At 62.2% G+C, this 112,302-nt stretch carries 109 protein-coding genes (1 of these 109 only partly in view); 64 read left to right on the forward strand and 45 right to left on the reverse strand.

Features of this window, described 5'->3' with window-relative positions:
• Positions 1–45 precede the first annotated feature (45 nt).
• Genes NDO48_RS22425 through NDO48_RS22440 form a run of 4 tightly spaced genes read left to right on the forward strand, consistent with a single transcriptional unit; the run spans position 46 to position 5,314 of the window.
• Entirely contained in the window at positions 46–1,299 is a 1,254-nt protein-coding gene (locus NDO48_RS22425) for a sarcosine oxidase subunit beta family protein (protein WP_192320275.1), read from the forward strand.
• Positions 1,300–1,315: 16 nt separating this feature from the next.
• The gene (locus NDO48_RS22430; RefSeq protein ID WP_067967931.1) at positions 1,316–1,624 is read left to right on the forward strand and encodes a sarcosine oxidase subunit delta; all 309 of its coding nucleotides are present in this window, start codon (positions 1,316–1,318) and stop codon (positions 1,622–1,624) included.
• A gap of 2 nt (positions 1,625–1,626) precedes the next feature.
• The gene (locus tag NDO48_RS22435; RefSeq protein WP_267322377.1) at positions 1,627–4,689 is read left to right on the forward strand and encodes a sarcosine oxidase subunit alpha family protein; all 3,063 of its coding nucleotides are present in this window, start codon (positions 1,627–1,629) and stop codon (positions 4,687–4,689) included.
• A complete protein-coding gene (locus NDO48_RS22440; protein WP_267322378.1) occupies positions 4,682–5,314 on the forward strand; it encodes a sarcosine oxidase subunit gamma in 633 nt (210 codons plus the stop codon). The genes NDO48_RS22435 and NDO48_RS22440 overlap by 8 nt, the downstream gene beginning before the upstream one ends.
• Before the next feature lie 554 nt (positions 5,315–5,868).
• On the opposite strand, the gene bhcD is transcribed toward NDO48_RS22440, so the two are convergent.
• The 4 genes from bhcD to bhcA are packed head-to-tail and all read right to left on the reverse strand — an operon-like array spanning position 5,869 to position 10,201.
• A complete protein-coding gene (gene bhcD, locus NDO48_RS22445; RefSeq protein ID WP_182576191.1) occupies positions 5,869–6,834 on the reverse strand; it encodes an iminosuccinate reductase BhcD in 966 nt (321 codons plus the stop codon).
• Positions 6,835–6,875: 41 nt separating this feature from the next.
• Positions 6,876–8,039 (reverse strand): 3-hydroxy-D-aspartate aldolase BhcC, encoded by a 1,164-nt coding sequence (bhcC, locus tag NDO48_RS22450; protein ID WP_182576190.1) that lies wholly within the window; start codon positions 8,037–8,039, stop codon positions 6,876–6,878.
• A 10-nt stretch (positions 8,040–8,049) separates the two neighbouring features.
• The gene (bhcB, locus tag NDO48_RS22455; protein WP_182576189.1) at positions 8,050–8,997 is read right to left on the reverse strand and encodes a beta-hydroxyaspartate dehydratase BhcB; all 948 of its coding nucleotides are present in this window, start codon (positions 8,995–8,997) and stop codon (positions 8,050–8,052) included.
• Positions 8,998–9,010: 13 nt separating this feature from the next.
• The gene (gene bhcA / locus NDO48_RS22460) at positions 9,011–10,201 is read right to left on the reverse strand and encodes an L-aspartate--glyoxylate aminotransferase BhcA (RefSeq protein WP_182576188.1); all 1,191 of its coding nucleotides are present in this window, start codon (positions 10,199–10,201) and stop codon (positions 9,011–9,013) included.
• Between the two features lie 472 nt (positions 10,202–10,673).
• On the opposite strand from bhcA, the gene NDO48_RS22465 reads away from it, so the two are divergent.
• The 4 genes from NDO48_RS22465 (at position 10,674) to NDO48_RS22480 (ending at position 16,531) form a co-directional block, all read left to right on the forward strand.
• A complete protein-coding gene (locus NDO48_RS22465; protein WP_267322379.1) occupies positions 10,674–11,867 on the forward strand; it encodes a DUF932 domain-containing protein in 1,194 nt (397 codons plus the stop codon).
• Positions 11,868–12,027: 160 nt separating this feature from the next.
• Positions 12,028–14,169 carry a ParB/RepB/Spo0J family partition protein gene (locus tag NDO48_RS22470; protein ID WP_267322380.1) on the forward strand — a complete coding sequence of 714 codons (2,142 nt, stop codon included), beginning with the start codon at positions 12,028–12,030 and terminating at the stop codon, positions 14,167–14,169.
• A gap of 61 nt (positions 14,170–14,230) precedes the next feature.
• On the forward strand, positions 14,231–15,283 hold the full coding sequence (locus tag NDO48_RS22475) for a DUF7146 domain-containing protein (RefSeq protein WP_267322381.1): 1,053 nt from the start codon (positions 14,231–14,233) through the stop codon (positions 15,281–15,283).
• 321 nt (positions 15,284–15,604) lie between these two features.
• A complete protein-coding gene (locus NDO48_RS22480; protein ID WP_067965022.1) occupies positions 15,605–16,531 on the forward strand; it encodes a DUF2493 domain-containing protein in 927 nt (308 codons plus the stop codon).
• A gap of 23 nt (positions 16,532–16,554) precedes the next feature.
• On the opposite strand, the gene NDO48_RS22485 is transcribed toward NDO48_RS22480, so the two are convergent.
• Positions 16,555–17,442 (reverse strand): hypothetical protein, encoded by an 888-nt coding sequence (locus NDO48_RS22485; RefSeq protein WP_267322382.1) that lies wholly within the window; start codon positions 17,440–17,442, stop codon positions 16,555–16,557.
• Positions 17,443–18,151: 709 nt separating this feature from the next.
• Between NDO48_RS22485 and NDO48_RS22490 the strand changes: the two genes are divergently transcribed.
• Positions 18,152–18,478 carry a DUF736 domain-containing protein gene (locus NDO48_RS22490; protein ID WP_067965029.1) on the forward strand — a complete coding sequence of 109 codons (327 nt, stop codon included), beginning with the start codon at positions 18,152–18,154 and terminating at the stop codon, positions 18,476–18,478.
• A 111-nt stretch (positions 18,479–18,589) separates the two neighbouring features.
• Here NDO48_RS22490 and NDO48_RS22495 read toward each other — a convergent pair whose 3' ends face one another.
• The 4 genes from NDO48_RS22495 to NDO48_RS22510 all read right to left on the reverse strand — a co-directional run bounded on the left by NDO48_RS22495 (position 18,590) and on the right by NDO48_RS22510 (position 20,906).
• Complete coding sequence (locus NDO48_RS22495) at positions 18,590–19,105, reverse strand: GNAT family N-acetyltransferase (RefSeq protein ID WP_182575708.1); 516 nt, start codon at positions 19,103–19,105, stop codon at positions 18,590–18,592.
• Positions 19,102–19,731, reverse strand: a complete 630-nt coding sequence (locus NDO48_RS22500) for an acyl-homoserine-lactone synthase (protein ID WP_182575709.1) — start codon at positions 19,729–19,731, stop codon at positions 19,102–19,104. Before NDO48_RS22500 ends, NDO48_RS22495 begins: the two co-directional genes overlap by 4 nt.
• A 56-nt stretch (positions 19,732–19,787) precedes the next feature.
• On the reverse strand, positions 19,788–20,516 hold the full coding sequence (locus NDO48_RS22505) for a helix-turn-helix transcriptional regulator (RefSeq protein ID WP_267322383.1): 729 nt from the start codon (positions 20,514–20,516) through the stop codon (positions 19,788–19,790).
• Between the two features lie 159 nt (positions 20,517–20,675).
• On the reverse strand, positions 20,676–20,906 hold the full coding sequence (locus NDO48_RS22510) for a helix-turn-helix domain-containing protein (RefSeq protein WP_182575711.1): 231 nt from the start codon (positions 20,904–20,906) through the stop codon (positions 20,676–20,678).
• 231 nt (positions 20,907–21,137) lie between these two features.
• On the opposite strand from NDO48_RS22510, the gene NDO48_RS22515 reads away from it, so the two are divergent.
• Entirely contained in the window at positions 21,138–22,409 is a 1,272-nt protein-coding gene (locus tag NDO48_RS22515; protein ID WP_263007951.1) for a threonine synthase, read from the forward strand.
• A 128-nt stretch (positions 22,410–22,537) separates the two neighbouring features.
• Here the strand turns inward: NDO48_RS22515 and NDO48_RS22520 are convergent, their stop codons facing one another.
• From NDO48_RS22520 to NDO48_RS22535, 5 genes are all read right to left on the reverse strand, one after another.
• The gene (locus tag NDO48_RS22520) at positions 22,538–22,792 is read right to left on the reverse strand and encodes a helix-turn-helix transcriptional regulator (protein ID WP_323848125.1); all 255 of its coding nucleotides are present in this window, start codon (positions 22,790–22,792) and stop codon (positions 22,538–22,540) included.
• A 208-nt stretch (positions 22,793–23,000) separates the two neighbouring features.
• Positions 23,001–24,035 (reverse strand): PLP-dependent cysteine synthase family protein, encoded by a 1,035-nt coding sequence (locus NDO48_RS22525; protein ID WP_267322384.1) that lies wholly within the window; start codon positions 24,033–24,035, stop codon positions 23,001–23,003.
• Entirely contained in the window at positions 24,025–24,966 is a 942-nt protein-coding gene (locus NDO48_RS22530) for a kinase (RefSeq protein WP_267322385.1), read from the reverse strand. The genes NDO48_RS22525 and NDO48_RS22530 overlap by 11 nt, the downstream gene beginning before the upstream one ends.
• A 190-nt stretch (positions 24,967–25,156) precedes the next feature.
• Positions 25,157–25,570, reverse strand: a complete 414-nt coding sequence (locus NDO48_RS30575) for an HNH endonuclease (RefSeq protein WP_371818591.1) — start codon at positions 25,568–25,570, stop codon at positions 25,157–25,159.
• A gap of 241 nt (positions 25,571–25,811) precedes the next feature.
• Entirely contained in the window at positions 25,812–26,315 is a 504-nt protein-coding gene (locus tag NDO48_RS22535) for a methionyl-tRNA formyltransferase-like protein (protein ID WP_154385384.1), read from the reverse strand.
• Positions 26,316–26,599: 284 nt separating this feature from the next.
• Here NDO48_RS22535 and NDO48_RS22540 point away from each other — a divergent pair, with 284 nt between their 5' ends.
• The 4 genes from NDO48_RS22540 to NDO48_RS22555 are packed head-to-tail and all read left to right on the forward strand — an operon-like array spanning position 26,600 to position 31,165.
• Positions 26,600–27,811 carry a nucleotidyltransferase gene (locus tag NDO48_RS22540; RefSeq protein WP_154385383.1) on the forward strand — a complete coding sequence of 404 codons (1,212 nt, stop codon included), beginning with the start codon at positions 26,600–26,602 and terminating at the stop codon, positions 27,809–27,811.
• A complete protein-coding gene (locus tag NDO48_RS22545) occupies positions 27,808–29,526 on the forward strand; it encodes a ThiF family adenylyltransferase (RefSeq protein ID WP_154385382.1) in 1,719 nt (572 codons plus the stop codon). Before NDO48_RS22540 ends, NDO48_RS22545 begins: the two co-directional genes overlap by 4 nt.
• A complete protein-coding gene (locus NDO48_RS22550) occupies positions 29,507–29,998 on the forward strand; it encodes a Mov34/MPN/PAD-1 family protein (protein WP_154385381.1) in 492 nt (163 codons plus the stop codon). Before NDO48_RS22545 ends, NDO48_RS22550 begins: the two co-directional genes overlap by 20 nt.
• A 36-nt stretch (positions 29,999–30,034) precedes the next feature.
• Positions 30,035–31,165, forward strand: coding sequence for an SAVED domain-containing protein (locus tag NDO48_RS22555; protein ID WP_154385380.1), 1,131 nt, complete (start codon positions 30,035–30,037; stop codon positions 31,163–31,165).
• Positions 31,166–31,627: 462 nt separating this feature from the next.
• On the opposite strand, the gene NDO48_RS22560 is transcribed toward NDO48_RS22555, so the two are convergent.
• A complete protein-coding gene (locus tag NDO48_RS22560) occupies positions 31,628–32,086 on the reverse strand; it encodes a MarR family winged helix-turn-helix transcriptional regulator (RefSeq protein ID WP_246670779.1) in 459 nt (152 codons plus the stop codon).
• Positions 32,087–32,146: 60 nt separating this feature from the next.
• On the opposite strand from NDO48_RS22560, the gene NDO48_RS22565 reads away from it, so the two are divergent.
• The 3 genes from NDO48_RS22565 to NDO48_RS22575 all read left to right on the forward strand — a co-directional run bounded on the left by NDO48_RS22565 (position 32,147) and on the right by NDO48_RS22575 (position 35,413).
• A complete protein-coding gene (locus NDO48_RS22565; protein WP_154385379.1) occupies positions 32,147–33,970 on the forward strand; it encodes a chloride channel protein in 1,824 nt (607 codons plus the stop codon).
• 273 nt (positions 33,971–34,243) lie between these two features.
• Positions 34,244–34,450 carry a hypothetical protein gene (locus NDO48_RS22570; RefSeq protein WP_154385378.1) on the forward strand — a complete coding sequence of 69 codons (207 nt, stop codon included), beginning with the start codon at positions 34,244–34,246 and terminating at the stop codon, positions 34,448–34,450.
• Between the two features lie 513 nt (positions 34,451–34,963).
• Positions 34,964–35,413 (forward strand): MucR family transcriptional regulator, encoded by a 450-nt coding sequence (locus NDO48_RS22575; RefSeq protein ID WP_154385377.1) that lies wholly within the window; start codon positions 34,964–34,966, stop codon positions 35,411–35,413.
• A 377-nt stretch (positions 35,414–35,790) separates the two neighbouring features.
• Here NDO48_RS22575 and NDO48_RS22580 read toward each other — a convergent pair whose 3' ends face one another.
• Positions 35,791–36,066 (reverse strand): transcriptional regulator, encoded by a 276-nt coding sequence (locus tag NDO48_RS22580; protein ID WP_154385376.1) that lies wholly within the window; start codon positions 36,064–36,066, stop codon positions 35,791–35,793.
• Positions 36,067–36,240: 174 nt separating this feature from the next.
• Here NDO48_RS22580 and NDO48_RS22585 point away from each other — a divergent pair, with 174 nt between their 5' ends.
• From NDO48_RS22585 to NDO48_RS22665, 17 genes are all read left to right on the forward strand, one after another.
• A complete protein-coding gene (locus NDO48_RS22585; RefSeq protein WP_154385375.1) occupies positions 36,241–36,873 on the forward strand; it encodes a hypothetical protein in 633 nt (210 codons plus the stop codon).
• A gap of 116 nt (positions 36,874–36,989) precedes the next feature.
• The gene (gene ehuB / locus NDO48_RS22590) at positions 36,990–37,883 is read left to right on the forward strand and encodes an ectoine/hydroxyectoine ABC transporter substrate-binding protein EhuB (RefSeq protein WP_154385374.1); all 894 of its coding nucleotides are present in this window, start codon (positions 36,990–36,992) and stop codon (positions 37,881–37,883) included.
• Between the two features lie 23 nt (positions 37,884–37,906).
• On the forward strand, positions 37,907–38,539 hold the full coding sequence (locus NDO48_RS22595; protein WP_267322416.1) for an amino acid ABC transporter permease: 633 nt from the start codon (positions 37,907–37,909) through the stop codon (positions 38,537–38,539).
• Positions 38,529–39,188 carry an amino acid ABC transporter permease gene (locus NDO48_RS22600; RefSeq protein ID WP_267322386.1) on the forward strand — a complete coding sequence of 220 codons (660 nt, stop codon included), beginning with the start codon at positions 38,529–38,531 and terminating at the stop codon, positions 39,186–39,188. The genes NDO48_RS22595 and NDO48_RS22600 overlap by 11 nt, the downstream gene beginning before the upstream one ends.
• Positions 39,189–39,277: 89 nt before the next feature.
• Entirely contained in the window at positions 39,278–40,027 is a 750-nt protein-coding gene (locus tag NDO48_RS22605) for an amino acid ABC transporter ATP-binding protein (RefSeq protein WP_154385372.1), read from the forward strand.
• 1 nt (position 40,028) lies between these two features.
• Positions 40,029–41,054, forward strand: coding sequence for a succinylglutamate desuccinylase/aspartoacylase family protein (locus NDO48_RS22610; protein WP_154385371.1), 1,026 nt, complete (start codon positions 40,029–40,031; stop codon positions 41,052–41,054).
• A 165-nt stretch (positions 41,055–41,219) separates the two neighbouring features.
• Positions 41,220–41,432 carry a transcriptional regulator domain-containing protein gene (locus NDO48_RS22615; RefSeq protein ID WP_246670777.1) on the forward strand — a complete coding sequence of 71 codons (213 nt, stop codon included), beginning with the start codon at positions 41,220–41,222 and terminating at the stop codon, positions 41,430–41,432.
• A 112-nt stretch (positions 41,433–41,544) separates the two neighbouring features.
• Complete coding sequence (locus NDO48_RS22620; RefSeq protein ID WP_267322387.1) at positions 41,545–41,994, forward strand: DUF2285 domain-containing protein; 450 nt, start codon at positions 41,545–41,547, stop codon at positions 41,992–41,994.
• A gap of 152 nt (positions 41,995–42,146) precedes the next feature.
• The gene (locus tag NDO48_RS22625) at positions 42,147–42,428 is read left to right on the forward strand and encodes a helix-turn-helix transcriptional regulator (protein WP_267322388.1); all 282 of its coding nucleotides are present in this window, start codon (positions 42,147–42,149) and stop codon (positions 42,426–42,428) included.
• A gap of 113 nt (positions 42,429–42,541) precedes the next feature.
• A complete protein-coding gene (locus tag NDO48_RS22630; RefSeq protein ID WP_267322389.1) occupies positions 42,542–43,327 on the forward strand; it encodes a replication initiator protein A in 786 nt (261 codons plus the stop codon).
• Between the two features lie 211 nt (positions 43,328–43,538).
• Positions 43,539–44,009: a DUF2840 domain-containing protein gene (locus NDO48_RS22635; RefSeq protein WP_263007969.1), complete on the forward strand. Its 471-nt coding sequence runs from the start codon at positions 43,539–43,541 to the stop codon at positions 44,007–44,009.
• Positions 44,006–44,551, forward strand: a complete 546-nt coding sequence (locus tag NDO48_RS22640; protein ID WP_267322390.1) for a S26 family signal peptidase — start codon at positions 44,006–44,008, stop codon at positions 44,549–44,551. The genes NDO48_RS22635 and NDO48_RS22640 overlap by 4 nt, the downstream gene beginning before the upstream one ends.
• Before the next feature lie 67 nt (positions 44,552–44,618).
• A complete protein-coding gene (locus tag NDO48_RS22645; RefSeq protein ID WP_154385365.1) occupies positions 44,619–44,954 on the forward strand; it encodes a DUF736 domain-containing protein in 336 nt (111 codons plus the stop codon).
• Positions 44,955–44,957: 3 nt separating this feature from the next.
• The gene (locus NDO48_RS22650) at positions 44,958–45,743 is read left to right on the forward strand and encodes a lytic transglycosylase domain-containing protein (RefSeq protein WP_267322391.1); all 786 of its coding nucleotides are present in this window, start codon (positions 44,958–44,960) and stop codon (positions 45,741–45,743) included.
• 247 nt (positions 45,744–45,990) lie between these two features.
• Positions 45,991–47,754, forward strand: a complete 1,764-nt coding sequence (locus tag NDO48_RS22655; protein ID WP_267322392.1) for a relaxase/mobilization nuclease domain-containing protein — start codon at positions 45,991–45,993, stop codon at positions 47,752–47,754.
• Positions 47,755–47,776: 22 nt separating this feature from the next.
• Positions 47,777–49,759 (forward strand): conjugal transfer protein TraG, encoded by a 1,983-nt coding sequence (locus NDO48_RS22660; RefSeq protein ID WP_267322393.1) that lies wholly within the window; start codon positions 47,777–47,779, stop codon positions 49,757–49,759.
• Positions 49,760–49,762: 3 nt separating this feature from the next.
• A complete protein-coding gene (locus NDO48_RS22665; RefSeq protein ID WP_154385361.1) occupies positions 49,763–50,191 on the forward strand; it encodes a ribbon-helix-helix protein, CopG family in 429 nt (142 codons plus the stop codon).
• 185 nt (positions 50,192–50,376) lie between these two features.
• Here the strand turns inward: NDO48_RS22665 and NDO48_RS22670 are convergent, their stop codons facing one another.
• On the reverse strand, positions 50,377–50,847 hold the full coding sequence (locus NDO48_RS22670; RefSeq protein ID WP_067965088.1) for an Lrp/AsnC family transcriptional regulator: 471 nt from the start codon (positions 50,845–50,847) through the stop codon (positions 50,377–50,379).
• A gap of 190 nt (positions 50,848–51,037) precedes the next feature.
• Here NDO48_RS22670 and NDO48_RS22675 point away from each other — a divergent pair, with 190 nt between their 5' ends.
• From NDO48_RS22675 to NDO48_RS22735, 13 genes are all read left to right on the forward strand, one after another.
• Positions 51,038–53,371 (forward strand): transketolase, encoded by a 2,334-nt coding sequence (locus NDO48_RS22675; protein WP_267322417.1) that lies wholly within the window; start codon positions 51,038–51,040, stop codon positions 53,369–53,371.
• A gap of 385 nt (positions 53,372–53,756) precedes the next feature.
• Positions 53,757–54,689, forward strand: a complete 933-nt coding sequence (trbB, locus tag NDO48_RS22680) for a P-type conjugative transfer ATPase TrbB (RefSeq protein WP_416377215.1) — start codon at positions 53,757–53,759, stop codon at positions 54,687–54,689.
• Positions 54,689–55,021, forward strand: coding sequence for a TrbC/VirB2 family protein (locus tag NDO48_RS22685; protein WP_267322395.1), 333 nt, complete (start codon positions 54,689–54,691; stop codon positions 55,019–55,021). Before trbB ends, NDO48_RS22685 begins: the two co-directional genes overlap by 1 nt.
• Positions 55,021–55,284, forward strand: coding sequence for a VirB3 family type IV secretion system protein (locus NDO48_RS22690; protein ID WP_267322396.1), 264 nt, complete (start codon positions 55,021–55,023; stop codon positions 55,282–55,284). Before NDO48_RS22685 ends, NDO48_RS22690 begins: the two co-directional genes overlap by 1 nt.
• 10 nt (positions 55,285–55,294) lie before the next feature.
• Positions 55,295–57,751, forward strand: a complete 2,457-nt coding sequence (trbE, locus tag NDO48_RS22695; RefSeq protein WP_267322397.1) for a conjugal transfer protein TrbE — start codon at positions 55,295–55,297, stop codon at positions 57,749–57,751.
• Entirely contained in the window at positions 57,748–58,521 is a 774-nt protein-coding gene (gene trbJ / locus NDO48_RS22700; RefSeq protein ID WP_267322398.1) for a P-type conjugative transfer protein TrbJ, read from the forward strand. Before trbE ends, trbJ begins: the two co-directional genes overlap by 4 nt.
• An 18-nt stretch (positions 58,522–58,539) precedes the next feature.
• A complete protein-coding gene (trbK-alt, locus tag NDO48_RS22705; protein WP_267322399.1) occupies positions 58,540–58,821 on the forward strand; it encodes a putative entry exclusion protein TrbK-alt in 282 nt (93 codons plus the stop codon).
• Positions 58,822–58,824: 3 nt separating this feature from the next.
• On the forward strand, positions 58,825–60,174 hold the full coding sequence (gene trbL / locus NDO48_RS22710) for a P-type conjugative transfer protein TrbL (protein WP_267322400.1): 1,350 nt from the start codon (positions 58,825–58,827) through the stop codon (positions 60,172–60,174).
• Positions 60,171–60,860 carry a conjugal transfer protein TrbF gene (gene trbF / locus NDO48_RS22715; protein ID WP_267322401.1) on the forward strand — a complete coding sequence of 230 codons (690 nt, stop codon included), beginning with the start codon at positions 60,171–60,173 and terminating at the stop codon, positions 60,858–60,860. Before trbL ends, trbF begins: the two co-directional genes overlap by 4 nt.
• Positions 60,857–61,837 carry a P-type conjugative transfer protein TrbG gene (gene trbG / locus NDO48_RS22720; RefSeq protein WP_267322402.1) on the forward strand — a complete coding sequence of 327 codons (981 nt, stop codon included), beginning with the start codon at positions 60,857–60,859 and terminating at the stop codon, positions 61,835–61,837. The genes trbF and trbG overlap by 4 nt, the downstream gene beginning before the upstream one ends.
• Positions 61,834–62,982 carry a TrbI/VirB10 family protein gene (locus NDO48_RS22725; RefSeq protein WP_267322403.1) on the forward strand — a complete coding sequence of 383 codons (1,149 nt, stop codon included), beginning with the start codon at positions 61,834–61,836 and terminating at the stop codon, positions 62,980–62,982. Before trbG ends, NDO48_RS22725 begins: the two co-directional genes overlap by 4 nt.
• On the forward strand, positions 62,979–63,209 hold the full coding sequence (locus NDO48_RS22730) for a DUF2274 domain-containing protein (protein WP_267322404.1): 231 nt from the start codon (positions 62,979–62,981) through the stop codon (positions 63,207–63,209). The genes NDO48_RS22725 and NDO48_RS22730 overlap by 4 nt, the downstream gene beginning before the upstream one ends.
• 280 nt (positions 63,210–63,489) lie before the next feature.
• Positions 63,490–63,756 carry a helix-turn-helix transcriptional regulator gene (locus NDO48_RS22735; RefSeq protein ID WP_267322405.1) on the forward strand — a complete coding sequence of 89 codons (267 nt, stop codon included), beginning with the start codon at positions 63,490–63,492 and terminating at the stop codon, positions 63,754–63,756.
• Between the two features lie 40 nt (positions 63,757–63,796).
• On the opposite strand, the gene NDO48_RS22740 is transcribed toward NDO48_RS22735, so the two are convergent.
• The 5 genes from NDO48_RS22740 to NDO48_RS22760 all read right to left on the reverse strand — a co-directional run bounded on the left by NDO48_RS22740 (position 63,797) and on the right by NDO48_RS22760 (position 69,819).
• The gene (locus NDO48_RS22740) at positions 63,797–65,149 is read right to left on the reverse strand and encodes a HipA domain-containing protein (RefSeq protein ID WP_267322406.1); all 1,353 of its coding nucleotides are present in this window, start codon (positions 65,147–65,149) and stop codon (positions 63,797–63,799) included.
• Between the two features lie 5 nt (positions 65,150–65,154).
• Positions 65,155–65,976: a helix-turn-helix transcriptional regulator gene (locus tag NDO48_RS22745; RefSeq protein WP_267322407.1), complete on the reverse strand. Its 822-nt coding sequence runs from the start codon at positions 65,974–65,976 to the stop codon at positions 65,155–65,157.
• 174 nt (positions 65,977–66,150) lie between these two features.
• Positions 66,151–67,407, reverse strand: coding sequence for a tyrosine-type recombinase/integrase (locus tag NDO48_RS22750; protein WP_267322408.1), 1,257 nt, complete (start codon positions 67,405–67,407; stop codon positions 66,151–66,153).
• 293 nt (positions 67,408–67,700) lie between these two features.
• Positions 67,701–69,263, reverse strand: a complete 1,563-nt coding sequence (guaA, locus tag NDO48_RS22755; protein ID WP_018426635.1) for a glutamine-hydrolyzing GMP synthase — start codon at positions 69,261–69,263, stop codon at positions 67,701–67,703.
• Between the two features lie 97 nt (positions 69,264–69,360).
• Positions 69,361–69,819 carry a MarR family winged helix-turn-helix transcriptional regulator gene (locus NDO48_RS22760; RefSeq protein ID WP_018426634.1) on the reverse strand — a complete coding sequence of 153 codons (459 nt, stop codon included), beginning with the start codon at positions 69,817–69,819 and terminating at the stop codon, positions 69,361–69,363.
• A gap of 60 nt (positions 69,820–69,879) precedes the next feature.
• Between NDO48_RS22760 and NDO48_RS22765 the strand changes: the two genes are divergently transcribed.
• A complete protein-coding gene (locus tag NDO48_RS22765; protein WP_018426633.1) occupies positions 69,880–70,206 on the forward strand; it encodes a hypothetical protein in 327 nt (108 codons plus the stop codon).
• Here NDO48_RS22765 and NDO48_RS22770 read toward each other — a convergent pair.
• The 4 genes from NDO48_RS22770 to NDO48_RS22785 form a co-directional block, all read right to left on the reverse strand.
• Positions 70,203–70,835 carry a 5'-methylthioadenosine/S-adenosylhomocysteine nucleosidase gene (locus NDO48_RS22770; protein ID WP_018426632.1) on the reverse strand — a complete coding sequence of 211 codons (633 nt, stop codon included), beginning with the start codon at positions 70,833–70,835 and terminating at the stop codon, positions 70,203–70,205. The two genes, NDO48_RS22765 and NDO48_RS22770, sit on opposite strands and share 4 nt — an antisense overlap.
• A 2-nt stretch (positions 70,836–70,837) precedes the next feature.
• Positions 70,838–71,290 (reverse strand): PaaI family thioesterase, encoded by a 453-nt coding sequence (locus NDO48_RS22775; protein WP_018426631.1) that lies wholly within the window; start codon positions 71,288–71,290, stop codon positions 70,838–70,840.
• A 76-nt stretch (positions 71,291–71,366) separates the two neighbouring features.
• On the reverse strand, positions 71,367–71,825 hold the full coding sequence (locus NDO48_RS22780) for a TspO/MBR family protein (RefSeq protein WP_018426630.1): 459 nt from the start codon (positions 71,823–71,825) through the stop codon (positions 71,367–71,369).
• A 74-nt stretch (positions 71,826–71,899) separates the two neighbouring features.
• A complete protein-coding gene (locus NDO48_RS22785) occupies positions 71,900–73,186 on the reverse strand; it encodes an RsmB/NOP family class I SAM-dependent RNA methyltransferase (RefSeq protein ID WP_018426629.1) in 1,287 nt (428 codons plus the stop codon).
• Between the two features lie 178 nt (positions 73,187–73,364).
• Here NDO48_RS22785 and NDO48_RS22790 point away from each other — a divergent pair, with 178 nt between their 5' ends.
• Positions 73,365–73,613: a hypothetical protein gene (locus tag NDO48_RS22790; RefSeq protein WP_018426628.1), complete on the forward strand. Its 249-nt coding sequence runs from the start codon at positions 73,365–73,367 to the stop codon at positions 73,611–73,613.
• A gap of 69 nt (positions 73,614–73,682) precedes the next feature.
• Here NDO48_RS22790 and hisG read toward each other — a convergent pair whose 3' ends face one another.
• The 3 genes from hisG to hisS form a co-directional block, all read right to left on the reverse strand.
• Entirely contained in the window at positions 73,683–74,387 is a 705-nt protein-coding gene (hisG, locus tag NDO48_RS22795; protein WP_018426627.1) for an ATP phosphoribosyltransferase, read from the reverse strand.
• On the reverse strand, positions 74,387–75,505 hold the full coding sequence (locus NDO48_RS22800; RefSeq protein WP_018426626.1) for an ATP phosphoribosyltransferase regulatory subunit: 1,119 nt from the start codon (positions 75,503–75,505) through the stop codon (positions 74,387–74,389). Before NDO48_RS22800 ends, hisG begins: the two co-directional genes overlap by 1 nt.
• 168 nt (positions 75,506–75,673) lie before the next feature.
• Entirely contained in the window at positions 75,674–77,191 is a 1,518-nt protein-coding gene (gene hisS / locus NDO48_RS22805) for a histidine--tRNA ligase (RefSeq protein WP_267322409.1), read from the reverse strand.
• 207 nt (positions 77,192–77,398) lie between these two features.
• On the opposite strand from hisS, the gene NDO48_RS22810 reads away from it, so the two are divergent.
• Both NDO48_RS22810 and NDO48_RS22815 read left to right on the forward strand, forming a co-directional pair.
• Complete coding sequence (locus tag NDO48_RS22810) at positions 77,399–77,551, forward strand: hypothetical protein (protein WP_198292844.1); 153 nt, start codon at positions 77,399–77,401, stop codon at positions 77,549–77,551.
• Positions 77,552–77,571: 20 nt separating this feature from the next.
• Positions 77,572–77,955 carry a hypothetical protein gene (locus NDO48_RS22815; protein WP_018426624.1) on the forward strand — a complete coding sequence of 128 codons (384 nt, stop codon included), beginning with the start codon at positions 77,572–77,574 and terminating at the stop codon, positions 77,953–77,955.
• Between the two features lie 142 nt (positions 77,956–78,097).
• Here the strand turns inward: NDO48_RS22815 and NDO48_RS22820 are convergent, their stop codons facing one another.
• A complete protein-coding gene (locus NDO48_RS22820; RefSeq protein ID WP_018426623.1) occupies positions 78,098–78,736 on the reverse strand; it encodes a DNA-3-methyladenine glycosylase I in 639 nt (212 codons plus the stop codon).
• 265 nt (positions 78,737–79,001) lie between these two features.
• Here NDO48_RS22820 and NDO48_RS22825 point away from each other — a divergent pair, with 265 nt between their 5' ends.
• Both NDO48_RS22825 and NDO48_RS22830 read left to right on the forward strand, forming a co-directional pair.
• Positions 79,002–79,775, forward strand: coding sequence for a L,D-transpeptidase (locus tag NDO48_RS22825; protein WP_018426622.1), 774 nt, complete (start codon positions 79,002–79,004; stop codon positions 79,773–79,775).
• A gap of 268 nt (positions 79,776–80,043) precedes the next feature.
• Positions 80,044–80,967 (forward strand): bifunctional 5,10-methylenetetrahydrofolate dehydrogenase/5,10-methenyltetrahydrofolate cyclohydrolase, encoded by a 924-nt coding sequence (locus NDO48_RS22830; RefSeq protein ID WP_018426621.1) that lies wholly within the window; start codon positions 80,044–80,046, stop codon positions 80,965–80,967.
• A 67-nt stretch (positions 80,968–81,034) separates the two neighbouring features.
• Here NDO48_RS22830 and NDO48_RS22835 read toward each other — a convergent pair whose 3' ends face one another.
• The 7 genes from NDO48_RS22835 to NDO48_RS22865 form a co-directional block, all read right to left on the reverse strand.
• Entirely contained in the window at positions 81,035–81,838 is an 804-nt protein-coding gene (locus NDO48_RS22835) for a L,D-transpeptidase (RefSeq protein ID WP_018426620.1), read from the reverse strand.
• A 143-nt stretch (positions 81,839–81,981) separates the two neighbouring features.
• Entirely contained in the window at positions 81,982–83,292 is a 1,311-nt protein-coding gene (gene glcF, locus NDO48_RS22840) for a glycolate oxidase subunit GlcF (protein WP_018426619.1), read from the reverse strand.
• 26 nt (positions 83,293–83,318) lie between these two features.
• Positions 83,319–83,696: a DUF4870 family protein gene (locus NDO48_RS22845; protein WP_018426618.1), complete on the reverse strand. Its 378-nt coding sequence runs from the start codon at positions 83,694–83,696 to the stop codon at positions 83,319–83,321.
• Positions 83,693–84,946, reverse strand: a complete 1,254-nt coding sequence (gene glcE / locus NDO48_RS22850; RefSeq protein WP_267322410.1) for a glycolate oxidase subunit GlcE — start codon at positions 84,944–84,946, stop codon at positions 83,693–83,695. Before glcE ends, NDO48_RS22845 begins: the two co-directional genes overlap by 4 nt.
• Positions 84,943–85,527: an ASCH domain-containing protein gene (locus NDO48_RS22855; RefSeq protein ID WP_267322411.1), complete on the reverse strand. Its 585-nt coding sequence runs from the start codon at positions 85,525–85,527 to the stop codon at positions 84,943–84,945. The genes glcE and NDO48_RS22855 overlap by 4 nt, the downstream gene beginning before the upstream one ends.
• Positions 85,527–87,023 carry an FAD-linked oxidase C-terminal domain-containing protein gene (locus NDO48_RS22860; RefSeq protein WP_018426615.1) on the reverse strand — a complete coding sequence of 499 codons (1,497 nt, stop codon included), beginning with the start codon at positions 87,021–87,023 and terminating at the stop codon, positions 85,527–85,529. The genes NDO48_RS22855 and NDO48_RS22860 overlap by 1 nt, the downstream gene beginning before the upstream one ends.
• Before the next feature lie 331 nt (positions 87,024–87,354).
• Positions 87,355–88,698: a DUF3422 family protein gene (locus tag NDO48_RS22865; RefSeq protein ID WP_416377216.1), complete on the reverse strand. Its 1,344-nt coding sequence runs from the start codon at positions 88,696–88,698 to the stop codon at positions 87,355–87,357.
• A 177-nt stretch (positions 88,699–88,875) separates the two neighbouring features.
• Between NDO48_RS22865 and NDO48_RS22870 the strand changes: the two genes are divergently transcribed.
• On the forward strand, positions 88,876–89,667 hold the full coding sequence (locus NDO48_RS22870) for an FCD domain-containing protein (RefSeq protein WP_026226919.1): 792 nt from the start codon (positions 88,876–88,878) through the stop codon (positions 89,665–89,667).
• Positions 89,664–90,419 (forward strand): metallophosphoesterase family protein, encoded by a 756-nt coding sequence (locus NDO48_RS22875; protein ID WP_267322412.1) that lies wholly within the window; start codon positions 89,664–89,666, stop codon positions 90,417–90,419. Before NDO48_RS22870 ends, NDO48_RS22875 begins: the two co-directional genes overlap by 4 nt.
• On the opposite strand, the gene NDO48_RS22880 is transcribed toward NDO48_RS22875, so the two are convergent.
• Positions 90,403–90,540, reverse strand: a complete 138-nt coding sequence (locus tag NDO48_RS22880) for a hypothetical protein (protein WP_018426611.1) — start codon at positions 90,538–90,540, stop codon at positions 90,403–90,405. The two genes, NDO48_RS22875 and NDO48_RS22880, sit on opposite strands and share 17 nt — an antisense overlap.
• A gap of 314 nt (positions 90,541–90,854) precedes the next feature.
• A complete protein-coding gene (locus NDO48_RS22885; protein WP_018426610.1) occupies positions 90,855–91,553 on the reverse strand; it encodes a GMP synthase in 699 nt (232 codons plus the stop codon).
• An 80-nt stretch (positions 91,554–91,633) separates the two neighbouring features.
• Between NDO48_RS22885 and NDO48_RS22890 the strand changes: the two genes are divergently transcribed.
• Together NDO48_RS22890 and NDO48_RS22895 are read left to right on the forward strand one after the other, a co-directional pair.
• A complete protein-coding gene (locus NDO48_RS22890; protein WP_018426609.1) occupies positions 91,634–92,293 on the forward strand; it encodes a hypothetical protein in 660 nt (219 codons plus the stop codon).
• 189 nt (positions 92,294–92,482) lie between these two features.
• Positions 92,483–93,214 (forward strand): 16S rRNA (uracil(1498)-N(3))-methyltransferase, encoded by a 732-nt coding sequence (locus NDO48_RS22895; RefSeq protein WP_018426608.1) that lies wholly within the window; start codon positions 92,483–92,485, stop codon positions 93,212–93,214.
• Here the strand turns inward: NDO48_RS22895 and NDO48_RS22900 are convergent, their stop codons facing one another.
• A complete protein-coding gene (locus NDO48_RS22900; protein ID WP_018426607.1) occupies positions 93,215–94,126 on the reverse strand; it encodes an alpha/beta fold hydrolase in 912 nt (303 codons plus the stop codon).
• Between the two features lie 75 nt (positions 94,127–94,201).
• Between NDO48_RS22900 and NDO48_RS22905 the strand changes: the two genes are divergently transcribed.
• From NDO48_RS22905 to NDO48_RS22915, 3 genes are all read left to right on the forward strand, one after another.
• The gene (locus tag NDO48_RS22905) at positions 94,202–94,783 is read left to right on the forward strand and encodes a TetR/AcrR family transcriptional regulator (RefSeq protein ID WP_018426606.1); all 582 of its coding nucleotides are present in this window, start codon (positions 94,202–94,204) and stop codon (positions 94,781–94,783) included.
• A 142-nt stretch (positions 94,784–94,925) separates the two neighbouring features.
• Positions 94,926–96,299: a glutamate--cysteine ligase gene (locus NDO48_RS22910; protein ID WP_018426605.1), complete on the forward strand. Its 1,374-nt coding sequence runs from the start codon at positions 94,926–94,928 to the stop codon at positions 96,297–96,299.
• A 79-nt stretch (positions 96,300–96,378) separates the two neighbouring features.
• Positions 96,379–97,284 carry a DUF937 domain-containing protein gene (locus tag NDO48_RS22915; RefSeq protein ID WP_018426604.1) on the forward strand — a complete coding sequence of 302 codons (906 nt, stop codon included), beginning with the start codon at positions 96,379–96,381 and terminating at the stop codon, positions 97,282–97,284.
• Positions 97,285–97,539: 255 nt separating this feature from the next.
• On the opposite strand, the gene NDO48_RS22920 is transcribed toward NDO48_RS22915, so the two are convergent.
• A complete protein-coding gene (locus NDO48_RS22920; protein ID WP_026226918.1) occupies positions 97,540–97,830 on the reverse strand; it encodes a DUF1127 domain-containing protein in 291 nt (96 codons plus the stop codon).
• 173 nt (positions 97,831–98,003) lie between these two features.
• On the opposite strand from NDO48_RS22920, the gene NDO48_RS22925 reads away from it, so the two are divergent.
• The gene (locus NDO48_RS22925) at positions 98,004–98,960 is read left to right on the forward strand and encodes a LysR substrate-binding domain-containing protein (protein ID WP_026226917.1); all 957 of its coding nucleotides are present in this window, start codon (positions 98,004–98,006) and stop codon (positions 98,958–98,960) included.
• A 56-nt stretch (positions 98,961–99,016) separates the two neighbouring features.
• Complete coding sequence (gene xseA / locus NDO48_RS22930) at positions 99,017–100,582, forward strand: exodeoxyribonuclease VII large subunit (protein ID WP_267322413.1); 1,566 nt, start codon at positions 99,017–99,019, stop codon at positions 100,580–100,582.
• 81 nt (positions 100,583–100,663) lie between these two features.
• Here the strand turns inward: xseA and NDO48_RS22935 are convergent, their stop codons facing one another.
• Positions 100,664–102,559 carry an AsmA-like C-terminal region-containing protein gene (locus tag NDO48_RS22935; RefSeq protein WP_018426600.1) on the reverse strand — a complete coding sequence of 632 codons (1,896 nt, stop codon included), beginning with the start codon at positions 102,557–102,559 and terminating at the stop codon, positions 100,664–100,666.
• A gap of 183 nt (positions 102,560–102,742) precedes the next feature.
• Here NDO48_RS22935 and NDO48_RS22940 point away from each other — a divergent pair, with 183 nt between their 5' ends.
• A complete protein-coding gene (locus tag NDO48_RS22940; protein ID WP_267322414.1) occupies positions 102,743–104,701 on the forward strand; it encodes an acetoacetate--CoA ligase in 1,959 nt (652 codons plus the stop codon).
• 250 nt (positions 104,702–104,951) lie between these two features.
• Here the strand turns inward: NDO48_RS22940 and NDO48_RS22945 are convergent, their stop codons facing one another.
• From NDO48_RS22945 to NDO48_RS22955, 3 genes are all read right to left on the reverse strand, one after another.
• Positions 104,952–106,628, reverse strand: coding sequence for an ABC transporter permease (locus NDO48_RS22945; protein ID WP_026226915.1), 1,677 nt, complete (start codon positions 106,626–106,628; stop codon positions 104,952–104,954).
• A gap of 170 nt (positions 106,629–106,798) precedes the next feature.
• Positions 106,799–107,839 carry a Fe(3+) ABC transporter substrate-binding protein gene (locus tag NDO48_RS22950; protein ID WP_267322415.1) on the reverse strand — a complete coding sequence of 347 codons (1,041 nt, stop codon included), beginning with the start codon at positions 107,837–107,839 and terminating at the stop codon, positions 106,799–106,801.
• A 239-nt stretch (positions 107,840–108,078) separates the two neighbouring features.
• The gene (locus tag NDO48_RS22955) at positions 108,079–111,690 is read right to left on the reverse strand and encodes a PAS domain S-box protein (RefSeq protein WP_018426596.1); all 3,612 of its coding nucleotides are present in this window, start codon (positions 111,688–111,690) and stop codon (positions 108,079–108,081) included.
• A 240-nt stretch (positions 111,691–111,930) separates the two neighbouring features.
• On the opposite strand from NDO48_RS22955, the gene NDO48_RS22960 reads away from it, so the two are divergent.
• Positions 111,931–112,302, forward strand: the 5' portion of a protein-coding gene (locus NDO48_RS22960; RefSeq protein ID WP_018426594.1) for a phasin. Its footprint extends 87 nt past the window's final position; 372 of the gene's 459 nt are visible here — the first part of the coding sequence; its start codon is at positions 111,931–111,933; its stop codon lies off the right edge, out of view.

Below are 112,302 nucleotides of genomic sequence, written 5' to 3' on the forward strand. Positions count from 1 at the left end.
CGGGCGACGGCCCAGCATTTGTCAAAATTCGCCGGAACTCATGCGATGAAATATTCGATCTTCTCACTCGCCAAGGCTGCGCTGTCAGGCCACAAGGGCTGGACCCGGGCGTGGCGCGATCCGGCACCCAAAAGCCACTACGACGTGATCATCATCGGCGGTGGCGGCCATGGACTGGCGACGGCGTATTTCCTCGCCAACGAATACGGCATCCGCAACGTTGCCGTGCTTGAAAAAGGCTGGATCGGCTCCGGCAATGCCGGCCGAAACACCACCATCATCCGCTCCAACTACGGACTTCCCGGCAATACCGGCTTCTACGAGATGTCGATGAAGCTGTGGGAACGCATGGAGCAGGATCTCAATTACAACGCGATGGTTTCCCAGCGCGGCATCATCAATCTGTATCACTCCGATGCCCAGCGCGACGCTTTCGCCCGCCGCGGCAACACCATGCGTATCAACGGCATCGACGCCGAACTGCTCGACGCGGTGCAGATCCGCAAGGAGTTGCCGTTCCTGAATTATGACAGCCCGCGCTTCCCGATCATGGGCGGCCTGATGCAGCGCCGCGGCGGCACCGCCCGCCACGACGCGGTCGTCTGGGGCTACGCCCGCGCCGCCGACCAGCGCGGCGTCGACATCATCCAGAACTGCGAAGTCACCGGCTTCGTGCGCGACCACAATGGCAAGATCACCGGCGTCGAGACGTCGCGTGGCAAGATCAGCGCCGGCAAGGTCGGCATGGCGGTCGCAGGCAATACGTCGCGCGTTGCCGCGATGGCCGGCATGAAGTTGCCGATCGAAAGCCACGTGCTGCAGGCTTTCGTCTCCGAGGCGATCAAGCCGCTGATCCCGGGTGTCATCACCTTCGGCGCCGGCCACTTCTACATCAGCCAGTCCGACAAGGGCGGCCTCGTCTTCGGCGGCGACCTCGACGGCTACAACTCCTACGCCCAGCGCGGCAACATGCCCGTGATCGAGGACGTCTGCGAAGGCGGCATGGCGGTGATGCCGATGATCGGCCGCGTCCGCATGCTGCGCCAGTGGGGCGGCATCATGGACATGTCGATGGACGGCACGCCGATCATCGACAAGACGCCGATCGACGGCCTCTATCTCAATGCCGGCTGGTGTTATGGCGGCTTCAAGGCGACGCCGGCTTCGGGTCTCGTCTTCGCTCACCTCCTGGCGCGCGACGAACCGCATCCGGAAGCCGCCCGCTTCCGGCTCGACCGGTTCCGCCGCGGCGCGATGATCGATGAAAAGGGCCAGGGCGCCCAACCCAACCTGCACTGAAAGCGAGACTGGCGGAATGCGTATTGCATGTCCTTTCTGCGGCGAACGCGAGAACGGCGAGTTCACCTATCTCGGCGACGCTTCGCCCAAGCGGCCCAACTTCGCAGTCGATAGCGGCGAAAGCCCCGAGGGCGTCGAGGACGCCTTCTACGACTACGTCTATCTGCGCGACAACGTCGCCGGCTACATGCGCGAGTACTGGTACCACGGTGGTGGCTGTCGCTCGTGGCTGATCGCCGAGCGCAACACGGTGACGCATGAATTCAGGTCGGTGACCGCAGCCCCAGGCGTTGGCGCGGCCAAGCCGGTGCAGGCAGGAGAATAAAGATGTCGGGCTATTCCGGATCCGAACCGCTCGGCAGGACGGCCGCACTCGAGGGCGCGCCGACCAGCGCCCGCAGTCAGGCAGCTTCAGCCAGCCAGTCGCATCGCCTGCGCAGCGGCGGCCTGATCGACCGCCAGCAGCCGCTGCAGTTTTCGTTCGATGGCAAGGTCATGTCGGGCTTTGCCGGCGACACATTGGCTTCGGCGCTCGTTGCCAACGGCGTCAAGCTGGTCGCACGTTCGTTCAAGTATCACCGTCCGCGCGGCATCATTACCGCAGGCTCCGAAGAGCCGAGCGCGCTGGTCGAGATGCGCAGTGGTGCCCGCAAGGAGCCGAACACCCGCGCCACCACGCAGGAGCTCTATGACGGGCTGGTCGCCCAGAGCCAGAACCGCTGGCCGTCGCTGCGCCGCGACTTCATGTCGATCAACCAGCTGGCCGCACCGATCTTCGTTGCCGGCTTCTACTACAAGACCTTCATGTGGCCGGCGAAGTTCTGGGAGAAGGTCTACGAGCCGCTGATCCGCCGTGCGGCTGGTCTCGGCAAGAGCGCCGAGCTGCCTGATCCCGATCACTACGACAAGGCCTGGGCGCATTGTGACGTGCTCGTCATCGGTGGTGGTGCCGCTGGTCTTGCGGCCGCCCTGGCGGCTGGCCGTGCCGGTTCGCGCGTCATCCTCGTCGAGGAAGACAGCCGCCTCGGTGGCCGCCTGCTCAGCGACGGCGGCGAGATCGACGGCATGCATGCCGAGGAGTGGGTGGGTCGTACGACCGACGAACTCACAGCACTTCCGAATGTTCGCATCATGGTCCGCACGGCGCTGTTCGGCGTCTATGATGGCGGCGTCTATGCCGCGCTCGAGCGCGTCAACGACCATGTTCCGGTGCCGGGTCCGCATCAGGTCCGCCAGCGTGTCTGGCGCATCGTCGCCAAGCGTTCGGTCGTGACGGCGGGCGCCATCGAGCGGCCGATCGTCTTCCCGGGCAACGACCGTCCGGGCGTGATGATGGCGTCCGCCGTGCGCACCTATGTCCACCGCTTCGCAGCGATGCCGGGTCGCAAGGTGGCGCTGTTCACCAACAATGACGACGGCTGGCGTACGGTCGAGGCGATCCAGCAGGCGGGTGGCGACATATCGGCCGTGATCGATCCGCGCGGCAAGGTGCCGGCGGAATACCAGGCGCTGGCCGAGCTTTCCGACCTGCGCGTGCTCTCAGGCGGCGTCACGGACGTCAAGGGTGGCGTGGACGGCGTGCGCGGTGTTGTCGTCACCGACAACAATGGCCGTACGCAGCAGATCGATGCCGACTGCCTCGCCGTCTCCGGCGGCTGGAACCCGAATGTCGGGCTGTCCTGCTTCCATCGTGGGCGGCCGGTCTGGCGCGACGACATCGCTGCCTTCGTTCCCGGGGATTCGCCGAAGGGCATGACCACTGCCGGTGCCGCCAATGGCGAGTTCTCGCTCGGTGCCTGCCTGCGTGATGGTCATGCTGCGGGTGCAGCCGCCGCCACCGAGTGTGGTGCATCCGGCAACGCCGGCGAGGCGTCGGAAGCCGGCGACGAAGTCTATGCGATCTCGCCGCTCTGGCAGGTCAAGGCCAAGGGCAAGGCGTTCGTCGATTTCCAGCACGACGTCACCGCGTCCGACGTGACGCTGGCGCAGCGCGAAGGTTTTGAAAGCGTCGAGCATCTCAAGCGCTACACCACGCTCGGCATGGCGACCGACCAGGGCAAGACGTCGAACATCACCGGCCTCGCCATCATGGCCGAAGCCACCGGCCGCACCATCCCGCAGACCGGCACGACGATCTACCGTCCGCCCTATGCGCCGGTGGCGATCGGCGCGCTGGCCGGCCACCACCGCGACGAGAATTTCCACGCCTGGCGGCTGACGCCGTCGCATCACTGGGCCGCAGCCCGTGGCGCGGTCTTCGTCGACACCGGCCTGTGGAAGCGTGCGCAATGGTATCCGCAGCCGGGCGAAAAGGACTGGATTGAATCGGTCACCCGCGAAGTGCTGGCCGTGCGCAACGGCGTCGGCTTCTGCGACGTCTCCACCCTTGGCAAGGTCGATGTTCGCGGCGCGGACGCCGGCACCTTCCTCGACCGCGTCTACATCAATGCCTTCTCGTCGCTTGCCGTGGGCAAGGCGCGCTACGGCCTGATGCTGCGCGAGGACGGTATCGTCATGGACGACGGCACGACCTCGCGTATCGCCGAAGACCATTACTTCCTGACCACGACCACGGCCAAGGCCGGCCCTGTCATGGCGCATCTCGAATTCTGCCGCCAGGTGCTGTGGCCCGAACTCGACGTGCAGCTGTCGTCGGCTTCGGATCAATGGGCGCAGTTCTCGATCGCCGGACCCAACACCCGCAAGCTGCTCCAGGAGCTCGTCGATCCGTCCGAGGACATGTCCAACGAAGGCTTCCCCTTCATGGGCGCCCGCGAGGTCAAGCTGCGCGGCGGCGTCACCGCTCGCCTGTTCCGTATCTCGTTCTCCGGTGAGATCGCCTTCGAAATCTCCGTGCCGGCCCGTTATGGCGCCGCCATGGCGCAAAACCTGATGATTGCCGGCCGTGACCTTGGCGTCACGCCCTATGGCACCGAAGCACTTGGCGTCATGCGCATCGAGAAAGGCCACGTTGCCGGTCCAGAGCTCAACGGTACGACGACCGCCGACGATCTCGGCCTCGGCAAGATGATGTCGAAGAAGAAGGACTTCATCGGCCGCGTCATGGCTGGCCGTGAAGCACTGACGGCACCCGACCGCCAGGTCGTCGTCGGCATCAAGCCGCTCGACCAGAAGCGTCGACTGCGCTCCGGCGCCCATGTCGTTCCCAAGGGAGCGATCCCCGGTCCGGAAACCGACCAGGGCTACGTCACCTCGGTCTGCTATTCGCCGATGCTGGAACAATGGATTGGCCTTGGTCTGGTCGAACGCGGTCGCGAGCGTTTCGGCGAAATCGTGCGCATCTACGACCCGTTGCGCAGCGAAGACTACGAAGCCGAAATCTGCAATCCAGTCTTCTACGATCCAGAAGGAGTGCGCCAGCGTGGTTGATTATCTCTGGAACACCCAATCGCCGCTGCAGAAGGCGCTTGTTCCCGGCCGCCATGGTGCAGCCGGCGCACAAGCCGGCGTGACGCTGAACGAGGTGCGCGACATCGTGCTGGTGCAGGTCATGGCACGGCGCGGCAAGGCAGCGGACGCCGCCAAGGCCGCCAAGAAGCTGTTCGGCATCGAGGCGCCGGCCACGCCCAAGGCTGTCACCGGTAAGACGGCGACGCTGATCTGGTCGGGCCCCGATCAGTTCACGGTCATTGCGCCCCGAACCGACGAGGCGTCGCAGCTTGCTGCCATGGCGCAGGTCTTTGCCGGATCAGCATCTTTGTCCGACCAGTCGGATGGCCGCTGCCTGATCCGGGTTTCAGGCCCGCGTGGCCGCGATGCAATCGCCAAGTTCTCGTCGCTCGATCTGCACGACCTGGCCTTTCCGGTCGGCGCTGCTGCAAACACCTCGGTCGACCACACGGCGGTGAATCTGTGGCGCGATGCAAATGGCGCCGACGGTCACCCCGTTTACAACATGCTGGTGTTCACCAGCTTCGCCGACAGCCTTTGGCATACCATCGTGGACGCGTCCCTGGAGTATGGCGTCGAGGCGGCAAGCGCCCGGGCGGCATAGGCCGCACCATTCAAACAAACAGAAAAGCCCCGTCCGACCGGACGGGGCCTTTTTTTCTATTGGTGCGATGGTTCACGCTCCAAACGGGACGCTCCTAACCTCGCCATTTCTCCCTGTAATCCCATCCGGCTGCTTCGCCGCGATCGGGGCGCCGGCGGTACTTCGACGTCGACAAGCGACACCGACGGCTGAGCGATCTTGCGATCAGCTAAAGGGTCGATGGGTGGATATTTCGAGCCATTCCCAACCGGAAGTCGAAAGAACAGTACGCGGGCGCTGCAAACGGCGGCCGCCCGCTCTACTGCAATAGCGAGTGGAGCATGTCTTGGCCGAACAGAGGGGTCGCAAGGGGCTGTTCATCAGAACTCAGTATCGCGATGCCTGCGACGACGATCGGGGTAGGTCAACCTTTACAACCTAAGCATTTCTCTGGATCGCAGATCCGGGGGGGGCGCGAAGACTTGCCGCCCGATGACCGCGCTCACACGCGAAAATGCGCTGGCCTTGCGCAACTGGCTCACCTAGCCGTCAGGCGCGCGTCAACGCTCGACGCATTAGAAATCGACTTTGATGGCCACGCCTTTCGCTAACGCTAGGTCAACCACGGCAGACGCTACGGCAAGATCCTGAAGACCCACTCCCGTCCCGTCAAACAAGGTGATTTCCGTAGCAGAGATGCGGCCGGGATGGTCTCCGTTTATGACCGCGCCGATCTCGACGATCTCGGCGGCAGCGAGCAACCCTTTCCCAACCGCATGTTGAGCCTCCCCAATTGTTACCGACTGTTTGGTCTCATCCGTAAACACTGTGGCGGCTGCGACGAGGTCAGTCTCAACTTCTTGCTTGCCCCTTGTGTCGGTTCCCATGCAAGCCAGATGAGTGCCTGGCCGCACCTGATTTGCCATTAGGATCGGGGCAAAAGACGAAGCGATGGTAATGATCACATCCGCCTCCGCTCCGAGCCGATCGAGGTTCACTGCTTCAAATGGGATGTTCCTCTCTGCAGCTACGGCCTCGAGCCGGCTCAGTGCCTGGGGATGGCGATTCCAGCCCACAATCTTTTCAAACGGTCGCTGCTCAAGCGCGGCTCTTAGCTGGAAAACGGATTGGTGCCCCGCACCAATTATTCCGAGGACCTTCGCGTCCTGTCGAGCTAGATATTTGATCGAAACGGCCGACGCAGCAGCGGTCCGTAGCGCTGTCAAAAGGTTGCCTCCCACCATGGCGCGACAACGTCCAGTATCAGCGTCGAACAAGAACACAGTTGACTGATGGTTGGGCAGTGCCTTCTCGAAATTTCTTGGCCAGAAACCGCCTGACTTCAGGCCGAGTGCCAGGCTCTCGCGATCAAAACCTGACTTAAATCCATAAAGAGCATCCGCATGACCAATGGCCTCCCGGATGACAGGGAAGTTGTAGGCAGACTTTCTTGCCATCGCCGCGAAGACCTGCTCGACCGCCGTAAAGCAGTCCGTAGCCGAGACAAGCCCACTGATTTCACGTTCAGGAACAATTATCATGAACAAACCTTTCGAAGAAGGCGCCACCGCTGGCTTCGGGTTCAGTAGGCCTTGCCACGAGCCGAAACCGGCCAAAGCGTTTCGACTTTTCCGTTACGGACGCCGACATACCAGTCATGGACGTTGCAAGTCGGATCGCAATGCCCTGGCACCAGACGCAGCTTCTCGTTGATCTGGAGTACGCCGTTTGGATCGTCGATCACTCCATGCTCATCCGAGCATTTGATGTATTTAACGTCGTCGCGTCCATATACGAAAGGCAGGCCGCTATCGACCGACTGGGCCTTCAGGCCGGCATCGACGACTGCCAGATTCGGCTTGGCATGGCTCATGACTGAGGTCAGGATGAACAACGCGTTCTCCCATTCGCCCTGGTCGATACGCTTGCCATCCTTGTCCTGGATGCGGCCGTAGTCGGCGTCCATGAATGCGTAGGAGCCGCACTGCAGCTCATTGTACACGCCCGAGCTCGACTCGAAGTAGTATGAACCTGTGCCGCCACCCGAAACTAGCTCAGGCTCAAGGCCAATGGCCTTGAGACCCGCGACGGCATCGGCAACCTGCGCAATGGCGAGGTCAAGCTTGGACTTTCGTTGATCATAGCTGTCCATGTGCTGCATCGCGCCCTGATACGCTTGCAAGCCTGCAAACTTCAATCCGGGGGCGATTTCGATCGCCTTGGCGATCCTGATTACTTCCTCAGTTGTTTTGACGCCACAGCGGCCGGCGCCGCAATCGATTTCCACGAAACACTCGATGAGAGCGTTTTGACTCTCCGCAGCAGCGGACAGGTCGGCCACGTTTGTCAGATCATCTACACAGACGATCACGCGAGCGCCGTATTTCGGCAGCCGGGCCAGTCGATCAATCTTAGCCACGTCACGAACTTGGTTGGAGACCAGTATGTCCTTGATCCCGGCACGCGCGAAGACTTCCGCCTCTGAGACTTTTTGACAGCAGACGCCAACTGCGCCACCCAGTTCCATCTGCATCTTCAGCACATCGACCGACTTGTGCATCTTGCCGTGCGCACGATGACGCATTCCATGGGCCTTGGCATAGTTGCCCATCTTCCTGATGTTTCGCTCCAAAGCATCGAGATCCAGTATCAGGCAAGGTGTCTGGATATCAGCCTCGGCCATTCCGGGGAGTGCTGGGACGTCGTAACCGACTTCAAGGCCGGCAAGCATTGCGGTTGAGATCATGGTTCTCTCCTCAATTCCAAGGAAGTTTTTCGAGGTCGACGTTGCCGCCGGTAATGATGATGCCGACGCGCTTGCCGGCAAATACCTCAGGATTTTTCAGGACTGTCGCCAAAGGCACAGCGCTCGAAGGCTCCATCACTATCTTCAAACGCTTCCAGATCAGCTTCATTGCATCAACGATCTCCTGCTCGGAGGCAGTTTGAATATCGGTGACGTAGTTCCTGACGAAGTGCCACGTGAGCTCCTTCAGCGGCACTTTTAGACCATCCGCTACCGTGTCTGGTGCGTCGTCCGCAATGATGTGTCCTGCCCTGAAGCTTCGATACGCATCGTCGGCCTGCTCGGGCTCGGCAGCATAAATTTTCACTTGCGGCGCCAGATGCGAAAGCGCCAGGCAAGTGCCCGAGATCATCCCGCCGCCACCAATGGGCGCGACCAGAGCATCCAGGCTTTCAACCTGCTCGATCAGCTCGGCCGAACATGTCGCCTGGCCAGCGATAACACGATGGTCATTGTAGGGATGGACGAATTCGGCTCCGGTCTCACCGACCACTTCGGCGAAGACCTTTTCGCGGCTCGACGTTGATGGCTCGCATTCCACCACACGCCCACCATACCCCCTGACGGCGTCCTTCTTGGCCTGAGGCGCAGTCCGCGGCATGACAACCGTACAGGGAATTCCGCGCCGGCCGGCGGCATAGCTGAGACAAGTGCCATGATTGCCGCTGGAATGGGTTGCAACACCCTTTTTTGCCTGCTCGTGCGATAGGCCGAAAACCGCGTTCGCCGCGCCACGAGCTTTAAAGGCTCCCGCCTTTTGAAGATTCTCGCATTTGAAGAACAGCTCGGCTCCGGTCAGTTCATTCAGGATGCGCGAGGTCAAGACCGGCGTGCGGTGGATGTAAGGGTCGATCCGCTCGCGCCCCGCCAGCACGTCGTCCAATGTCGGAATGTACATGGATGTGTCCTCGTCACGAAGCTATCTTCTGAGCGTGGCCATTGCCCCGGCGATAGTAGTTTTGCGCCGCTGCTACGCCTGAGCCGAGGCTGATAGGCAGGCCAACATCAACCAGAACCATCTCGGCCGTCGCAATGCCCGACAGGGCCATCACATCGGTAAGGCTACCCAGATGGCCAATACGGAAAACTTTGCCCGCTACGTCACCGAGCCCGGTTCCGAACGCTACGCCATATGCTTCAAGGGCATGGCTAACGATCCTGTTCGCATCGATCCCATCGGGCACGCGGATGGCGCTGACAGTGTTCGAGTAAAGCTCGGGCCGAACTGCGCAAAGTCGCAATCCCCAAGCGGTCACTGCCTGACGAATGCCTTCTGCTATGCGATGATGGCGGGCAAAGACATTGTCGAGCCCCTCTTCGAGCAACATCTCCGTGGCAAGTTTCAGCCCATTAAGCAATCCTACCGGTGGGGTGTAAGGGTAACCGCTGTTCGCATAGCCCTTGGCCATGTCACGAACATCGAAGAAAGTCCGGGATAGTTTTGCCGTCTTGACTTCCTCAAGAGCTCGAGGCGAAAACCCGACGATGGCGAGGCCCGGCGGTAACATGAAGCCTTTCTGGCTGCCGGTGACTGCGACATCCACGCCCCAATCGTCCATACGAAAATCCATGGAACCGATGGAGCTTACGCCATCGACCAACAACATTGCAGGATGCTTAGCCTGATCGAGAGCCTTGCGTAGAGAACCAATGTCGGACCGCACACCTGTTGCGGTTTCATTGTGCGTTGCAAGAACAGCTTTAATCTGATGGCTCTTGTCTCCGGTCAGAATCTCCTCGAATGCCTGGATGGGAATGCCGTCACCCCATTCCTGTGGAACGACGATCACATCGAGGCCGTGGCGCTGGCACATGTCGATCCAACGATGGCTGAACATGCCATTGCGGGTCGCAAGGACCTTGTCACCTGGAGACAGAAGGTTTGTTAGAGCGACCTCCCAGCCGCCGGTACCGGTCGAGGGAAAGACGAATATCTCAGCCGTCGCTGTTTTCAGTACTTTTTTGACGCCTTCAAGGGCGGGGTGGAGGATCTTGCCGAATAGTGGGCTGCGATGGTCAATTGTAGGCATGTCCACAGCCTTGCGAAGCAAGTCGGGAATGTTAGTCGGACCGGGAATGAAAATTGGATTTTGGGTGCTCATGATCAGCTCCTCCTTGTCGAGGTACAGCTATCATTCAGTTGGCGCGGCGTAAATTTTTTTGAAAAAATTTTTCTTTTTAGAGTTTGTGGCGTTTTCTGTATATATTTCAGTATCTTAGTATTTTTTATCGCCACAACAATTCTTTCATTTAGTGAATTATTTTTGCTCTACAGGCGACTTTTTCCGGTGAGATTGCCGACATTTGGGCAACAGAGCAGACCGCGGTTGGCGTTGCGTACGGCTTGTAACCGCGAAGTAGGCAACGGCGTCTGACCGCACGCCTGCCTCACGGGATGGTGCTTAGCTCCTCGGTTCAGAAGCAGAGCCCGGCTCTCAGGCCGGGAAGCACAATGCCTTAGGACTGGATCGGCCACGTGCCGAGGTGCCGCAGGAAAGTGAGAGAAGGGCGGGTTTTCCGTGACGGGTTGAGGTCGGAGGAGAGGCTTCCGGCGCCGTCAGGGAGGTTTCTGCCATGAACACGCAAGTTCTCGATGCCAGTCGCCAGCTCAATGGTGGCTTCAAAGTGGATGTCACGCGCGGCGAGCGCGTCGGCCGTGTCTCGTCGGAATGGTTCTCGCGGCCCGACGACGAGCGCTTTCTATCTCTGAACGATCTGGCTCATACTGTTCGTGCGCGATCCGAAAGCAGCCGCACCCGGACCGTCGAAAGTGAGCGCATCCAGGTCGAGGCGAGCCGGAGCGATCCGGAACGGCTGAGGCTTGTCCTCCCCGGTGCGGAATTGCCCATCACCCCGACGCATTGGAGTTTCGGACAACTCGCAAGCCTCGTCGGAGCGCCCGCGGCCTATCTGCGCCAACTCCCCGCTTCGCTGGCCGGCATAAACCTGCAGTACGGTTTCGCAACGCATCGTGCAGAGCAAGTGAAGACGCTTGAGACGGGCGACGGGCGCGTGGAATTGCGTGCCGTCACCGGCCCGGACTACGGCCGCATCTACGACCACGAGCTCGTCGAGGCTGTCCAGCGCATCGCCGGCAACGGCACCGGGGACACCCGATGGAAGGTTCCGGGCGTGCTCGACTGGTCAACTGGCATCTATAATCCCGGTGTCGACATCACCAAAGACACAACAACGCTTTATGCCTCGGACCGAGATGTCTTCATCTTCCTTGTCGACGATCTCAATCCGATTGAGGCAGGCAAGCTTCCGGATGGCTCGCCCGATCTCTATTTCCGCGGCTTCTACTGCTGGAATTCAGAAGTCGGTGCCAAGACGCTGGGAATTGCGAGCTTCTATCTCCGCGCTGTGTGCCAGAACCGAAACCTCTGGGGCGTCGAAGATTTTGAGGAAATCACCATCAGACACTCAAAATACGCCGCCTCCCGATTTGCACATGAGGCAGCGCCCGCACTTCTCAATTTCGCTAACTCCTCGCCGGTACCCTTCATCAACGGCATCAAGGCATCGCGTGAACGGATCGTCGCGCGTAGCGACGACGACCGCTCTGAGTTCCTGCGCCGGCGCGGCTTCTCCAGGGCCGAGACTGCTAAAATCATAGACACCGTGCTGATCGAGGAAGGCCGCCCGCCCGAAAGCATTTTCGATTTCGTGCAGGGCATCACGGCCGTCGCGCGAGACAAACCCCATCAGGATGCCCGCCTCGATATGGAGGCGAAGGCCAAGAAGCTACTCGATCGAGCCGCCTGATCGTTACTGCATTCCGGGAGCCCATCCGGACTTCCCCTTGGTGTCTTACCGGCTCGCTGGCTGTGTGGTGCTGCCCTCCAGAGGAAGAGGGCGGCGCTTCGCTTCGTGACGGATTTCAGATCCGAGAGAGAGCTCTCGGGGTCCGTCATGGAGAACGACCATGACCAAAGCTGCCAAGAAGAAGCCCGCCGTCGCGTTGATCGTCTTTTCGCAGTCGCGCGACATTCCGTTCAACCGGATATTCCTGTCGGAGAGCAATGTGCGTGAGGTCAACGTCGAAGAAGGTCTCGACGAACTCACCCATGACATCGACCGACGCGAGGACATCGTGCAGGGTCTCAATGTCCGCGCCATTGTGGACGCCGACGGCAACGAGACCGGCGATTTCGAGACGCCGGCGGGTGGGCGCCGCTACAGGGCCATTGCGCGACTGGTGGAAGCCGGCCGCTTTCCAGCCGACGGTCCCGTCCCGTGCCTCGTCAAGAAGGCCAACGCGAAGACATCCGCCGTCGATGACTCGCTTGCGGAAAACACTGTGCGTCTCGCCCTGCATCCCCTCGACCAATTCAAGGGATTCAAGCGCATGCTGGAAAATGGAATGTCGAAAGAAGAAATCGCCGACGCCTATCGCACCACGCCGCGCTACATCACCCAGCGTCTGCGTCTCGCAACGGTGGCGCCGACCCTACTTGACGCGTATGTGCGCCAGGAAATGACGCTCGCAATGCTCGAGGCATTCACCGTCAATCCCGATCATGGGCGACAGGAGCAGGTCTGGGAGCGCATCTGCGGTTCTTGGCAGAGAGAGCCATGGCAGATCCGTCGCATGCTGACCGAGACGACGGTCCCAACTACCGATAAGCGTGCTCGCTTCATCGGCATCGACGCCTACAAAGCCGCCGGCGGCATTGTCCTGCGTGATCTCTTCTGTGACGACACCAGCGGTTGGCTGGAGGATGTCCCCCTCCTTGACCGCCTCGTCGATGAGAAGCTGCAAGGCTTGGCAGATGAGTTCGCAAGCGAGGGCTGGAAGTGGATCTCGGCGTCCGTCGAGCTGCCTTATGGCCATGCCAACGCCCTCCGCAAACTGGCCGGTTTGACTGAGGCACTCAACGAAAAACAGAGCGCGAACTGGAAAGCACTGCGCAACGAACATGACGAGCTCGAAGCCGAGTACAGCGATGCTGACGAGCTGCCCGAGGCCGTCGACCAGCGGCTTGCTGAGATCGAAACAGCACTCTTGGCCTTCGAAGACAGGCCCGTGAAGTTCGATCCCGCCGAGATCTCGCGCGCTGGTGTCTTTATCAGCATCAGTCGCGAAGGCGAGCTTGTGGTCGACCGTGGATACGTCAGGTCCGAGGACGAGGCACCGATCGTAGCCGATAGCACAGGCTGTGAGGCTGGCGGCATCGAGGACGATACCTGGCAAGCCGTCGATCGGGACGGCGTTCAGCGCACCGTCATCTCCATCGGCGGCCAACCGGCCGACCAGGAGGATGAGGACGACGGCGGCATTAGGCCCCTTCCCGAACGCCTGGTCGGCGAACTCACCGCCCACCGCACGCTCGCGCTGCAGAACGCGCTTGCCGAAAATCCCCATGTCGCAATGACAGCCTTGCTGCATCGCATGGTTATGGAGCGCTATCATTTTGCGGCTCCAACGGGATGCCTGGAAGTCTCGGTACGCCAAGCCTGTTTCGCGGCACAGGGCACAGATCTCAAGGACACATCGTCCGCCAAAGCGATCAGCGAGCGTCACGACGCATGGAAGTCCGACCTGCCCTCAGACGAAGGCGCACTCTGGGACTGGATCGCCGCACGCGATGACTCTACCCGGATGGCCCTGCTAGCCCATTGCGTCAGCTATGGTGTCAACGCGATCCATGAGCGCCCAAGCCCTTATGGCGGTTCCGGCCCGACCCCGCATAGCCTTGGTTGCCGTCTCGCTGGCGCGGACCGCCTGGCGCGTGCGACCGGTTTCAACATGGTGACCGACGCCAACTGGAGGCCGACCGTCGACAACTATCTTGGCCGGGTCACAAAGACCCGCATCCTTGCAGCTGTTCGCGAAGGTGCGGGCGAGCGTGCCGCGTGGCTCATCCAGCATCTGAAGAAGGGCGACATGGCGAAGGAAGCAGAGCGCCTTCTTGCGGATGGGGGATGGCTCCCCGAACCGCTGCAACTCCTCGGCGCGACCGACGTCGAAGAAATTGCGGCAGACGGTGACCTAACGGCTATGGGCGAAGATGGCGGTAGCCATCACACTGGGACCGAGGAGGATCCTCCCATCGCGGCCGAATGAAGCAACCCAGCCCAATTTCTGGCCCGCCGGCGACGGCGGGCCAAATCTTTTGAGGTCTATCATGGTTGAGACGCCACGCGATCTCGCTACTCGCCTTGCAATTCGCGTTGAGGCAGTGTGCCGGCACTATCTGTCAAATGGACATCGTCAAGGTCGCTATTGGCTTGTAGGCGACGTCCGAAATGCGCCTGGCCGCTCCATGTTCGTCCGTCTGAAGGGACCGGGATCAGGAAACGGAGCTGCGGGAAAGTGGACGGATGCCGCGACCGGCGAGCACGGTGACCTGCTCGACGTCATCCGCGAAAGTCTTCACCTCATCGACTTCAGGGACGTTGCCGAGGAGGCAAGATCATTCCTGTCCATGCCATCTCCTGACCCGAGCAAATGGATCGGCGATCATGTACCAGCACCGCGGGGATCGACAGAGTCCGCACGCCGCCTCCTTGCCATGACGCGGCCTGTCGGGCGAACCCTCGTTGAGCAATACTTGCGTAATCGCGGCATTACTGCCCTCAGCGAAACCAGTGCCCTACGCTACCACCCACGCTGCTATTACCGCGCAGACGAATACGCTCCCACCGAAACCTGGCCGGCGATGATCGCTGCCGTCACCGACCTTTCCGGCAAGCTGACAGGCGCGCACCGCACATGGCTCGATCCCGGAGGTTTCAGCGAAGCCAATCTCGGCCGTGCACCTCTCTCCACGCCACGGCGCGCCATGGGCAACCTGCTCGGGCACGCAGTCCGCTTCGGCGCAGGCAGCGATGTCATGGTGGCCGGCGAAGGGATCGAAACGACATTGTCCGTCAGATCCGCCATGCCTCATGTAGCATCGATGGCGGCGCTTTCAGCCGCACACCTATCCGCGATCATCTTTCCGGACACGCTGCGCCGGCTCTACATCGCACGCGACAACGATCCGGCAGGCTACAAGGCGATCGCAACACTGCTCGCGCGCATCCGTGCGGTAGGGATCGAGGCGATCATGCTCACGCCACGGCTTAGCGATTTCAACGAAGACCTCAGGCTGCTCGGTCTCGACGCATTGACCGCGAGGTTGAAGTTGCAGGTCGCTCCACAGGACGTCCCACGCTTCATGTCCTCGGCCGACTGACGGTAGGGGATCGAGGGCGGTGCCGCAGCATCGTGCGCTGTCGCGTGACGTAGGCCAGCCTTCAACGCTGCGCGGCCACATCCACGGCCTTTGAGAGGGCGATCGGGCGTCAGCCATGCCGGACAGGCAATGGCGTCGTCCGACGATTTTCCGGCGCGCCTCGATGAGGCGCTTTCCATCGCGAAACAAAATCGCCGGTCGTCGCCATCCTCCACTGCGTTCCGGCCTTCCGCTGCGCTCCAGGTGCAGGTCCATCCCGGCCGACGCCTTCGTCGCCAAGAAGGCCGCGCTGGGTGTGGCCACGAGCGAAGGAAGACCTCCATGACCGAAGAGCACGACACAGCCAACGAACCGCACCACACGTCCCCGACCGAACACGTCCTCCAGGAACTTCAGCTCTACGGCTACCGCCCTTTCGAGGATGAACCTGATCCACGCCCCCTTCCCGAAGCCCACGTCGTCTCTGGGAGCGTTGCCGACATCTTCGACGCCCTTGTGGTGGCACTCTCTGAAACGCGCCTCGAACCCGACCTCGAAGAACTGCTTTGGGGCACGGTCAATCTCTTTCACCGCGCAGTCGGTCGAATTGAACGCGAGCTCGACGACAACGAAGTCGCCCAGCGCCGCCTCCAGGGCGAACAGGACGGGTCCGAGGTGAAATCGGTCGAACTCGAACGCCTCACGGCACAGGGTCAAACCATTCTCGAGCGGCGCAATGCTTTCGAACTGATGCGCGACCAGGCAGCAGAACAGTTCGAACGCTCCACCCACTCGATCTGGCGGCCACGCACCGGCTCGATGGTCAACCATCGCAACCTTACCGCAGCACTGATCGACAGCCGTGACTTCCTTGCCGCCAAGCGACGCGCCGAGAACGAGACACTCCTGCCGGCCGGACCCAAAATTGCCTTCACTGGCGGGGTCGACTTCAACGACCACCGCTTGATCTGGGCCAAGCTTGACCAGGTCCATGCCAAACACCCTGACATGGTGCTATTGCACGGCGGCAGCCCTAAAGGCGCCGAGCTCATTGCCGCCAAATGGGCAAGCCATCGCAAGGTTCCGCAGATCGCCTTCAAGCCCGACTGGACCAAACATGCCAAGGCCGCGCCGTTTAGACGCAACGACGCAATGCTCGAGCCGATGCCGATCGGCGTGATCTGGTTCCCCGGCACGGGAATTCAGGACAATCTCGCTGACAAGGCGCGCAAGCTCGGCATCCCGGTCATGAGATCCGGCGGCACATGAGCCGCCGGGTCTTGGCTTCCCGGCTACAAGACAAGTCCCATCTTTTTAGCCGCTTGCGTGGCCAGCTTCTTGGCGCCGCCATCATTTGGATGAATCTCATCATGCCAAAGTCGGCCGATGGTGTTGCGGAAATCCACGACCAGCGCGCGCCCTCCACTGCCTTTGGCGACGCTTAGTAGCGCATCGTAGAAGCGGTCAACGAGGACTTTGACTATTTCGCGGGGCAAACGAGTGCCGGTGTCAAACCCCAACTGTTCAAACCTTCGCCCCAGATACTGCCCCCCAGGTTTTGGGATGGAGTAATCGTATCCATGCATGACAAGCTTGGTACGCTTCGGCGCACTCCACGTTATCGTCTCGCGAAGAACGGTGCGATAATCGCGGGCTACTCCTCGGAGAAAGTAATCGAACTCATCCTTCACATACGTCTTGGCGTCCTTTGAGCCGTCTCCTTCGTTAAACGGGCGCACAAAATTCTTCATGGCGTCACCGCCGAAGAAGTCGACACCGCCACCCGAAAAGACAAAGAAATCGAACGTTCCCGCGCTCAACGGCTGCTTGTACTGCTTAGCCCCAAACGTCTCGCGGAACGTGTCTCCAGGCCAGCCAATATTGTTCACATAGTACTTTTTGGCGATCACATCGACGAAAGTGTCAGGCTGCCCTGGGATATCTGTGAATATGTTCACCCATGAATCTCCCTCAGCCAAGATCTTCTTCTTGGTCGAATACGCGCGATTAGGTTTTTCGCTGAACGCCCGTTCGAAAATGGCTTGATCAGAGGCGTCTTGATGCTCTTTTCTAACATCCTTCTTGCGTCGGATGGTCAACATGAATGCGCGATCTGGATCTGGAACTACCTCGATCCCTGATGCGATTATCTTCGCACGCTCTTCGTCGTAAGCAGCCATTGTGTATCCCCCAAATTGTGAAATTCACGGCAAGTATATTGTCTCCAAATATTTGAGATGTGAAGCACCCACCAGGAGCCAGACTGCACGTTGCTGAGCAGCATCACCGGTTCATCGGCACGAAGTCCAAAACGCTCTCGATGAGAAGTCACATCCTTCATCGTCACCGGTTTACGCAAGGAGCAACACAGAATTCCTGCCATCAGCAACGGCTCCAGGCTGGGTCGCATCCCACCAGGCGTTATCGGCCATTTTCGAGCGATGAAGCAGCGGCAGGCACAATTCCCGCAGACTCTAGTAATGTTGGCACGTGGCGCGAAAGCGTTTGACGAGGTTTGATACGGCCAGACTTGCAGAATTTCGGGCGATGCGCACGGCGCGCAGTGTTGGCGGCGAGAGATCAGGATGGCACGAGGCTTCCAGAGGTACCCTCTTGATCCGTCACACTGACGCACACCAAAGCGGTCTCATCGATGAGTGCTTTTTGCCTGGGGTCGGCTTCGCCTGATCGCCTTCGGCGCAATGGCTTATCGCCACTTTCTTCCCCTACCGCTGCGCGCCATTCCTCGCGGGCAACAAAGTCGCGCCAGCGCCATCCTCCGCTTACGCTTCAGCCCATGGGTGCGCCGTCGATCACCTCCAGACTGTCGATCACCATCGAGACCGCAATGGTGCGGGCTCGAAACAGACTGGATCAAGGAGAACTACCATGGCTACCATCGGCACCTTCAAGAAGTCCGCCAACAACGAGTTCACCGGCGAAATCGTCACCCTCAGCGTTCAGGCCCGTAGCGTCCGTATCGTCCCCGAAACCCGCGCCACCGGCGACAACGCTCCCAGCCACCGGGTCTTCGTCGGCCGCGCCGACATCGGCGCCGCCTGGACCAAGCGCTCCAATGAGGGTCGCGACTACCTGAGCCTCAAGCTCGATGACCCGAGCTTCAATGCTCCCATCTTCGCCAACCTCTTCGACGATGAGGACGGTGACGGATACAGCCTCATCTGGTCTCGCCCAGGTCGCCGTAAAGGCGAATAGCGCCCCCTCTCAAGCCCGCCCGGATAATCCGGGCGGGTACTTTCCGCTTAAAACAGCCAATGGCCAAACATTCGCCTGGCCTCGAAGAAGCGAGTGCCGGCAAATTCCCCGCTACGGATCAGCAACATACTTTTTCAGAAGTTCGGACACGCCACAGGATAGGACGATTTCCGCCCCCAACCGCCCGGCGAAAGAGCAACCGGAACTTTGAAAACCGCAGCGGCGGTAAAGCCGGAGCGCGCTGGAATTTTCCTCGTTTACGCTCAACGTCAAGGCGGAGCTCCCTGGACGATGCACAGCGATCCAAACCGCCGCTAGCGCCAGAGCCGCGGTGCCAAAGCCCCTCCCCTGTGCCTTTCGGCTGATGCGGAAGTTGTGCAGGCTGATTGAACCAGGGTTTGCCCAGTACGGCAGCGCTGATCCCTCTCGCAGCATCAGGAACCCCACTGTCGCGCAGTCCACCGTCACGAGGAATGGATGGCACAAACTTGGTTCGGGCCGCCGCCTCAGCCTCTTGTAGATCGTTGCCATGCTGCCGCCAGCGAGATCTTCGTCGTGCTCATCCAGTTCGATGCCCGTCACCGAAGCAACCTCATCGATCTGGAGCAGTTTGAGAGCGATCTTCATGCGCCTGCACCGGCCAGCGCGCTCGTGTTCCCAAGCCCGTAGGCAACGCGAGTGGACTGCAGTGCGCCTCCGTCGACATCGATCAGAAGAGCAACGATCCTGCCGTGAGGATGATCAAGGACCTCGCCAAGGCGGGTAACCGACCAGCCAAGCTGCTCCAGTCGTGCCGGCCAAAAGTCCTCACACACGACACTCAGCTTGCCTATCCCTAACCTCAGGCATGCTTCGAGAAGCCCGCACAATACGAGGCCAGCTGCTTGTGACGATCCACCCGTCATTCGCAAGGATGGAACGACAAAAAATCTAGTCCACTCATAGAGATCGGCGTCTCTCGGCGGCGCACCTCTGGCAAGCATTGGGAAAACATCCGAAAGCAAATGCGGTTTCGTCGTCGGCACCAGACGAGACCCAGCGACTATGTTTCCACTGCCGGCAATTCCAAGCAGATAGATCGCGTCCCTGGTATCGAACGCGTCGATCTCCAATGGAACCGGCCTGTCGATTTCCTGCCAGTTTCGGCCAATGACGTAGATTTCATATCGAATGCGAAAATAGCGTTCGAGATGATCTTGATACGTCTGACGGTTTGACCAATCGACGATATGCAGTTTGAACGGGGTACGCACATGACGACGCGTAGCCTAGGCTGGCAAGGCCCGACTATTCCGGTTTTCTGGTATTGTCAGGGATAGATTTCCCCTCGCCGCACGGCTTCCATTGCCGCCTGGATCGTATTCACCGCGTCGCACTTATCTCTGACGTTGCTCAGATGTCGCTCGACCGTGAACCGCGAAATCCCAAGAATGCAAGCTACGTCCTCAGCTGCCTTGCCGGCTGCGATCCATGTCAGAACTTCTCGCTCTCGATCGGTCAGGGTGATCTGACGTGATTGCTCAACTTGGTCACGCAGCCGGCGAAGCGCTCGGTAGGCATGCACGCACACCGTTTCAAGGATTGGAATGTCTTCGGGCAAAACCTCGATATGTTCGCCCGCAGCGGTCACGACCGAAGGAGCTCTTCGAGGCTCATGGACAGGAACACACAAGCCATTCCTCAGTCCGAATTCTGCGGCCTCGCCCATGACCCGCAGTTGTCCAGCGGTCATCTCTTTGGGCAACAGGTCATGCCAGACAAAGGGCTGGCCGACCAAGCGGCTGCGTGAGGCGCACGGATCCTGGGTGAAATGCTCGCTGGCAAGGTAATGCTTGAGCCATTCTATTGGCCAGCCGTCATAGAGGATTTCGCGCTGCCACGGCCCACGCTGCGGCGGAGGCAGGCCCGTTATGAGCAGATGACGAAAGCCGAAAGGCCGCAAGATGCTGAGCAGTTCTTTCAAAACGTCCGCTGGCGCAACTGCGGCATCAATTCTCGCGAGCGCGCCTGTAAGCATTGCGAACATACTGGGGTTCATCACCCGCGCTCCAAAACCGCCGACTATGCGACCAGCCCGCATCGATGATGGCAGGGCCGGTCAGCCTAGTCAGGCGGATTCGGCGTTTCGCATGCAGATTGCTAACTGTAGTTTTCATTTGTCAGCGCTTTGAAAGCATTTCGCCGCCTGAGGACCGCGCTATCTCGGTTCCGACCTGGTTTCCGGATCCTTCAGAAGCTCCGCAGGCTCCACCTCCAGCACCGTGGCCAGCGCCTCCAACATGTCGAGCGTCGCATTGCGGCGCCCCGCTTCAGCACCGCTGAGGTAGGCACGGGCGCATCCGGCGAGGTGAGCCAGTTGCTCTTGCGACAACCGCCGTTCCCGGCGTAGCCGTTGCAGATTCAGACCGAATATCTTGCGAAGGTTCATCGCGTGATCTTGCCGAATGTGCACTATAATGCAACGCACTATAGTGCACATTTTCATTGACACGCGCGGTATATGCTGTTTGATCGGCTGCGGAAACCAGACCCGAGACAAGGACCCGAAGGCGTCCGGATAGTCGCTAGCAGCCTGATGCCACAAGCAGCATTCGGAAGGCCTTCTCTACAATCATGCCGTTCGACAGACCAATATTGCGTAGACGGAGCTTTCGACCACATGGCGACTATTTCCGGATACAGCTGCATCCGATGTGGCTCCGAACATGCAAGCGACATCAGGATAGATTCCAGAGGCTGTCCCAGGTGCGTTGAACAAGCCCCGGCAAACCTCCAGCCGATCTATACGCGCGGTGCAGATGCGGTTGACGACCAGGCCGATGGGGGCGTTCTCCGCAGTTCCCTTTGGCGTTACGGATCATTTCTGCCGCGCCCGAGTGGTCCGGTGGTGTCCTTGGGAGAAGGTTTGACCCCACTGCTGCCAGCAGAGCGCCTTGGGGAAGTTTTGGGCGTCCCTCAGCTCTTTATCAAGGATGAGGGGCGCAATCCGACCGGATCTCACAAGGATCGATTTTCCACAGTCGCGGTGTCGATGGCGCGCGGTCAAGGGGCTCGGGTGCTGGCGACAGCGTCATCAGGCAATGCAGGCGCATCGCTGGCAGCCTACGCGGCCAAGTCTGGGCTCGGCTGTGTTGTCGCGACATTTGCCGGAGCCGCTGGTCCGATGTTGTCGCAGATTCATGCCTATGGGGCTTCCGTTATCCCGATGGCCGACAAGAGCGACAGGTGGAAACTTCTTGAGAAGGCTGCCGATCGTCTCGGTTGGTTTGTTACCTCCCCCTATCAGCACCCCGTCGTCGGCAGTCACCCGCTTGGCATCGAAGGTTACAAAACGATCGCCTATGAGATTGCGGAGCAGGCGGACGGTCATCTGCCTGACTGGTGTGTGCTTCCAGTCTGCTATGGGGACGCCCTCGCAGGAGTAGCGGCAGGCTTCCACGACCTGCATAGGAGGGGAACGATCGCACGAGTACCAAGGCTGGTTGCTGCCGAAGTGCATGGCTCGCTTTCAAAAGCCCTCGAGAATGGCTTTGACCGTATCGAGGAGCAGGAACCTTCCTTCGAAACAATTGCTCTCTCGATCGGCACGACGCGCAGCACATACCAGGCGGTGAAGGCACTGCGCGACACCGGGGGCCATGCTGTCTGCGTATCCAACGAGAAGCTCATCCGCATGCAAAAGGCGTTGGCTGCCAGAGAAGGTCTCTTCGTAGAACTGGCTTCGGTCGCGCCTCTGGTCGCAATCCAGGATTTGCGCGATCGGCAGATCATAGCGCCGGGGGATCGGGTGGTGGCAGTTGTGACGGCCACCGGCCTGAAGGACCTCGACATTTCAGCAAATCCGGCCGCCACCCCAGCTCCATTTGAGAGTGTCGAGGCCGCATGGCAGTGGGCAACCAGGAGACATGCCACAGAACCGGCTGCTGCCTGAGACTTGATAGACTTCCGATTGCAGATTTTCAGCCGTGCTCGAGCGGCGGCAAAGCGTCGTCCAGCAATCTTCTTGACCAGCGTGTCTAACCCATTCCGCGGGAGGTTCAATTATCATCGACCCAACAACTATCTCGTTTCCCGTCCCGCTGCCGGATGCTTCAGCAAGTCCGCAGGTTCTACCTCCAGCACCGTTGCCAGCGCCTCCACCATATCGAGAGTTGCATTGCGGCGCCCAGCTTCTGCCCCGCTGAGATAGGCTCGAGCGCATCCGGCAAGATGAGCCAGTTGCTCTTGAGACAACCCGCGTTTGCGACGCAGTCGCTGCAGGTTCAGACCAAATGCATTACGAAGGTTCATCGCGGGAACTTGCCGAACGTGCATTGAGCGGGGATGGCAACAAATAGTTCGCCGGCAATATTCTCCAGCAGCCACGACATACGGCTTCCGGGCAGCTTCAAATGCCCCCTCGGCGAATGTTCCATTCAACAAGACAGCCCACCACGTGGAAGTTGGATGGCAGTGGGTAAGTGGAACAGTTCCTACCGAGCGGAGCACAGCCTGAGGCTTGCCCGCTATCAGTGGGGCTGATTTAGCTTGTCGCTACTGGCTGCGGAACTTCGGCCAGCAACCTCCTCGACCACTCGAACCTGGTCCACTCCCATTCGTCACGCGGCTCGATTGCAACAAGGGTTTCGGGTTCGCGAACGGGTGCACACGGCCAACCTGGGAGCGCTGCCAACCATTTGTCGTCATAGACCGTGTTGGCATGACGATGCCCTTCGTCGGGCATGATGACCGCGACGACTGAAGTCGGGTTGGTTCGGCCTATCCAATCGCCGACGAGAGCCGCAGCTCCGCTCGTCGGCCCCATGAAAATCCCTTGGTTGCGAAAGAGCGAATGGACGGAATGATAGGCGGCATAGGCACCAACCCAGTGTACTTCGTCGACCAGATGATGCCGGACATTTGCCGGAAGGACGCTATTGCCTAGCCCGCGCAGCATTCGCTTGCCCAAGGGCTGCCCGAAAAGCACGCTACGATGGGTGTCGACAGCGGCAATCTTCAGATGCGGATAAACCTGGCGCAGGAAAGTGCCGGTCCCGCACAGCGAGCCGCCGGTGCCAATGCAACCGACAAGCCAATCAACCTGGCCCATCGAACGAACGAACAGTTCGGCGAGGCGGGCATAGGATTGCCAGTTACCCGGACTGTCGTACTGGCGTGTCCAGAAAGTGTGCGGCTCATTCTCCATAACCGCCCTGAGATGCGCCAATCTTCCAGTCTGGTTCCCGTCGCCCCGCTCGTCCGCAAGTGCGACGACCTTTGCACCCAATCGTTCCAGCCTTTCCTGATAAGCTTGGTCGATCAAGGTGGCCGCGGTCACCAAAGTGAGATGGAATCCACGCGCTGCAGCTAGGAGGGCTACGGCCATACCGAACGTGCCCGAGGTTGTCTCGACAATGTGGGCGCCGGCCTTCAGCTCTCCCGACTTCTCGGCCTGATCGAGGATGAAGCGAGCTGGCATCAGCTTCATCAAGGGGAACGCCGCCGCAACGACGTTTGGGCCGAGCCGAGCAAGACGCGGTGTTTCCAGCGCCCTGAAATAGTCCACGTCAAAGGACATGAGTGCCCTCCTCCACGTTGATTGGGAAGATGCCGATGTCCTGGAATCCGCGGTTCTCCAATGCTGAGATGATCGTATGAATACTCTCGCGACTGGCTGATTGGGCATCGAGCATAAGCCCGAAAAGGGATCCGCTATGCGCCACCTGGATCCCGCAAGCATGATGGTGAGCTGCGATATCGACGACGACGTCGAAATATGGCTTGGGGAGGTGTCGCTGGCTGATACGAGCGCTCATTGTCGCCGCCTGACCAAGCAAGTGTGCATCCTGGTAGCGCACACACCGTCCAACCATTCCTCGAAGAACGCGGAAGAGCTGGATTTCCTCGGGGCTGTACCGTGCCGGAACCAGTTCGAGCGTATCGACCCCAGCAGTAGCGTCTCCCTTGAAACCTACGAGGACGAATGGCGGCAACGAACCGCCGAAGTGCTCGAGCACTACCCCTTCCCGTTGCGCGAATAGCAACGCCTCAGTTTCAAACGCGATCGCATCTGAAGCGACTTCCGCGGCGACCGCCAACCGACTGCTCGTCGAAGGCAGAAATCTCGCGCCCAGGGCGGCTGCCACCGCTCGCGTTGAAGCAACGACATCAGCGGTGGACGAACCATAGCCATGCCCCACCGGAATATCGCTCTCGATCTTGAGACGCCCACCCAGGGATGGATATCCAAGATGCGCCAACGCCAGTTGCGCAGCACGTAACGCCTTTTCCCGGCTCGGCGGCTCGACGCCGAGCTTGCCGCTCCCATCGAGCACAATCCACGCAGTGGACCGAAGACTATCAATTGGAAGGGTTACGAGACCACGGTGCAAGCGCCCACGATCGTCCTCAAATACGCCCTGAAGGAGCTCGCCGTGATGGCCGAATGCACAACCCTTTGCCGGCTTTGCCAGCATGGTAGGTTCTGGATCGTTGGCTACAACGGGCATGGCCCCACCTCCGAACGACTTGGTGCGTTGGAATGATGGGGCTATGGTTTCGGCGCGTCACTTCCTGGAAACTGGTATTGACCTCACACTTGCGGCCGTTTGAGCTAGCCGAAGTGACAGACGTAGCCCCAAACGGCTCGGCCGCTCAGGCGGGGCCCGAACTGCTCTGGGCTTCAATCCAGTCACCCAGCTAGCCAAGCGACTGAAAGCCGTTATCCCAGCGAGGTTCGGACCATCGTCCTTTGGCAATCAGCGCTCTGACGTGGATGAAATAGGACTCGGGGCTAAGGGGCACCTTTCGTCGGTGCCGCCGACTGTTGCAGAGCCAACATGCCGCCACGACATTGTCACTCGTATCTTTGCCGCCATCGCATCGTGCGAGAAGGTGCTCCGCCGTGCATCTGCTGGAACCAGTCCCATCGGCTGGTGACATGAGGCGCCTACAATACCAGCAGTGACCGTCTTGCCGGTTGTAAGCGTCGTCGCGCAGTTTTCTGAGTTTCGGCATGCCAACTTCCAAGATCGATGATGATCCAGAAAGTTGCCGCGACCTGCATAGGCGCCCCTGCACTCGGCCGCTAAGAACGGGCAACGGACGGGGCATTGACCCGACCCTGATGTGTGCAAAAGGATGATAATCCGGTTTTACAATCGCCTCAAGAACAGCCAGGGGAGATCGGGAGTTCGACAAAGCGCCCCATCTTGGTCATTGCCCTGCCGGTAGGCGGAGCCCAGAAGCCGACACGGGCGAGCCAGGGCACATTGGCACCTTTGCATCCCAAGGCGGGCATGAACTTCTTAGGTTGGGGCGGCGCGGACTTTCCAAGTGCTAGGTTGTTAAGGTGCTATCGAAAGCGCTCGGCGGGGATGTGATGCGCTGGGTGAAGCCAATACTCGACCTCGGGTAGTTGCCCTGCGCCCCCGATCGCTGCCTCAAGCACCTGTGGAATGCCCCCGTAGAATAGAAGGATTGCTCGCTCATAGCCCGCACGATCCCTAAACTGCGATAGAGTCAGAAGGTCTTTTTCAATGCCCTCGCGGCGCGCATTACCTGGCTTGACCTCAATCACGCAATGGTTGCCATCCATGTGGCCGGGAGTGTGCACTAGGAGGTCGGGCGCGGCGACGCGTGCCTGAATGCGCCCCCACTGAGGATGCGCTCGCTTATCGACTTCGCCGTTAAGGGAAAACCGAGCGTCTCGTGGCCAGACCGATCTCATCTGATGATATAGTTCGTAACAGTAGACGCGCTCCCGAAAGACTGGGTCGCCTCCATCCACAGGCAACTGGAAATAGATGACATCAATAGCTGCCGTGGCTTCCCGAATGATGCGGTCTAGTTGTTCCATTTTTCTCCCGACAGTGTGATCGATGTTCGCCTTTCCTTATGAGGCGAGCAACTCCATAGCCACAAATGGCAAGTCGTATAACAACGCCCCCTTGATCGGCTTTTGACGCCAGCCTACATGTTATTGATACGCGGTAATTCGCCGTGGGGCACTATCCATTCTGCTTCGTTTGTCGCGGCGCGCCCGGTCCGGCTTTAGCCGATCCGGGTTGTCGAACGACATGCGCCTTCCGGCGCGAGCACCGGTGGTCGCGCTCATCACGGGGTCTGCAGGATGAGGGCACGATGGTTACGATTACCAAGGAAGCCGAGGGCTACCTCGAGGCGCTGGCGGACGAGCTCACGATCTCACCCACCAGATATGAGCAGGCGGTCGCTCGGTACGAGTCTCTAGGCAAGTGGCTGCATCGCGACGCTTCGAAGGTGAAACAGTACGACCCGCAGGTCTACTCGCAGGGTTCGTTCCGGCTGGGCACGGTCATCAAGCCCGAGGACGAAAACGGCCAGTATGACATCGACTCGGTTTGCGAGTTGACCGCCCTGACGAAGGAACAGTTGACCCAGTATACACTTAAGGAACTGCTTCGGGTCGAGATCGAGGCGTATCGCACGGCACAGGCGATGGTGAAGCCGCTCGGCGAAGGCCGTCGTTGCTGGACTCTGGAATATGCCGACGGTGCCCAATTCCACATGGATATCGTGCCGGCGCTCCCAAATGGCACGTCCACGCGGTTGTTGCTGGAGTCTCGCGGCCTAGACGCGCAGTGGGCCGGCACGGCGATCGCCATCACGGACAACAAGCACCCTCTGTTCTATCAGCCCACCACCGAATGGCCCCGTTCCAACCCGAAGGGCTATGCCAACTGGTTCCGTTCGCGGATGGCTGTGGCTTTCTCGCGCAAGCGCCGCAAGCTTGCTGAAGCGGCCCAAGCCAGCGTTGAGAGCATTCCCGAATACCGGGTTGTCACCCCGCTGCAACAGGCGATCATGATCCTGAAACGGCATCGCGATCAGATGTTCGCGGAACGCAAGGATGTCAAACCGATCTCGGTGATCCTCACGACCCTGTCCGCCCACGCATACGAAGGCGAGGAAACAATCGGCCAAGCCCTCGTTTCGATCCTGACCAACATGCACCGCTTCGTCGGCTTCGATGGCGTCCGGTCCTACATACCTAACCCGTCTGACCCGCTCGAGAACTTCGCCGACAAGTGGGCCGATCATCCGGAACGCCGGGCGGCGTTCTTCGAATGGCTGGAGGCAGCCAGGCGAGACTTCTTCTATGCAGCGCAGGTGACCAGTCGTCAGGTGATCACCGACTCCGTTGCTCCCCGCATCGGTCGTGGCCTTGCCGAGAGGGCCAGGGATCGTGCGGCACCAAAGCCGGCTTCATCGCTCCTGCGTCCCGCTACGGTAGCATCCGCCGCGGCGGCTGCACCAACCTTCCCTGCGGAGGCGCGCGTTCCGGGCAAACCGGCAGGGTTCGGCGGCAGATGATCTGGTGGGTTTCGGATCCGGGCCGGGGCCTGTCGGAGCGGCTTGCGATCGCTCGGCTCGAGCAGTCTGCCGACTGGCTTCAGAACGTACGGTGGCGCCTCGACGGCCTGAAGTTGCTCCTGGATCTCGAGATTGTCGAAGCCGAATCCAGGTGGCGTCTCGTGATGCACTACCCGGACTTCTTCCCTTCTATCCCGCCGTTGGTGTTCAACGCGGACGGCGAACGTCTATCCGGACATCAATATGGTCTATCAGGCGAACTTTGCCTGGAGTATCGACCCGACAACTGGGAGCTTAGTTGGACTGGCGCGATGATGATCGAAAGCGCGCATCGGCTACTCGTTGGGGAGAGCGCGGAGCTGGCGAGCCACGGTGTTCAGTCGGCTCATGCCGTATCCGAAGGCCAGCGTCTTCGCGGGAACTATCTCAGGCTGGTCATGCCCGAGGAACCATTGCGACTGATCCAGGCGATGGCTGACGGCCACGCGGAGCCGATCGAGGTCGAAGAACACTATTATGGCGAAGCCGCGGTTGCCCATCTGACCGCCCTGGGTGGGGACAGTGATCGGATATGGCATCGGAGCAAGCCGGTCTCGACTGCATCCAACTACAAGGGCACCGCCATTCGTGTTCCACGGGGTCTAAAATTTCCGGGACCGGCCACCGAAAAGACCCTGGAGATTGCCCTCAAGTCTGCGGGCATCACCACCGAATATCCGGCGTGGCCGCCTGCAACCTACCTGCTGGTAGATGACACGAACGCGTGGTTGGCGATGGTCCACCGCAAGGCGGACGGTGGCGTTCAGGATTACGGCTACGCCACGTTTGTTATCGATGCCGACCAACAGCGACTGCCCACCACGAACGCGGCGCTGGCCGACAAACGGATCGCGCTGATCGGATGCGGGTCACTCGGATCGAGGACAGCGGCAATGCTTGTGCGATCGGGTGCCCGGAAGCTCGAACTGTTCGACGACGACATTCTCTCTCCCGGTAACCTGGTGAGGAACGAGTTGGATTGGCGTGGTGTCGGGGCGCACAAGGCCAAGGCACTGCGGGCGCGGCTGCTCGAAATTGCCCCCGACGCGAAGATCACGGTGCAGATAGTGAACCTTGGTGGCCAGGAGAGTTCTGAGTGGACCGCCACCGCGCTGGAGACGCTTTCCAACTGTGACCTGATCATTGACGCTACGGCGGACGCGACTGTTTTCGGCCTCGCTGCTGCCGCCGCGAGATTCAAGGGCCGCCCAATGGTATGGGGCGAGGTGTTCGGAGGAGGGATCGGCGGAATCGTTGCGCGGTCCCGACCCGGTCGCGACCCGGCTCCCGACGTGGCGCGCCGCCAAATCTTGACGTGGTGCGACGGCAAGGGCGTCGAGTGGGAGATGCCCTCTCGACAGGTGGAGTACGGCATCCTGCGGGCAGATCAGGCCCCGTTGATCGCAGACGACGCCGACGTTTCCGTGATTGCCGGTCACCTAGCGCGTCTCGCGATCGACACGCTTCGCGACGGAGGGAGCCAGTTCCCCGCTCCGGCGTATGCAGTCGGCCTCGGTGAAGGCTGGATATTCTCTGCCCCATTCGATACGCACCCCATCACCTATACCGGTACGGAAGGCTGGGACGCGGGCTCGTCGCCCGACGAGGTGAAGCTGAAAGAGCTCGTAACCCTCCTCTTCCCCGAACAGGCCCAAAATGCAGATCGCCCTGCCTAGCTCTGTCCGCAAGAAGATTTGCAGGGAACTGTCGTTATCAGGGCGTCGGGAAACCGGGGGCTTGCTGCTTGCCGAGCAACTAGACGACGAAGGGCGATTTCGGGTCGTGGACGTCACGGTAGACCCGAGGGGCGGCGAGAGCGCGTACTTCGAGCGCCGCCCGGAACTGCACACCCAGGCACTGGAAGCCTTCTTCGAGAAGAATGGCAACGACTTCGGTCGTTTCAACTACTTGGGGGAATGGCATTCCCATCCAAGCTTTCCGGTGAGCCCCAGCACGACCGACATCAGGACCATGCAAGCGATGGTCGAGGACGCCGGAAACATCGACTTCTCGGTCTTGATGATCGTTCGGCTGCGGATGTTCGTGATGCTGCAGGTCGGAACGTACCTGTTCATGCGCGGCCAGGGCCCGCAACGCGTCGAGATGATCGACGACCCGATGTCACGACCGAAAAGAAGATTCATCTGAAGGCGTCGCCTTCGGTGCGGCAATTGGAGGGGCGACATGTCCAAGACTGCTATTCCACCAAAAGTTGCAAACGCGCTTTGGGCAAAGGCTGGGGGGCGGTGTCAGTTTCGTGGATGCAACAAGCTCCTGATCGGTGACCTGATCGCCGGCAAGCGTACGGGCAAGTTCGGTTATATCGCCCACATCGTCGCCGACGAGGCTGGAGGTCCCAGGGGTGATCGCGTGAGATCGCCCCTGCTAGCGCAAGACATCGACAACCTGATGCTGATGTGCCCCGTCCACCATAAGGCGATCGATGTGGACTATCTGGCCGACTACCCCGAGGACGTCCTCCTGGCTATGAAAGCGGAGCATGAGGACCGCATCGAGATCGTCACCGACATGGATGTCGACCGTGTCTCCCATGTCGTCAGGTTCGCGGCGACTATCGGCCAGCGTGACTCCTTGGTGACAACCCGATCGATCTTCAGCGCCATGCCTCCGGATCACCATCCCGCCGAAGGCCGGACAATCGACATCGAGTTGATCGGGTCGGAGCGCAAGGATCACGAAGAAGTCTACTGGACCGAGCAGAACGAGAATCTGGAGCGCCTTTTCGCGCGCAAAATCAACGAACGCATCGAGCAGCGGGAGATTCGCCAACTCAGCGTCTTCGCGTTGGCGCCGCAGCCGTTGCTCATCCGTCTCGGGACGCTTCTTGGCGACATAGTGCCGGTCTCGGTGCATCAAAAGCACCGCGAACCAGACACCTGGAAATGGTTGCCCGACCAGCCGCGAATTGCCTACGAAGTCAACGAGTATGGCGGCAGGAAGGACGTGCCGGTCGCGTTGAAGCTTGCCCTGAGCGCCACGGTGAATGACGGCCGCATTACCTCGGTATTGGGCGAAAATACTGCCATCTGGTCAATCACCTGCGACCAGCCCGGCAATGACATCATGCGGCGAAAAGACGACCTCGCCGCCTATAAGCATTTGCTGCGCGCCCTCTTCAACCGGATCAAGGCTTATCATGGGGAAGGCGTGTTGTTGCATGTCTTCCCGGCAGTGCCGGCGTCCGTAGCGGTGGAGACGGGGCGAGTATGGATGCCGAAAGCGGACCTCGCGATGAAACTCTACGACCAGAACCGAACTGCGCAGGCTTTCGTCCCGACGATCACGATCGGCTAATAAACAGCGGCAGGGGAGCCCTCGCCCCCCGCTATTAAAAGCCCTTCAGAGGGGCGGAATTGGTTATCTGCCACCTGATCTCCTCAACGAACCGCCAGCGAAGAGCACCCCAAGTGTGCCGAGTGTCCCAGGGTTTGTGCGGTCGTCGCCGAAGACAGCACTGTCCTCTCTGCAGGCTTCGGCGGTGAAGTTGGCAGGGCACACGCGGAAACTAACGTCTTCATTTGATAGTTGATGGCCACATAGTGGACATTCCGCTTGCGGCCCCAGACCAGCCGTTCACCGCTCGATCGCGAGGCGTACGCAATAGCTGGACGGCAAACAGCAGAGCTAAGCCAATCCTTGAGCGGGCATCGGCAGACTGATAGCATTTGCGCGCGGAGGCAGTCTGTCCGCAGGCCGGCGCAACTTTGGAAGACTCAGCCGGGAGGCGCCGGCCAAGTTGTAGCGCCGCATGCGCAATCAGCTTCGAACGCTCAATGCACCTAAGATCGCGGCTAGCTCAGGTGCCATCGAGCCGATTTCGCTAACATGGATGCCTGACAAGCTTTCCAGCTTTTTTTCGCTCTCATCAGTGAGGGTGAGCAGGACCCTTCGGCCGTCGTGAGGATCTTGGCTTCGTAGAACCAGTCCGGCTTCTTCCAGGCGCTTGGCCAGCTCGGCGGCGCTGTGGTGTTTTACCAACAGCCTTGTCGCCAGATCTCCCACGGATAATCCTTGCTCGCTGCCAATCCCCTTGATGGTCAGCAGTGCTTGATGCTGTTGCGCCGTTAGACCCGCTTCGATGGCAGCCGCCTCGCTGAATGCGAGAAACTTCCGGATAGCATAGCGAAAATCCGCAAGGCCTCGGTAATCGACGCCGCCCATGACGGGTACGTCGTTACCTGTGTTCTTTAGCTCGGTTTTTTTGATCACGGTCATTTCAGTTTCCAAATTTATATCGTATTGCGATATAAATTTCTCAAGCCCTTCGAGCGACCAATGCCTACATCGACCCCGAACAGGACTCCAGTCTACGAGCGCAAATCTGACGGCCCATTGTTTCCGAGACAAAAGCCGAGGCTAGGTGACTTCACAGCCGACAGCAGGGTGTTGTTGTTGATGGCAATCGCCATTTTGGTCGGGATTGCGTCCGTCGGCACCGCTTGGGTGCTCCTTAGACTGATCACGCTTTGTACGAACATTGCCTATTTCGGCCGCGTCTCGCTCGAGGAGTTGCCGATTACCGACTCTCCTTGGGGGGTATGGGTGGTTATCGTCCCAGTCGTGGGCTGCCTTATCATTGGATTGATGGCGCGGTTCGGATCGGAAAAAATCAGAGGCCACGGGATTCCGGAGGCGATCGAAGCGATCCTAATAGGACGGAGCCGTATCAGCGCGAAGGTGGCCATCTTGAAACCCCTGTCTTCCGCGATCTCGATCGGGTCAGGTGGCCCGTTTGGCGCCGAAGGCCCGATCATCATGACGGGAGGCGCGGTTGGCTCCCTCATAGCGCAAATGGTCCATTTGAGCTCCGGCGAGCGTAAGGCACTGCTCGTTGCGGGTGCGGCTTCGGGAATGACCGCAATATTTGGCACGCCTCTCGCGGCAGTGTTGCTTGCTATCGAGCTGCTGCTGTTTGAATGGAAGCCCAGAAGCTTTCTTCCGGTGGTCGTTGCCGTTGTAGTGGCGGCTGCCTGCCGCACGCTACTGCTCGATCCGGCGCCCCTCTTTGCATATGCAGGTCAAATGGGGGCTTCGCCCATCAACTTCCTGTCATGGGCAGCGATAGGGGTGATCGCCGGGCTGGGCTCGGGAGTGTTGACCGCCATGGTATATGGTTCGGAAGACCTGTTTCAAAAACTGCCCATTCATTGGATGTGGTGGCCGATGATCGGCGGCCTGGTGGTGGGACTTGGAGGGTTGATCGAACCAGCAGCGCTTGGCGTGGGGTACGACAACATCCGCCATCTCCTGGCAGGCGACCTTGGTTTCACCGGCGCATTGCTTCTCTTGGTCGTCAAGGCGATCATTTGGGCGGTGGCGCTTGGGTCCGGCACTTCAGGAGGTGTACTCGCTCCACTTCTGATCTTTGGAGGTGCGATAGGTGCGCTGTTGACACCGATATTGCCGAGTGCAGATCCGGGTTTCTGGTCGCTTCTGGGCATGGCAGCGATGATGGGTGGCACCATGCGCTCACCACTCACGGCAACGCTTTTTGCTGTGGAACTTACCGGAGACCAGCACGCGCTGCTGCCGCTTTTGGTCGCTTGCGCAATCGCCTATGCAACCACGGTGCTTCTTCTCAAGCGGTCCATCCTGACCGAAAAGATTGCGCGCCGGGGCCTGCACATCACGCGCGAGTACCAGGTGGATCCCTTCGAGCAAACTTGGGTGCGCGATATCATGGTCCATAAACCGGACGCGTTGGATGCTTCCTGGACCGTCGGGCAAACCGTCGACCACTTCATGAACCTGGAGCACCGTCACAAGAGCTATCCTGTTATCACATCTGATCAGGTTGTGGTTGGCATGGTCTCACGCGGTGACGTGCTTGGATGGATGACAAACGGCGACGCGGGGGTAGAAGGAGGGGTGCTTTCGGAATTTGTAGGCTCGGATGTGGTTTCCGCGAGTCCGGACGAACTCGTCAGCCACCTGGCCGACCGCATGTCGGCCAATGGGGTTGGCAGAGTCCCGGTCATTGATGGCGACGGCCGACTGATTGGCCTGGTGGCGCGCAAGGATCTTCTTGCGGCTCGGGCCAGACGCATGGCTGAAGAACGGGATCATGCGCGGCTTCTGGGGCGAAACGCCCTCGATTAAAGGGGCACTTTGGCTGTCCAATCGGAAGCCTGAGGGTACAATTCCGGTCGCTCGATCAAGATGCTCGTTCGCCTGTTCGCTGGCACTTCACGATCCATGCTAAAGACGTCGTTGGTCGAATTGACGGTACAGAATTAGCGCCTCCAAACCCAAAAGTGCGGGCGCACCCTTTCGTGAATTCTCATTGATTGGCTCGACCCTTACCCAGCAGTTCATTTTAGTGCTGACTAACTTTGCTTTGGGGCATTCAGGCAATGGCGGGGAGTACAGCCAATGAAATATCGCGAGGTGCAGGAGCAGCTAAGGCTAGTCGGCATCATGATCAGCAAGAGAGGCGACAGCATTCGGGTCAATCATTTTTCCGGAGCCCCCGAAACGGCATACGTTACATCAGATTTGCAAGAGGCACTTCGGGCCGGCCTCACCATGGCCAGACCCAAACATTTGCCCGCGAACTGGTGCGCGCAACGCCACGCATGAATAATCGATGGTCAAGGATGAAGACTTCCTGACGCAAGGCTCCATATGGACCATTCGTCGGAGGTGATCACCCCGGTTCCCGCTGCGCGGCGCTATGCTGAACCTCCTTAGGTCACCTTGTTAACCGAGCGAATGGCCGCGAATTTGCTTCGACCACCTCCCGGCATTGCCGTCCTGGCAGACGGTCCGGGGTCTTCGCTTTATACGCTGCTTCTTATGGGGCGTTGTGAAACGGGCGTATCCGGCCGTTTGGCCGTCCAGTCACGGGCGCATTAGTGCCATCCAGCAACGCTGTTCACATTAGCCAGCGGTTTACTACCGGCCGCGCCGCCTAGAACCAGGACGGCCGGCTTAGACGTGCTCCAGCTGAACCTTACCCGCTCGAGCATTGTAATAATTCTCTGGACTCGATTTAGGCAATTGAACGGCAACCTCATGACACATTTGTGTTTCGCTGCTGACAAAAGTCCGCTACCGAAAAGGCATGGGGGCTTATCCGCCGGAGGGAATGTGATGACTGAAGTATTGCTAAAGCCCAATAATCAGCTGATTGAGCTCACTGCCGATATCGTCGCAGCCTATGTTTCGAACAATCCCGTCCCGGCAGGAGAACTGCCTGGCTTGATTGCCCAAATCCATTCCAGCATCAGCACTCTTGGCGCGCCGGCAGCGCTGGTAGAAGTGCCATTGACGCCGCGGACATCGATCAAGAAGTCCGTCACGCCCGACTACCTGATCAGCCTCGAGGACGGCAAGCAGTACAAGACGCTGAAGCGTCACCTCACCATTCGCGGTCTGACGCCTGACCAGTATCGCGCCAAGTGGGGGCTGGCGGCGGATTATCCAATGGTTGCGCCTAGCTATTCGGCCCATCGATCACAAATGGCCAAGAGCTTTGGTCTTGGCCGCAAGCCTGCTGAAAAGAAACCGGCAAAGCGGGCTGGACGCAAGACGAAGGCGTAGCTGCGTCTCCCACGTACTCGGGTCCTCTCAGGATGCAGCACCACAGCCAGGTCGCTCGTTGATTATCTAGGCGCAAGGCCGGAAATCGCGCCTGTTTGTCAGCGCCTAGCTTCCGATAGTTCCGGTTCGAGTACAGATGTAGGGGAAATCACCCGAACGATGCTCGGCCAGGATTGGCGGGGCTGAAAGCCTAGGCATTCGCAAGTTGCGCGAAATGTCGCCCCAGACACGCTTGCGTTGGTTGACCTTGCGTTAGCTATATCTAATTTGCGGGCAGGCTCCTGCCGCCCCCCAAGGCAACACATGAGCTTAGCGCCAGCTGTGGCTAACCCCCACCCCGCCCGGCCGCAGTTGGCGTGCCCTCCAACCTTCGTTCACTACGTGCGATAGCTATGGATGAGGCGGACGCCAACACCGCCACCGTTTTCTGCAATGAATTCTACACCTGCTTGCTCCAGAGCTCGCTGAAGTGCGTCACAAGTTACTTTGTTTGCCTTAAGCGGCCCGGAGATCGGCTCGAGCCGTTTTATCGTCGGAACCGATACTTTCGACTTCTCTGACAAAGTCTTTTGATCCCAACGCAACAAGGCCCTTGCGGCACGTACATGTTCGCTCGTCAGAACCAAGGTGCCGGACGTCTTGTCTTCATCCATGCGGGTTGACTATACTTTTGGCATCATATAGTACTTCTGGCATCATAATTCCGCTTGTGCCGGAGGGGACCACAGGTCATCTGTGAGCCTTTTGGTAGGTGGTGATGCGGTTGAACAAGGTGCGCTAACACCCTGTTCAACCTGACCAAACCCAAGCTGGTTGGAGCTCGGATCATGGCTGATTCCGACAATACCACAGCTTTGCCTTTCGTCATCCAAAGGGGACGAAGGAAGAGCTGTGCTGTGGATGACGATGGGGTAGTTGGCGGTTTTGTACATGCTGCGCGTTTGCGTGCACCGCTCGATCCGTGTGTTGTTCTTTTTCAGGAGTGGGAGCAGGCGCACCACATGGCGGTGGTTTTGTGCCGGCTTCAGCAGCGCCTCGAGATAAGGATCAGGAACGCCCTGGCTTCTCCTAAGCCCGATGAAGGACCTGAAACGGACGACCAGAGGATGCAGCAAGCATCGGTGCTGGCCGCTCGTCAGGCACGTTGGGACGAGCTCGATGTGGAGGTCGGTTACTCACGAGCCCGTGCTGCCGAGGCGCAAGCTGTTGAGGCCGAAGAAGAAATCCTCGACGCTGTTGCCACCACTCCCGCTCAGTCATTTGCCGGAGTGATCGCCAAACTGAAGATTATCGTCGGCGGTGGCGAGAACATGGGGGATATGTCGGCCTTCCCTTGGCCGCAAATCCAGTCGGTCTTGGCGGACCTCAAAGCATTGGGCGGCGGCTTGGACACTGAGGCCAATGACCTTCACCCATCCGTGTCCGACAGCAAGACGACCATCAAAAGCCATCCACGGTGAAGCTGAACGCAGGGCCTTTGCAGGATCGCAGGAGGCGAGACTGCAATGCCACGCGGCCGCGCACCAGCGCGCCTGCATCGGCGGGAGGCACATTTTACAACAATGGGAGAGAGAGAATGACCTTCAGAAGTTCTGTACGCCTGCGGCTTGCCCTCATGTGGGGCGCATTGCTTGCGCTGATCTTCGTCATGCCTGGCGGCACGGCCTTTGCCGAGACGACGAAAGAGCGTGTCCTGCGCGAAGGCAAGATCGTCATCGGCATCCACAACCGGACGCCATGGGGTTTTCGCGATGAAGCCACAGGTGAGGCCAAGGGATGGCATCCGGACCTGTTGCGGGCTGCCTTTTCCGAACTCGGCGTCAAGGAGCTCGACATCAGGGTCACCGAGTTCGGCGCCCTGATCCCTGGGCTGCTCGCCGGCCGCTTCGATGCTGTTGCATCAGGTCTTTCCATCACCCCGGAGCGCTGCCGGCAGGTCGCCTTCGGAGCACCCGATCTGAAGGTGCGTGACTCAGCCATTGTGCTCGCCGGTAATCCAAAACAGATCCATGGCTTCGAAGATATCGTCAGTCAGAAGATCATCATGGGTGCCGGCCGCGGCAGTGTGTCGGTCAGGAATGCGACTGCAGCCGGCGTGCCGGAAAGCAACATGCTGCTGTTCCCCGACATTGAAGCGAACATCTCGGCCCTGCGCTCGGGCCGCATCGATGTGACAGTGCTGTCGTCTCCCACCGCAATAGGGCTGTTTGCGAGTGGGAAGCTTCAGGGCCTGGAGAGTGCCACCCCCTTCGTGACGACAGACGAACAGGCCACATATGCCGCTGTCGCCTTTCGCAGCGAAGACGAGGACCTGCGAGCGTTGTGGGATGAGAGGCTTGTTGCCCTGACGAAGGACGGTACGGTCACCAAGGTCATGGCCAGATATGGCTTTGGCGAGACCGAGATCGTGCCCGATACCGTCACCGTCGAGAAGCTCTGTGGTGGTGGCACGTCCGGTGCCGGCAAATGAGCATCCTCGAGATCTGACTCGGTATCCTTCAGGGATTTCGCGTCACCGCTCTGGTGACGCTCTACGGCCTTGTCTTTGCCATTCCCTTCGGACTCATCTTCGGCGTTGCCCAATACATGTCCACCGGCCCGGTGCGGTTCGTGGTAACGTCGGTCATCGAGTTCTGGCGCAGCTCCGCCGTCATCATCCTGCTCTTTGTGTTCTATTATGCGCTGCCTATCGCCGGACTGGCACTGTCGGCGATGACAGTCAGTGCCATGGTGCTCGGGCTCAACATTGGCGGTTATGCCAGCCAGGCCGTCAGAGCCGGCCTGCAGGCGCTGGACCGTGGCCAGAAAGAAGCTGGCCACGCGCTTGGACTGTCGCGCGCCACCATCCTGTTGCGCATCGAACTGCCGCAGGCGCTGGTGGCGATGAGCCCGACCTTCATCAACCAGCTCATCCAGCTGGTGAAGGCGACATCGCTTGTCTCACTAGTCACGCTCACCGACATGACCTTCCGCGCCAAGGAGATCTCGCAGATCGAGTACGACCCCGTACCGATCTACAGCTCGCTGCTGCTCGCCTACTTCATCGTCTGCTATCCGGTCGCCCTGTTCGGGCGCTGGGTCGAGCGACGGATCAATCCGGCAAGGGAGGCGCGTCGTGCAGTTTGATATAGCCTTTGCGCTTTCGACCGTGCCAACCATCCTTGGTGCCATCAGCATGACGCTGCTGGTGGCAGCCGTCAGCTGCGTTGGAGCCTCCGCAGTCGGCTTCGGCTTCGAGCTCATCCGCCGCTCCGGAGGCTGGGGCGGCCTGTTCGTACGCTTCGTGATCGACTTCATCCGGGCAACGCCGGTTCTGGTCTGGCTCTACTGCCTGTATTTCATCTTGCCGTTCTACGGCATTCGCCTTGGTGCGCTTGCCACAGGCATGATCGGGCTCAGCCTCTATTACAGCGGCTATCTCGCGGAGGTGTTCAAGGCGGGCATCGATGCCATTCCCAATGGCCAGGCGGAGGCCGCAAGGGCACTGGGTCTCGGCAGGATCGATATGACCATCTTTGTCATCGCACCGCAGATGTTGCGCAACATTGCTGCACCCATGGGCAACTACTTCGTCTCGATCCTCAAGGCGACGCCTTATCTGGCGGTGCTTGCGGTGCCGGAGATGTTGGGCCGTGCCTTCGACATCGCATCCGAGACCTATCGCTATGCCGAGCCACTGACGGTCGCCGGCCTCATCTTCCTCGGTCTCGCACTCCTCATTTCGTTGGCCATCAAACGGCTCGAGATCAGGCTGCTTGGGCCGACAATGAGATAGCCGAGCGACCGGTAGCCCGATGGCCGATGACGTCCTCACAAAACCAGACACCTAGCTCGCTGCTTTCAAGCGAACTGTAGAGAGACCCCATGACCCAGACAGACGACAAACCTGCCGTCCAGATCTCCTCGCTCAATAAGTGGTATGGCACCTTCCATGTGTTGAAGGAGGTCAACCTCACCATTCCAAGCGGATCCCGCTTTGTGATCTGTGGACCCTCCGGTTCGGGCAAGTCCACCCTGATCCGCTGCCTGAACGGGCTTGAAGCCTACCAGCAGGGAACAGTGACGCTGGGCACGACCCGGCTGGGCGATAATGCCAGGGAGACAGCACTCGCCCGCAGGCAGACCGGCATGGTGTTCCAGAGCTTCAACCTGTTTCCGCATCTGACGGTATTGTCGAACTGCACGCTCGCCATTCGCCGTGTCCTTCGCATGCCGCGCAACGAAGCCGAGAGCCTGGCGCGGCATTTCCTGGAAAAGGTCCGCATTCCCGAACAAGCCGGCAAGTACCCTGCGCAGCTGTCAGGCGGACAGCAGCAGCGGGTGGCGATTGCGCGTGCGCTCTGCATGAACCCGCGCCTGATGCTGTTTGACGAGCCAACCTCCGCGCTCGATCCCGAAATGGTCAAGGAGGTGCTCGACGTCATGACCGGACTGGCGCACGAGGGCATGACGATGATCTGTGTCACCCATGAGATGGGTTTTGCCCGCGAGGTTGCCGATCAGGTCGTGTTCATGGATCAGGGCAGCATTGTCGAACAAGCTTCGCCAGTGGCGTTCTTTTCGACACCCAACCATCCCCGCGCCCGGTCCTTCCTCAACACCCTGTTGCACTGACATGGAGATGGCGCCGGCGGGCGAGACGCGCATCTGGACAACTGTTGACTTCGACCAGGACGGCAAGCAGCACGATTGGCTGCGATTGCCGTTCTCGACGGACCAGTCCGCCTATGGCGTCATTCCAATCCCGATCACCTGCATCAGAAATGGCGAGGGCCCGACCGCACTGCTGATTGCCGGCAATCATGGCGACGAATATGAGGGCCAGGTTGTTTTGAGCAAGCTGGCTCGGCAGGTCGAACCCCGCGACGTGCGCGGCCGTATCCTCATTTTGCCTGCGCTCAATTATCCCGCCGTCGTTGCGGGGCGACGCCTCTCCCCTCTCGACGAAGGCAATCTCAACCGGCTGTTCCCGGGCGAGGCGAACGGCACCCCAACCCAGATGATCGCCCACTATGTCAGCTCGGTTCTGCTGTCGATGGCCGACATCGTCGTTGACCTGCACTCAGGCGGAAGATCCCTATCATATCTTTCCTGCTGCCTGATACGCGCTGGCAAAACCGGGGCCGAGACCGCAAGGCTCATGGAACTCATGAAAGTCTTCGGCGCCCCGATCGGATCCATCAGCGACGGCACCGGTGGCGGTGGGGCAACCACTCTTTCTGCAGTTGCCCAAGCTCTTGGCGTGCCAACCCTCACAACCGAACTTGGTGGTGGCGGCACCTTCTCAAGCGCGGGTGAGGCTGTGGCGAGCCAAGGCCTCTACCGCATCTTCAAGCATATGGGCATTTTGCCCAATGCCGAAACCAAATCGCCGCCGCCTGTTCGGTTGATGCAGGTCACCGGGAGGGGGGCGTTCACATATGCCCCCATTCACGGCATCTTCGAACCTGCTGTCGAACTCGGCGACTCTGTCGAAGCTGGCCAATCCGCAGGCTTCCTTTTTCCGCTCGAAGGCCCCCACAGAGCGCCTGAAGAAATCCGTTTCGCGCAGTCCGGCCTCGTCGCCTGCCGCCGTGCACCGGCCCTCGCCGCTCCCGGTGACTGCCTGTTCAAGCTTGTGACCGACGTCGGGGCTAATTGAGTGGCAGCACATGACAAAGCCTCAAGAGGTCGGGCGCCGACCTCATTCGACAGCCTGAGGTAGGCGCACAGCCCATCAATCACTTCCGGTCAATCCCGGTTTTCCGGGATTCTCTCTGCTTTTCCACTGCATTACGGGGATGGTCCGCAAATCGCAGGAGGATGCATGAAGCCGGATTCGTCTGAGTGGCGCAGCTCGCAGGCCTACGACTTCATAAGCAACGTCACTCCTGATGCCCTCGCCTGGGAATTCCTCCGCCGCAATCCAACCTACCAGCGCGAATTCGCAGACATGCAGCAAATCAACCCCGCGCCGAATTCCATGTCCCCGAACGAACTGCGGTCGCAGTGGGGGCTTCGATTTTCCAGCAAATCCTGATCGCCCGGCAACCAAGCAGCCGGTTTACTGGACACCCGAGGTCGATCCGGGTGTTATCCTGCTCATCAACACGCCGCCGCTGCTGGCAGACGACGCGGACATCGTCGCCACTTTGCCGCCGGCGGCTTCAAAGCGTGACGAGCTCGGTGAACACCTGCGTACCCTCTCGACAGCAAATAGCTGCCAGATCGCGCTGCTTTACGGCACCGACCCTGCGCAACCCCTGGCTGCGATAGTACCCCTCGACGCAAAGGTATCCGAACGACTGTCATCCCTGGACAGATTCATCAGATCGTCCAAGGGAAGCAGAGTGCCTGATAAACGCCTGACGTCATCGCAACGCACTCGCCTCGGCCATATGCTTCGCGCTCTCGACGGCCGCATCGAAGGGGCTTCCCATTTCGACATAGCGCACGCCCTGTTCGGTCCCCGCTTCATCGTCGCTGAGGAATGGCAAGATTCGCCATTTCGTTACACAACGCTGCGCCTCATACGCGATGGCTACAGAATGATTGAAGGCGGCTACCGCAAGCTCCTGCGGTTCCGGCGGCGCGACGCCTGAATGCCGGTGCCAAAGCCGGCGGCAATATGCCTGTCCGTGCGAAATAGGCTCCATCCATTTCGCACCTGAACAACGCCGGAGCCCTTCTCCATCATCGCCCTTGTCCGCCGCTTTATCCCTGCGGCTCTCACAAACGCGATGGAGATATCCCGATGAACGGTCGAAACGCCGGCTTGCCACCGCGCTTTCTGCGCACCAAGGAAGCGGCTACGTTTCTGAGCCTGTCGGCCAGGACGCTCGAAAAGCACCGCACCTACGGAACCGGTCCTGGCTATCGCAAGCTCGGCGGCCGGGTCGTCTATGCCATCGACGATCTCCAGGCCTGGGCCAATCGCGGAGCCATGACCTCGACATCCGACCCGCGAGGTACCGTGCTTCCGGCCAAACGCCATTCCCTTATGGCTGTAGCACATGCCGACCGCTTGGCCCGCTGATCGCTCGGCTCTTCCCCTTGTCGGCGCGAACTTGCCTACCTTCAGAGCGCGGACAGCTTGATCTGTTCCATGCGCTCCCCGGCGACTTCGCTCCTCGCGATGCACAGGATCTCATGGCCTATCCATTCTTTTCCCTCGCAAAATCCAGACGCACGGCACCCATCGATTTTAAAGCCGGTGGCGTAACCATCCGGGTTGAAGCCGTACCGGATCACGGCATGGCAACGATCTGGGACGCAGACATCCTCATCTGGGCCGCCAGCCAGATCGTCAACGCCCGCGATGCCGGACTGCGGACCTCACGACTGATGGCTACGACGCCCTACGAAATCCTGACCTTTACGGGGCGCGGTGTCAGCTCACGTGACTATCAGCGCCTGAAAGCCGCGCTTGATCGTCTCCAGTCTACCACGATCGCGACCTCCATCCGTCAGCCAGCCGAGGGCCGGCGCCATCGCTTCTCCTGGCTGAATGAATGGCAAGAGCGGACCGACCGGGATGGACGCCCAGTCGGCGTCGAACTGATCCTGCCGGATTGGTTCTATCGCGCCGTCCTCGACGACGCGCTCGTGCTCACCATCGACCGGGCCTATTTCGATCTGACCGGGGGCCTCGAGCGTTGGCTGTACCGCATCGTGCGCAAGCATGGCGGACACCAGCAATTCGGCTGGAGATTCGACTTCGCCCATCTGCACCACAAGTCCGGCAGCCTCTCACCGCTCAAGCACTTCGCATACGACCTGCGCGACATTGCCCGACGACAACCGCTGCCTGGCTACCGCCTCGGCATCGAACTCCAGGTCGACGGACCGGATGTCCTCACCTTCGTCGCCACCAATCCTGCCGCCTCACCGCGCCCGGCTCGGAAATCATCAGCGCGCTTCGGGGATAAGCTGTGAATACGCTCGTGCTATTGGGGACTGCCCCTATCGTGCCATCGGGGACCCGATCCTCGTGCTATCAGGGACTGGAACTGACGATTCCTCGCCGTCTTTCAGTGCCTTGCGGTCGGCGTAACGTCACTAACCCAGATTCTTTCAGAATCTTTCTAACGCTCCCCTGCTGTCGCAAGGATGAGGACGACCACTCCACGCTGGTGGAGGGCGCGTCATGAACGTCGCGCTCCTCACCCATGTCGAGCTGACCTTTGTCGAGAAGAAGATCGAGTACTGGATCCGCTTCGGTCAGGCAGCACACGAACAACGTATAGATCGCCGCCGTCGCCTCCTCTTTTTCCAGCCCGGCACGATCTTCGCCTTCGTCCGTTGGGCTTCCAATGACTTCGGCACAGTGATCTCAAGGATCGATATTGTTCGGGCGGTCGCACGCGGCGAAGCCTATCAGACGCTGCCATTCGTGCGTCCAGGCGGCGACATCCTGCTCAAGGTCGATAGCTGGCCCAAGGTCGAGCGCGTGCTTCAGGCGATAGATGCAATTGAACGTCTGGGCATCGATCCCGAAGCCGTATCGCCCGATCACTGGCGACACATTCATAACCGAATGACAGCGGGCCTAGAGCCGCGGTCGTACACGCTCGAGCAGCATCGGGGCTTCCTTCAACGCTTGAGGGTGAAGCCATGAGCCGTTTCGGTATCCTCCTCACGACCGCACTCGCGACGGCAAGCGTCGGCTATCCGGCGCTCGCGCCGATGCCAATCAGGCTGATCTGGAACGTCTCGGCCAGCGCACCGATCGGCCTCTACGCCCTCGATTTCAATAGCTCCCTCGAAGTCACGGATCTAGTCGCCGTCGATGCGCCGGAGCCTCTCGCGACCTTCCTCGCCGCGCGTGGCTATCTGCCGAAAGGCCTGCCGCTACTCAAGCGTGTTCGCGCGGTCTCCGGGCAAACCGTCTGCCGCACAAACGTCCTCATCACCGTCGACGGCATCGAGGCTGGAACCGCGCTTGAGCACGATCGTGCGGGCCGTCCACTGCCGGCCTGGCGCGGATGCCTGAGCATCTCCAGCGGCGAAATCTTCCTCATGAACTGGGAGGTCCGCGACAGCCTGGACGGCCGCTACTTCGGCCCGACTTCCCTCGACCGCATCATCGGCCGCGCCATCCCTCTTTGGACCGACGAGGAAGGTGACGGCCGCTTCGAATGGCGCGCGTCAACGCGGTGAGCGCGCCAGCGGCGGCTTACGTTTCGCCGCCACTCCCACCACCGCCAAACCAGCAAGGAAGTTATCCATGCCACAGATCGGACAGTTCATGCGCGAAGGAGGCAGCTTCTCAGGCCGCATCCACACATTCACGCTCGACCTCGAACTCACCATCGTTCCGAGCGAGCCAGGCGACGGTGACAACACACCCGACTATCGCGTGCTGCGCGGCACCGATGACGGACCGGAGATCGGCGCAGGCTGGACACGCGCCAGCGAGAAGGCAGGGGAGTATGTCTCGTTGCAGTTCGACGACCCGACCTTCCACGAACCGATCCGCGCACGCCTTTTCCGGAATAGTGACGACGCAACCGCATGGTCGTTGCACTGGAGCCGTCCACGCGACCGCAGCGAGACGGCTTGAGTCATGCCCTGCCGCAACGTTTCAATCGCTTCTCGGCTGCGCCCAACGCGCAGCCGATCGGTCGCCGGACAGCGACATCCGGTTCGCCGGTTCGCGCTTCGTCTTCTTTCCGGCCTCCTTTTGTCAGCCTGCTCGGTCGGCCCGTGCATCGCCCAAGCCAACGCGGTACCCACTGATCCTTACGCCGCCCACATCGCCGAAGCTTCTCGACGCTTCGCAGTTCCGGCTGCTTGGATACACGCCGTCTTAGGCAAGGAAAGCGCAGGCGACGAGCGCGCCGTGTCCCGCGCCGGCGCGCTTGGCCTGATGCAGATCATGCCTGGTACCTGGGACGAGCTACGCGCCCGATGGCTTCTCGGACAGGACCCGTTCGATCCGGGCGACAACATCCTGGCGGGCGCCGCCTATCTGCGTGAGATGCACGATCGCTTCGGATCGCCAGGTTTCCTCGCCGCATATAATGCGGGCCCGGCACGCTACGAAGCCTATCTCACCGGACACCCTTTACCGGCCGAAACCCTCGCCTATGTCGAAACACTTTCCCCTCTGATCGACAGCGGTTCACTCACCGAGCGGGCGTCGACGCCGATGGCATCTGGTGGTGCGGCAACGCTGCCGTGGCCCAGCTCGCCGCTTTTCGTTCGAGCCGCCGCCGGCACTGAGCCGACGCCGTTCGACCGCGAGAATAGTGCAGCCGCGGAGAGCTCCGTTATGCCCGATGCCATTGCCATCAAGTCGCGCTCGAACGGCCTCTTCGCCGCGCGCACGGGGATGAGGGACCCGTTTTGACTGTCGTCGCAGAATGGCGGTGTGTGGCGGGCATCCGGCAGCGCGGGGCAAGTTACGGCGTTGGTGCTGGAGAAACGACAGAGGACGGCGAGATAAAAGCGCATGCCCGAAACGCGTTAAGCCATTGGCATGGCTTGCGTTTTCCGGTGCATGCCGGCCGGTCGCGGGCATGCTGCCCGAGTTGTTCCAATGTTTTCAATGCTTCGAGATGCACGACCAGCCTCCGGTCACAACAGCGGGCACAGTCATGAGCGAGGGTGACCGCGACTTCCGCATCCAGCCAGGCCGCATTCGTTCGACGAAGGCGCCGAGGACCAAGAGCTTCGTCAATCAGGTCCTCACCGTGGCCAAGCGCGCCGGCCACATCTCCGGCGGCGCCCCTTTGGGCAAGGCGGGAAACCGGCTCGGCCGCTCGACCTTCGGACGCGGGCGCAATGTCTTCGGACGCTCCCGCATCTTCTCCTCGCATCGCCGCGTCGTCATCAAGGCGCGTATCGCCCGCCATCAGGGGCGGGCATTCCGTTCAGCACCGCTCTCCGCCCATGTCTCGTATCTCAAGCGCGAGGGCGTCAGCCGAGATGGAGAGAAGGGCGTGATGTTCGACGCCAACACCGATCGTGCCGACGATCTCGCTTTCGCCAATCGCTGCAAGGACGACCGGCATCATTTCCGCTTCATCGTCTCGCCGGAGGACGCAGCAGAGATGACCGACCTCAAGGCCTTCACCCGAGATCTAGCGCGCCAGATGGAAGCCGATCTTGGTACGCGCCTCGACTGGATCGCCGTCGACCACTGGAATACGGACAACCCGCATGTGCATCTGCTCGTGCGCGGCGTCGACGAGTTCGGCGCCGACCTCGTCGTCTCTCGCGACTATATCAGCCGCGGTCTTCGCTCCCGCGCCGACGATCTCGTCGACGTCGAGCTCGGCCCGAAGCCGGAACACGAAATCCAAAGCTCGCTTGAAAAGGAAATCACCGCCGAGCGTTGGACGCGGATCGACCGGGAGATCCAGCGCACAGCCGATGAGACCGGCTATGTCGATCTCAGGCCAGACCGATCCGCAACAGTTGATCCGGAGCTCCGGCGCCTCATGGTCGGCCGGCTCCAGCATATCGAGAAGTTAGGGCTCGCCATCCAGGGCAATTCTGGAGAATGGGTCGTTGGTCTCGAAGCCGAACGCACTCTGCGCGATCTCGGCATGCGCGGTGATATCATCAAGACGATGCACCGCGCCTTCACGGAGCGCGGCCAGGATCGCGGCGTTGGCGATTATGCGGTCGACGGCAGAACCTCCGGCTCGCCGATCATTGGTCGCCTTGTCGATCGCGGCCTTCACGACGAGCTGACCGGCGAGGCTTACGTCGTCATCGATGGGGTCGACGGACGCGCCCACCATGTCCGCTTCCGGGGCGTCGAAGCGTTTGATCAGGCTCCTGCAAATGGCGGCATCGCCGAAGTCCGTCACCTCAGTGGCACGGACGACCAACGCCCGACATTGGTACTTGCGATGCGATCCGATCTCGACCTTCAAGCGCAGATCACAGCACCTGGCGCCACCTGGATCGATCATCGGCTTGTCGAGCGCGATGCCATGTCGCTGTCGCAGACCGGGTTTGGCCGCGAGGTACGCGACGCCATGCAGGCCCGTGCCGATCATCTCGCCGATCAGGGCCTCGCCCGGCGCGAGGGCCAGCGCATCATCATGCAATCCGATCTCCTCGCCACCCTTCGACGCCGCGAGCTCGAGGCCGTCGGCGAGAAGCTCTCGGCCGAGACCGGTCTGCCGCATGTGAAAACGATAGCCGGCCAGCACGTCGAGGGCGTCGTGCGCCAGCGCCTTGCCCTCTCTTCCGGCCGCTTCGCCATGATTGATAGCGGTCTCGGCTTCCAGCTCGTGCCCTGGTCGCGCGACCTCGATCGCAAGCTCGGTCAGCGTGTCGCCGGCATAACCAAAGTCAGCGGCGGCATAGAACTGTCGGTCGGACGCAAGCGCGACCTGTGCCTCTGACAACCACGGAAAGAGATCACGCATGTCAGCGACCAAAATCCTCTGGGGGCCAATCGCAGTGGTCCTTCTGATCGTGATCGCCACGACCTGGGCTGCGACCCAATATGTTGCCTGGCAGCTTGGGTATCAGGCGCAGCTCGGCACGCCCTGGTTCAGGCTCGGTGGTGTGCCGGTCTACTATCCGCCCGCCTTCTTCTGGTGGTGGTACTTCTTTGATGCCTACGCACCCGAGATCTTCAACAGGGCCGCCTTCATTGCGGCCTCAGGCGGCTTCATCGCTATCGCTGTCGCCATCGGCATGTCGGTCTGGCGCGCTCGCGAGGCCAAGAACGTCCAGACCTACGGCTCCGCACGATGGGCCCAAATGAAGGAGGTGGAGGCCGCAGGGCTTTTCGGCTCGGACGGCGTCGTGCTTGGCCGGTTCGACAACGACTATCTGCGCCATGACGGGCCCGAGCATGTGCTGTGCTTTGCGCCGACACGTTCCGGCAAAGGCGTCGGCCTTGTGGTGCCTACGCTCCTGACCTGGCCGGGCTCGGCAATCGTTCACGACATCAAGGGCGAGAACTGGCAACTCACAGCCGGCTTCCGTAACAGGCATGGTCGCGTACTGCTCTTCGATCCAACCAATCCGAAATCAGCCGCCTACAATCCCCTGCTTGAGGTTCGTCGCGGCGATTGGGAGGTGCGCGACGTGCAGAACGTTGCCGATATTCTGGTCGACCCGGAAGGTTCGCTCGACAAACGCAATCACTGGGAAAAGACCAGCCACTCCCTTCTGGTCGGTGCGATCCTGCATGTCCTCTATGCCGAGGAAGATAAAACCCTTGCCGGCGTCGCCGCCTTTCTCTCCGATCCACGCCGCCCGATCGAAGCAACGCTAGCAGCGATGATGACGACGAAGCATCTCGGCGAGGCCGGCCCGCATCCGGTTGTCGCGTCGACGGCGCGCGAGCTCCTCAACAAATCCGACAACGAACGATCCGGCGTGCTCTCTACTGCCATGTCCTTCCTCGGCCTCTATCGCGATCCGGTCATCGCGGAAGTGACTGGCCGTTGCGACTGGCGCATCGCGGATTTCACAGCCGAGGCAAAGCCGACGACGCTCTACATGGTCGTCCCGCCATCGGACATATCCCGAACAAAGCCACTGATCCGCCTCGTCCTCAACCAGATCGGCCGACGGCTCACCGAGGACCTGCACACCACGAAACGCAAGCATCGCATCCTCATGATGCTCGACGAGTTCCCAGCTCTCGGTCGCCTCGATTTCTTTGAGTCCGCGCTTGCCTTCATGGCCGGCTACGGCATCAAGAGCTTTCTCATCGCTCAGTCGCTGAATCAGATCGAAAAGGCCTACGGCGCCAACAACTCGATCCTCGACAATTGCCATGTGCGGGTGAGTTTCGCGACCAATGACGAGCGGACCGCCAAACGCGTCTCCGATGCTCTCGGCACAGCCACAGAAATGAAGGCGATGAAGAACTATGCCGGCCACAGGCTCTCGCCATGGCTCGGGCACCTGATGGTCTCGCGTTCAGAAACGGCACGGCCCCTTCTCACCCCCGGTGAAGTCATGCAACTACCACCGGCCGAAGAAATCGTCATGATCGCAGGTACGCCGCCGATACGGGCAACAAAGGCGCGCTACTATGAGGATGTGCGCTTCCGCGAACGCGTCATGGAGCCGCCGGATCCATCCGAATTGGACAGGACCAGCCGACGCGACAACTGGTCGACAGTCCTACCGCAGGATCCCCATCCCGTATCAGCAACCGCTGAAGTGCCAGACAGCGCCAATGCGGGGCTGCGCCGCGAACCGGAGCTCCCCGAACACGTGGCCATCGCAAAAGAAACCACGGATCATACGCCTGCTCAGGAGTTCGCGCATATCCTCGACGACGAGCCGGAGGACGCCGTTCGGCGTCGTCAGGCGCTGCGCCGTCAGATGAGCGGCATCGCACGCCAGGTCGCACTCGACCCAGGCGACGGTATGGAGCTCTAGGGCATGCGTGATCGGCTCAATCTCACCCTGCCGGTGGAGCTCATCGGGCGCATCAACGAGCTTGCCGATCGCAAGAAATTGCCCAGGTCGGCCATCGTAGAGGCGGCTGTCAGTTCGTTTCTGTCGCCCGATCACGCCGATGCGCGTGAAGCAGCCTTCGCACGCCGGCTCGATCGACTGTCCAGACAAATCCAGCGGATGGAGCGCGATCTTGGCGTGACCGCGGAAACCCTCGCCCTTTTCGTGCGCTTCTGGCTTTCGATCACCCCGCCACTGCCGCCTGAGGCGCAAGCCGCGGCTCAGGCCAAGGGACGAGAGCGTTTCGAAGGCTTCGTCGAAACGCTCGGCAAGCGACTGCAGAAGGGCCAGAGTTTTCTGCGAGAGATTCCAGATGATGTTGATCAGCATCACTCGACCGAAGGCGGCCTTTAGGAGCGACCACGATGGTTGAGGCGCACTCGGATTTCGCGGAGAAAATCCAGCGAGTATCGGTCGCGTCTCGGCAATGTCCGGGCCAGGCACCAATGTACCCGAGGCCGCCCGCACCGTGCTCGACTTGATAGAAGGCAGGAAGCGCAATGCTGGAGCGGGCGTTCGCTTGGATGGTCTTGTGGCGGTTATTCGATCGGCAGCGGCTGCGCGTGCTTCACCTGCCCCAACGCGAAGCTCGATTCAATCGAGGCAACGCCTTCGAGCCGGGTGAGCGTTCGCTTGAGGAAAGCTTCGTAAGCCTCGAGGTCCTTCACGACGATCCGAAGCAGGTAGTCGCGCTGACCTGTCATCAGGTAGCATTCGACGATCTCCGGCCAGCGCTGGACGGCCCTGGCGAACCGGTCAAGTTCTTCCTCCCGCTGCCGCTCCAGCTTAATCGAGGCGAAGACGCTGATCGGCAGGCCGACCTTCACCTGGTCGACAACGGCCACGTAACTTTTGATCACGCCCATCTCTTCCAGATTCCGAACCCGGCGGGCGCAGGGCGACGGGGAGAGCCCGACTTCCCGGCTAATCTCGTCGCTCGTCGCATGCGCGTTAGATTGCAGGATTGTCAGGATTTTGCGGTCGATCGCATCGATGATTGGTTTTGCCATAGTTCATCATATATCGGGACACTTTTCGCAAAACCAGCCAATACTTCCGCTCTCTGCAGTCAAAATTGACTGAAATCGCTGCGATCATCCAGTTATGGTCGTCACAAATTCGAGGGAGGATTTCGTGGAAAAAGATCGACTGGAGTTGCTGGCAGCACTGGAGAAAAAAGTACTGTGGCTCGCCACCTGGATGATCCACAATGCCAACCATATCCGTCCCAGCGACGATGGGCTTAAAGTTGGCGGCCACCAGTCGTCGTCGGCGTCCCTGGCGACGATCATGACGGCGCTTTATTTCGAAATCCTCCGGCCCGAGGACCGGGTGGCGGTCAAGCCGCATGCGAGTCCGGTGTTCCACGCGATCCAGTATCTGTTTGGCAACCAGACCTTGGAAAAGCTGCAGAATTTTCGCGGCTACAAGGGCGCACAATCCTATCCATCCCGCACCAAGGATGTGGACGACGTCGACTTCTCGACCGGTTCGGTCGGCCTCGGCGTTGCGCAGACACTGTTTGCCTCGCTGGTCCAAGACTATCTCCACACCAAAGGGATGGCCAAGCAGCTGTCCGACGGAAAGATGATCGCGCTAATCGGCGACGCCGAGATGGACGAAGGCAACATCTTCGAGGCGCTTCTGGAAGGGTGGAAGCACGGCCTGCGTAACACCTGGTGGATCGTCGACTACAACAGACAAAGCCTCGATGCGGTCGTGCGCGAGGGGCTGTGGGAACGGTTCGAGTCCCTGTTTCAAAACTTCGGTTGGGATGTCGTTCTGCTCAAATACGGCCGGTTGCAGGAGCAGGCCTTTTCCGAACCAGGGGGCGAAGCCCTTCGCCAATGGATCGACCGCTGCCCGAACCAGCTCTATTCGGCCCTGACGTTCCAAGGCGGTGCTAGCTGGAGAAAGCGCCTGCTCGACGATATGGGTGACCAAGGTGCGGTTACCCGGCTGATCGAGAGCCGCAGTGACGCGGAACTGTCGCAACTGATGACCAATCTCGGCGGCCACGATCTGCCGACGCTGATCGAAGCATTCGAAAAGGCGCGCACGCATGACCGCCCCGTCTGTTTCATCGCTTATACGATCAAGGGCTTCGGTCTCCCGCTCGCCGGCCACAAGGACAATCACGCCGGTCTCATGACCCTGGCGCAAGTCGACAGCCTGCGCGCCGCGCATGGCGTGCGGCCTGGACACGAATGGGAGCCCTTCGAAGGCCTCGTCCAGCCGGCGGCGCAGGTAGCCGATTTTGTTGGCAAGGCGCCTTTCATCGCCAAGGGCCGGAGGCGCTATGCGTCGGCGCATATCGACGTACCCGAGGTGCTGCAGGCGCCCGTCCAGCCGCAGATGTCGACGCAGCAGGGTTTTGGCCTGCTCATGCACGAGATCGGCAAACAGGACAGCGAGTTCGCAAGGCGCATCATCACAACCTCACCTGACGTCACGGTGTCGACCAATCTCGGCGCCTGGGTCAACCGCCGCGGCCTGTTCGCGCGTAACGAGATGGCCGACCTATTTCGTAAGGAACGCATCCCGTCGACCTTCAACTGGGAATTCTCGCCCAAGGGCCAGCACATCGAGCTCGGCATCGCCGAGATGAATCTGTTCATCATGTTGTCGGCGCTGGGTCTTTCGCATTCGATCTTCGGCGAGCGCCTGTTGCCGGTTGGAACCCTCTACGACCCGTTCATCGAACGCGGTCTCGATGCGCTGAATTATGCCTGCTACCAGGACGCCCGCTTCATAGTCGCCGCAACTCCTTCCGGCGTCACGCTTGCGCCGGAAGGCGGCGCGCACCAGTCGATAGCGACCCCACTGATCGGCATGGCGCAAGACGGGTTGGCGGCCTTCGAGCCCGCTTTTGTCGACGAACTGGCGACCATACTGCGCTTCTCCTTCGACTACATCCAACGCTCCGGCGAGGCCGAGCCGGATGAGGCAACCTGGCTCAGGGATGCCGTCGGCGGTTCGGTCTACCTCAGGCTTTCAACCCGCTCCATCGACCAGGTGAACCGCCAGATCGGCCCCAGACTTTCGGAAGAGATCGTCAACGGCGGCTACTGGATGCGCAAGCCCGGCCCCAATGCAGAGGTCGTGGTCGTCTATATGGGCGCCGTCGCTCCCGAAGCGATCGAGGCGGTCGGGCTGATGGGGGAAGACAGGCGAGATGTCGGCCTGCTTGCCGTTACCTCGGCCGACCGACTCAACGCCGGATGGACTGCGGCCCAGCGGGCGCGCGAACGCGGTCTGATCCACGCCAGAAGCCATATCGAGCGCCTGCTCGAGGCGATACCGCCGCACTGCAGGCTGGTCACAGTGGTCGATGGTCATCCTGCCACACTGGCATGGATCGGGTCTGTCCATGGCCACCGCATCCGGCCGCTCGGCGTCGAGCATTTCGGCCAGACGGGCACCATTGCTGATCTTTACCGGCACTATGGCATCGACGCGCAGGGCATTGTACGCGCAGCGGAGGCGGTTTCCGGAGCCAAGCCGATACGGCATCTCGGTGTCGTTGCGATGTGAGTTCTGCGTATCTTAGGCGGCTCGGCAGCAAATGGTAATACGCCGCGAACAGGCGACTGAGGAGCGTTCCCTCATAGGCCTCGCACCATGTGCCATCCGCGAAAACAGCAATGTCGTCTCTGTTTCCGACAGAAAACCCCGCAAGTCTTGAGATCGCAACATGCTGCTGTCGATCACCAAATGCCTGGTCATAAGACATCGCCCCGCCATTCGCCTGTATTTTCACGCTACTCTACTACTCCCCCTGAAACCTGTTGAACCTGCCTGACTTCTGGCTCTCTTAATCATCCCCGATCAGGGTAGCGCGGCGCGCCACCCGAACGAGAACGGGGACTAGGTGGCGATTTCTCAACGACATTCCGAAGCATCCTCGCGCGGTGCGCGCATGCTGCGCACCGCACTGGGCCCCGCGATCGCCGGGTTCCTGGGAGATCCATCCATCGTCGAGGTGATGCTGAACCCCGATGGGCGGCTCTGGATCGATCGCCTCTCCGGCGGGCTTGAAGATACAGGTTGCACGCTCCTGGCCGCGGACGGCGAACGCATCATTCGCCTCGTCGCCCACCATGTCGGCGCCGAAGTGCATCCCGGCAATCCGCGTGTTTCGGCCGAGCTTCCCGAAACGGGAGAGAGGTTCGAAGGGCTACTGCCGCCTGTCGTCGCAGCACCTGCCTTTGCGATCCGAAAGCCGGCTGTCGCCGTCTTCACCCTCGACGACTACGTCGCAGCCGACGTCATGACCGCGCAGCAGGCAACTGCGCTTCGTCAGGCTGTTGCGGCGCGCGCCAACATTCTCGTCGCTGGTGGCACGTCGACCGGCAAGACCACGCTCACCAATGCCCTTCTTGCGGAAGTCGCCAAGACCTCGGATCGCGTCGTCCTGATCGAGGACACGCGCGAGCTGCAATGCGCCGCGCCCAATCTCGTGGCCCTTCGTACCAAAGAAGGCGTCATCTCCCTCTCCGATCTCGTTCGATCGTCGCTTCGCTTGCGCCCCGACCGCATTCCCGTGGGCGAGGTGCGCGGCTCCGAAGCGCTCGATCTCCTCAAAGCCTGGGGCACCGGCCATCCCGGCGGCATCGGCACCATCCATGCAGGCACTTGCATCGGCGCCCTGCGGCGCCTCGAGCAGCTTATTCAGGAAGCCGTCGTCACCGTCCCGCGCGCACTGATCGCGGAAACCATCGACCTCGTCGCGGTCCTTTCCGGGCGCGGTTCCGCCCGACGACTTGCTGAACTTGCTCGCGTCGAGGGGCTCGACCCCGGCGGCGACTACCGCATCGCTCCCATCACCTCCAACAACGAAGGAACCTCCTGATGACGCCACCCTTTTCCCAAGCCAGACGCCGTATCGCGGCATTCTGCTCGGTCGCCGCCCTTGCACTAACGGTCGCCCCTGTCGCACACGCCGCAGGCTCGTCGATGCCCTGGGAACAGCCTCTGCAGCAGATCCTGCAGTCGATCGAAGGACCGGTCGCCAAGATCATCGCCGTAATCATCATCATCGTGACCGGACTAACACTCGCGTTCGGCGACACCTCGGGCGGCTTCCGGCGACTGATCCAAATCGTCTTCGGCCTCTCGATCGCCTTCGCCGCATCAAGCTTCTTCCTCAGCTTCTTTAGCTTCGGCGGCGGAGCGCTCGTCTGATGGAAGAACCAGTCCCAGGGTTCAGCGCACCCGTACATCGGGCGCTTACAGAGCACATCCTGCTCGGCGGCGCCCCCCGCTCAATCGCCATCCTGAACGGCACGTTGGCCACGGCCCTCGGGCTCGGCCTGCGGCTCTGGATCGTCGGGATCGCGCTGGGGCTGATTGGGCACCTTGCTGCCGTCTGGGCCGCCAAGCGCGATCCAATGTTCGCCGACGTCGTGCGCAGGCATCTGCGCATCCCCGGCCACCTCAGGACGTGAGGTAGTCGCCATGATGAACCTTGCCGAATATCGAAACCGAAATGCCCGCCTCTCGGACTTCCTGCCTTGGGCAGCGCTCGTGCGCGAGGGCGTTGTCCTCAACAAGGACGGCAGTCTCCAGCGCAGCGCCCGTTTCCGCGGCCCGGATCTCGACAGCTCTGTTGCAGCCGAACTGGTCGCCATCTCCAGCCGTCTCAACAACGCCTTCCGGCGCCTTGGCTCGGGTTGGGCAATCTTCGTCGAAGCGCAGCGTCATGCAGCCGCCGCCTACCCGGAAAGCACATTCGCAGACGCCGCTTCCGCCCTGGTCGATGCCGAGCGCAAGGCCGGCTTCGAAGAGACCGGGGCCCATTACGAGTCCAGCTACTTCCTGACTTTCACGTATCTGCCCCCGGCCGAGGACACTGCGCGCGCGGAAAGCTGGCTCTATGAAGGCAAAGCCGAAAGCGGCGTCGATCCGCACGAGATCGTCGTCGGCTTCATCGACCGCACCGACCGTGTGCTGCAACTCGTCGAAGGTTTCATGCCGGATTGCGCATGGCTCGACGATGTCGAGACCCTGTCTTACCTCCATGCCTGCGTTTCGACCGAACGTCATCGAGTGCGCGTTCCCGAGACGCCGATGCATCTTGACGCGCTACTCGCGGACCGGCCCCTCGCAGGCGGGCTCGAGCCACGTCTTGGCGACCAACATCTTCGTATTCTCACCATCGTCGGCTTTCCGACCGCGACCACGCCTGGAATCCTCGACGAGCTCAATCGTCTCGCATTCCCCTATCGGTGGTCGACCCGCGCCATCCTCCTCGACAAGGCTGACGCGACGAAGCTGCTGACCAAGATCAGGCGGCAATGGTTCGCCAAGCGCAAGTCGATCGCAGCAATCCTGAAGGAGGTAATGACAAATGAGGCTGCTGCTTTGGTCGACACAGATGCGGCCAATAAGGCTGCCGACGCCGATGTCGCCCTGCAGGAGCTGGGCGCCGACTATGCCGGACAGGCTTATGTCACTGCGACGCTCACCGTCTGGGATGCCGATCCGCGTGTCGCTGACGAAAAGCTGAGGCTCGCCGAAAAGGTCATCCAGGGCCGCGACTTCACATGCACGCCCGAGACCATAAATGCCGTCGACGCCTGGCTAGGTTCGCTGCCCGGTCACGTTTACGCCAATGTGCGGCAACCGCCGCTCTCCACGGTCAATCTAGCCCACATGATCCCGCTTTCCGCTGTGTGGGCAGGACCACAAGAAGATGAGCATTTCGCAGCGCCCCCTCTCCTATTCGGCAAGACCGAAGGCTCTACCCCGTTCCGCTTTTGCCTTCATGTCGGAGATGTCGGTCACACGCTGATCGTAGGCCCGACAGGTGCTGGCAAATCAGTGCTGCTCGCCCTGATGGCGCTGCAGTTCCGCCGCTATCGCCATTCGCAGGTCTTCGCCTTCGATTTCGGCGGCTCGATCCGCGCCGCTACACTCGCCATGGGCGGCGACTGGCACGATCTTGGTGGCGACCTGACTGGTGATGCTGGCGAGCCGGTACAACTCCAGCCACTCGCGCGCATCCATCACGTACCGGAGCGTGCCTGGGCAGCCGACTGGATTGTCTCGATCCTGGTCCGTGAGAGCGTCCCGATCACTCCAGAGATCAAGGAGCATCTGTGGTCTGCGCTTACCTCCCTCGCCAGCGCCCCCGTCCACGAGCGCACGCTCACCGGCCTCAACGTCCTGCTCCAGTCGAATGACCTGAAACAGGCGCTACGCCCCTACTGCGTCGGAGGTCCTTATGGCCGGCTCCTCGACGCCGAGTTCGAGCGCATCGGCGAGACATCTGTCCAGGCCTTCGAAACCGAGGGACTGGTCGGCACGGCTGCCGCCCCTGCGGTGCTTTCTTATCTCTTTCACCGTATCGAGGATCGGCTCGACGGTTCGCCTACGCTCATCATCATCGACGAAGGTTGGCTCGCACTCGACGACGATGGCTTCTCCGGCCAGATCCGGGAGTGGCTGAAGACCTTGCGCAAAAAGAACGCCAGCGTGGTCTTTGCCACGCAATCGCTGTCCGACATCGACCGCTCCGCGATCGCGCCCGCTATCATCGAGAGCTGCCAGACCCGGCTCTTGCTGCCGAACGAACGCGCAATCGAACCGCAAATCACCGCAATCTACCGTCGTTTCGGCCTCAACGATCGCCAGATCGAGATCCTGGCGCGCGCTACGCCAAAGCGCGACTACTATTGCCAGTCTCGGCGCGGCAACCGGCTCTTTGAACTCGGCCTTTCCGAGGTCGCCCTCGCGCTTTGCGCTGCATCCTCAAAAACCGACCAGACGCTGATTGCGCAGATCCTAGGTGAGCATGGCCGCAATGGCTTCCTCGCTGCCTGGCTGCGCACCCGCGGCGTCGATTGGGCGGTCGACCTCATCCCCAACCTCACCAATCTCGTCCCCGAACCTGAGAAGGATCCCACGCCATGACCACGCAACTCTCGACCCTTCGCGCTGCCTTGATTGGAGCAACGGTTCTTTCTGCGACCGGTGCGCTTTCGCCCGCGCTGACGAGCCCAGCGCAGGCCTTCTTTGGTCGGATTGTCTACGATCCGACCAACTACGCGCAGAACGTGCTCACCGCCGCCCGCACGCTGGAGCAGATCAACAACCAGATCAAAAGTCTGCAGAATGAAGCGCAGATGCTCATCAACCAGGCGAGGAACCTGGCGAGCCTGCCATACTCGTCTCTCCAGCAGCTTCAGCAGTCGGTGCAAAAGACGCAGCAGCTTCTCAGCCAGGCGCAAAACATCGCCTTCGACGTCCAGCAGATCGACCAGATGTTCGAACAGAAATATGGCAGCGTGTCCTTGTCGGCCTCCGATCAAGAGCTCGTCGCCAACGCGCGTGCACGCTGGAAAAACACCGTGGGCGGCTTGCAGGACGCCATGCGTGTACAGGCAGGCGCCGTCGAAAACATCGAGACCAATCGCGCCCAGATGTCGGCGCTGATCGGCCAGAGCCAGAATGCGGCCGGTGCACTTCAAGCAACACAAGCCGGTAACCAGCTTTTAGCGCTCCAGGCTCAGCAACTCGCCGATCTCACTGCAGTCATCGCTGCCAATGGCCGGGCGCAGGCACTCACCGACGCCGAACGTGCAGCCGCTGCCGAACAGGGCCGCGAGCAGCGCCGCCGCTTCCTGACCCCGGGTTCCGGCTATCAGCCCGGCAATGCCCGCATGTTCAACAATGGCAACTGACAGCCAGAGGAGAACATCATGGACGGCAAGATGCTGGCGCGCCTCGGCGCAGTCGTGTTCGCCGCTGTCGCCATCACAGCGACAGCCATCGAATTGACCCGGAAAGAAGCAGTGCCCGCGACGACACAGGTGCTGCGGGCCGAGAGCGATCCACTGCACGAGAGACAGCGCCGGTGCCAGCAGCTTGGACTGAAGGCGGCTGAAGACGCCGATTGCCTGCGCGTCTGGGCAGAAACCCGCGACCGATTCCTTGGTCGCACGCCCGTGCCTCCTGCTCCGCGAATTCAGGAAGGGCGGTGAAGCATGGGAGGCGCCGGCGTTATCGACAACTTCCTCGGAGTCTTCGCCCGTTACATCGACAGTGGGTTTGGCCTTTTGGGGGGAGAAGTCGCCTTCATCGCCACCACGCTGATCGTCATTGACGTGACGCTGGCAGCTCTGTTCTGGAGCTGGGGCGCTGACGACGACATCATCGCGCGGCTGGTCAAGAAGACACTGTTTGTCGGCGTCTTCGCCTATCTCATCTCAAACTGGAACAATCTCGCAAACATCGTCTTCGACAGTTTCGCGGGCCTGGGCCTCAGGGGCTCCGGTACGGGATTTTCGACAGCGGACCTGATGCGCCCCGGCAAGGTGGCACAAACCGGCCTGGATGCCGCCCGGCCACTGCTCGAGTCCATCTCTGACCTGATGGGATGGGTGGCCTTCTTCGAGAACTTCATCCAGATCGCCTGCCTTCTCTTCGCCTGGGCCCTGGTCATCCTTGCCTTCTTCATTCTGTCGATCCAGCTCTTCGTCACACTGATAGAATTCAAGCTGACCACACTGGCCGGCTTCGTGCTGATCCCCTTCGGCCTGTTCGGCAAGACCGCCTTCATGGCCGAACGTGTGCTCGGAAACGTTGTCTCCTCCGGCATCAAGGTGCTGGTGCTCGCCGTGATCATCGGCATCGGCTCGACATTGTTCAGCCAGTTCACGCAAGGTTTCGGCGGCCAGACCCCGAGCATCGACGAGGCGATGGCTGTCGTGCTCGCTGCCCTGTCACTGCTGGGTCTCGGCATCTTCGGTCCCGGCATCGCCTCGGGGCTTGTCAGTGGTGGGCCCCAGCTTGGCGCCGGAGCGGCGGTTGGCACGGGTCTTGCCGCAGGTGGCATGACGCTCGCCGCTGCTGGTGCTGCTGGTCTTGCGGCGAAGGGCGGCGCTGCCGCCGTCTCCGCTGGCGCGGCAGCCGTCCGTGGCGGTGCAGTTGCTACCGGTGCTGCGTCTTCTGCCTATTCGCTCGCCTCCCTCGGTCAGTCCGGCGCGGCCGGCAGGGCCTCCGGACTGGGGGGCGTTGCACAGGCCGCCGGCAACGCGGCGACATCGCCGCTTCGCAGAGCTGCCGCTAGCGTCAAGTCAAGCTTCGCCGACGGCGTCAAGGCCGGTTTCAGCTCGACCGGCGGCTCCTCGACCATGGGCTCGGTCGGAGGCGTCGCTGAACCTGCCCCCTCTTCCACCAACCAGACTCCCAGCACGCCGCCCGGCTGGGCGCAGCATATGCGCCGGTCCGGCCACATGGGCCATGCCGTCCAGACAACCGCCCACGCCGTTCGCTCCGGCGACAGCCATGCCTCCGCCTCTTCCGTCAACCTTCAGACAAGTGATCGTTCATGAACCTCTTCAGGCGACCCGCCGCGCATTACGGCAAGACACCTCAACCCGAGACCCCCTATCAAAAGGCCGCGCAGATATGGGACGAACGCATCGGCTCGGCCCGCGTTCAAGCCAAGAACTGGCGCTACATGGCGTTTGGATCGCTGATCCTTTCTGGCGCATTCGCCGCAGCACTCGTCTGGCAGTCGACGCGTGGGACTGTCGTGCCCTGGGTCGTGCAAGTCGACAATCTCGGTCAGGCGCAAGCTGTCGTACCAGCAAGCGCCGACTATCTGCCAACCGATCCTCAGATCGCATGGCATCTCGCCCGCTTCATCGAACAGGTCCGCTCGATCCCGGCTGACCCAATCATCGTCCGCCAGAATTGGCTGCGTGCCTATGAGTGGACCACGGATCGCGGCGCTGCGGCACTCAACGACTACGCTCGCACCAATGACCCATTCACCAAGGTCGGCAAGCAACAGATCGCGGTCGAGGTCTCCTCGGTGATCCGCGCCTCGACGAACTCGTTCCGTGTCGCCTGGACCGAGCGCCACTACGAGAGCGGGAAGCTCTCCACGACCCAGCGCTGGACTGCAATCCTGACCAACGTGATCCAGCCGCCACGCGATGCCGAAAGGCTCCGCGCCAATCCGCTCGGCATCTACGTCAACGCCATCAACTGGTCGCAGGAGATGAGCCAATGAACCGGCCGACGATCCGCAGAGGCGGCAACCTGTCCTTTCGCAAATCCGCAGCTCCAGTACTTTTGCTTTCCGCCATGCTCGCGGGCTGCGCCACCAGCAAACCGCCTGTGATCAGCTACGACGCCAACGTGCCGCCCCTCCCGGCAATCCCCATGGCTACGGCAGATGTCAAACCGAAGCCTCTCCATATCCCGCCTGCTTGGACCCCGGCCCGTGGCGGTACCGCCGCCTCGACACCGACAGCACGTGTCGAGAATGCCAATGCCGCCGCGCGCGTCCAGCCACGCCGCGAAGGTTATTACAATGCCATCCAGATCTATCCCTGGAGCGAAGGCGCTCTCTATCAGGTCTATGCCGCGCCCGGGCAGATCACCAACATCGCGCTCGAGCTCGGCGAGAGCCTGACCGGTGCAGGCCCAATCGCCGCCGGCGACACAGCTCGCTGGATCATCGGAGACACCGAAAGCGGTAGCGGGATCACCCGGCGTATCCATGTGTTGGTAAAGCCCACGCGCGCCGACATCTCAACCAACCTCGTCATCACCACCGATCGGCGAACCTACATGATCGAGCTGCGTTCCGGCGAAAAGCCATACATGCCGGCAGTGGCCTGGGCATATCCAAAGCAACCAGCCGGACAACGCCAAGCCATTTCGGCAGCACCCCTCATTCCGACTGTTGCGGCGCGCAACTATCGCTATGGTCTCACAGGCGACAGTCCACCATGGAAGCCGGTCTCTGTCTATGACGACGGCAGGCGCGTCTTTGTCGAGTTTCCTCGCGGCATCGTGCAGGGCGAGATGCCTCCACTCCTGGTTATCGGCCCGGACGGCGAAGCCCAGATCGCAAATAGCCGTATCCACCAACACATCCTGATCGTCGATCGTCTGTTCGGCGCGGCCGAGTTGCGTCTTGGCAGCGGAGATCGACAGCAGACCGTCAGGATTGTGCGCACGGATGGAAGGCCGTCGTCATGAGCGAAAAGGACAACGTGGCTCCGATGCGTCTTCGTGCCGAACCGCCGCGCATCACCCGCCTGTCGCCAAAAGTCATCGTCGGCGTCGGCGTCGTCGCCTCACTCGGCATCGGCGGTGCACTGGTTTATGCGTTTCAGACGCGCGTACCCGGCGCCGACGACCAGGAGCTCTACTCGACCGCCAATCGGCAACCCGCCGACGGTCTCGCCAGCCTGCCGCGCGACTATGCCGGCCCGATCCTCGGGCCGGCGCTGCCGGGCGATCTCGGCCGCCCGATCCTCAACGCCCAAAACAGGGGGCAACCCGTGGTGCCGCCCGCGATCATGGCACCGGCTGTCGACGAGGCGGAACAGCGCCGGCGCGCTGAAGAAGAGGCCGCGCGGACCAGCACCGTCTTTTTCCAGTCACGGGGAGGATCGGCCGCAACGGTCGGGACGGGAGAACCGGCGTTGGGCTTTCCGGGCGCTGGCCTGGGAGGCCAGCCTGGCGAGCAGACCGCACAGGACAAGCAACTGGCATTCCTCAATGCCGCTGCTGACAAACGTACAGTGGCGCGCGACCGCGTCATGTCGCCAGCATCGCCCTTCGTTCTCCAGGCCGGTGCCGTCATCCCGGCAGCCCTCATCACCGGCATCAGGTCCGATCTACCCGGACAGGTCACCGCGCAGGTGACGGAGAACATTTACGACAGCCCAACGGGCCGCGCCCTGCTCGTGCCGCAGGGCACGCGGATCATCGGGCAGTATGACAACAACGTCCAATTCGGCCAGCGCCGCGCGCTCCTTGTCTGGAACCGGCTCATTTTTCCCACTGGCCGCTCCATTGTTCTCGAGCGTCAGCCGAGTGCCGATGCGCAAGGCTATGCCGGCCTCGAGGATAGAGTCGATTATCACTGGTGGGATCTAGCCAAAGCCGCTGGTCTCTCCACGTTGCTTGCCGCCGGTGCAGAGTTGGCTATCGACGATGAGAACAGGCTATTGCGCGCAATCCGCGATGGAGCGCAGGACACGATCAACGACGCCGGCCAACAGATCATCCGCAGGCAGCTCAACGTCGCACCGACGCTGACCATCCGGCCGGGTTTCCCGGTGCGCGTCATCGTCACGCGCGACCTCGTGCTCGAGCCCTATGGAGCAACGCAATGACCAAGCTGAAGTTGGGGCCCATCGCCGACGACAAGCCCATCAAGGTAACGTTGGAGCTCCCAGCCTCCCTGCATCGCGATCTCAAGAGCTATGCTGAAATCCTCGGCCGCGAGAGCGGTCAGTCGGCAACCGAGCCCGTCCGTCTGATCGTGCCGATGCTCCAGCGCTTTATCGCGACAGATCGTGGGTTTGCGAAGGCTCGACGGCCCCCTCATCCCAGTCGATAGCGCAGGCGCAGCCTGCTGACGGCTGTTGCAACAGTTTGGCGTCTTTGGGGACGAAACTGTTGATCCTCATGAATTTGCAGATGAATAGGGCACCTCGTCGCGATCAAGGTAGCATGCATCCCGCCGCAAGCGGCCGACCGGTCACTCCCGGAGACGCTGGTTAGCTTTCCTTTTTGCGCGAGATTTCCGCCGCCTGTACGACGTATTCGTTTTCGCTCTTTTCCTGTCGGTCACAATCGCCTTCAGTCGCCCACAAGCCGAAAAATCTAAGGAGGGATTGATGGCACTGGAGAGGGATTTCGCGATCAAGCGGACCATTCGCCGCAAAGAGCTCCGGCAGATTGTGCCGTTAGCTGACAGCACCATCTACGAAATGGAGCAGCGAGGGCAATTCCCCCGCCGCTTCGCCCTCACACCGAGATGCGTGGTCTGGGACCTCGGCGAGGTTCAGACGTGGCTCACAGCCCGCAGAGCCACGCCAATCCAGCGCACACCAGCGCCGGATCTCAACAAACGGCGATCGCGTGTGTCAAAAGAGACGGATTAGGCTCGTTGACATCAAAACGGGGGCGCACGCCTGGTCCCTGTCAACTCGGCATGTGCCATCCGCCTGCCTTGCCGATAAACGCATCCCGCTCCCTGGCTGCTTCGGGTATTTCGATCCCCAAGGCGCCGAGCAAAACCCTGATATTGGACGCAATCAAGTCTGCGAAGCGCTTCTCTTTCTTTTCAAGAGCCTTCAGACGGCTTGCTAGCGCAAACGCAATTTCTCTCGCGTATCGCTGACCCAGGCGCCTCCGTCCCGCCACGTTTTCGATCCCTAACGCTTGGAAAAAGGCGTCAAGGGCTCTCGGCGTAACTTCGTCCAGCGTCTTTGCGTCACCGATGCTGTAAGCCAGTTCGTCAGTCAGGCTGTCGTCCAGTCGCGTGGGCAGGATGTCGTAGCGCGGCGCCAAGCGGACACGGCCACCCGGCTCATGAAGGACAGCGAAATTCTTGGCGTGCCCATCGGCATTACCCACCAGGAGGTCAAATATCGTGGCTTGAATGAAGGCTTCCTTGGCATGGGCAGGGTCAACTGTCTGTTCGAGTATCTTTCGAATGCCGGGAACATCAAAACGACTGCCTTCCTTCCCACGCCGTTCATACTTCATCGATGCGGGCAACCCTAGTGCCTGGGCGAAGTCCTCCTGATGCAGGCGTACGACCCTATTCTGCCGGTCTCGCCTGCGGTCAAAACGGGTCACGAGAAGGGCTTCGATCCCACCAACCGGAAACGCTGTAGCTTCAGCCGTTTCCATGCCCAGCATCCGCGATAGATCCATCGCCTCTGCCTCATAGCGCGCATCACGCTTATGATCCTGATCCGGTACCTTCAGAATGTGTGTCGTTGGCGCGCCCGACCTTGGGTTCGGCTCGGCAAGCCTTCCGTCGGGAAGAAGTGTCAAAGCTATCTTGCTTTGTACGCCAGCTAGCGGAGATGGATCCTCCATTCCGTCTGGCAAACGCCGGCGCTTGTGGAGTGCCTCGACAATCGCGGCGAGACGGTCGGGCGGTATGGGGACGTAGTCCCGTTGGTAGTCGCCTGGAACCTTGACTGGCGGCGATCCCATTGGGAGGACAGAGAGGGCTCCAGCACAGTCCTTTCCGAGATGAAACAGCAGGCCAGCGATGTCGTCTCGGGCAAGCCCCTCGCGCTCCATCACGTCCGTTAGTGCGCCGTCGCGTTCCTGAAGGAGATTGCCGAAGAAGGCCCGCGCGGCAAAATCAGGATAAGGACCTCCGGCGAGCGGTAGAGACAGAGACAAAGGAGTGGCGTCCGGGTTCGCGAGATAACCTCTGTTGTATCCGAAAGCGACCGCACCTCTTTCGTCACGTACGAAGACGCCAACAGGATCGTCAAAGCCATCCAGCCTTACATCAAGGGCAAGAAGATCCACGTCCGTTACCTCTGCCGAGCAAGGAGCGATATGCCGGCTGCGCGCACGACCTTCAGCACTTTGCCAAGTTCGAGCGTTGGCTTGCCGTTTTCCAGCTCGGACAGGAATCTACGGCCGACGCCTGCTAGGTCAGCGAAGCTCTGCTGCGACAGATGGCGGGTTTCGCGAGCGCGCCTCACCAGCAGTCCGAGATCTGAAGGAGAGACGATCTCCAACTCGTCCACTTCCTCGCCACGATTGGCCCGCGACACGATCGTCTTATCGCTTCCCGTCTCTCTGTTCTGCTGTTGAGACGACTCCTCAATCGGATGCGGCAGAGAGATCCGTACACCTTGCGACATGTCTGGAAGCTGAAGGTTGATCTTTGGAACCGGTTCGGAGGCCCCCCCCAACAGGGTATCGGCGCCCTCAAACTGCAAGAGCGCCTTGGCGAGATCTGTTGCGTTAAGTTTGAGGCCATAGTCCGATGGCAACAATCCCTCACCGAGGTTTGTGAGTGCATCTTTGGGAACGGTGAAACCAGCAATGTGTTTCGCCAGATCTTGAGTTGACTCAGGAAACGGGCGTGGCAGCGTGGCCTGAACGGGTTCCAGCAGATCCGGGATTCGGAGGTCGATTTTGGGCGGCAGGGCTGGCAAATGCTTGTCAAAGTCGCTGGCAATCCCGAATTGCGAAATTGCCTTGACGAGATCTGTCGCGCTTAAAAATGGCGCGTTGATATCGGCAATGCGCTTCGCCAGGCCTTGAGAGCCAACCTGCCCAGCAAGCTTCGCAAGGTCCGTAGCGCTTTTGTCGCCCAGAGCGGATAGAGGTTTCTTACTAGCCATGCATTTGCTCCCGATCGGGAACATAGCGACATCTCATCAGTGTTTCAAGGGCACCTGCTCCCGATCGGTATCACTCGAAGATACCTGCTCCCGAAAGGGATCACATCGGCAAAAGGCACCCGCCCGGAGCCATTCTGCTACCGATCGGGAGCAGAATGGCCGACAACCACAAGCTCAAAGAGATGGATCAGGCTCAAAAATCGGCATCGAGGGCGGAACAAGAACGGGCATGTGCCGCCGACCTTCGAGCCAAGCATCCACCATGTCCGACCATTCCTGCATCATATGGCGGCGCTGCAGCTCATACTCGGCCTTGTTGTAGACGCCTCGTGAAGAACGCCCGTCCTCATGCGCGAGGCATTTTTCAATCCAATCGCTATTGAATCCCAGTTCATTGAGTAGCGTCGATCCCGTCCGCCTCAGATCGTGCACGGTGAAAGGCTCAAGAGGCAGACCGTCATTCTTCGCTCGCTCGACGACCAGGTAGGTGACCCGGTTAAAGGTGGCCCGCGACATTGGCGCGTCAGCATCGTAGCGTGATGGCAGGACATAACGCGAGTTGCCGGCGCAGGTCTTCAGCGCAATGAAGATGTCGAGCATCTGACGCGACAGGTACACATTGTGCGCCTTGGCTCGCTTCATGCGCTCCTTCGGGATCGACCAGACAGCGTTCCCGAAATCGACCTCATCCCAAGTCGCATCCTGAAGTTCGCTCTTTCGAACCATGGTCAACAAAAAGAGCTTCATTCCCAGCCGAATGGTCGGAAGGGTTGCGATCTTCTCCAGCGTCTTCAACATCACTCGGATCTCGGCCGGAGACAGCGAACGATCGCGTGGCACGAAATGGGCGATTGAAGCGGGGCCAACATCGTCCGCGGGGTTGGAAACCTTCTCCCCGTGCAGGATGGCGAAGCCGTAAATCTGTTTCAGGATATCTCGAACGTGGATTGCGGTCGCCGGCGCCCCACGCCCGACAATCTTTGCGCAATGCGCACGCAGATCGTCGGGCGTGATTTCGGTGAGCAGGCGGTTTCGCCAGATCGGCAACAGATCACGCTCCAAGATTGAGCGGCGCATCGCGCGTGTGCTCTCCGCCATAGGCGCGCCCTCCAGCCACTTCGCGCCGAACTCGCCGAAGCTCTTCGCTTCCTTTAGGCGCCGTTTGTCTCGCTGCTTTTCCAGCGCTGGAGAACGCCCCTCGCGAACCGCCCGCCGGGCATCGAGACAAAGCTCGCGCGCTTTCACAAGAGAGATTCCATCCCGGCCGTACTTGCCGAGGTAGATCGTCTCGCGCCGACCATTGATCCTGTAATCCAGGCCGAACGAGACTGCACCACTTGGCATGACGCGAACGTACATGCCGTCGCGGTCCGCCACTTTGTACGCTTTGTCTTTTGGCCTCAATGACTTAAGAGCAACGTCCGTCAACATGCGCCCATTTCCTCCAGAAAGTACCGTCAGGGGTATTTCAGAGGTTCGCGGCGAATAAACTCATTTTAATTCAATGAGTTATGCGCCAAAAAGTACCGTCACGACCCTCAGTTCCTGTGACGGTACTTTCGAAAATCTGGGAGCGCAATATGGGGGAGGTCCGTCAGAACGCACGACAGGCCCGTCTGCTGCCTGCCGATTGTTCTCGACAGGCAGAAACAGATTTTATATTTTATTTCAATCAGTTAGATCGCACCGTGGCGTATTTTTGGATACGCCCGGATGGGCCTAAATCATTCCCACTCGATCGTGCCCGGCGGCTTCGAGGTGACGTCGTAGACGACGCGGTTGATGCCACGCACCTCGTTGATGATGCGGGTGGCAGCCTGGCCGAGGAAGTTCATGTCGTAGTGATAGAAGTCGGCGGTCATGCCGTCGACGGAAGTGACGGCACGGAGTGCGCAGACGAACTCGTAGGTGCGGCCGTCGCCCATGACGCCAACGGTCTGGACCGGCAGCAGCACGGCAAAGGCCTGCCAGATGGCGTCGTAGAGGCCGGCCTTGCGGATTTCGTCGAGATAGATCGCATCCGCCTCGCGCAGGATCTCGAGCTTTTCGCGAGTGATGCCGCCGGGGCAGCGGATGGCGAGGCCCGGTCCGGGGAACGGATGACGGCCGATGAACGAGTCGGGCAGGCCGAGTTCCTTGCCGAGCACACGGACCTCGTCCTTGAACAGTTCGCGCAGCGGCTCGACCAGTTGCATGTTCATGCGGTCGGGAAGACCGCCGACATTGTGGTGCGACTTGATGGTGACCGAGGGGCCGCCTGTGAAGGAGACGCTCTCGATGACGTCAGGATAGAGCGTGCCCTGGGCGAGGAAATCGGCGCCGCCGAGCTTCTTGGCCTCTTCCTCGAACACCTCGATGAACAGCCGGCCGATGGTCTTGCGCTTCTTTTCCGGGTCGGACTCGCCTTCGAGCGCCGAGATGAAGCGGTCGGAAGCGTCGACGAGGATCAGCGGCAGATTGTAGTGCTCGCGGAACATGGCGACGACGTCAGCCGCCTCGTTCTTGCGCATCAGGCCGTGGTCAACGAGGATGCAGGTGAGCTGGTCGCCGACGGCCTCGTGGATCAGGAGTGCCGCAACAGACGAGTCGACGCCGCCTGAGAGGGCGCAGATGACCTTCTTGTCACCGACCTGCTTACGGATCGCCTCGACGGCATGCGCGCGATAGGCGTGCATGGTCCAGTCGCTCTCGATGCCGGCGATCTTGTGGACGAAATTGCGCAGCAGCTTGGCTCCGTCGGGCGTGTGCACGACCTCGGGATGGAACTGCACGGCGTAGAAATTGCGGGCCTCGTCGGCGATGGCAGCGAAGGGCGCGCCATTCGAGGTGCCGATGACGCGGAAGCCCGCGGGGATCTCGGTGACGCGGTCGCCGTGGCTCATCCACACCTGGTGGCGCGTACCCTTGGCCCAGACGCCGTCGAACAACGGGCTGTCGTCCTGGATCTCGAGAAAGGCGCGGCCGAACTCACGGTGGTGGCCGGCCTCGACCTTGCCACCGAGCTGGGCACACATGGTCTGCTCGCCATAGCAGATGCCGAGCACCGGCACGCCGGCGGAGAAGACCGCATCAGGGGCCCGGGGGCTGCCAATGTCGACGGTGGAGTGCGGGCTGCCCGAGAGGATCACCGCTTTGGGATTGATCCGCTTGAAGGCCTCTGCGGCCGACTGGAAGGGCACGATCTCGGAATAGACCCCGGCCTCACGCACGCGACGCGCAATGAGCTGCGTCACCTGGCTGCCGAAGTCGATGATGAGGACGGTTTCGGGGTGCTCGGAGTTCTTCATGGCGGGCGTTTAAAGAAAGATTCCCTTTCGCGCAATGGGCTCGATTGCATGGGTGACAAGTGCGAACTGCAATGGCGGCGCCATCAGGGTCGGCCAGTCACCTGGCCTGCGGCTTCGCAAGGCTGCGCAGCGCCGCCATCAGCGCCTCGAACGCCCCCTCGCCCAAGCGTTGACGATAGCTGCTCTCGATGTCGAGCTTGATGCGGTCGCCGTCGGCGAGAGCTGCAAGGCCTTTTTCGGTGTAATGGACGAGCTTGCCGCGCTTGTCTTCGGGGTCAGCAGTGCGCTCGATAACGCCCTCGGCCTCGAGCCCGTCAAGCAGCTGCTGCACCGCCTGCTTGGAGATGCCGGCGCGCTCGATGAGCGCCGCCTGCCTGGTGCCACGCCGGGCAATGTGCCCGAGCAGGCCGGCGCGGCTTTCGCTGAACCAGTCGTGGCCTGCCGCGCGCATCGCCTCGGCGAACTCGCCCTGCCAGGCGCGGCTCGCCTGCCACAGGCGCCAGCCGACATGGTCGGGCAGCTGCTTTGCTTCATTTTCGTCAAGCTTCTTGACCATCTTCTTAATCCCGCATATCGTCAAGGCACTTGACCAACCTGATATCCGAAGGAAACAACGATGGCAATTCTCAACCAAGCCGCGCTGAAGGTGCTGATCCCGGGCACGACCCATGTGCTCGACCGCAACGGCAAGGAGGCCTATGTCTATTTCGACACCGGCGACCAGGCGCACATGCTGCTCGACGATGGCGAGACGCGGAAAGGAAGCTGGGCGCTTGTCGAGGGCGGCTATGTGGTCGAGTGGAACAATGGAGCCGTCGGTCGCTGGACGCTCGACCATGAGGCCGGATCAATCAGCTATGTGAACCAGGATCGCGACCTCAAGGTGAGGCTCGCAGGCATCCTGTTCGGCAACGCCAAGGGCCTGCCGCGCAATGCTGCCTAGAGCGTGAACTCGCCGGCGTCGAACGCCTGGCCGAGCAGGTGCACAGCATGGGCCAGCTTTTCGTCGACGATGTGCAGATATTCGGTCCAATCATCGACATGGCTGATGTCGGCGGCACCGTCCGAGATGCCGCGCAGGCCGATCAGCGGCACGCCGAAGAGCTGGCAGGCGCGCAGAACGGCGAAGGTTTCCATGTCGACCATGTCCTCGGCGATCGCATCGTAGGCTGCGCCGGAGATGATGGTGCCCCCGGTGGACAGGCTGGCCTGCCTGACGCCGGGGATGCGAAGCGCAAGCGGCAGCGTGGCCGGCAGGTCGAGGAAGGGCGTCGTGCCTTTTTCAAAGCCGAGCGCCGAAGCATCCATGTCGCGATAGCAGACCGAAGTCACCTGATAGACCTCGGTCTGTTCCAGCCTGCGGCTGCCGGCGGAGCCCAGGCAGACAACGATGTCGGGCAAGGCATTGCCGGCGGCCAGCCGGGCGAGCTCGGCGCCGACCTTGACGCCAGCCTCGACAGGGCCGACGCCAGTCATGAACGGCACGAACAGCTTCTGCAGATGCGGGCCATATTCAGCTTCCGCTGCCATGATAAACAGGACGTTGCGACCGGCGAACGGCGTTGAAGGCATGATCAGTCCTCGATGCCCTGGCGGCCGGAGATGATCATCATCGTGCCGGTCATGGTGGCGATCAGCTTGGCTTCGTCCGATATGGCATAGGCCTGGCCGTCGGCGACGATGATGGTGCGGCCGGGCTTGGTGACCGAGCCGCGGAAGAGGAAGCGCTCACCCTTGCCGGGCGCCAGCAGATTGACCTTGAACTCGATGGTCAGGATGCTCGAATTGTCGCCAATCAGCGAAAAGGCGGCATAACCGCAGGCAGAATCGAGCGCCGTGGAAATGACGCCGGCATGAAGGAAGCCGTGCTGCTGGGTCAGCTGATCGGAAAACGGCATTTCGATCTCGACAATGCCTGGTGTGACCAGCGTCAGCTCTGCGCCGATGGTGGCCATGGCGCTTTGCCGCGCAAAGGACGACCTGACGCGATCCTCGTAGTCGGCCGCAGGTACAATCTTGGCTGCCATGCTCGAAATCCTCTCGAACCCGCTTATCGCAAAGCCGGCAAAGCCAGGCAATCTCTAATGCTGCGGCGCAGCAACGCTATCGATTGAGCCACCAGATCGAGAAGTTGAGCAGCGTGGCAAAGGCCACCCACAGCGCATAGGGAACGAACAGCCAGGCAGCGAGGCGATCAATCCGCCGCGCGAGGGCGACGAAGCCGATTATGGCTACCAGGAGCGCTATGATGACGACGAGGCCAAGGCCGGGAAGCTGCAGCCCGAAGAAGGTCGGCGACCACAGGAAATTGAGGACCAGCTGCACCCACCAGACGCGCATGGTCGTGCCGTATGGCGCGCGGCAGAAGATGCGCCAGCCGGCGATGGCGACGAGCATATAAAGCACCGACCAGACCGGGCCGAAGACCCAGTCGGGTGGATTGAAGAACGGCTTTTGCAGGCCGGCATACCAGGCACCAGGCAGATTGAGATAGCCGATCAGCGTGCCACCGCCGAGCACCAGCACCACGAAGCCGACAAGAGCAAGTGTTCTGTTCATCATACCTCCAGGCCTTTCACCCCCTTTGCCGAAACGGCTCCGGAGGCGGCTGGTTGCATGTTCATGACAGTGGTCGGTCAGCCGGCCTTGCGCATGGCGGCGAAATAGAAGCCGTCGGTGCCGCTGCGGGCTGGCGTGAGCGACAGCCCCTGCTGGCCGAAACGGACGGTGCCTTGCTTTCCAGGAAACCGGCCGTTCCACAGCGCAACATGATCGACTGAAGCAAATGCCTTGTCGCGGCCGAGGAAAGCCTCGACCTGGTCGGCATTCTCTTCGTCGAAGACTGAACAGGTGATGTAGACCATCAGTCCGCCCGGCTTCACATAGGCGCTGGCAGCGTCGAGGATGGCCGACTGCTCGGCCTTGCGCACGTCGAGCTGGCGCTGGGTCAGCCGCCACTTGGCATCAGGCCTGCGCCGCCAGGTGCCACTGCCGGTGCAAGGGGCGTCGATCAGCACGAGATCCATGTGCCCGGTCAGCCCTGAGAGCTCCGAAGGCTTCGACACGACCTGGACGTTGCGGTTGTCGGAGCGGCGCAGCCGGTCGAACATCGGTGCCAGCCGCGCCTTTTCGGAATCATGGGCGAAAATCTGGCCGCGGTTTTCCATGGCCGCCGACAGCGCCAGCGTCTTGCCGCCGGCGCCAGCGCAATAGTCCAGCACCTGCATGCCCGGCACGGCACCCGCAAGTTCGGCCGCAAGCTGCGAGCCCTCGTCCTGAACCTCGAACCAGCCCTTCTGGAAGGCGGGCTCGGCCTGGACGTTGGGGTGGCGGCCGCTGCCGTCGATGGGGGGAATACGCACGCCGTGCGGTGCAAGTGCGGTGGGCACAGCGCGCGTACCTTCAAGCTCGGCGATGACGCGGTCGCGGTCGGCCTTCAGCGTGTTGACGCGGATGTCCAGCGGCGGGCGGGCGGCAAGGGCAGCGCCCTCCTCCACCCAGTCAGCGCCGAAGGCGCGTTCGAGCAGCGGCGCGCACCAGTCAGGGCTGTCAGCGCGCACGACGTCGGGCGCATCTGTCAATTTGCGTTCGGCGATCGCCTTGAGTTCGGCAGCGCTGAGCGGCTCGGGTGCAAACTTGTCGCCGTCGAGGGCCTGGTTGAGCGCTGTGGCCGACTGGTTCCATTCGAGCAAGAGCGCGCCGAAGCCGAGCGCGCGCGAGGTCTCGTCGCCAAGCAGCCATCCGGCAGAGCGTTTGCGGCGCAATGCATCGTAGACGATGTTGCCGATCGCGGCGCGATCGCCCGCGCCGGCAAAGCGATGGGACAGGCCCCAATCCTTGAGTCCATCGGCAGCCGGCCTGTGCCGCCGCTCGATGTCGTCGAGTACTTCGATGGCCGCAGCCAGCCTTCCGCCAAGTCGCATATCGGTGATCCCTATTTCGGCTTACCCGAGGAACCGTCTGACTAACGCCGTGCGGTGGCGCGCACAAGCGCCCGCTAAGATTATTCGGCGCAAGTGCCGAACCTAAACATTTCGTAACCCGGGAACGGGAGGCCGACGACGCAACGTTATAAGGTTTTGAACCCCATTGAGGTCCAAGATGAGAAACCTGCTTCTTGCTTCGTTCGTCGCTGTCATGGCCGCATTCTCCGCCGGGGCACCCGCCCAGGCGGCAAGCCCGACCGCACCGGCCGTCACCAACGTCCGCTATGTCGAGTACATGCCGGGCTGGCGCTACCATCGTGCGCATTACCGGCACTATGGCTATCGTGGCTGCCACATCCGGAACGTCAGGCACGTTCGCCACGGTCGCGTCTGGTACCAGCCGGTGCGCGTCTGCCGCTGGTAGATCCCTACCCCTGAAACGACACAGGCGCGGATCGCTCCGCGCCTGACACTGTCTCGGCGTTCGTGCCGGCTACGGTTGGACGGCCGCCGAAATCGCTGCGTTGAAGCCGGCGAGCAAGGCCTCGTCCTCGGCGCTGCGTTTTTTGCGCGACTGCACCAGGCAGGCCTGCGAACGCAGGATGACGCCGTCCGACAACACCTTGAGATGATTGGCGCGCAGGGTCGAGCCGGTCGAGGTGATGTCGACAATCACATCGGCGGAACCGGCGGCGGGTGCGCCTTCGGTGGCGCCCAGGCTTTCCACGATGCGATAAACCTGAATGCCGTGCTTCTGGGAGAAGAACTGCTGCGTCAGCCGCCAGTATTTGGTGGCGATGCGAAGGCGGCGGCCATGGCGCTGGCGGAAATCGGCGGCGACATCGTCGAGGTCGGCCATGGTGTCGATGTCGAGCCAGATCTGCGGAACGGCAACGACCACATCGGCATGACCGAAGCCAAGCCGGGCGACGATCTCCGCCCTGCTCTCCCAGTCAGCCAGGTTCTCGCGGATCAGGTCTTCGCCCGTGACGCCGAGATCGACATGGCCCTGTCCGATCTCGCCCGAAATCTCGGACGCCGACAGGAACGCGATCTCGATGTCCGGCCGGCCTTCGATGGTGGCGCGGTAGCGGCGATCATCGTCGGGCAGGTTGACGGCCAGGCCGGCCTTGGCCAGCACCTCGAGCGCCTGCTCCTTGAGACGGCCCTTGGAGGGCAGTGCGAGCGTGATCGGCATCAGGCGGCCTCCCTCAGGGCTTCGATCCGGTCGAGCCAAACGGAGAAGCCGACGCCGGGGATGGGCTTGCCGGCGCCGAGCAGCGTCAGCAGACGGTCGTAGCGACCGCCGCCGGCCAGTGGACGGTCAGCCTCGGGTCCCGAAATCTCGAAGACGAGGCCGGTGTAATAGTCGAGTGGACGGCCAAAGGCGGCATCGTAACGCACGGTGCCAGCGGCAAGGCCGTGGCCTGCAACGGCCGTTGCGCGTGCGGTGAAATTGTCGAGCGCGGTTCCGAGCGACAGCCCTGCTGCGGCGGCGAATTCCTTGAGGGCCGCGGGCGCTTCGTCCAACGCCACCTGGATCGCCAGGAAGCGCTTCAACGCCTCGAAGGCGTCGCTCGACAGCCGCACGCTGCGCAGCTCGGCCTTTTCGATCAGGCGGCGGGCGATGTCGTTGGGCGTGCGGCCGGCAGACGGCGAAAGCCCTGCCTTTTCCATGCCTTCCGAAATATGCGCCGCCAGCACATCGAGGTCGCCGTCGGCGACCAGTGACGCCACGGGCTCGGCGAGTGCCGAACTGCGGGTCGGCGCTGCGAGATCGTCGAGGGCCGCTGCCAGCTGTTCGGTAGAGCCAAAGGCACGGGCAAGACGCATGCGCCAGCCGCGCGGCAGGCCAAGGGCTGCCAGCACCGCCTCGAAGATCGCCTGGTCGCCGAGGGTGACAGCAAGATCGCGCCCTGGCAGGCAAAGGCTGAGCAACGCATGAGCATCGGCCACCGAGCGCGCGTCGGCAGCGGCAATGTCCTTGTCACCGAGATCCTCGACGCCAGCCTGGAAGAACTCGTTGCCACCCTCGCGGCGCTGGCGGAAGACCTCGCCGAGATAGGAATAGCGGCGCGGCGTGCCCGAGCGGGTGCGGATATGGTCGAGGCAGACCGGAATGGTGAATTCGGGCCGCAGGCAAAGTGCTGCACCCGTTTCGCTTTCGGTAAGGAAGATGCGGCGACGCAGGTCCTCGCCGGCCATATCGAGGAACGGGTCGGCCGGCTGCAGCACCGGCACATCGACCGCATCGGCCCCGCGCGCAGCGAAGAGCTTCAGAATGTCAGGCGCAATCGCGGGGAAGCGCGCGTTCATGGCTTACAGACCTCCACGTCAGCGAGGGACTGCACCTCGCCGTTACCCTCTCCCCGTGAGCGGGGCGAGGGAGACGCCAGCGTTGCGGCCAATCCCCTTTTCCACGCTCTGCGGAAAGAAGGTCCCGTCAGGGGGATGAGGGGCGACGCAGACGACAGCATGCGTTCGCTAGCCACGGCTGCGCTCTGCCGCCTGCGCGGCCAGGATCTTCTTCACCTCGACGACAAGATCGGCCTCGGGCACGGTGATCTGCGCGGGCCGCGCAGCGCGCCATTCGGCGTTGTCGGTGATTTCAGCCGACATGCGGGCACCTTCGATCAGGTCCTTGATCTGGACCTCGCCATTGGCACGCTCGTCGCCGCCCTGGATGACCACGACGGGCGATCCCCTGCGGTCGGCATATTTGATCTGCGCCTTCATGCCAGCACCGCCGAGATACATTTCGGCGCGCACACCGGCGCGGCGGAGGTCGGAGACCATCTTCTGGTAACGGCCGAGGCTCTCGGTGTCCTTGTCCATGACGAGCACGACGACGGGGCCGACGACATCCGACGTGTCGAGCTTGCCGAGATTCTTCAGCGCCGTCATCAGGCGCGACACGCCGATGGAAAAACCGGTTGCCGGCACCGGCTCGCCACGGAAACGCGAGACGAGGCCGTCGTAACGGCCGCCGCCGCCGACCGAACCGAAGCGTACGACCTGGCCCTCGTCATTGGGAATCTCGGCCAGAAGCTCGGCCTCGAAGACCGGGCCGGTGTAATATTCGAGACCGCGCACGACCGACGGGTCGACTTTGACGCGACCGTCGTCATAGCCCGCCGCCGCAGCCAGCGCGCCGATCTCGGTCAGTTCGTCTACGCCTTCCATGCCGCGCTCATTGCCGGCAACCACGGCGCGGAGGTTCTCGGCGGTCGTCACCGCGTCAGCCGAACCCGCCTCGGTGAAGGCAATGACGGTGTCGATCGCCGCTTCATCCAGCCCGGCGCCCTTGGTGAAGTCACCCTCGCCTTCCGCACCACCGTCCCAGCGGCCCTTGCCGAGCAGCAGCCTGACACCCTCGGGGCCGAACTTGTCGAGCTTGTCGATGGCGCGCAACACCGTCAGCCGGCGGTTGACGTTCTCGTCGCCGCCGAGACCGATCGCCTCGAGCACGCCGTCGAGCACCTTGCGGTTGTTGACGCGGATGACGTAGTCGCCACGCTTGATGCCCAACGCTTCCATCACGTCGGCCATCATCATGGTCATCTCGGCATCAGCGGCGACACCGGGCGTGCCGATGGTGTCGGCGTCGAACTGCATGAACTGGCGGAAGCGGCCGGGGCCGGGCTTTTCGTTGCGGAACACCCAGCCGGAGCGATAGCTGCGATAGGGCTTGGGCAGTTTCTCGTAGTTTTCGGCGACGAAGCGCGCCGTCGGCGCGGTCAGGTCGTAGCGCAGCGACAACCACTGTTCATCGTCATCCTGAAAGGAAAAAACACCTTCGTTGGGACGGTCCTGGTCAGGCAGGAACTTGCCGAGCGCATCGGTATATTCGATCAGCGGCTGCTCGACAGGCTCGAAGCCATAAAGTTCGTAGACGGCGCGGATCGCGACCATCATCTTCTCGACGGCGCGGATGTCGTCCGCGCTGCGGTCGACGAAGCCGCGCGGCAGTCGCGCTTTCATCTTTTCCGATTTGTCGGCCATGATCGAGAATTCCGCAATTTTTCCAGATGTTTTGGCCGCAGATGCAGCGCGCCGTGTCGTAACCGAATTGGGGGGGAGCGGCAAGAGTTTGACGCCACGCCGACGCGCAGGGTGCAGACAAGTGGAAACATTTGCGCTTCTGGCCGGCATCGTACCGATACCTGCAAGGCAGAAAAGGCGCGCCGACACTGAAAGGAAACGGCCGCCATGGCTGATACAGACGGCAAGACAGAAGCTCGACAGCCGCAATCCGCACCGGTCGGCGCTACACTCATGACCGTAGCGCTGGTGCTCTACCCGGCGATGGGTGTGCTTGGAGCCATCGTCGCCGGGCTGATGCTCGCCGGACAGGGCGCCTGAGCCCCCAGAAAGGCACCGCCATGCCGAAACTGCGTATCCTGTTCGCCACGTTGGCGCTTTGGATCTGCGGCGTGAACGCTGCACTCGCCTGCGCACCGGGCGACAAGCGACTTGCCGGTCACTACTATCTCAACGGCGTCATGGAGGTCGGATCCGAACTCTTGCTCCGACCAGACGGCAGCTTCGAGTTCATGCTCGCCTATGGCGCCAACGACCAGTACGGCAGGGGGTGCTGGGTCAGGCGCGGCTCGACCGTCGAGGTGATCCCGTCGGGCCGGAGTGCTGCTTCCCCCACACACACGCCCGACGACCGCAGCTTCGGCGGCTTGGTGCTGACAGTATCGGGGCGGAGCCTGGTCTGGGATATCGCCGGAAGTGGTCACAAGGGCAGGTATGAGCGGTGAGTGGGCAGAGCGGTTCCGGGGCCGCACCGCTTCTCATTCTTACCCTCTCCCGCAAGAACGGGGGGAGTTGGACGCCGGCATCGCCGCGGCGTCCCTTCTCCCAGCGAGCGGGAGAAGGTGCTGGCAGGTGGATGAGGAGCGGCTACCCCGGCCGCTTGAACGCCTTGCGCTCGGCTTCGATCTTGCCCCGGCACATGCACCCTTCGATGTGGTCATTGACCATGCCCATGGCCTGCATGAAGGCGTAGATCGTTGTCGGGCCGACGAAGGTCCAGCCACGCTTCTTCAGTTCCTTTGAGATGCGCGTCGAGGTTGGTGTCGTCGGGTTGGCGATCAGGGTCGGGTAGTCGACGATCTTGGGCCGTTCATCTTCGCCGGGCTCGAACTTCCAGAACCACGCCGCCAGCGAGCCGGCCTCGTCGGCGAGCGCACGCGCACGGCGGGCGTTGTTGATGGTCGAGACGATCTTGCCGCGGTGGCGAACGATGCCGGCATTGCCCAGCAGCCGCACGATGTCGCTGTCACCATATTCGGCGACCTTGTCGAAATCGAAGCCGGAAAAGGCCTCGCGAAAGCTGTCGCGCTTGCGCAGGATGGTGAGCCACGACAGCCCCGACTGGAAGCCTTCCAGGCAGATCTTCTCGAACAGCCTGGTGTCGTCGGCAACCGGACGCCCCCATTCGTTGTCATGATAATGCAAATAGTCGGGCAAAGTGCCCGGCCAGAAGCAGCGTGTCGCGCCATCAGCACCCTGCATGAGGCCTGTCTTTTTCTCTTCCATCACCAGATCCGCTTCTTGTGACGCAATTTCCGGAAAGCCTCCGGTGCTTTCCTCGGAATTGCTTGTTAACCGCCTGAACGCGTTGATTTACCTGTGCTTTACCAGATTCCTGAACCGACCGGTAACCACACCAAAAGCTTTCCTGACAATCTCGCATTTTAAGCAACCCGATTCATGTTTCGGTGGGACGACGGCTTCAATGTCGACCCGAATCCCGGTGGGCGCCGTCCTTTCCGGCAGAGACGAACGTGTTGAGAGTGCGTCCATGAAGAAACCTCTTGTCTTGCTGGCCTCGGCCGCTTTTCTGGTCGAGTTGGCCGCGCCGGCGCTGGCCTATGATCGCTATGCCGAGCGGCCGCCCGTGGTGGTGAGCCCCGATCTCTCGGCGCCGTGGGTGCTGCAACTCGGGCGCAACCCGGCCGAGGTGATGCCGCGCCGCCAGGCGCGCGAGCCCAGGCAGCAGCAGGTGCAGCAGGCGGCACCACGCCAGCAACGGCAGGCACAGCGCCAAAAGGCTAGGCCGGACCAGGTGCAGACCGCCGCATTGCGTGCACCCGAGAAGCGTTCGGTGAAGCCGCAGATCAACCCGATCTACCTGCCGCAGCAGGTCGCCTATGATGGCGCCGAGCAGCCGGGCACAATCATCATCGATACGACCGAAAACTTCCTCTATCTCGTCGAAGCCGGCGGCCAGGCGCGACGCTACGGCGTGGGCACCGGCAAGCCCGGCTTCGAATGGTCGGGGACGCACAAGGTGTCTTCCAAGCGCGAATGGCCGGACTGGCGCCCGCCGGCGGAGATGATCGCCCGCGAGCGCGCCAAGGGCCGCGTGCTGCCGGCGATGATGCAGGGCGGACCTGAAAATCCGCTTGGCGCGCGTGCACTGTATCTCGGCTCGACGCTCTACCGCATCCACGGCACCAACCAGCCGTGGACGATTGGCGGGGCGGTGTCTTCGGGCTGCATCCGGATGCGCAACGAGGACGTGATGGATCTCTACGAACGCGTGCCGGTCGGCACCAAGGTCGTCGTCAAATAGAGCAGCTTGACGCAATTTCGGACAGAAGCCGCTTGGCTTTTCCGGAATTGCACTAACCGGTTACGGGGGCGGAGCCCGGCCATAGAAGCCGGGCCTCTGAGCAGAAGGGCAGCGCCAGGCGCTGCCCTTTTCGCTTTGTGGATGACACGAAACCGTCACAATCAGGAAAATTTGTTCAGTATGGGTGAAATTCACCTCAAGCCGCCCTTTTCTTTGGCGGCAAGCCGAAGTATCCGGAACGGACCCCGTTGACGCCGGAAGGACAAAAATGCCGCCGCTCGATGACACCCGCTATCTCAAGGGCGGCCCAGTCGCCGCCCGCATCATCGCCGAAGTTCGCGCTGCCGCCCAGCAGGCGACCGAAGAAGGTTTCCGCCCCAAGCTCGTTTCGATCACCGTCGGCGACGTCGAAGCCGTCGATGTCTATGTGCGCAACCAGCGCGCCAAGGCACAGCTTGCTGGCATCGACTTCGAGGAACGGCGGTTCCCGGCCGAACTGACCGCCGGCGAGCTCGAAGCCGCGATCCACGGCATGAACGCCGATCCGCGCGTGACCGGCATCATCATCCAGCGGCCGGTGCCGCAACACATCCCGATCAAGGCGATCCAGGCGGCAGTGCATCCGCTCAAGGACGTCGAAGGCATGCACCCGGCCTCGATCGGCAACATCGTCTACAACCAGCTCGACTTGGCACCCTGCACGGCGGCGGCATCTGTTGAACTGCTGAAAGCGACCGGTCTCGACCTCAAGGGGCTCGAAGTGGTGGTGGTCGGCCATTCCGAGATCGTCGGCAAGCCGATCGCCTTCCTTTTGATGAGCGAGGGGGCAACGGTCACCGTGTGCCACCACATGACGCGATCCCTGGCAGCGCATGCACGCCGTGCCGACGCGCTGTTCGTCGCCGTCGGCAAGCCGCGGCTGATCAAGGCCGACATGGTGAAGCCGGGAGCGGCCGTCATCGACATCGGCATAAATGCCGAGACGCTGCCAGATGGCTCGACCCGCATCGTCGGCGATGTCGACACCGATTCGGTCAAGGAAGTGGCGTCGTGGATCACGCCCGTGCCCGGCGGCGTCGGTCCTGTCACGGTGGCGATCCTGCTGCGCAACACCATGGTGGCGCTCAACCGCCAGCGGGCGCTCTACAAGCAGACATTTGCCAGCGGCGAGGCCAGGCTCGCCGCCGAGTAGGCACGATTGCTTTCGAGCATGGTCTATTCCGAAAACCGGCGCCCACTTTTGGGGATCATACTCTCATCTAAAGCCTGTAGGCGTCGCTGCTGATCTGCGAAACCGCCTCCGGCTGCGCGGCCGGAGCGAGACCATTTGTGACGACGATGGGCGTGCCGTCTGCCACACGATTGTAAAGATCAATGATGTCCTGGTTGATCAGCCGGACACAGCCTGACGACACCGACTTGCCGATGGACGCCCATTCGGGCGAGCCGTGCAGGCGATACAGCGTGTCTTTGCCGTCCTGGAAAATGTAGAGCGCGCGCGCTCCGAGCGGGTTCTGGACGCCCGGCTGCATGCCGCCTTCCCACTCGTTCTTGCCGGGGATCTGGCGGGCCCGAAATTTCTCCAGCTCGGGCTGGCGGTCGATCATCTCGTTCGGCGGGAACCAGCGCGGCCATTCCTGCTTCCACTCGATGACGCCGCGGCCCGCCCATTCGAAACCTGCGCGACCGAGGCCGACGCCGTAGCGGATGGCCTCGCCATTGTCGGCAACCACATAGAGGAAGTGCTGGGAGGTATCGATGACAACCGTGCCCGGCGCCTCGCCGGTGGGATTGCTCACCACCTGGCGATAGTAGCGCGGGTCGATCTTCTTGAACGGCACGCCCGGAATGTCGAAGCCGTTGTCGTTGACCGGCGCATACATCATCTGCGGCTCGCCAAAACCTGGGTCGTTGCGCAGGGACGGCGGAGGCGGCGCAACGGGGTAAGCCGGCGCGGCGTAAGCGGAGCGCTCAGCCTGCGTTGTCGAACATGCGGACAGTGCCGCCGAGGCTGCCCCGGTTGCGGCAAGCGCCAGCAACCTGCGGCGGGTGAGTGTCGACATAGAGGCTTCCAATGCGCTTTTTCGATGTTGCTGCAACGCGCGAAGCCATCGCATGTTCCACCCGTCCTGTTCAATCCCGGGCGGCGCGCACTGTGGTCAACTCTGCTTGTAGTCGTTGCGCATCGGTTACAGCATGCATCAGCTCAGCCGATCTCAGGCACGCCGGCAGGTTTTTCGCCGCCATAGGCCCAGTCGAGCAGCTTGACCGTATGCACCACCGGTAATTTCGCAGCCGAGGCTATCTGGGTGATGCAGCCGATGTTGCCGGTGGCGACGAGTGCCGCGCCCGTGGCCTCGATGTTCTTGACCTTGCGGTCGCGCAGCTTTGCCGAAATCTCAGGCTGCATGATGTTGTAGGTGCCGGCCGAGCCACAGCAAAGATGGCCTTCGCGCGGCTCCTTGACCACGAAACCGGCACGGGCGAGCAGGTCCTTGGGCTGGCGAATGATCTTCTGGCCGTGCTGCATCGAGCAGGCAGAATGATAGGCGACCGTCAAACCCGGCTTGCGGGCCGGTTCGGGCAGGTCCAGCGTCGCCAGATATTCGGTGACGTCCTTGGCCAGTGCCGAGACGCGCTCGGCCTTCTGCGCATAGGCCGGGTCCAGCCGCAGCATGAAGCCATAGTCCTTGATCGTGGTGCCGCAGCCCGAGGCGGTGATGACGATGGCGTCGAGCCCACCATCGTCGATCTCGCGGGTCCAGGCGTCGACATTCTGGCGCGCCGACGCGAGTGCTGCATCTTCTCGGCCCATGTGATGAACGAGCGCGCCGCAGCAGCCCTCGCCCTTGGGCACAACGACCTCGATGCCGAGACGGTTAAGCAGCGACACGGTCGCCTCGTTGATGCCGGGTTCGAGCACCGGCTGGGCGCAGCCGGTGAGGATGGCGACACGGCCGCGCCTGGCCCCGGATGCGGCATGCGTGCCGGGCGATGCCACGAGCGACGCGGCCGGCACCGATCTTGGCGCCAGCCTCAACATCGCCGCAAACGGCTTCAGTGCCGCAACCCTGTCGAATACATCGGCAAAAGGCCGGCCAAGCCTGGCCAGCTTGAGCGCAGCGCGGAAGCGTGCGGGATAAGGCAGCACCATCGCCAGCACGCCGCGCGTCAGCCTGTTGGCCAGCGGGCGCTTGTAAGTCTTTTCGATATGGGCGCGGGCGTGGTCGACCAGATGCATATAGTTCACGCCCGAAGGGCATGTGGTCATGCAGGCGAGGCAGGACAAGCAGCGGTCGATATGGGTGACGATCTCCTTGTCCGCCGGTCGCCCGTTCTCCAGCATGTCCTTGATCAGGTAAATGCGGCCACGCGGCGAATCGAGCTCGTTGCCAAGGGTCACATAGGTCGGGCATGTCGCCGTGCAGAACCCGCAATGCACGCATTTGCGCAGGATCTTTTCCGATTCCGCAACGTGCGGATCGGCAAGCTGGGCTGTGGTGAAATTGGTCTGCACGGCGTTATGGCACTCTTGTCAGGCGGCTAGATCAGCCAGCTTTCGGGGTTCTTGATGGCCTCGCCGCGCCCCACGGCCTGCAGACCCATGATACAGCGGACGATGAACCAGACGGCGACCGCAAACATCAGGATGAAGCCGATAAAGACGAAGATCAGCATGAACGAGATCAGCGCATAGAGCAGGCCGATCCAGAAGGTTCGGATCAGCCAGGTGTAGTGGGTCTCGACGAAGCCGCCGGCCTTGCCACGGTTCATGTAGGCCAGGATGATACCGACGATGCCGCTGACGCCGATGACCAGTCCGGCGAGGTAGAGGATGTAGATGACCTGGGCATTGGTCGGGCCCGGATCGAGCCAGCGGTCGGTCTGGCGCGGGGTGAAATTCGGCTGCGTGTCGCTCATGATGTGACTTCCTCCGATACACGCGCCAAGGTAGCAGAGTCGAGCGAATGCACCATCCGGCCGGGATTGAGGATGGACTTGGGGTCGAATTCCGCCTTGAGACGGGCCGAAAGTGCCGCCAGTGCCGCGGGCTGCGGTTCGAACACCGGGATCGCGGCGCGCCATGCCGGGGCGGCGCGGACCAGCGTCGCATGGCCGCCGCCGAACTGCCTGATCAGACCGCGCAACAGATCTGCTTCCGGCTCGCCTTCCATGCGCAGCCAGACGAGGCCACCCTGCCAGTCGTAGAAGGCGTCGCATGCCACCTGCATGCGCAGCGCCAGCACCATGTGGTGGGCATTGGCCGGCGGCATCGAGATACGCCAGACCGGCTTGTCGCTGCCGTCGGCAAAGGGGCAGACATCGCGCACATCGCGCCAGAGCGCGCGGGACGCACCCTCCGTTAGCTCCTCCAGTGGGCCGGCATTGCCGAGCATCTGCCTGAGCTGTCCCAGGCGATAAGCGACCGATGGGCCGAACCCTTCGACACGCAGCAAGGTTGCAGGGTCGCTGCCGAGCTTGCCATCGAACACGCGTGAGGCCATCCGCTCGGGCAGGTGTGCCGCCGAAGACACCTCGGCGCTGGAACCCATGGCGATCGACATGGCGGCGGTGGCGTTGTCGTCGAGAAGGCCGCGGATGATGAGCGTGGTCTCGGTCTCGGCCGCCGGCAGCACCTTGAAGGTGACGTCGGTCGCGACCGCCAGCGTGCCCCAGGAGCCGGCCATGACCTTGGACAGATCATAGCCGGTGACGTTTTTGACCACGCGGCCGCCCGACTTGAAGGCCTCGCCGCGCCCGGAGACGGCGTGGATGCCGAGGATGTGGTCGCGTGCGGCCCCGGCCTTGAGCCGGCGCGGTCCCGCGAGGTTGGCGGCGAGCACACCGCCGATGGTTCCCTGCCCCGGCATCTCGCCAAGCAGCGGACCGTAGTCGATGGGCTCGAAGGCAAGCTGCTGACCGTTTTCGGCAAGCAGCCTCTCGATCTCGGCCAGCGGCGTGCCCGCCTTCGCCGACAACACCAGTTCCGCGGGTTCGTAAAGCGTGACGCCTGACAGCTTCGACAGGTCAAGCGTGTGCTCGGCCTGCTGCGGCCTGCCAATGGCGCGCTTGGAGCCATGACCAATGATTTCGAGCGGCGAGTCTTCGGCGACGGCCCATTGGACAGCAGCGAGGACATCTTCCGACATGGTGGGGGTGAAAGTGGTCACAGCCGGTGCTCCCGGAGTTTTTCGAGGGCAGCAGAGCCGCGGCGCGACAGGCGGTAGCCTATGTCGAGGCTCTCGGTCAGGCCGAGTTCCTTGAGCTTGCGCACGTCCTGCTTGAATTTCGGCTTCTCCACGCCGAGGCGATCGGCAAGTGTTGCCGCTGCCACCTCGGGGTTCTGGCCGATGAGGCGCAGGATCGACGGGAAATAGCCCGGCGCGGTGCTGTCCCATTTGGCGAAGCGGGCGGCGAGCGCGTGCCAGTCGGCATCGCTGAGGTCTGCCGCCTCGCGCAGCGCCGGCCTGTTGTCAGCCTCGATGCCCTCGAAGGTAATGCGGTAGAGGGTCCGGCCGCTGCCTTCGCGCAGGTCGGCGGTCAGCGCGCCAAGGCTGTCGTAGCCAGCGGCGTGGGCGTCGGCCTCGGTTAGTGTCCCTTCGTCGGCCACTTCGACCACACCGATACGGATTACACCGATCGCCGTGCGCAAGCCGGTGCCGGCCTTGACCGTCGGCCGCTGCCAGCGGCGAAAGGCGAGCGTGATGTCGCCGCGCTTGATGCCTTCGAGGATCGCCTGCTTCAAAAGCATCAGAACCTCGGAATGTCGGGGAAGGCCACCTGCCCCCGGTGGACGTGCATGCGCCCGAGTTCGGCGCAACGGCGCAGCTGCGGGAACACTTTTCCGGGGTTGAGCAGGTGATTGGGATCGAAGGCGCATTTGACGCGCATCTGCTGCTCGAGGTCGATGTCATTGAACATCTCCGGCATCAGGTCGCGCTTCTCGACGCCGACGCCGTGCTCGCCGGTCAGCACCCCGCCGACCTTGACGCACAGGCGCAGGATATCGGCGCCGAAGGCCTCGGCCTTTTCGAGTTCGCCCGGCTTGTTGGCATCGTAGAGGATCAGCGGGTGCAGATTGCCGTCGCCGGCATGGAAGACATTGGCGACGCCAAGGCCGTATTGCTCCGACAACTCGCGCATGCCGGCGAGTACACGCGGCAGCTCCTTGCGCGGGATGGTGCCGTCCATGCAATAATAGTCGGGCGAAATGCGGCCAACGGCGGGGAACGCCGCCTTGCGCCCGGCCCAGAATGTGAGCCGCTCCTGTTCCGACTGCGAGATACGGCAGGTGGTGGCGCCGTTGCGGTTGGCAATCGCCTCGACCAGGCCGATCAGGTGATCGACTTCGACGGCGGGTCCATCCAGCTCGACGATCAAAAGCGCCTCGCATTCGAGGGGGTAACCGGCATGGACGAAGTCTTCTGCGGCGTGGATCGCCGGGCGGTCCATCATCTCCATGCCGCCGGGAATGATGCCGGCGCCGATGATGTCGGCGACACACTGGCCGCCCTCTTCGCTGGTCGGAAAACCGATCAGCAGCGCACGCGCCGTCTCCGGCTTCTTGAGGATGCGGACGGTAACCTCGGTGACGACGCCGAGCAAACCTTCCGAGCCGGTCATGACGCCGAGCAGGTCGTAGCCCTCGGCATCGAGATGCTTGCCGCCCAAGCGTACGACCTCGCCGTTCATCAGCACCATTTCGATGCCGAGCACGTTGTTGGCGGTGAGCCCGTATTTCAGGCAGTGCACGCCGCCGGAATTTTCGGCGACATTCCCGCCAATGGAGCAGGCAATCTGCGACGAGGGATCGGGCGCGTAGTAAAAACCGTCGAGTTCCACAGCTGTGGTGATGCCGAGATTGGTAACGCCCGGCTGGGCGGTGACGGCACGGTTGGGATAGTCGATCTCGAGAATGCGGTTGAAGCGGCTCATCACCAGGAGCACGGCGTCTTCCAGCGGCAACGCGCCACCCGACAGCGATGTGCCGGAACCGCGCGGCACAACGCGGATGTTGCGCTCGTTGCAATATTTGAGCAGGCGCGACACCTGGGCGACGGTCTCGGGCAGGACCACGACAAGCGGCAGCTGGCGATAGGCGGTCAGGCCGTCGCTTTCAAAGGCGCGCATCTCGTTGACCGTGTCGACCACCCCCTCACCCGGCACGATGATGCGCATATCGGCGACGATCTCGGCGCGACGGGCAAGCGTCGCCGCATCGGGCTTGGGCATGAGAATGCCGGACATCGGTCACCTAACGTCGAGAACTGGTAAAAAGCTTTTACCAGTTGGCGCCGGCGCATGCAAACTGGAAGAAGGTCGTTAGCCGGGACGCAAAGGCGCGCAGCGTTCGCAGCGTCAATCTGCCGCTGGCGGACGCTGGTCCTTCTCCTCTTGCGGGAGAAGGTGGATCGGCGCGCAGCGCCGAGCCGGATGAGGGGTGTTGGACGGAGCACTGCTGTGAAGAGGAGATACCTACTGGGTTGGACGTAAGATGTCGCGCTTTGGCCAACACCCCTCACCGCCCCTTCGGCGCACCTTCTCACTCAAGGGGAGAAGGGATCGCAGCCGGACAGCCTCACTCCCCAGCGTGCGCCTTTGGCTCACTGTGGGCGCGGCGCACACGGCGGACGCCCCACCAGACCAGCAGCACGGCAAGCGGCACGGCGGCGGCGGTGACGATCTCGGGTGCGAATGCGTGATCGACCGCCGAGGCACCCTTGGCGATGTAGCCGACCAGGCCGACGACGTAATAAGAGACGGCGGCGACGGACAGGCCTTCGACCGTCTGCTGCAGGCGCAACTGCAGGCGGGCGCGATTGTTCATCGACGCCAGCAGGTCGCGGTTCTGCTTCTCGACCTCGACATCGACCCACGTGCGCAACAGCGTGGTGGCGCGGGTCAGCTTGCGCGACAAATTGGCCTGGCGCTCTTCGACCGAACGGCAGGTGCGCATTGCCGGTGCCGAGCGGCGCTTGAGGAAACCGGCCCAGGTGTCGTAGCCGGGCACGACCTCCTCGTCGAGCGCTTCGAGGCGCTCGCGGACGATGCCGTCATAGGCCTTGCTGGCGCCGAATCGGTAGAGGCTGGAGGCTGCATCCGCTTCGAGTTCGGCGGCAAGTTCGGTGAGATCGGCAAGCAGCGCCTGGCTGTCGCGTGTCTCGACCGCCTTCATCTCACGCGTCGCTTGGGCCAGCCGGTCCTCGATGCGACGGACGCGGCTGGAAAGCGACAGCGCAACCGGAAGGCCAAGCATGGCCAGCGTGCGATAGGTCTCGATGTCGATCAGACGCTGCGACAGCGCACCGGTTCGCGCCGGCGTCAGGCCGCGGTCGAGGACAAGAATGCGGGTCAGGCCGTCGCCATCCTGACGGAAGTCGGTGACGATGCCGGCGGCACCACCCTCCACGAGCGAGTAGCACAGACTGGTGGGGTCGAAGGTCGCGATCAGCTTCTCGTTGGCCGGCGTCCATTTGCGGATTTCGAGCCGGATGCCCGAAATGACCGTGCCGGGTGGGCTGAAACCGTTGCCGAAGGGCGAATCCTCCTGCGAGCGGTCGGTGGCGCCGAGCGGGCCTTCCCAGAGATAGGTCGAAAACTCGGTGTGGCGTTCCCAGCGTAGCGAGCCCTGCCCCCATTTCATGGCGTGGTGACGGGCCTGGCGATCGGGTGCGGCGATGCCGAGGCGGCGGGACAATTCAGAAAGCACGGCCTGGTCGACGGCCGATCCGCCCTCGGTCATGAAGGACAGCTGGACCATCACGCGCGGACTTTCGACCAGCGGATGCGGTCGCGAATGGACCTCCCCGAGCGCGCTGGGACGACCTTCATGGGCCGGAAAACCCATGACACTGCCGGTCGAACGCGGCAGGAACTCCAATGAGGACGGCTCGGCTGTCACCTGTGGATCCCTCGATGCCATGACCTTCCTGCCTCTAGGTAAGTTTGCCGCAACAGGCAAACGTCAACTTTAGCGGCGCCTGATACTGTGCACCGCCAGCCACCGGGCTGGGTACTGCCGGACTGGATAAATAATTTGACCAGTCGGGGCCGGGCCACCTATCCTTGTGGCCAAGGACAAAGGTTCCGGACAGCACCCTTGAGCGACATATTTTCCAGGATCGAGCATTCACGCACGGCCGACGAGGTGGTGCAACAGATGGAGAGCCTGATTCTGGAAGGCGTGCTGCGCGCCGGCGACAGGCTGCCCGGCGAGCGCGAACTGGCGAGGCAGTTCGACGTGTCGCGGCCGATCCTGCGCGATGCGCTGAAGACGCTGGAAGCGCGCGGGCTAATGGTGACGCGCCATGGCGGCGGCACGCATGTCGCCGACGTTATCGGCCAGGTGTTTTCCAAGCCGGTGATGGATTTGATCGTGAACCACCGTAAGGCGGCAGCCGATTATCTCGAATATCGCCGCGAGATCGAGGGTCTGGCGGCCGAGTATGCGGCACGGCGGGCGACCAAGGAGGATCTGGCGCTGCTCGACCGCATCATGGTTCGCATGGAGGCGGCGCACCAGCGCGCCGACTTCCGTGAAGAGGCCGAGATCGACGTCGAATTTCACCATGCGGTGGGTGAGTGCGCGCACAACATCATTTTGCTGCACACTCTGCGTTCCTGCTACAAGCTTCTGACGGACGGCGTGTTCCAGAACAGGCTCGTGGTGTTTGCCCTGCCGGCAGCACGAGAAGCGCTGCTCGAACAACACCGGGCGATCCACAGGGCGGTCGTTGCAGGCGATCCCACTGCTGCGCGTCAGGCGGCGATGGACCACATCACCTATCTGGAGCGCGCGATGGCCGAGGCCGAGCGCAGCGGCGACTGGCAGCGCGTATCGCGGCTTCGCCTCAGGCAGCGGCTCGACGGCGAGGAAGCGAAAAGACCATGACCGGCGTGCATTTTCTTGACGCCCGGGGTCCCGAGGGCATGCGCATCTATGCGATCGGCGACACACACGGGCATCTGGAGTTGCTGGCGGAGATGCATGCCCGGATCGCCCAGGAGATCATCCGCGACAGGCCGGCCGACTGGCGCATCATCCACCTCGGCGACCTTGTAGACAGGGGGCCGGACAGCCGCGGCGTGATAGAGTTCCTGATCGCGGCGACCGCCCGCGACAGCCGCAACATCGTGCTGACCGGCAATCACGACGTCGGCTTCCTCGACTTTCTCGCCAATCCCGACCCGGAGGGGCTGTTTGCCCGCTTCGGCGGCGTCGAGACCGCGTCGTCTTATGGCGTCAGCCTCGGGTTGGACAATGTGACCAGCCTGCAGGCGAGCCATGCCCAGTTGGTGCGCTCGGTGCCGGAAAGCCATGTGCGCTTCCTGCGCGGGCTCCCCTATTCGGCAAGCTTCGGGGATTTTTTCTTCTGCCACGCCGGGGTCAGGCCGGAAGTGCCATTGGAACGGCAGGATCCGCAGGACCTCATCTGGATCCGCAAGGAATTCCTCAACTATCCGGGGTTGCACCCGAAAGTCGTGATCCATGGACATACGCCGCAGGCAGAACCCGAAGTGATGGCCAACCGCGTCAACGTCGACACAGGAGTCTATTATTCGGGAGCGCTGAGCGCATTCGTCATAGACGGTGCGGACAAACGACTGATTTCGGTGGCTAGGCCCGTCAGCGGGCGGCAGTGACGCCGTAGCCATCGACAACGCGATGGTCGGCTGCGGCATCGGCCGCATAAATCCCGAAGCCGCCAAGCACGATTGCCGACAGCATGGCGAAGGACAGGAGTGCTGCTTTCACGGGGGTCATCTCAAGTTGAGCTTCCTGCATTCTGCACGAACGGAGTTACGAATAAGTTTCCGAAAACTTTAACCGACACCACAAATGCGCGGCATCGCGGCCGTGCTTCTAGGGACGTTCTGTATCGGGCTTGTGTCGCACGAGCCTTGGAGATGGTTCATTCGCGATACCACCGTCGGCTGGCGCGAGGCTGTCTTTAGAAAGGCTTTTGGGCACAATCCAGCCACTGTGGAACCGTCCACAGCGGATTTTTTTCGCAGTGCCAAAAATGTCACGGAATGGCTATCGGCGGCCTCCGGCGAGGTTCCGGCCGCCATGATGTTTCAGATAGCTGCAACCCAGGCGCGAGCCAACGCCTTGCCGACCGCATCGGCTTCGGGGCCATGGCGTTCTGCCTCGGCATCGTGGCGCTCGGGCCAGTCAGGCTGGTTCCTGGCGATCACGTCGGCGAAGGCGCTGTTCCACTCGCGCACCAGCTTGCGGTCGGCCTCGAAATGGAACTGCGTGCCATAGGCGGCGCGGCCGATGCGGAACGCCTGGTTTCCAGTGACGGCGCTGCCGGCCAGCCTGATCGCGCCTTCCGGCATGGTGAAGGTGTCGTCGTGCCACTGGAAGATGGAGAAACGGTCCGGCAGTTCGGCGAAAACAGGGTCATCGAGCGCATCCTCGGTCAGCGACACGCCGTGCCAGCCGAATTCGGTGGCGCCGCCGATGCGGTTGTGGCCGCCAAAGGCACGCGCCAGCAGTTGGCAGCCGAGGCAGATGCCAAGGACGGCCTTGTCACGATCGACGAAATCGCGGGTCAGCGCGAGCAGCTCGGGAAAATAGGGCGAATGGGCATCGTCGAGCGCATTCTGACCACCTCCGAGCATGACGATGGCGTCGTGCTCGCCGGCGTCCAAGGGCAGCGCATCGCCGAGATGGGCGTTGCACAGGTCGAGCTCGGCGCCGACCTCAGCAAGCGCCTCCCCAACCTGGCCGAGGCCGGTGCTTTCAAAGTTCTGAACGACGAGGACGCGCATCTCGGCCTTTCCGGCAGGCGGTGACAAAGTTGCGGCGAGCCCTATCATGCGGCCTACCACGCAGCCAAGAAGGATCGGCTATGCCACTGCAAAACCGGGTCGACCCCTTCGGCGAAATAGACGCCACGCCCGAGCGCGGCATGTTCACCGGCAATCGCGGCATCATCCACGACCCCGATACGAAAACGCTGCTGCACAAGCGCTGGGCGACCAAGGCATGGATCACCTGCGCGCTCGAGTTCAAGGGCGTGCGTCGTGTGCCGATGGGGCGAAACCGGCCCGGCGGCAAGACCGGCTGGACCGAGCTGTTCTTTCTCGACGAGGTGACGGCATTGGCCGCCGGCCACCGGCCCTGTTTCTACTGCCGGCGGGCGCGCGCCCAGGCTTTTTCCAAGGCCTATGCCAGCGCCTTCAATGCAGACGAGCCAAAGGTCGGCGAGATCGACGGGCGGCTGCACGAGGAAAGGCTGGCCTCCGGTGGCCAGCCGGTGGAACTCGACCGCCACGGCCTGCGCCTTTTGCCCGACGGCGCGATGTTTTCGGACGGCGCCTCCGACTATGCGGTGCGCGGCGGCAAGGCGTTGCGCTGGAGCTTCGGCGGATACGACGCGGCCTTCGGCTTCGACGAACTCTCCGACCAGGAGATGTGCATCATCACGCCGGTGACGACGCTTGCCGTGCTTGAGGCGGGTTACCGGCCGGAGTGGCATGCTAGCGCGGAGCGGCTTGCGGAGAGATAGCAGTGCCGCGGGCCTGGACGTGGAGCACAGCGGCGAAATAGGCTTTGGTCATGCCTGTGTGCCGGCGCGACCATGGACAGGCCATAAAGTGCCGCCAGCTCGTCCTTGCACTCGAACGACAGGAGACGCGCAAATTCGACCCGGAGGCTGCCCCTTGACCGCCACCGCGGCCTGCCGCATTGCTCGGCCATGCGCGCAAACTACAAGATGCAACGGCTGTTCGTGCCCGACGACCTCTCGGCCGGGACGGGCTTCGACGCCGATCCACAGCAGAGCCATTATCTGACCCACGTGCTTCGCCTCGCCGAAGGCGCGGAAGTGCTGGTCTTCAACGGCCGCCACGGCGAATGGACGGCAAGGATTGGCGGCCGCACCAAGAAGGCCGTGCGGCTCGAAGTGCTGGAATTGCAGCGCGCACAACCGGAACATCCCGATCTCGTTTATTGCTTCGCCCCGCTGAAGGTCGGCCGGCTCGACTATCTCGTGCAGAAGGCGGTGGAGATGGGCGCCGGCACGCTGGTGCCTGTCATGACCCAGCACACGCAGATGAAGCCAAACATCGACCGGCTGCGGGCCAATTCGGTGGAAGCCGCCGAGCAATGCGGCATCCTGGCCATCCCCGAGGTGACCGAGGCGGTCAAGCTGGAGCAATTGCTTTCCAACTGGGACAAGGAACGGCGACTGGTCTTCTGCGACGAGGACGCGTCGACCAACAACCCGATGGCCGCATTGCAGGGAATCAAGGAGCGCAAGCTTGCCCTGCTGGTGGGGCCCGAAGGCGGATTCTCCGACGAGGAACGCCGCATGCTGCGCGCCCTGCCCTATGTGACGGCCATTCCGCTCGGACCGCGCATCCTGCGCGCCGACACGGCGGCGGTGGCGGCCCTCGCGGTCATCCAGGCCGCCATCGGCGATTGGTAATCAGGCAAGCATCTTGCTCGGCCACGGGTTGATGCCGTCACGCAGCCACAGCAGCGTATCGAGCCAGAAGTCGGCGGCATGGCGGCTGTGGAACAGGCCAAAATGGCCGATCTGCTGTCGGTCGAAATCATCAGGTGAAAGCAGCAGCTGGGTCGTGCTGGAGCCGGCGTAGTAGTCCAGCGCCCGGCTGATTGCCTTTGGCGTGCCGAATTCGTCGTCGCTGAGACCTATGGCGAGGATGGATGCCGTGACGGCGGCGAAACGACGGAGCACGTCGGCCCGCTCGGCTTCTGGGTGATTAAGCTCTATGCGGGCGCGGCGAAAACTCCACTCGTTGGCGACGCCCGCCGGCAAGTCCTCGAGCCAGCCGAGCCGCCTGCCGGGAAAATAGCCGCACAGGGCGGTCAGCGCGGGCATGGCCACATGCCATTTGAGAAAAAGTCGCAAACGCCTCTCGGCAGCATAGTCACGCCAGTATGCATATTGCGCACCGACGGTGAGCATTCGGGCCACTGCTGGGGCCGATTCGGCCAATCCAGACAGCACGCCGCCGATGCTGTGACCGACCACCAATAGCGGCGCAACGGGATCGAGGCGAATTGCGAGATGAAGCACGGCTTCAAAGTCGCGTTCGCCCCAATCGCGCCAGCGATAGCCGCAGCGGCGCAGGCTCGCCGGCCGAGACGCGCCAATGCCGCGATAATCGTAGGTGATGACATCGAAACCGTGGCCGGCGAGGAAGGTTGCATAACGATGGTAGTAGCGCGCGAGCACACCCGTGGCCGGGTTGACAATGACGGTGCCTGCCTTTTCGCCGCGCGCATGCGGCCAGATATGGCCGCGCAACGCCACGCCGTCGCAGCAGGCGATTTCGACCGACCGTGGCTCGACCACTGAAACCGCAATCGACATGGGACCTCGCTTTCTCCAGCAAGGGCTAGCGAAATCCGCCTTTGGATTACACTCACTAGTCGGTATACTTCTGGCATGAGAACGTCCGAGAAACCGACGCGCGAGCGCATCGTCGATGCCGCCTCGAAGCTTTTCTACAGCGAGGGCATCCGCGCCGTCAGCGTCGACGCCGTGGCCGAGAAGGCGGGGCTGACCAAGCGCACGCTCTATTACCACTTCACCAGCAAGGACGAACTGATCGCAGCCTATCTCGACGGCCGCGACCAACCCAATCTCGCCCTGTTCCAGCGCTGGTTTGCAGAGGCCGAGGGCGGAATGGAGCAGAAGGTGCGGGCGATCTTCCAGAACCTCGCCACATCGGCGCGGCACCCCAAGTGGAAAGGCTGCGGCTATCTGCGCACGGCGGCCGAACTGGCCGACATGCCCGGACACCCCGCGATCAGGACCGGCATCGCCCACAAGCAACGCGTCGAGGCCTGGCTGCGGCAGGAACTCACCGAAGTCGGGGCTACAGGCGCCGAGGCCCTTGCCCGCCAGGTCGTCCTGTTGCTTGACGGCGCTTTTGCGGTGGTGCTGCTCAACCGCGATGCGAGCTACATGGAAACGGCCGGGGACGCGGCCGCAACGCTGGTTCGGACTGCCCTTCCCGTGCGATAGTCAAGACAAGGACTTGCCAGCCGTCCCGGGCGTAGCGAAATCATTCAATATCTATTGACGAAGGCTCAGGATTTTTCGCTTGATCGGCGAGCGCTGGATCGTCCATCAAGCGCCACCGTTCTTCCGCCCCAGGAGAAACTTTATGGCGCGCGACACCACCGATTTCCAGCCCATCGAGGGCATGGATGAACTCGTCGGCTACCTGGCTGCCGGCAACAAGCCGCGCGACAAATGGCGGATCGGCACCGAACACGAGAAATTCCCCTTCTATGTCGACGGCAATGCGCCTGTGCCCTATGGCACCGACCGCGGCATCCGCACGCTGCTCGAAGGCATGCAGAAGACACTTGGCTGGGATCCGATCATCGATGCCGGCCGCATTATCGGCCTGGTAGAGCCGACCGGCCAGGGCGCCATTTCGCTGGAACCCGGCGGCCAGTTCGAGCTGTCCGGCGCGCCGGTCGAGACGATCCACCAGACCTGTCGCGAGGGCAACGCCCATCTGGCGCAGCTGCGCGAGATCGCCGAGCCGCTCGGTATTCGTTTCCTTGGCCTCGGCGGCAGCCCGAAATGGACGCTGGTCGAGACCCCGCGCATGCCCAAATCGCGCTACGACATCATGACCGCCTACATGCCCAAGGTCGGCACCAAGGGCCTCGACATGATGTATCGCACCTGCACAATCCAGGTGAATCTCGACTTCGAGAGCGAAGCCGACATGCGCCGCAAGATGCAGGTTTCGCTCAAGCTGCAGCCGCTTTCGACGGCGCTGTTTGCCAACTCGCCCTTCACCGATGGCAAGCCGAACGGCATGCAGAGCTGGCGCGGCGACATCTGGCGCGACACCGATAATCAGCGTTCGGGCCTGCTCGATTTCTGTTTCTCGCCGGAGTTCGGCTTTGCCGACTACGCCGAGTGGGCGCTCGACGTGCCGATGTATTTCGTCATCCGCGACGGCCGCTATCACGACATGACGCACATGACCTTCCGCCAGTTCATGGCGGGCGCCGCGCGCAATGAAGTGCCCGACGGCATGCCGACCATGGGCGACTGGGCCAACCATCTGTCGACGCTGTTCCCGGATGTGCGGCTCAAGCGTTTCCTCGAAATGCGCGGCGCCGACGGCGGCCCATGGCGCCGCATCTGCGCCCTGCCCGCCTTCTGGGTCGGCCTGCTCTACGATCCCGCGACGCTCGATGCTGCCGAGGCACTCACTCGCGACTGGACCTACGAAGAAGTGCTGGCCATGCGCAACGCGGTGCCCGAACAGGGCATTTCGGCGCCGTTCCGCAACACCACCTTGCGCGAGGTCGGCCGCGAAGTGCTGGCGCTGTCGCGGCAGGGCCTGGTGAACCGTGGCAACAAGAACCGCGACGGCTTCGACGAATCGGGGTTCCTCAACACGCTGGACGAGGTCGTTGCACGCGGCACCACCAGCGCGGAAGAAATGCTGAACGCCTATCACACGCGCTGGGGCGGTTCGATCGAGCCGGTTTTCCTGGAATACGCCTACTGAGGCGGAAGCGGCGAAAGCCCCTTCATTCCACCCCGGAAACGCACTAGCTTCCTCCTGGAGATAGTCCCAGGAGGAAAAAATGCTGCCCTTGTTCGAGATGCTGGCCAATGCCCAGAACGGCAACGGCATGGACGCGCTGTCGCGCCAATTCGGGCTGAGCCAACAGCAGACGCAGGCCGCGCTCGAGGCGCTGATGCCGGCCTTCAGCCAGGGGCTGAAGCGCAATGCCTCCGACCCCTATGGCGTCGGCTCGTTCCTCCAGGCGATGGCGAGCGGCCAGCACGCCAAATATTTCGATGACGCCTCCCGCGCCTTCTCGCCTCAAGGCGTCGACGAAGGCAACGGCATCCTCGGTCATCTGTTCGGCTCGAAGGACCTGTCGCGGGCGGTGGCGGCGCAAGCCGCTCAGGCCACGGGTGTCGGCCAGAATATCCTCCAGCAGATGCTGCCGGTCGTCGCCTCGATGATCATGGGCGGGCTGTTCAAGCAGTCGACCGGCCAGATGCAGGCGGCCAGCGGCATGGGCGGTAACAATCCGCTCGGCGATATCATCGAGCAGATGATGAGGCAGGGCGGCGGCATGATGGGCGGCGGACAGCAGCCGCAGCCGGCACCGCAACAGAGCCAGGCGCCCAATCCGTTCGACAATCCCTTCGGCCAAATCCTCAAGGACATGTTCGGCGGCGGCCAGGCGCAGCAGCCGACACCGCGCCAGTCGCAACCCCAGGCGCAGAGCCCCTATGGCGACAACCCGCTGGGCAAGATCTTCGAGGAGATGCTGGGCGGCGGCAGTGCCCAGCCCGACCCGCAGCCACAGGCGCGCCAGCCGCAGCCACAGGCCAATCCGAGCGGCCGGCCGCGCAATCCCTATGACGACCTGTTCGGCAAGATGTTCGAAACCGGCAGCCAGCAGCGCGACGACTACCAGAAGGGCGTCGAGTCGATCTTCGACCAGTTCAGCAAGGGGATGGATAAATACAGGTGAGCGAGTAGGGAATAGTGAGTAGTGGAGGCCTGCTCCCTATTTGCTACTCACTACTTACTCATAAAAAAAAGCCCGGTCCCTTGGGAGGACCGGGCAACGTGCAGGCAAGGCCGGCGGGGACCGGCTGGGAGTGGGGAGCCTGCTAAACTCAACAGCGCCGCGCATCCGGCTGAACGCGCAAAAAGCGCTGTAAAACCTCGGGTTGGTGCATGATCCTGTCCGAAATCTTATGCGATTTTCGGGGCATGCACCGCATCAGGCGACGCGGCGGGCCATCGCCTCGACGTTCTCGGATCGCGATTGGCGGATCGAGCGAAGCCGGACGGTCGGGTCGCTGGCAAAGGGCAGATCAACTGCCACATACAGATCACCGCGGGTGAGGCCGATGTCGGCCAGCTCGGTGTCGGTCATGTCGCCGAGGCGATAGAATGCGCGCCGATTTTTCCAGGCGCGCAGGAGATCGGCTGCATAGTTGACGATACGCATCGCATTCACCGGGCGAGCCGCGGAATGCGTCGTCTCAGCGCAATGGTCGAGCGTGGTCATTGTCTCTCTCCAGATCACAGGACAAACGGGTCCCCTCCCGGTCGACGCTCCTTCCGCCGCCCCGATTCCGATTCACATGCCTTATGTGGACAATCACACTGTGCCTGCGGTCTATTGATTAATCCAACGAATGTTTTTAATCTTTAGCATCAAAGTTCATGATGGAAACGACAATGGCCGCTCCTCTCGACCTTGACCAGCTCCAGACATTCGTCTCCATCGTCGACACGGGCAGCTTCACGCGCGCCGCAGACGAGGTCCATCGCACCCAGTCGGCCGTGTCGATGCAGATGCGCCGGCTTGAGGAACGCGTCGGCAAGGCGCTGTTTGCGAAGGATGGACGCATGAACAAGCTGACCGAAGAAGGCGAACGGCTGCTCTCCTATGCGCGACGGCTGCTCCAGCTCAACCGCGAGACCCTTGCCGCCTTCGACGACCGGGCGCTGGAAGGCACCATCCGCATCGGCGTACCGGACGATTATGCCGACCGTTTCCTGCCCGAGATCATGGCCAGGTTCTCGCGCTCCAACCCGCGTGTCGAGCTGTCGGTGGTATGCGAGCCGACGGTAAATCTCGCCGACCAGATCCGGCGCGGCAATCTCGACATCGCGCTGGTAACGGAATGCGAGGACACGCGGCCAACCGAGATCGTGCGCAACGAACCGCTGCTCTGGGTCTCCTCGGCCAGCCACATGGTGCACGAGGAAGAAATCCTGCCGATGGCCTTCGGCCGTCCGACCTGCCAGTGGCGGCGGATGGCAACCGACATACTGGACGCCAGCGGCCGCCAGTATCGCGTCTTGTTCACCAGCTGGTCGGCAACCGTCATCACCGCCGCCGTGCTTTCGGGGTTGGCGGTTTCGGTGCTGCCCGAATGCGCGCTGAGGCCGGGCATGCGGGTGCTGGGCGACGCCGACGGCTTCGGCGCCCTGCCCGACTGCAAGATCGGCATCTTGCGCGGCCATTCGAGCCGGCCGGAGATTATCGACGCCCTTGCCCGTCATATTAGCGAGAGCCTGGACAACATCTCGGTTCCGATCCCGGAGGAAGCCGGTACATTCGATTTCCAGGCGTTGATGGCCAATCGCGGACGCCGGCTCAAGCCCAGCCATATTATGCCGGGATGGTAGACCAGTCCTGACGCTCCAAGCTTGACGAGCAGGGGCCGGCGGACCTCAATCGCGCCATGACCGAACTTGCCACCGAATCACGTACGAACGCGACCGAATATACCGTCAGCGAAATCTCCGGCGCGCTGAAGCGCACCGTCGAGGACACGTTCGGCAATGTGCGCGTGCGCGGCGAAATTTCGGGCTACCGCGGCCCGCACTCGTCGGGCCACGCCTATTTTGCGCTGAAGGACGACCGCTCGCGCATCGAAGCCGTGGTGTGGAAGGGCACCATGAGCCGGCTGAAGTTCCGCCCCGAAGAAGGCATGGAGGTCATCGCCTCGGGCAAGCTGACCACCTATCCCGGCTCGTCCAAGTACCAGATCGTCATCGACAATCTCGAGCCCGCCGGCGCCGGAGCGCTGATGGCGCTGCTCGAGGAACGCAAGCGCCGACTAGCGGCCGAAGGCCTGTTCGACGACAGGCGCAAGCAGTTGTTGCCGTTCATGCCGATGATGATCGGCGTGGTCACCTCGCCGACTGGCGCCGTCATCCGCGACATCATCCACCGCATCAAGGACCGCTTTCCGCTTCACGTGCTGGTTTGGCCTGTGCGGGTGCAGGGCGAGACGTCGGGCGCCGAAGTCGCAAACGCCATCAACGGCTTCAACGAACTGCCCGAGGAAGGTAACCTCCGGCGGCCTGACCTTCTGATCGTGGCGCGCGGCGGCGGCAGCCTCGAAGACCTCTGGGGCTTCAACGACGAGGCGCTGATCCGCGCGGTGGCCGCTTCGCATATCCCCGTCATCTCGGCCGTGGGCCATGAGACCGACTGGACGCTGATCGACCTTGCCGCCGACATGCGCGCGCCGACGCCGACAGGCGCGGCCGAGCTTGCGGTGCCTGTCAAAGCCGAGCTCGAGGCTACGCTCGCCAATCTCGGTGCGCGGCTGCGTGGGGCAGTGTCGCGCATGATCGACAGGCGGAGCCAAGCGGTGCGGGCCGCGGCCCGCGCCCTGCCGACGCCGGACCAGTTGCTGGCCTTGCCGCGCCGACGCTTCGATGAGGCGACCAGCCGGCTCGGGCGCGCGCTGATCGTGGCAACCGAGCGCAAGCGTGCCCGGCTTTCGGCCGTGCGGCTGTCGCCAGCGACGCTGTCGCGGCGCATCACCGAGACCCGTCGGCATCTCGACCGCGACATGCTGCGGGCCGACGCGGCGTTGCGGGCGATGGTGCGCGAAAAACGCATCCGTTTCGACCGCACGAAGGGCAGGCTTTCGCCCGAACCGCTGGCACGCCGCCAGGAAGCGTTCCGCCTGCAGCTGACCGGCCTTGAGCGGCGCGGCGCACAGGCTGTCGGCCTTAGGCTCGAACGCGCCCGCACCAAGCTGTCGCAGGCCGAGCGGCTGATGGCGACGCTGTCGCACAAGGCAGTGCTGGCGCGCGGTTTCGCGCTGGTGCGCGATGCCGAAGGTGCTGTGCTCAAGCGCGTGGCCGACGTGGCGACGGGCGCAGCCCTGTCGATCGAGTTCGCCGATGGTGTCGCCAATGCGGTGGCGACCAGCGGCGATGCCAAGGCGAAGCCGGCAGCCAAGCCAGCTCCGCGGGCCAAGGAGCCCGGTAGCCAGGGCAGCCTATTCTAGACTCTAAAATCGGATTCGATTTCGGAAAACGCCAAGCCCAAGCTCGACAAACTGGAGCGTCCATCAAGACGCAGGGCGCTCTTAGTCAGCCTTGGGTGCCGACGACGCCGGGACGGAGGCCGCCGGCGGCTCCAGCGGCGAAATGAACGGCGCGCTCCAGGAACCACCGACGAAGAAGGCCGTGCGCGGCTGCGCGTCGGCGGGTGCTGCAGGCGTGGTCGTCGAGCCCGCCGTAACAGCCGTTTCCCTGGGCTCAACAGCCCCCGAAAGCGCCAGCCCGCGCCCGACATAGGGCACGATGCCGGTGAGCCAGATGCGATTGGCGGGCGTGCGCGCCTCGGCCTTGTCGATCTTGGCGACGCCATTGGAGATGGTGGCCTTGAGCTCGACGCCATCGACCGGCAATGTTGCGCCGGAGACCTCGTCCAACGAGAAGAAGCCGCGCTCGCCGGTACGCTTGAGGAACGCCTTGAGATCGAGGCCCGGTATGGCGCCGACGCCGAAGGTCGCCGAGATCGAGCCGTTGGCATTCTGCAACAGCGTGTTCCAGCTGAGCCCCGGCCCCTTGAGGATGACCGAAACCGTGCCGCGGCCGATGGGCACGATGCGCCCCAAGCCGGCCGCAGCGCCGAAGGCACCGCCGTCGATGTCGGAGGCGAGCAGCCGGATTTCGGCCTGAGTGCCTCCAGGCTGGCGGTCGAAGCGCATGCCGGCCTGGACATTGCCGCCGAAGGCCTCGGCGTCGGAAATGTCGAAGGCCGCGAGGCCGCCCTTGACCTGGGCGGTCGCGGCAACCTCCGCCAGCGAGATCGCGCCGAATGTGGCCTTGGTGGTCGACAGCCTGAGGTCGAGATTGACGTGATCTGCAAAGCTGGTGTCGATCTCGCTGTTGCCAGAGCTCGTCGGTGCCATCGGCGCGAAGGCCGAGGCGAACGTCATCAGGTCGAGCGTGTCGAAGGCAAGCGTGCCGGAGATCGATGGTACCGGGCCGTTGAGCGACAGGTCGAGGATGCCCATGCCCGGATTGCTGTCGAGCGTGACCTTGGCATTGTCGAGCTTGAGCCGCGACAGATCGCCGGTGACCTTCGAGGCAATCGAGATGGAGCCCACCGGGCTGCCGGGCAGCACGCCGGGCTGCGACCACTCCAGCACACGCCGGAACGAGGGCGCCGAAATCTTGGTATGGCCCTCGACATGTGCGTCACCAGTGAGGCGGGCGGTGCCTTCGAAGCTGGCCTCGACCGGCGCCGATTTGATCGACGCCGTGATCGGTGCGCTACCGCCGGCAAAGATCAAGAGCGGGCGCTCGGAGGTCAATTCCAGCGCCACCGGCTCACCGCGCCAGACACCGGTCGCGGCCATGCTGCCGGCCTTGTTCAGCGCCGGCCAGCTGGCCTTGCCCGTCAGGTCGCTCAATATCTCGTCGCTGCCCTCGTCGGAAACGGCAACGACCCGGCCGTCGATGAACTCGACGGCGCCAAACTTGTCGGAAGGCAGGCCCTTGATGTCAGGTTCGGAGGGGTTTGCAGCGACCATTTCCTGGGTGCGCTCGATCGAGCGCTCGAGCCTGCCGCCGCGCGATTGCGGCAGTTCGTAACCACCGTCGGCCCGGCGCTTTATGCGCAAGGTGGGGCGGACGAAATGCGCATCGGAAAAATCGACATTGCCCGACAGGGCCGAAAGGGCCGAGAGCTCGATTTCGACACGCTCGGCATCGATGATCGGCGACCCTTGCTCGTCGTCCCAGTCGGTGAGGGTGACGTTCTTCAGCGTTGCGCGGAAGACGGGCCATATTTCGATGCTCGGCGTGCCGTCGAAAGAGACGCGGAAGCCACTCCACGCGCTCATCTCAAAGGCAATGCGATCCTTGACGATCTGGGTGGAAGCGACGAAAGGCACCGCCGCGACGGTAAAGACGATCAGGACGGCGAGGCCGACGATCGCCCAGATACCGCGCTTGAACAGTGGTGATGGCATGTTGCCCTTGTGCTGCCCGTGCTGCGCTCCGATGGCATCCGGGTGTAACCGAGAACAGCGGCATTTCAAGTCTTTGTGGCCTCTCCATGACGTTTGCGCACAGCCCATTGGCGCAAATCGACATTTCCTTGATCTGCTGCAATGCGACATGCATAACCGGATGCGGTTTTGGGAGAGACATCGATGACTGTTGAAGTGCCCCTCTGGACACCCTCTGCAGAGCGGATTGCAGCCGCACCCTTGACGGCGTTTGCAGCCGAGGCGGGCAAGCGTGCGGGGCGCGAGTTCTCCCGATATGCCGCTCTGCACGCTTGGTCGGTCGACGACCGCGACGCCTTCTGGGATCTGGTCTGGGACTTCTGCGGTGTCATCGGCGAAAAAGGCGGCCGCGTGCTGGCCGACGGCGACAGGATGCCGGGCGCGAAATTCTTTCCCGATGCAAGGCTCAACTTCGCCCAGAACCTGCTGCGCGGCACGGGCCACGGCGAGGCCATCGTCTTCCGCGGCGAGGACAAGATCGAACGGCGCCTGAGCTGGGACGAGCTTTCGGCGCTGGTGTCGCGGCTGCAGCAGCTGTTCGTGTCGCTAGGCATCAAGAAGGGCGACCGTATCGCTGCGATGATGCCGAACATGCCGGAGACTGTGGCCGCCATGCTGGCGACCGCCTCGATCGGCGCGGTGTGGTCGTCATGCTCGCCCGATTTCGGCGAACAGGGCGTGCTCGACCGCTTCGGCCAGATCGAGCCGAAGGTGTTCATTGCCCCCGACGGCTACTGGTATGCCGGCAAACACATAGAGGTCGGTGCAAAGATAGCCGCCGTGGCCGAGAAGCTGGCCAGTGCGACGAAGGTTCTGGTCGTCGACTATCTCGGAACGGCAGAGGACGTCGCCTCCGGCATCGCCAAGGCCGAGGCGCTGGAGGATGCGCTCGCGCCATTTTCGGCAAAGGCGGTGACGTTCGAGCCCCTGCCCTTCGACCATCCGCTCTACATCCTGTTTTCGTCCGGTACGACCGGCATCCCCAAATGCATCGTGCATTCGGCCGGCGGCACATTGCTGCAGCATCTCAAGGAGCTGCGCCTGCATGCCGGCCTCGTGCCCGGCGACCGCTTCTTCTATTTCACCACCTGTGGCTGGATGATGTGGAACTGGCTTGTCTCGGGGCTCGCCGCCGAGGCAACGCTGCTGCTCTATGACGGCTCGCCGTTCCATCCCAACGGCAATGTGCTGTTCGATTTCGCCGGCGCCGAGAAGATGACCTATTTCGGCACCTCGGCGAAATTCATCGACTCCGTCCGCAAAGCGGGCCTGAGACCCATCGACAGCCACGACCTGTCCACCGTGCGCACCCTGTCGTCGACAGGCTCGCCGCTGTCGCCCGAGGATTTCCAGTTCGTCTATGACAGCATCAAGAAGGATGTCCACCTCGCCTCGATCTCCGGCGGCACCGACATCGTCTCGTGCTTCGTTCTGGGCGTACCGACGGAACCGGTCTGGATCGGCGAGATCCAGGGTGCCGGCCTCGGCATGGCCGTCGACGTCTGGGACGACCAGGGCAAACCGGTGCGCCAGGAAAAAGGCGAGCTCGTCTGCACCAGGGCCTTTACCGCAATGCCCATCGGTTTCTGGAACGACGCCAACGGTGCCAAGTATCACGCGGCCTATTTCGATCGGTTCGACAATGTCTGGTGCCATGGCGACTTCGCCGAATGGACCGGCCATGGCGGCCTGATCATCCATGGCCGCTCGGACGCCACGCTGAACCCCGGCGGGGTGCGCATCGGTACGGCCGAGATCTACAACCAGGTCGAGCAACTGCCGGAAATACTGGAGGCCCTGTGCATCGGCCAGGATTGGGATGGCGACGTGCGCGTTGTGCTGTTCGTCCGCCTCGCGGCTGGCCTTTCCCTCGACGAGGATCTCGAAAAGCGTATCCGGACAAAGATCCGCACCGGCGCCAGCCCACGCCACGTGCCGGCTAAGATCGTCGTGGTCACGGACATCCCGCGCACCAAGTCGGGCAAGATCACCGAGCTTGCGGTGCGCGACATCGTCCATGGCCGTCCGGTCAAGAACAAGGAGGCGCTGGCCAACCCCGAAGCCCTCGACCTCTACAGGGATATCGAACAGCTCAGGAACTGAGCGGGGTGCGCATGCTTAACAAAGGGTGACCGACAAATTTACCTAGACTTCAGGAGTGGTACACTTTCGTAAACTTCGAGGCAGCCAGGTAAGGAGCTGTTAAGTTTCAGGCCTGATAGTCGTGCCTAACTTGAGGGAGAAATCCCTTTCCTCGAATTCGAGGTTGGCTCCATTTGCTCAAGTCCCCGTCGAAACAGCATCTCCTTTAAAGGCGCCTCCAGGCGCCTTTTCTTTGCGGATATGACTGGATTCAGAGGGATGCTTCAGCGTCGCGCACCAGCGCACCGGACAGCAGGATCACGGGCACCATGGCCGTGATGATGATGACGATGGCTGCGACCGCCCCCTCCTCCGGAACGCCACGCGAGGCGTTTTCATAGACATAGGTGGCAAGCGTGCTGAAGCCGAACGGGCGCAGCAGGATAGTGGCCGAAAGCTCCTTCACCGTGTCGACGAAGACAAGCACCGATGCGGTGAGGATCGCCGGCTTGAGCAGCGGCAGCAGCACGCTGGCAGCACTCTGGGCCGGCGTCTTGCCAAGGCTTCGGGCGGCCTCGTCGAGACTGCCGGGAAGCTTCTCCATGCCCGAGCGGATCGCCCCTTCGGCGAGCGCAACGAAACGTATGGTGCAGGCGAGGATGACGGCTGCGGCGGAGCCCGTGAGCAGCAGACCGGTGGAGACGCCGAGATAGGCACGGGCAAAGGCGTCGACCGAATTGTCGAAGCGAGCGAGCACAAACAGCAGGCCGAGGCCCAGAATGCCGCCCGGCAGAGCGTAGCCGACCGAGGCCAGCCGCACCATCGCCGCCATGCTGCGTGTCTTGGACAACCGCTGGGCGTTGAGCAGGAACAGCGCGATACCGACGGTGATGATGGCCGTGATCGAGGCCGTCATCAGGCTGTTGAAGAATGCACGCGCGACGTCAGGCGAGGCAAACTGCTCAAGCCTGCGCGACGCGTACTGGCCGAAGATGGTGATCGGCACGCCGAAGCCGCTGAGAATAGGCAGCGCCACGGCCACCGGCATGGCAAAACGCGTCCAGCCCTTCAGCGCCACGCGCGGCGGATGGACCTTGAGATGCGTGCCCCGGCCGGCATGGAAGCGCTGGCGACGCCGCGCCCACTGCTCGGCGACCAGCAGCAGGACGACCAGGACCAGCATCAGGATGGCGATCTGGGCGCCGCCCTCCAGGCTGCCGCGGTTGAGCCAAGTGGTGTAGACGGCGACGGTGAGCGTACGGACACCGAAATACTCCGCCGCGCCGATGTCGTTGATGCTCTCCATCAGCACCAGGGCCACGCCGGCGACGATGGCCGGCCGGGCGACAGGCAACAGCACCCGCCAGAACACCCGCGCCGGCGAAGCGCCGAGGGTGCGCGCGACATCGGCGATGTTGCGCCCCTGCATGAGGAAGACGATGCGGGTGGTGAGATAGACATATGGATAGAGCACTGAGGCGAGCACGAAGGCCGTGCCCCAAGTGGAACGTATGTCTGGGAACCAGTAGTCGCGTATGGTCTGGAAGCCGAAAACGGCCCGGACCAGGCTCTGCACCGGCCCCTGGTAATGGAAGAACTCGCCGAAAGCATAGGCCGCCAGATAGGGCGGCACGGCCAGCGGCAGCACCAGCGCCCAGGACAGGATGCGCCGGAACGGGAAATCATAGGCGACAACAGCCCAGGCGCAGGCAACGCCGGCAATCGAGGTAAGGGCTGCGACCATGGCCAGCAGCGCCAGCGTGGTCCTGGTGGCACCGGGCAGGACATTTTGGAACAGATGCGGCCAGTCCTCGCCGGTGCCCGAAAGCGCAACGAAAACAAGCGACAGAACCGGCAGGACGACCACGATGCCGATGGCCAGCGCCAGCGTGCCGATCAGAGGATGCCGATGGCGCCTGACAGGCAAAGGCCGGGCGCTCACGGCCATGGCCGCGCCCTCGAACCCTGCACCTGCTCCGCCGTTGGTCGGCAAGCCATTTCCTTTCCGGGACATCGGCACAGCGCAGATCGCGCAGGATTTCGGGCCGATGCGTCAATGCGGAAAAGCCGGACCGATTGCCCGGTCCGGCTCTTCCTCAGAATTTCAACCGCTGACTATCAGCTGGCCGGGCCGTCGTCGAGACCGACGCGGTCGACCATCTCGGAGGCAGCCTTACGGCCCTTGGCGATGTCCACCAGCGGCAGCGTGTCGGCCTTGAGCTCGCCAAATGCCTTGACCGTCTCAGACGGCTCCAGGCCCGGCTCGACCGGATATTCGTAGTTCTTCTCGGCGTAGACCTGCTGGGCCTTGTGGCTGGCCAGGAAGCGGATCAGCTTGACGGCGTTGTCGCGGTTCGGCGCGTTCTTGGCGAGGGCGGCACCCGAGATGTTGACGTGGGTCAGGCCGTTCTCGAAGGTCGGGAAGAGCACGTTGATGGCGTTGCCCCATTCCTTTTCCTTCGGGTCCTTCTCGTTGTTGCGCATCAGGCCGACATAGTAGGTGTTGCCGATGGCGATATCGCACTCGCCGGCAGCAATCGCGCCAGCCTGCGGACGGTCGCCGCCATCAGGCTTCTTGGCGAGGTTGGCCTTGAGACCCTTCATCCACTCTTCGGTCTTTTCCGGGCCCCAATGGGCAATCGCGGCCGAGAACAGGGCGAGGTTGTAGTCGTGCTGGCCCGAGCGCATGCAGATCTTGCCCTTCCACTTGGGATCGGCGAGGTCGGCATAGGTGATGGCCGTGTCCTTGACGCGCTCCTTGGAGGCGTAGATCACGCGGGCGCGCTTGGTGACGCCGAACCAGTTGCCTTCGGGATCGCGATATTCGGCCGGCAGCAGCTTGTTGACTTCCTCGTCGACCAGCGGCTGGGTGACGCCCTTCTCCTTGGCGGAGGTCAGGCGGGCGATGTCGACGGTCATGATGACGTCGGCGGGCGAGTTGGCGCCCTCGGCGAGAATGCGCTCCTCAAGACCCTTGTCGAGGAACAGCACTTCGGTCTTGATGCCGGTCTCGGCCGTGAAGGCATCGAGCACGGGCTTGATCAGATCGGGCTGACGATAGGTGTAGATGTTGACGACGCCATCGGCGAGAGCCGAGCCGGCGGACAGGGTGGCGATCGCGAGACCCACGGTCAACGACCGGGCGCTTCCAAACTTCATCTTGTTCTCCTTGCCTAAGGGGTCAAAAACCCTGAGGAATTTTCGTCAAAGCCTCGATCTCGAAGCTCGTTCCCCTATCGGCAATCTGACCGTTCCGGTCAAGAATAAAGACCAACAATTTCAATAGTTTGGAATCATTCTAAACTGGATTCTTTGGCACTAGATTCAAGAGGTTGTTAGATATTCCACAACATTTGCCGTTGAGTTCACGGCAAAGTGTACAATATGTCGCACCCTGCCTACTCGGCGAGCACTCGCGTCGAGGGGAAAGTCACCTCCACCAGGGTGCCCTCGCCCGGCGTCGAGGCAATGGAGAATCGGGCGCGATTGGCCTCGACCATCGCCTTGGTCAGGGGTAGGCCCAAGCCGGTGCCGTCACCGCGTCCACGCTTCAGCGAGTTGATCTGCTTGAACGGTTTCAGCGCCTGCTCGATCTCGGCCTGTGACATGCCGATGCCGGTGTCGCGCACCCGCATGACGATGTCGCCCGACGTCTCGTAGGCGGTGGAGACGATGACCTGGCCGCCGGCCTGGGTATAGCGCACCGCATTGGACAGGATGTTGAGCGCGATCTGGCGGATGCTGCGGCGGTCGGCGACGATTTCGGGCAGACGCGAGGCAAAGCTCGAGCGGATGATGACGCGTTCGCGGTTGGCCTGCGGCTGCATCATGGCGACGGTTTCGGCCAGTGCGTCGTTGAGCGACACCGCCTCGTAATCCATCTCCTGCTGGCCCGCTTCGATCTTGGAGATGTCGAGCAGGTCGTTGACCAGGTCGAGCACATGGTTGCCCGAGCGGTTGATGTCGCGGAGATAGTCGCGATAGCGGTCGTTGGCGACAGGCCCGAACTTCTCGTCGACCATCAGTTCGGAAAAGCCGATGATGGCGTTGAGCGGGGTGCGGATCTCGTGGCTGATGCGCGCCAGGAAATCGGTCTTCTGCGACGACGAGCGTTCGGCCAGGGCGCGCGCCTGGGTCAACTCCTCCTCGGCACGCTTCCACTGAGTGATGTCGCGGACGACAGCGCAGAAACCGCTGTCGTTGGGCAGGCGACCTATGGTCATGAACAGCGGAATGAAGCGGCCCTGCGACTCGCGGCCGATGACCTCGCGGCCGTCATTGAGCACGCTTGCCACGCCATGCTCGGATAGCCCGGCGAGATAATCGCGCGCGGCGCGCTGGCTCTCGATGGCAAACAGCGAATGAAACTGCTTGCCGGTGACCTCATCGCTGTCGAAACCGAAGAGCGCCTCTGCCGGCCGGCTGATCGAGCGGATGGCGCCGTCGCGATCGATGAGAACGACACCGTCGGTGGCAGTGTCGATGATCGTGCGCATTTCGGCGAGCCGGTCTTCGAGTTCGGCCACCTGCTCCGCAGTATCGGCATCGGCACTCTCGTCGCCGATGCGCCTGACAACGAGCATAAGCGCCTTGCCGTCATGCCACGGCACCGAGCGCAACACCGCCTCGATCGGGAACGCGTCGCCGTCGCGGGTGCGAAGTCTCATGTCGTGGTCGGCGCCTGCCTGGTCGCCATAGCTTTCGGCAAACAGCGCATCGAGCCCGCCCGCTTCCGCCAGTTCCTCCACGGAGGTGTAACCGGTCAGCTGCAGGAACTCAGCATTGGCATAATGGAGCACGTCACCGGCATGGATCAGCACCGGAACCGGCAGCTGCTCGAGGATCGGCGCATCGACCGGTGCGTCACGGCCGCCGGCGAGGGACGGAATAACGTCTTCGGCACGCAGCGGCGGCCTTTCCGGCTCCGAGCGCTGCACCTCCGCCACATCTTCGAGAGGCTCCGCTTCGCTCGGCCGGCGGGCGGACAGATCCACCACTTGGGCGCCTTCACTCGTGGCGGAACGCTCCTGCCCTGGCTGCTCTGAAGACAGCACGGCAGCCGCATGCTCGGCCTCTTCGGCGGCGGCGGCCTCCGAATAGGCCGCGATCTCGGCCGAAGCGGCCTCGCCATTCTTCTGCATTACAGGCTTGTCAGCCTCGGCGGCCGCCTGCCTTGCGGCGACGATCTCACTCGCTTTCTTCAGCTTCTCGCCGATTTCGCGGAAGGCGCTGCGCTCGACCGAAGAAAGCCCCTTGCCATTGGTGGGTTCTGCGGCACCCGGCCGATGCTCGGCCAGGCGGATCACCTTGTCGGAGAGGCGGCGATCGCCGTTCGGTTCTACCTCGAGCGCCGGCACCTCGCCGGAGAAAGGATCGGCGGCGCCAGCCGTCGCGGCCTTCTCCGCAGCGGGTGCTTCGGCCTCGCCAAACGTATCGGGCAGGACCGGCCCGCTTTCGGCCGGCTTCGAGGCGGCAGCGAGCTGCTCGCTCGCTATCGGCTCGTCACCGACTGCCGGCGATTCGACCGGCTCGGAAGACTTGGTCGACTGATCGTCCGAGTGCTTGCCATTGGGAACCAGCGCCAGGCCGATGCGCTCGTGGTCGACCACGGCCTCGCCCGGACGGGCAACGCCAAAACCGCGGAACCCTTCGAAATTGCGGTCGCGGCCGTAGACAGGCAGTGCCGCGAGATCGACCGGGATACGCCGGTCGGTGCCGGCCACGGGCCACAGCACCGAGCGGCCCGACCAGGTGTCACGACGCTGCAGCAGACCAGCGATCTCGCCCGAGGGGTCGAGCTCGAAGGTGGTCGAGACGTCCTGGAAACGGCGGCCGACGATGTCGGCGGCATGCTCGCCAACGACGGCGGCGAATTCGGGCGAGATGGCGCTGAAGCGGCCTTCGGCATCGGTACGCCAGACAAAGCGTACCGGTGCTGCGGACCGCTCGATCTGCGGTTCGGCACGCGGAGCTGCGGCAGGTTGGGCCACCGCAGGCGCCTCGGGCTCCGGCAGGGGGTCTACAGCCGTCTCAACGATGTTCTCTTCAAAAGTCTCGATCGCATGATCGACCAGCTCGGCAATCGAGCCCGGCTCGATGACCTCAGGCGTCCGGGCCGAAGTGGTCAATTCGCCGATGGCGACGCCCGCGCGGCTCTCACGCTCCTCGGGACTGAAATACCAATGGTCGTGTGTGGCCTGGTCCTGGCGCTTATCTGCTGCCACTGACGCGTCTTCGACCGGTCGCCTCGGCGCAGCGACAGGCTCGACCGATACCTCTTCGACTTTGGCCGGCTCGGCGGTGACCGGCTCGACTGCGGCTTGCTCGGCGGGTGCAATCTCCTCCAGCTCGATGCGCTCGTCCACCACGACCAGCAGATGCCTGTCGTCGGTGAGGCGCGCGAGGCCGGCGGGCAGATAGCCGCCGGCAGCCGGGATGGCCCGCTTGATCATGCGGTCGCGCTCGTGGCGCACCGCCGCGACCATTGCGGCCAATGTCGATGTCGCAATGCCCAGATTGCCGAGGCCCGGCGTCGCCGCCTCTATCTCGCCGCGGGCATCGACGAAGGCCAGGAAATGCCCCGGCTCGGCAAAGCCGCCGATGGCATTTGCCGCGGTCGCGCGCCGGTCGCGCGAGGCGGCCGGGCTCGCCGGCACGGCAAGCATGATCGCCCGCTCGCCGTCGGGCAGCCGAATCGAACTCGCCATGAACGCAACGGCGTTGCTGGTCATGCCGGCGGCGACACGCACCATGATGGCGCGGTCACGACCGATTTCAGGAAAGCCCGACGTCGCTGCGATCTGGCGACGGGCCGGCAGGCCGAGCCGCGACGGCGCCCCGGTCACGGCATCGACGTCGTCATAGCCGAGCACGGCAGCGCCCGGGCCATTTGCCCAAAGCACCTCTTCCAGGTCTGTCGACAGCACGGCAATGGCGTCGCCCGCAGCGAAACGCTGCCTGACACCGTCGACCACCGCGACGTCGATGAAGGAATAGGCTGCTGACGGCATTCACATAACCCGCAAGGCACGCATTCTCGCAATTAACGCTTTGTTAATAAAAGCCGTCATCGCCAAGGTCTAGCAAACAGGTGCAGCCTAGCGGCATTATTCTCGCCACGTGGTTAACCCCGGCACCCTGACTTTGCTGCACTGCAACATGGATATTGCAATGCACAATAAGCCGTACTATATGGAGGAGGCGAATAAACGAGGCGGGCAGCAGGTCCGCCCAGCCCATAGGGTGAGACAATGTCCAAGACCAAGACCGCAGAGTTCGCAGATACCGTTGAAATGCCGAGCTTCGACGTTTCCAAAGCCACCGACCAGTTCCGCGCCTTCGCCGAGAAGGGTGTCGAGCAGTCTAAGGAAGCTTATGCCAAGCTCAAGACCGGCGCCGAGGAGGCCCAGAAGTCGATCGAGACCAGCTACGAGACCGCTCGCAATGTGAGCGCCGAACTGTCGCTCAAGGCCATTGCGGCCCTGCGCACCAACGCCGAGACCGGCTTTGCCCATCTCGAAGCGCTCGCCGGCGCCAAGTCGCTGTCGGAAATCGTCGAACTGCAGACCGCTTACCTGCGCAAGCGCGTAGAGCTGACCGTCGAGCAGGCCAAGGACTTCCAG

Origin of the sequence: Aminobacter sp. MET-1 (genome assembly GCF_026521175.1) — a bacterium.
In the GTDB taxonomy this organism is placed as follows: Bacteria; Pseudomonadota; Alphaproteobacteria; order Rhizobiales; family Rhizobiaceae; genus Aminobacter.

What these genes read in the sequence shown, in the direction of transcription:
- NDO48_RS22655 (WP_267322392.1), top strand. Translation starts at nt 45,991, where the DNA reads ATGAGCGAGGGTGACCGCGACTTCCGCATCCAGCCAGGCCGCATTCGT.
- NDO48_RS22855 (WP_267322411.1), bottom strand. Translation starts at nt 85,527, where the DNA reads ATGCTTTTGAAGCAGGCGATCCTCGAAGGCATCAAGCGCGGCGACATC.
- NDO48_RS22690 (WP_267322396.1), top strand. Translation starts at nt 55,021, where the DNA reads ATGGAAGAACCAGTCCCAGGGTTCAGCGCACCCGTACATCGGGCGCTT.
- trbG (WP_267322402.1), top strand. Translation starts at nt 60,857, where the DNA reads ATGAACCGGCCGACGATCCGCAGAGGCGGCAACCTGTCCTTTCGCAAA.
- trbK-alt (WP_267322399.1), top strand. Translation starts at nt 58,540, where the DNA reads ATGGACGGCAAGATGCTGGCGCGCCTCGGCGCAGTCGTGTTCGCCGCT.
- NDO48_RS22905 (WP_018426606.1), top strand. Translation starts at nt 94,202, where the DNA reads ATGAGAACGTCCGAGAAACCGACGCGCGAGCGCATCGTCGATGCCGCC.
- NDO48_RS22435 (WP_267322377.1), top strand. Translation starts at nt 1,627, where the DNA reads ATGTCGGGCTATTCCGGATCCGAACCGCTCGGCAGGACGGCCGCACTC.
- NDO48_RS22510 (WP_182575711.1), bottom strand. Translation starts at nt 20,906, where the DNA reads ATGAACCTTCGCAAGATATTCGGTCTGAATCTGCAACGGCTACGCCGG.
- NDO48_RS22885 (WP_018426610.1), bottom strand. Translation starts at nt 91,553, where the DNA reads ATGCGCGTCCTCGTCGTTCAGAACTTTGAAAGCACCGGCCTCGGCCAG.
- NDO48_RS22550 (WP_154385381.1), top strand. Translation starts at nt 29,507, where the DNA reads ATGCAGATCGCCCTGCCTAGCTCTGTCCGCAAGAAGATTTGCAGGGAA.
- NDO48_RS22925 (WP_026226917.1), top strand. Translation starts at nt 98,004, where the DNA reads ATGGCCGCTCCTCTCGACCTTGACCAGCTCCAGACATTCGTCTCCATC.
- NDO48_RS22475 (WP_267322381.1), top strand. Translation starts at nt 14,231, where the DNA reads ATGGTTGAGACGCCACGCGATCTCGCTACTCGCCTTGCAATTCGCGTT.
- NDO48_RS22880 (WP_018426611.1), bottom strand. Translation starts at nt 90,540, where the DNA reads ATGACCCCCGTGAAAGCAGCACTCCTGTCCTTCGCCATGCTGTCGGCA.
- NDO48_RS22875 (WP_267322412.1), top strand. Translation starts at nt 89,664, where the DNA reads ATGACCGGCGTGCATTTTCTTGACGCCCGGGGTCCCGAGGGCATGCGC.
- NDO48_RS22825 (WP_018426622.1), top strand. Translation starts at nt 79,002, where the DNA reads ATGAAGAAACCTCTTGTCTTGCTGGCCTCGGCCGCTTTTCTGGTCGAG.
- NDO48_RS22820 (WP_018426623.1), bottom strand. Translation starts at nt 78,736, where the DNA reads ATGGAAGAGAAAAAGACAGGCCTCATGCAGGGTGCTGATGGCGCGACA.
- NDO48_RS22650 (WP_267322391.1), top strand. Translation starts at nt 44,958, where the DNA reads ATGCCCTGCCGCAACGTTTCAATCGCTTCTCGGCTGCGCCCAACGCGC.
- NDO48_RS22865 (WP_416377216.1), bottom strand. Translation starts at nt 88,698, where the DNA reads ATGGCATCGAGGGATCCACAGGTGACAGCCGAGCCGTCCTCATTGGAG.
- NDO48_RS22780 (WP_018426630.1), bottom strand. Translation starts at nt 71,825, where the DNA reads ATGATGAACAGAACACTTGCTCTTGTCGGCTTCGTGGTGCTGGTGCTC.
- NDO48_RS22605 (WP_154385372.1), top strand. Translation starts at nt 39,278, where the DNA reads ATGACCCAGACAGACGACAAACCTGCCGTCCAGATCTCCTCGCTCAAT.
- NDO48_RS22765 (WP_018426633.1), top strand. Translation starts at nt 69,880, where the DNA reads ATGGCAATTCTCAACCAAGCCGCGCTGAAGGTGCTGATCCCGGGCACG.
- NDO48_RS22940 (WP_267322414.1), top strand. Translation starts at nt 102,743, where the DNA reads ATGACTGTTGAAGTGCCCCTCTGGACACCCTCTGCAGAGCGGATTGCA.
- bhcA (WP_182576188.1), bottom strand. Translation starts at nt 10,201, where the DNA reads ATGAGCACCCAAAATCCAATTTTCATTCCCGGTCCGACTAACATTCCC.
- ehuB (WP_154385374.1), top strand. Translation starts at nt 36,990, where the DNA reads ATGACCTTCAGAAGTTCTGTACGCCTGCGGCTTGCCCTCATGTGGGGC.
- NDO48_RS22835 (WP_018426620.1), bottom strand. Translation starts at nt 81,838, where the DNA reads ATGTCGACACTCACCCGCCGCAGGTTGCTGGCGCTTGCCGCAACCGGG.
- bhcC (WP_182576190.1), bottom strand. Translation starts at nt 8,039, where the DNA reads ATGATCTCAACCGCAATGCTTGCCGGCCTTGAAGTCGGTTACGACGTC.
- NDO48_RS22660 (WP_267322393.1), top strand. Translation starts at nt 47,777, where the DNA reads ATGTCAGCGACCAAAATCCTCTGGGGGCCAATCGCAGTGGTCCTTCTG.
- NDO48_RS22775 (WP_018426631.1), bottom strand. Translation starts at nt 71,290, where the DNA reads ATGGCAGCCAAGATTGTACCTGCGGCCGACTACGAGGATCGCGTCAGG.
- NDO48_RS22485 (WP_267322382.1), bottom strand. Translation starts at nt 17,442, where the DNA reads ATGGCTGCTTACGACGAAGAGCGTGCGAAGATAATCGCATCAGGGATC.
- NDO48_RS22735 (WP_267322405.1), top strand. Translation starts at nt 63,490, where the DNA reads ATGGCACTGGAGAGGGATTTCGCGATCAAGCGGACCATTCGCCGCAAA.
- NDO48_RS22815 (WP_018426624.1), top strand. Translation starts at nt 77,572, where the DNA reads ATGCCGAAACTGCGTATCCTGTTCGCCACGTTGGCGCTTTGGATCTGC.
- NDO48_RS22895 (WP_018426608.1), top strand. Translation starts at nt 92,483, where the DNA reads ATGCGCGCAAACTACAAGATGCAACGGCTGTTCGTGCCCGACGACCTC.
- NDO48_RS22745 (WP_267322407.1), bottom strand. Translation starts at nt 65,976, where the DNA reads ATGGCTAGTAAGAAACCTCTATCCGCTCTGGGCGACAAAAGCGCTACG.
- NDO48_RS22615 (WP_246670777.1), top strand. Translation starts at nt 41,220, where the DNA reads ATGAAGCCGGATTCGTCTGAGTGGCGCAGCTCGCAGGCCTACGACTTC.
- NDO48_RS22830 (WP_018426621.1), top strand. Translation starts at nt 80,044, where the DNA reads ATGCCGCCGCTCGATGACACCCGCTATCTCAAGGGCGGCCCAGTCGCC.
- NDO48_RS22495 (WP_182575708.1), bottom strand. Translation starts at nt 19,105, where the DNA reads ATGAAGATCGCTCTCAAACTGCTCCAGATCGATGAGGTTGCTTCGGTG.
- NDO48_RS22625 (WP_267322388.1), top strand. Translation starts at nt 42,147, where the DNA reads ATGAACGGTCGAAACGCCGGCTTGCCACCGCGCTTTCTGCGCACCAAG.
- NDO48_RS22900 (WP_018426607.1), bottom strand. Translation starts at nt 94,126, where the DNA reads ATGTCGATTGCGGTTTCAGTGGTCGAGCCACGGTCGGTCGAAATCGCC.
- NDO48_RS22525 (WP_267322384.1), bottom strand. Translation starts at nt 24,035, where the DNA reads ATGTCCTTTGACGTGGACTATTTCAGGGCGCTGGAAACACCGCGTCTT.
- NDO48_RS22890 (WP_018426609.1), top strand. Translation starts at nt 91,634, where the DNA reads ATGCCACTGCAAAACCGGGTCGACCCCTTCGGCGAAATAGACGCCACG.
- NDO48_RS22530 (WP_267322385.1), bottom strand. Translation starts at nt 24,966, where the DNA reads ATGCCCGTTGTAGCCAACGATCCAGAACCTACCATGCTGGCAAAGCCG.
- NDO48_RS22470 (WP_267322380.1), top strand. Translation starts at nt 12,028, where the DNA reads ATGACCAAAGCTGCCAAGAAGAAGCCCGCCGTCGCGTTGATCGTCTTT.
- NDO48_RS22760 (WP_018426634.1), bottom strand. Translation starts at nt 69,819, where the DNA reads ATGGTCAAGAAGCTTGACGAAAATGAAGCAAAGCAGCTGCCCGACCAT.
- NDO48_RS22750 (WP_267322408.1), bottom strand. Translation starts at nt 67,407, where the DNA reads ATGTTGACGGACGTTGCTCTTAAGTCATTGAGGCCAAAAGACAAAGCG.
- bhcD (WP_182576191.1), bottom strand. Translation starts at nt 6,834, where the DNA reads ATGATAATTGTTCCTGAACGTGAAATCAGTGGGCTTGTCTCGGCTACG.
- guaA (WP_018426635.1), bottom strand. Translation starts at nt 69,263, where the DNA reads ATGAAGAACTCCGAGCACCCCGAAACCGTCCTCATCATCGACTTCGGC.
- NDO48_RS22670 (WP_067965088.1), bottom strand. Translation starts at nt 50,847, where the DNA reads ATGGCAAAACCAATCATCGATGCGATCGACCGCAAAATCCTGACAATC.
- NDO48_RS22630 (WP_267322389.1), top strand. Translation starts at nt 42,542, where the DNA reads ATGGCCTATCCATTCTTTTCCCTCGCAAAATCCAGACGCACGGCACCC.
- NDO48_RS22610 (WP_154385371.1), top strand. Translation starts at nt 40,029, where the DNA reads ATGGAGATGGCGCCGGCGGGCGAGACGCGCATCTGGACAACTGTTGAC.
- NDO48_RS22570 (WP_154385378.1), top strand. Translation starts at nt 34,244, where the DNA reads ATGAAATATCGCGAGGTGCAGGAGCAGCTAAGGCTAGTCGGCATCATG.
- xseA (WP_267322413.1), top strand. Translation starts at nt 99,017, where the DNA reads ATGACCGAACTTGCCACCGAATCACGTACGAACGCGACCGAATATACC.
- NDO48_RS22565 (WP_154385379.1), top strand. Translation starts at nt 32,147, where the DNA reads ATGCCTACATCGACCCCGAACAGGACTCCAGTCTACGAGCGCAAATCT.
- NDO48_RS22490 (WP_067965029.1), top strand. Translation starts at nt 18,152, where the DNA reads ATGGCTACCATCGGCACCTTCAAGAAGTCCGCCAACAACGAGTTCACC.
- NDO48_RS22425 (WP_192320275.1), top strand. Translation starts at nt 46, where the DNA reads ATGAAATATTCGATCTTCTCACTCGCCAAGGCTGCGCTGTCAGGCCAC.
- NDO48_RS22555 (WP_154385380.1), top strand. Translation starts at nt 30,035, where the DNA reads ATGTCCAAGACTGCTATTCCACCAAAAGTTGCAAACGCGCTTTGGGCA.
- hisG (WP_018426627.1), bottom strand. Translation starts at nt 74,387, where the DNA reads ATGCCGATCACGCTCGCACTGCCCTCCAAGGGCCGTCTCAAGGAGCAG.
- NDO48_RS22860 (WP_018426615.1), bottom strand. Translation starts at nt 87,023, where the DNA reads ATGTCCGGCATTCTCATGCCCAAGCCCGATGCGGCGACGCTTGCCCGT.
- NDO48_RS22950 (WP_267322415.1), bottom strand. Translation starts at nt 107,839, where the DNA reads ATGAAGTTTGGAAGCGCCCGGTCGTTGACCGTGGGTCTCGCGATCGCC.
- NDO48_RS22640 (WP_267322390.1), top strand. Translation starts at nt 44,006, where the DNA reads ATGAGCCGTTTCGGTATCCTCCTCACGACCGCACTCGCGACGGCAAGC.
- NDO48_RS22575 (WP_154385377.1), top strand. Translation starts at nt 34,964, where the DNA reads ATGACTGAAGTATTGCTAAAGCCCAATAATCAGCTGATTGAGCTCACT.
- NDO48_RS22810 (WP_198292844.1), top strand. Translation starts at nt 77,399, where the DNA reads ATGGCTGATACAGACGGCAAGACAGAAGCTCGACAGCCGCAATCCGCA.
- NDO48_RS22540 (WP_154385383.1), top strand. Translation starts at nt 26,600, where the DNA reads ATGGTTACGATTACCAAGGAAGCCGAGGGCTACCTCGAGGCGCTGGCG.
- NDO48_RS22730 (WP_267322404.1), top strand. Translation starts at nt 62,979, where the DNA reads ATGACCAAGCTGAAGTTGGGGCCCATCGCCGACGACAAGCCCATCAAG.
- trbB (WP_416377215.1), top strand. Translation starts at nt 53,757, where the DNA reads ATGCTGCGCACCGCACTGGGCCCCGCGATCGCCGGGTTCCTGGGAGAT.
- trbE (WP_267322397.1), top strand. Translation starts at nt 55,295, where the DNA reads ATGATGAACCTTGCCGAATATCGAAACCGAAATGCCCGCCTCTCGGAC.
- NDO48_RS22635 (WP_263007969.1), top strand. Translation starts at nt 43,539, where the DNA reads ATGAACGTCGCGCTCCTCACCCATGTCGAGCTGACCTTTGTCGAGAAG.
- NDO48_RS22785 (WP_018426629.1), bottom strand. Translation starts at nt 73,186, where the DNA reads ATGCGACTTGGCGGAAGGCTGGCTGCGGCCATCGAAGTACTCGACGAC.
- trbF (WP_267322401.1), top strand. Translation starts at nt 60,171, where the DNA reads ATGAACCTCTTCAGGCGACCCGCCGCGCATTACGGCAAGACACCTCAA.
- NDO48_RS22585 (WP_154385375.1), top strand. Translation starts at nt 36,241, where the DNA reads ATGGCTGATTCCGACAATACCACAGCTTTGCCTTTCGTCATCCAAAGG.
- NDO48_RS22770 (WP_018426632.1), bottom strand. Translation starts at nt 70,835, where the DNA reads ATGCCTTCAACGCCGTTCGCCGGTCGCAACGTCCTGTTTATCATGGCA.
- hisS (WP_267322409.1), bottom strand. Translation starts at nt 77,191, where the DNA reads ATGGCCGACAAATCGGAAAAGATGAAAGCGCGACTGCCGCGCGGCTTC.
- NDO48_RS30575 (WP_371818591.1), bottom strand. Translation starts at nt 25,570, where the DNA reads ATGCCCCGTCCGTTGCCCGTTCTTAGCGGCCGAGTGCAGGGGCGCCTA.
- NDO48_RS22675 (WP_267322417.1), top strand. Translation starts at nt 51,038, where the DNA reads ATGATCCACAATGCCAACCATATCCGTCCCAGCGACGATGGGCTTAAA.
- NDO48_RS22935 (WP_018426600.1), bottom strand. Translation starts at nt 102,559, where the DNA reads ATGCCATCACCACTGTTCAAGCGCGGTATCTGGGCGATCGTCGGCCTC.
- NDO48_RS22685 (WP_267322395.1), top strand. Translation starts at nt 54,689, where the DNA reads ATGACGCCACCCTTTTCCCAAGCCAGACGCCGTATCGCGGCATTCTGC.
- NDO48_RS22790 (WP_018426628.1), top strand. Translation starts at nt 73,365, where the DNA reads ATGAGAAACCTGCTTCTTGCTTCGTTCGTCGCTGTCATGGCCGCATTC.
- NDO48_RS22665 (WP_154385361.1), top strand. Translation starts at nt 49,763, where the DNA reads ATGCGTGATCGGCTCAATCTCACCCTGCCGGTGGAGCTCATCGGGCGC.
- NDO48_RS22955 (WP_018426596.1), bottom strand. Translation starts at nt 111,690, where the DNA reads ATGCCGTCAGCAGCCTATTCCTTCATCGACGTCGCGGTGGTCGACGGT.
- NDO48_RS22910 (WP_018426605.1), top strand. Translation starts at nt 94,926, where the DNA reads ATGGCGCGCGACACCACCGATTTCCAGCCCATCGAGGGCATGGATGAA.
- NDO48_RS22520 (WP_323848125.1), bottom strand. Translation starts at nt 22,792, where the DNA reads ATGCACGTTCGGCAAGTTCCCGCGATGAACCTTCGTAATGCATTTGGT.
- NDO48_RS22845 (WP_018426618.1), bottom strand. Translation starts at nt 83,696, where the DNA reads ATGAGCGACACGCAGCCGAATTTCACCCCGCGCCAGACCGACCGCTGG.
- NDO48_RS22545 (WP_154385382.1), top strand. Translation starts at nt 27,808, where the DNA reads ATGATCTGGTGGGTTTCGGATCCGGGCCGGGGCCTGTCGGAGCGGCTT.
- NDO48_RS22480 (WP_067965022.1), top strand. Translation starts at nt 15,605, where the DNA reads ATGACCGAAGAGCACGACACAGCCAACGAACCGCACCACACGTCCCCG.
- NDO48_RS22505 (WP_267322383.1), bottom strand. Translation starts at nt 20,516, where the DNA reads ATGAACCCCAGTATGTTCGCAATGCTTACAGGCGCGCTCGCGAGAATT.
- NDO48_RS22945 (WP_026226915.1), bottom strand. Translation starts at nt 106,628, where the DNA reads ATGGCCGTGAGCGCCCGGCCTTTGCCTGTCAGGCGCCATCGGCATCCT.
- NDO48_RS22915 (WP_018426604.1), top strand. Translation starts at nt 96,379, where the DNA reads ATGCTGCCCTTGTTCGAGATGCTGGCCAATGCCCAGAACGGCAACGGC.
- NDO48_RS22430 (WP_067967931.1), top strand. Translation starts at nt 1,316, where the DNA reads ATGCGTATTGCATGTCCTTTCTGCGGCGAACGCGAGAACGGCGAGTTC.
- NDO48_RS22535 (WP_154385384.1), bottom strand. Translation starts at nt 26,315, where the DNA reads ATGGAACAACTAGACCGCATCATTCGGGAAGCCACGGCAGCTATTGAT.
- NDO48_RS22725 (WP_267322403.1), top strand. Translation starts at nt 61,834, where the DNA reads ATGAGCGAAAAGGACAACGTGGCTCCGATGCGTCTTCGTGCCGAACCG.
- NDO48_RS22465 (WP_267322379.1), top strand. Translation starts at nt 10,674, where the DNA reads ATGAACACGCAAGTTCTCGATGCCAGTCGCCAGCTCAATGGTGGCTTC.
- NDO48_RS22515 (WP_263007951.1), top strand. Translation starts at nt 21,138, where the DNA reads ATGGCGACTATTTCCGGATACAGCTGCATCCGATGTGGCTCCGAACAT.
- NDO48_RS22580 (WP_154385376.1), bottom strand. Translation starts at nt 36,066, where the DNA reads ATGGATGAAGACAAGACGTCCGGCACCTTGGTTCTGACGAGCGAACAT.
- trbJ (WP_267322398.1), top strand. Translation starts at nt 57,748, where the DNA reads ATGACCACGCAACTCTCGACCCTTCGCGCTGCCTTGATTGGAGCAACG.
- NDO48_RS22560 (WP_246670779.1), bottom strand. Translation starts at nt 32,086, where the DNA reads ATGACCGTGATCAAAAAAACCGAGCTAAAGAACACAGGTAACGACGTA.
- trbL (WP_267322400.1), top strand. Translation starts at nt 58,825, where the DNA reads ATGGGAGGCGCCGGCGTTATCGACAACTTCCTCGGAGTCTTCGCCCGT.
- NDO48_RS22645 (WP_154385365.1), top strand. Translation starts at nt 44,619, where the DNA reads ATGCCACAGATCGGACAGTTCATGCGCGAAGGAGGCAGCTTCTCAGGC.
- NDO48_RS22800 (WP_018426626.1), bottom strand. Translation starts at nt 75,505, where the DNA reads ATGAACGCGCGCTTCCCCGCGATTGCGCCTGACATTCTGAAGCTCTTC.
- NDO48_RS22920 (WP_026226918.1), bottom strand. Translation starts at nt 97,830, where the DNA reads ATGACCACGCTCGACCATTGCGCTGAGACGACGCATTCCGCGGCTCGC.
- bhcB (WP_182576189.1), bottom strand. Translation starts at nt 8,997, where the DNA reads ATGTACATTCCGACATTGGACGACGTGCTGGCGGGGCGCGAGCGGATC.